The sequence below is a fragment of the Campylobacter concisus genome (assembly GCF_050447485.1).
Taxonomy (GTDB): Bacteria; Campylobacterota; Campylobacteria; order Campylobacterales; family Campylobacteraceae; genus Campylobacter_A; species Campylobacter_A concisus_BQ.
In genome coordinates, this window is record NZ_JALMFY010000001.1 from 1,321,139 (window position 1) to 1,436,481 (window position 115,343).

At 39.1% G+C, this 115,343-nt stretch carries 116 protein-coding genes, 7 tRNA genes, 1 other RNA gene and 1 pseudogene (2 of these 125 running past the window's edge); 64 read left to right on the plus strand and 61 right to left on the minus strand.

Annotated elements, in window-relative coordinates:
- A protein-coding gene (locus MTT29_RS06665; protein ID WP_429800125.1) for a methyl-accepting chemotaxis protein crosses the window boundary here: on the minus strand, positions 1–24 show its beginning. 1,689 nt of this gene lie to the left of the window's left edge; 24 of the gene's 1,713 nt are visible here — the first part of the coding sequence; its start codon is at positions 22–24; the stop codon falls past the left edge of the window.
- A gap of 185 nt (positions 25–209) precedes the next feature.
- Positions 210–818, minus strand: a complete 609-nt coding sequence (pyrE, locus tag MTT29_RS06670; RefSeq protein WP_429800126.1) for an orotate phosphoribosyltransferase — start codon at positions 816–818, stop codon at positions 210–212.
- Positions 819–937: 119 nt separating this feature from the next.
- Here pyrE and MTT29_RS06675 point away from each other — a divergent pair, with 119 nt between their 5' ends.
- The 5 genes from MTT29_RS06675 to thyX all read left to right on the plus strand — a co-directional run bounded on the left by MTT29_RS06675 (position 938) and on the right by thyX (position 6,135).
- The gene (locus MTT29_RS06675; protein ID WP_429800127.1) at positions 938–2,305 is read left to right on the plus strand and encodes a Na+/H+ antiporter NhaC family protein; all 1,368 of its coding nucleotides are present in this window, start codon (positions 938–940) and stop codon (positions 2,303–2,305) included.
- Between the two features lie 31 nt (positions 2,306–2,336).
- Positions 2,337–2,588 (plus strand): hypothetical protein, encoded by a 252-nt coding sequence (locus MTT29_RS06680; protein WP_429800128.1) that lies wholly within the window; start codon positions 2,337–2,339, stop codon positions 2,586–2,588.
- A gap of 1 nt (position 2,589) precedes the next feature.
- Positions 2,590–2,886: a type II toxin-antitoxin system RelE/ParE family toxin gene (locus tag MTT29_RS06685; protein WP_429800129.1), complete on the plus strand. Its 297-nt coding sequence runs from the start codon at positions 2,590–2,592 to the stop codon at positions 2,884–2,886.
- An 82-nt stretch (positions 2,887–2,968) separates the two neighbouring features.
- Complete coding sequence (gene flgE, locus MTT29_RS06690; protein ID WP_429800130.1) at positions 2,969–5,413, plus strand: flagellar hook protein FlgE; 2,445 nt, start codon at positions 2,969–2,971, stop codon at positions 5,411–5,413.
- Between the two features lie 92 nt (positions 5,414–5,505).
- Positions 5,506–6,135, plus strand: coding sequence for an FAD-dependent thymidylate synthase (gene thyX / locus MTT29_RS06695; RefSeq protein WP_429800131.1), 630 nt, complete (start codon positions 5,506–5,508; stop codon positions 6,133–6,135).
- A gap of 45 nt (positions 6,136–6,180) precedes the next feature.
- Here the strand turns inward: thyX and MTT29_RS06700 are convergent, their stop codons facing one another.
- The 5 genes from MTT29_RS06700 to ruvC form a co-directional block, all read right to left on the minus strand.
- Positions 6,181–7,287, minus strand: a complete 1,107-nt coding sequence (locus MTT29_RS06700) for a DNA adenine methylase (protein WP_429800132.1) — start codon at positions 7,285–7,287, stop codon at positions 6,181–6,183.
- 1 nt (position 7,288) lies between these two features.
- On the minus strand, positions 7,289–7,804 hold the full coding sequence (gene luxS, locus MTT29_RS06705) for an S-ribosylhomocysteine lyase (protein WP_103557839.1): 516 nt from the start codon (positions 7,802–7,804) through the stop codon (positions 7,289–7,291).
- Positions 7,805–7,909: 105 nt separating this feature from the next.
- Positions 7,910–9,874 (minus strand): methyl-accepting chemotaxis protein, encoded by a 1,965-nt coding sequence (locus MTT29_RS06710; protein WP_429800133.1) that lies wholly within the window; start codon positions 9,872–9,874, stop codon positions 7,910–7,912.
- Between the two features lie 66 nt (positions 9,875–9,940).
- Entirely contained in the window at positions 9,941–10,630 is a 690-nt protein-coding gene (locus MTT29_RS06715) for an MOSC domain-containing protein (protein WP_429800134.1), read from the minus strand.
- A 16-nt stretch (positions 10,631–10,646) separates the two neighbouring features.
- Complete coding sequence (gene ruvC / locus MTT29_RS06720; protein WP_103616689.1) at positions 10,647–11,126, minus strand: crossover junction endodeoxyribonuclease RuvC; 480 nt, start codon at positions 11,124–11,126, stop codon at positions 10,647–10,649.
- Positions 11,127–11,248: 122 nt separating this feature from the next.
- Here ruvC and dnaA point away from each other — a divergent pair, with 122 nt between their 5' ends.
- From dnaA to MTT29_RS06745, 5 genes are all read left to right on the plus strand, one after another.
- Positions 11,249–12,559, plus strand: a complete 1,311-nt coding sequence (dnaA, locus tag MTT29_RS06725) for a chromosomal replication initiator protein DnaA (RefSeq protein ID WP_103567040.1) — start codon at positions 11,249–11,251, stop codon at positions 12,557–12,559.
- A 153-nt stretch (positions 12,560–12,712) separates the two neighbouring features.
- A complete protein-coding gene (dnaN, locus tag MTT29_RS06730) occupies positions 12,713–13,780 on the plus strand; it encodes a DNA polymerase III subunit beta (RefSeq protein ID WP_021088742.1) in 1,068 nt (355 codons plus the stop codon).
- Between the two features lie 17 nt (positions 13,781–13,797).
- Positions 13,798–16,107: a DNA topoisomerase (ATP-hydrolyzing) subunit B gene (gene gyrB / locus MTT29_RS06735; protein WP_429800135.1), complete on the plus strand. Its 2,310-nt coding sequence runs from the start codon at positions 13,798–13,800 to the stop codon at positions 16,105–16,107.
- A gap of 17 nt (positions 16,108–16,124) precedes the next feature.
- Positions 16,125–16,742, plus strand: a complete 618-nt coding sequence (gene queF / locus MTT29_RS06740; protein ID WP_429800136.1) for a preQ(1) synthase — start codon at positions 16,125–16,127, stop codon at positions 16,740–16,742.
- Positions 16,742–17,977 (plus strand): HD domain-containing protein, encoded by a 1,236-nt coding sequence (locus tag MTT29_RS06745; protein ID WP_429800137.1) that lies wholly within the window; start codon positions 16,742–16,744, stop codon positions 17,975–17,977. The genes queF and MTT29_RS06745 overlap by 1 nt, the downstream gene beginning before the upstream one ends.
- Here MTT29_RS06745 and ffs read toward each other — a convergent pair.
- An RNA gene (ffs, locus tag MTT29_RS06750) (signal recognition particle sRNA small type) lies at positions 17,964–18,061 on the minus strand. The genes MTT29_RS06745 and ffs overlap by 14 nt on opposite strands.
- Positions 18,062–18,174: 113 nt before the next feature.
- On the opposite strand from ffs, the gene MTT29_RS06755 reads away from it, so the two are divergent.
- Both MTT29_RS06755 and MTT29_RS06760 read left to right on the plus strand, forming a co-directional pair.
- Entirely contained in the window at positions 18,175–18,609 is a 435-nt protein-coding gene (locus MTT29_RS06755; protein WP_103636045.1) for a hypothetical protein, read from the plus strand.
- 242 nt (positions 18,610–18,851) lie between these two features.
- Entirely contained in the window at positions 18,852–18,983 is a 132-nt protein-coding gene (locus MTT29_RS06760; protein WP_429800138.1) for a hypothetical protein, read from the plus strand.
- A 2-nt stretch (positions 18,984–18,985) separates the two neighbouring features.
- Here MTT29_RS06760 and MTT29_RS06765 read toward each other — a convergent pair whose 3' ends face one another.
- The 3 genes from MTT29_RS06765 to purM are packed head-to-tail and all read right to left on the minus strand — an operon-like array spanning position 18,986 to position 20,680.
- Positions 18,986–19,405: an RDD family protein gene (locus MTT29_RS06765; RefSeq protein ID WP_429800139.1), complete on the minus strand. Its 420-nt coding sequence runs from the start codon at positions 19,403–19,405 to the stop codon at positions 18,986–18,988.
- A gap of 1 nt (position 19,406) precedes the next feature.
- Positions 19,407–19,697 (minus strand): hypothetical protein, encoded by a 291-nt coding sequence (locus MTT29_RS06770; RefSeq protein WP_429800140.1) that lies wholly within the window; start codon positions 19,695–19,697, stop codon positions 19,407–19,409.
- On the minus strand, positions 19,697–20,680 hold the full coding sequence (purM, locus tag MTT29_RS06775; RefSeq protein WP_148784815.1) for a phosphoribosylformylglycinamidine cyclo-ligase: 984 nt from the start codon (positions 20,678–20,680) through the stop codon (positions 19,697–19,699). The genes MTT29_RS06770 and purM overlap by 1 nt, the downstream gene beginning before the upstream one ends.
- A 79-nt stretch (positions 20,681–20,759) precedes the next feature.
- Here purM and coaE point away from each other — a divergent pair, with 79 nt between their 5' ends.
- Positions 20,760–21,362 (plus strand): dephospho-CoA kinase, encoded by a 603-nt coding sequence (gene coaE / locus MTT29_RS06780; protein ID WP_103606062.1) that lies wholly within the window; start codon positions 20,760–20,762, stop codon positions 21,360–21,362.
- On the opposite strand, the gene MTT29_RS06785 is transcribed toward coaE, so the two are convergent.
- Positions 21,352–21,972: a DNA alkylation repair protein gene (locus MTT29_RS06785; RefSeq protein WP_103606061.1), complete on the minus strand. Its 621-nt coding sequence runs from the start codon at positions 21,970–21,972 to the stop codon at positions 21,352–21,354. The genes coaE and MTT29_RS06785 overlap by 11 nt on opposite strands.
- Before the next feature lie 75 nt (positions 21,973–22,047).
- On the opposite strand from MTT29_RS06785, the gene dapF reads away from it, so the two are divergent.
- Positions 22,048–22,791: a diaminopimelate epimerase gene (gene dapF / locus MTT29_RS06790; protein WP_103606060.1), complete on the plus strand. Its 744-nt coding sequence runs from the start codon at positions 22,048–22,050 to the stop codon at positions 22,789–22,791.
- A 127-nt stretch (positions 22,792–22,918) separates the two neighbouring features.
- Here dapF and rplT read toward each other — a convergent pair whose 3' ends face one another.
- Both rplT and rpmI read right to left on the minus strand, forming a co-directional pair.
- Positions 22,919–23,275 carry a 50S ribosomal protein L20 gene (gene rplT, locus MTT29_RS06795; RefSeq protein ID WP_004317321.1) on the minus strand — a complete coding sequence of 119 codons (357 nt, stop codon included), beginning with the start codon at positions 23,273–23,275 and terminating at the stop codon, positions 22,919–22,921.
- A gap of 100 nt (positions 23,276–23,375) precedes the next feature.
- On the minus strand, positions 23,376–23,567 hold the full coding sequence (gene rpmI, locus MTT29_RS06800) for a 50S ribosomal protein L35 (RefSeq protein ID WP_021090212.1): 192 nt from the start codon (positions 23,565–23,567) through the stop codon (positions 23,376–23,378).
- Between the two features lie 201 nt (positions 23,568–23,768).
- On the opposite strand from rpmI, the gene MTT29_RS06805 reads away from it, so the two are divergent.
- The 20 genes from MTT29_RS06805 (at position 23,769) to MTT29_RS06900 (ending at position 46,631) form a co-directional block, all read left to right on the plus strand.
- The gene (locus MTT29_RS06805; protein WP_103578705.1) at positions 23,769–25,265 is read left to right on the plus strand and encodes a C69 family dipeptidase; all 1,497 of its coding nucleotides are present in this window, start codon (positions 23,769–23,771) and stop codon (positions 25,263–25,265) included.
- A gap of 526 nt (positions 25,266–25,791) precedes the next feature.
- The gene (gene metE, locus MTT29_RS06810; RefSeq protein WP_429800141.1) at positions 25,792–28,065 is read left to right on the plus strand and encodes a 5-methyltetrahydropteroyltriglutamate--homocysteine S-methyltransferase; all 2,274 of its coding nucleotides are present in this window, start codon (positions 25,792–25,794) and stop codon (positions 28,063–28,065) included.
- 25 nt (positions 28,066–28,090) lie between these two features.
- Positions 28,091–28,549 carry a hypothetical protein gene (locus MTT29_RS06815; protein ID WP_148822924.1) on the plus strand — a complete coding sequence of 153 codons (459 nt, stop codon included), beginning with the start codon at positions 28,091–28,093 and terminating at the stop codon, positions 28,547–28,549.
- 4 nt (positions 28,550–28,553) lie between these two features.
- On the plus strand, positions 28,554–29,438 hold the full coding sequence (locus tag MTT29_RS06820) for a methylenetetrahydrofolate reductase (RefSeq protein ID WP_149706485.1): 885 nt from the start codon (positions 28,554–28,556) through the stop codon (positions 29,436–29,438).
- A gap of 135 nt (positions 29,439–29,573) precedes the next feature.
- On the plus strand, positions 29,574–30,944 hold the full coding sequence (locus MTT29_RS06825; protein WP_429800142.1) for a mannose-1-phosphate guanylyltransferase/mannose-6-phosphate isomerase: 1,371 nt from the start codon (positions 29,574–29,576) through the stop codon (positions 30,942–30,944).
- A gap of 3 nt (positions 30,945–30,947) precedes the next feature.
- Entirely contained in the window at positions 30,948–32,090 is a 1,143-nt protein-coding gene (gmd, locus tag MTT29_RS06830) for a GDP-mannose 4,6-dehydratase (RefSeq protein ID WP_429800143.1), read from the plus strand.
- Positions 32,091–32,093: 3 nt separating this feature from the next.
- Positions 32,094–33,155 carry a GDP-L-fucose synthase family protein gene (locus MTT29_RS06835; RefSeq protein ID WP_429800144.1) on the plus strand — a complete coding sequence of 354 codons (1,062 nt, stop codon included), beginning with the start codon at positions 32,094–32,096 and terminating at the stop codon, positions 33,153–33,155.
- Positions 33,155–33,898: a CBS domain-containing protein gene (locus tag MTT29_RS06840; RefSeq protein WP_429800145.1), complete on the plus strand. Its 744-nt coding sequence runs from the start codon at positions 33,155–33,157 to the stop codon at positions 33,896–33,898. The genes MTT29_RS06835 and MTT29_RS06840 overlap by 1 nt, the downstream gene beginning before the upstream one ends.
- A gap of 29 nt (positions 33,899–33,927) precedes the next feature.
- The gene (locus MTT29_RS06845; protein WP_429800146.1) at positions 33,928–34,809 is read left to right on the plus strand and encodes an N-acetylneuraminate synthase family protein; all 882 of its coding nucleotides are present in this window, start codon (positions 33,928–33,930) and stop codon (positions 34,807–34,809) included.
- Positions 34,810–34,811: 2 nt separating this feature from the next.
- Complete coding sequence (locus MTT29_RS06850; protein ID WP_429800147.1) at positions 34,812–35,975, plus strand: cytidylyltransferase domain-containing protein; 1,164 nt, start codon at positions 34,812–34,814, stop codon at positions 35,973–35,975.
- Positions 35,965–37,032 (plus strand): class I SAM-dependent methyltransferase, encoded by a 1,068-nt coding sequence (locus MTT29_RS06855; RefSeq protein WP_429800148.1) that lies wholly within the window; start codon positions 35,965–35,967, stop codon positions 37,030–37,032. The genes MTT29_RS06850 and MTT29_RS06855 overlap by 11 nt, the downstream gene beginning before the upstream one ends.
- A gap of 1 nt (position 37,033) precedes the next feature.
- Entirely contained in the window at positions 37,034–38,266 is a 1,233-nt protein-coding gene (locus tag MTT29_RS06860) for a lipopolysaccharide biosynthesis protein (protein ID WP_429800149.1), read from the plus strand.
- Between the two features lie 20 nt (positions 38,267–38,286).
- A complete protein-coding gene (locus MTT29_RS06865; RefSeq protein WP_429800150.1) occupies positions 38,287–39,153 on the plus strand; it encodes a hypothetical protein in 867 nt (288 codons plus the stop codon).
- 501 nt (positions 39,154–39,654) lie between these two features.
- The gene (locus MTT29_RS06870; RefSeq protein WP_429800151.1) at positions 39,655–40,461 is read left to right on the plus strand and encodes an FkbM family methyltransferase; all 807 of its coding nucleotides are present in this window, start codon (positions 39,655–39,657) and stop codon (positions 40,459–40,461) included.
- Positions 40,458–41,441, plus strand: coding sequence for a polysaccharide deacetylase family protein (locus tag MTT29_RS06875; RefSeq protein WP_429800152.1), 984 nt, complete (start codon positions 40,458–40,460; stop codon positions 41,439–41,441). Before MTT29_RS06870 ends, MTT29_RS06875 begins: the two co-directional genes overlap by 4 nt.
- Entirely contained in the window at positions 41,438–42,682 is a 1,245-nt protein-coding gene (locus MTT29_RS06880; RefSeq protein ID WP_429800153.1) for a glycosyltransferase family 4 protein, read from the plus strand. Before MTT29_RS06875 ends, MTT29_RS06880 begins: the two co-directional genes overlap by 4 nt.
- A 19-nt stretch (positions 42,683–42,701) precedes the next feature.
- Positions 42,702–43,460 carry a glycosyltransferase gene (locus MTT29_RS06885; RefSeq protein ID WP_149718941.1) on the plus strand — a complete coding sequence of 253 codons (759 nt, stop codon included), beginning with the start codon at positions 42,702–42,704 and terminating at the stop codon, positions 43,458–43,460.
- A gap of 4 nt (positions 43,461–43,464) precedes the next feature.
- Entirely contained in the window at positions 43,465–44,445 is a 981-nt protein-coding gene (locus tag MTT29_RS06890) for a glycosyltransferase family 2 protein (RefSeq protein ID WP_429800154.1), read from the plus strand.
- A 9-nt stretch (positions 44,446–44,454) separates the two neighbouring features.
- Positions 44,455–45,501, plus strand: coding sequence for an EpsG family protein (locus MTT29_RS06895; RefSeq protein WP_429800155.1), 1,047 nt, complete (start codon positions 44,455–44,457; stop codon positions 45,499–45,501).
- Positions 45,498–46,631 (plus strand): glycosyltransferase family 4 protein, encoded by a 1,134-nt coding sequence (locus MTT29_RS06900; protein ID WP_429800156.1) that lies wholly within the window; start codon positions 45,498–45,500, stop codon positions 46,629–46,631. The genes MTT29_RS06895 and MTT29_RS06900 overlap by 4 nt, the downstream gene beginning before the upstream one ends.
- 55 nt (positions 46,632–46,686) lie before the next feature.
- Here the strand turns inward: MTT29_RS06900 and MTT29_RS06905 are convergent, their stop codons facing one another.
- The 4 genes from MTT29_RS06905 to MTT29_RS06920 form a co-directional block, all read right to left on the minus strand.
- Positions 46,687–46,956: a winged helix-turn-helix domain-containing protein gene (locus tag MTT29_RS06905; protein ID WP_429800157.1), complete on the minus strand. Its 270-nt coding sequence runs from the start codon at positions 46,954–46,956 to the stop codon at positions 46,687–46,689.
- A gap of 64 nt (positions 46,957–47,020) precedes the next feature.
- Entirely contained in the window at positions 47,021–47,296 is a 276-nt protein-coding gene (locus MTT29_RS06910) for a hypothetical protein (protein WP_429800158.1), read from the minus strand.
- A gap of 11 nt (positions 47,297–47,307) precedes the next feature.
- Complete coding sequence (locus MTT29_RS06915) at positions 47,308–48,012, minus strand: cytochrome c3 family protein (RefSeq protein WP_429800466.1); 705 nt, start codon at positions 48,010–48,012, stop codon at positions 47,308–47,310.
- The gene (locus MTT29_RS06920; RefSeq protein ID WP_429800159.1) at positions 48,009–48,446 is read right to left on the minus strand and encodes a cytochrome c3 family protein; all 438 of its coding nucleotides are present in this window, start codon (positions 48,444–48,446) and stop codon (positions 48,009–48,011) included. Before MTT29_RS06920 ends, MTT29_RS06915 begins: the two co-directional genes overlap by 4 nt.
- A gap of 224 nt (positions 48,447–48,670) precedes the next feature.
- Here MTT29_RS06920 and MTT29_RS06925 point away from each other — a divergent pair.
- Together MTT29_RS06925 and MTT29_RS06930 are read left to right on the plus strand one after the other, a co-directional pair.
- A tRNA-Val gene (locus tag MTT29_RS06925) sits at positions 48,671–48,746 on the plus strand.
- Between the two features lie 250 nt (positions 48,747–48,996).
- Entirely contained in the window at positions 48,997–50,280 is a 1,284-nt protein-coding gene (locus MTT29_RS06930; protein ID WP_429800160.1) for an Ig-like domain-containing protein, read from the plus strand.
- A 45-nt stretch (positions 50,281–50,325) separates the two neighbouring features.
- Here MTT29_RS06930 and MTT29_RS06935 read toward each other — a convergent pair whose 3' ends face one another.
- The 4 genes from MTT29_RS06935 to MTT29_RS06950 all read right to left on the minus strand — a co-directional run bounded on the left by MTT29_RS06935 (position 50,326) and on the right by MTT29_RS06950 (position 54,106).
- Positions 50,326–51,744 (minus strand): alanine/glycine:cation symporter family protein, encoded by a 1,419-nt coding sequence (locus tag MTT29_RS06935; RefSeq protein WP_429800161.1) that lies wholly within the window; start codon positions 51,742–51,744, stop codon positions 50,326–50,328.
- Between the two features lie 88 nt (positions 51,745–51,832).
- Positions 51,833–52,348 (minus strand): hypothetical protein, encoded by a 516-nt coding sequence (locus tag MTT29_RS06940; protein ID WP_429800162.1) that lies wholly within the window; start codon positions 52,346–52,348, stop codon positions 51,833–51,835.
- Positions 52,349–52,388: 40 nt separating this feature from the next.
- Positions 52,389–53,555, minus strand: a complete 1,167-nt coding sequence (locus tag MTT29_RS06945) for a replication-associated recombination protein A (RefSeq protein WP_429800467.1) — start codon at positions 53,553–53,555, stop codon at positions 52,389–52,391.
- 20 nt (positions 53,556–53,575) lie between these two features.
- The gene (locus tag MTT29_RS06950; protein ID WP_429800163.1) at positions 53,576–54,106 is read right to left on the minus strand and encodes a pyridoxamine 5'-phosphate oxidase family protein; all 531 of its coding nucleotides are present in this window, start codon (positions 54,104–54,106) and stop codon (positions 53,576–53,578) included.
- A gap of 79 nt (positions 54,107–54,185) precedes the next feature.
- On the opposite strand from MTT29_RS06950, the gene MTT29_RS06955 reads away from it, so the two are divergent.
- Positions 54,186–54,479: a hypothetical protein gene (locus MTT29_RS06955; protein ID WP_429800164.1), complete on the plus strand. Its 294-nt coding sequence runs from the start codon at positions 54,186–54,188 to the stop codon at positions 54,477–54,479.
- Position 54,480: 1 nt separating this feature from the next.
- Here the strand turns inward: MTT29_RS06955 and ung are convergent, their stop codons facing one another.
- A complete protein-coding gene (ung, locus tag MTT29_RS06960; protein ID WP_429800165.1) occupies positions 54,481–55,173 on the minus strand; it encodes a uracil-DNA glycosylase in 693 nt (230 codons plus the stop codon).
- A 63-nt stretch (positions 55,174–55,236) separates the two neighbouring features.
- Here ung and MTT29_RS06965 point away from each other — a divergent pair, with 63 nt between their 5' ends.
- The 3 genes from MTT29_RS06965 to infC all read left to right on the plus strand — a co-directional run bounded on the left by MTT29_RS06965 (position 55,237) and on the right by infC (position 58,491).
- The gene (locus MTT29_RS06965; RefSeq protein ID WP_429800166.1) at positions 55,237–55,830 is read left to right on the plus strand and encodes a YbaK/EbsC family protein; all 594 of its coding nucleotides are present in this window, start codon (positions 55,237–55,239) and stop codon (positions 55,828–55,830) included.
- A 325-nt stretch (positions 55,831–56,155) separates the two neighbouring features.
- Positions 56,156–57,976: a threonine--tRNA ligase gene (gene thrS, locus MTT29_RS06970; protein ID WP_429800167.1), complete on the plus strand. Its 1,821-nt coding sequence runs from the start codon at positions 56,156–56,158 to the stop codon at positions 57,974–57,976.
- Complete coding sequence (gene infC / locus MTT29_RS06975) at positions 57,973–58,491, plus strand: translation initiation factor IF-3 (protein ID WP_009295104.1); 519 nt, start codon at positions 57,973–57,975, stop codon at positions 58,489–58,491. The genes thrS and infC overlap by 4 nt, the downstream gene beginning before the upstream one ends.
- Before the next feature lie 680 nt (positions 58,492–59,171).
- Here the strand turns inward: infC and MTT29_RS06980 are convergent.
- From MTT29_RS06980 to MTT29_RS06990, 3 genes are all read right to left on the minus strand, one after another.
- A complete protein-coding gene (locus MTT29_RS06980) occupies positions 59,172–59,381 on the minus strand; it encodes a hypothetical protein (protein ID WP_429800168.1) in 210 nt (69 codons plus the stop codon).
- Positions 59,382–59,469: 88 nt separating this feature from the next.
- Positions 59,470–60,828, minus strand: coding sequence for an NADP-specific glutamate dehydrogenase (gene gdhA / locus MTT29_RS06985; RefSeq protein WP_103644021.1), 1,359 nt, complete (start codon positions 60,826–60,828; stop codon positions 59,470–59,472).
- 195 nt (positions 60,829–61,023) lie between these two features.
- Complete coding sequence (locus MTT29_RS06990) at positions 61,024–61,596, minus strand: SMI1/KNR4 family protein (protein ID WP_429800169.1); 573 nt, start codon at positions 61,594–61,596, stop codon at positions 61,024–61,026.
- Positions 61,597–61,696: 100 nt separating this feature from the next.
- Here MTT29_RS06990 and MTT29_RS06995 point away from each other — a divergent pair, with 100 nt between their 5' ends.
- On the plus strand, positions 61,697–62,626 hold the full coding sequence (locus tag MTT29_RS06995; RefSeq protein ID WP_429800170.1) for a PQQ-binding-like beta-propeller repeat protein: 930 nt from the start codon (positions 61,697–61,699) through the stop codon (positions 62,624–62,626).
- A 39-nt stretch (positions 62,627–62,665) separates the two neighbouring features.
- Here the strand turns inward: MTT29_RS06995 and MTT29_RS07000 are convergent, their stop codons facing one another.
- The 6 genes from MTT29_RS07000 to glmM form a co-directional block, all read right to left on the minus strand.
- Entirely contained in the window at positions 62,666–64,105 is a 1,440-nt protein-coding gene (locus MTT29_RS07000) for an acetyl-CoA carboxylase subunit A (RefSeq protein ID WP_004317286.1), read from the minus strand.
- Positions 64,106–64,221: 116 nt separating this feature from the next.
- Positions 64,222–64,767 carry a hypothetical protein gene (locus tag MTT29_RS07005; RefSeq protein WP_429800171.1) on the minus strand — a complete coding sequence of 182 codons (546 nt, stop codon included), beginning with the start codon at positions 64,765–64,767 and terminating at the stop codon, positions 64,222–64,224.
- Between the two features lie 9 nt (positions 64,768–64,776).
- The gene (locus tag MTT29_RS07010; protein WP_004317437.1) at positions 64,777–65,211 is read right to left on the minus strand and encodes a CopD family protein; all 435 of its coding nucleotides are present in this window, start codon (positions 65,209–65,211) and stop codon (positions 64,777–64,779) included.
- Positions 65,212–65,220: 9 nt separating this feature from the next.
- On the minus strand, positions 65,221–65,583 hold the full coding sequence (locus tag MTT29_RS07015; protein ID WP_149704812.1) for an NINE protein: 363 nt from the start codon (positions 65,581–65,583) through the stop codon (positions 65,221–65,223).
- Positions 65,573–66,025, minus strand: coding sequence for a signal peptidase II (lspA, locus tag MTT29_RS07020; protein WP_149704811.1), 453 nt, complete (start codon positions 66,023–66,025; stop codon positions 65,573–65,575). Before lspA ends, MTT29_RS07015 begins: the two co-directional genes overlap by 11 nt.
- Entirely contained in the window at positions 66,018–67,358 is a 1,341-nt protein-coding gene (glmM, locus tag MTT29_RS07025; RefSeq protein WP_004317384.1) for a phosphoglucosamine mutase, read from the minus strand. The genes lspA and glmM overlap by 8 nt, the downstream gene beginning before the upstream one ends.
- Before the next feature lie 157 nt (positions 67,359–67,515).
- Between glmM and rpsT the strand changes: the two genes are divergently transcribed.
- From rpsT to MTT29_RS07045, 4 genes are all read left to right on the plus strand, one after another.
- On the plus strand, positions 67,516–67,785 hold the full coding sequence (rpsT, locus tag MTT29_RS07030; protein ID WP_004317319.1) for a 30S ribosomal protein S20: 270 nt from the start codon (positions 67,516–67,518) through the stop codon (positions 67,783–67,785).
- Between the two features lie 14 nt (positions 67,786–67,799).
- Positions 67,800–68,867 (plus strand): peptide chain release factor 1, encoded by a 1,068-nt coding sequence (prfA, locus tag MTT29_RS07035; protein ID WP_004317452.1) that lies wholly within the window; start codon positions 67,800–67,802, stop codon positions 68,865–68,867.
- Between the two features lie 297 nt (positions 68,868–69,164).
- On the plus strand, positions 69,165–69,584 hold the full coding sequence (locus MTT29_RS07040; protein WP_103635904.1) for a TOBE domain-containing protein: 420 nt from the start codon (positions 69,165–69,167) through the stop codon (positions 69,582–69,584).
- A gap of 354 nt (positions 69,585–69,938) precedes the next feature.
- Positions 69,939–71,504 (plus strand): flavocytochrome c, encoded by a 1,566-nt coding sequence (locus tag MTT29_RS07045; RefSeq protein WP_429800172.1) that lies wholly within the window; start codon positions 69,939–69,941, stop codon positions 71,502–71,504.
- A gap of 29 nt (positions 71,505–71,533) precedes the next feature.
- Here MTT29_RS07045 and MTT29_RS07050 read toward each other — a convergent pair whose 3' ends face one another.
- Complete coding sequence (locus MTT29_RS07050) at positions 71,534–71,767, minus strand: winged helix-turn-helix domain-containing protein (protein ID WP_103567888.1); 234 nt, start codon at positions 71,765–71,767, stop codon at positions 71,534–71,536.
- The gene (locus tag MTT29_RS07055) at positions 71,758–72,123 is read right to left on the minus strand and encodes a diacylglycerol kinase (RefSeq protein ID WP_107855978.1); all 366 of its coding nucleotides are present in this window, start codon (positions 72,121–72,123) and stop codon (positions 71,758–71,760) included. The genes MTT29_RS07050 and MTT29_RS07055 overlap by 10 nt, the downstream gene beginning before the upstream one ends.
- A 53-nt stretch (positions 72,124–72,176) precedes the next feature.
- Between MTT29_RS07055 and MTT29_RS07060 the strand changes: the two genes are divergently transcribed.
- Positions 72,177–72,935 carry an exodeoxyribonuclease III gene (locus MTT29_RS07060; RefSeq protein ID WP_429800173.1) on the plus strand — a complete coding sequence of 253 codons (759 nt, stop codon included), beginning with the start codon at positions 72,177–72,179 and terminating at the stop codon, positions 72,933–72,935.
- On the opposite strand, the gene MTT29_RS07065 is transcribed toward MTT29_RS07060, so the two are convergent.
- On the minus strand, positions 72,932–73,489 hold the full coding sequence (locus tag MTT29_RS07065; RefSeq protein ID WP_103594475.1) for a manganese efflux pump MntP family protein: 558 nt from the start codon (positions 73,487–73,489) through the stop codon (positions 72,932–72,934). The genes MTT29_RS07060 and MTT29_RS07065 overlap by 4 nt on opposite strands.
- Positions 73,490–73,597: 108 nt before the next feature.
- Between MTT29_RS07065 and MTT29_RS07070 the strand changes: the two genes are divergently transcribed.
- Together MTT29_RS07070 and MTT29_RS07075 are read left to right on the plus strand one after the other, a co-directional pair.
- Positions 73,598–74,347, plus strand: coding sequence for a DUF4197 domain-containing protein (locus MTT29_RS07070; protein WP_429800174.1), 750 nt, complete (start codon positions 73,598–73,600; stop codon positions 74,345–74,347).
- Positions 74,344–75,222 carry a DMT family transporter gene (locus MTT29_RS07075; protein ID WP_429800175.1) on the plus strand — a complete coding sequence of 293 codons (879 nt, stop codon included), beginning with the start codon at positions 74,344–74,346 and terminating at the stop codon, positions 75,220–75,222. The genes MTT29_RS07070 and MTT29_RS07075 overlap by 4 nt, the downstream gene beginning before the upstream one ends.
- Here MTT29_RS07075 and MTT29_RS07080 read toward each other — a convergent pair.
- Positions 75,219–75,944 carry a class I SAM-dependent methyltransferase gene (locus MTT29_RS07080; protein ID WP_429800176.1) on the minus strand — a complete coding sequence of 242 codons (726 nt, stop codon included), beginning with the start codon at positions 75,942–75,944 and terminating at the stop codon, positions 75,219–75,221. The genes MTT29_RS07075 and MTT29_RS07080 overlap by 4 nt on opposite strands.
- A gap of 45 nt (positions 75,945–75,989) precedes the next feature.
- Between MTT29_RS07080 and MTT29_RS07085 the strand changes: the two genes are divergently transcribed.
- Positions 75,990–76,382 carry an acyl-CoA thioesterase gene (locus MTT29_RS07085; protein WP_429800177.1) on the plus strand — a complete coding sequence of 131 codons (393 nt, stop codon included), beginning with the start codon at positions 75,990–75,992 and terminating at the stop codon, positions 76,380–76,382.
- Here MTT29_RS07085 and MTT29_RS07090 read toward each other — a convergent pair.
- Positions 76,373–76,732 (minus strand): Fur family transcriptional regulator, encoded by a 360-nt coding sequence (locus tag MTT29_RS07090; protein WP_087581934.1) that lies wholly within the window; start codon positions 76,730–76,732, stop codon positions 76,373–76,375. The genes MTT29_RS07085 and MTT29_RS07090 overlap by 10 nt on opposite strands.
- A 144-nt stretch (positions 76,733–76,876) precedes the next feature.
- Between MTT29_RS07090 and MTT29_RS07095 the strand changes: the two genes are divergently transcribed.
- From MTT29_RS07095 to MTT29_RS07110, 4 genes are read left to right on the plus strand one after another with little or no spacing between them, the layout of a single operon-like run.
- The gene (locus tag MTT29_RS07095; protein WP_103597842.1) at positions 76,877–77,785 is read left to right on the plus strand and encodes a metal ABC transporter solute-binding protein, Zn/Mn family; all 909 of its coding nucleotides are present in this window, start codon (positions 76,877–76,879) and stop codon (positions 77,783–77,785) included.
- A gap of 2 nt (positions 77,786–77,787) precedes the next feature.
- Positions 77,788–79,281 carry a nickel/cobalt transporter gene (locus MTT29_RS07100; RefSeq protein ID WP_429800178.1) on the plus strand — a complete coding sequence of 498 codons (1,494 nt, stop codon included), beginning with the start codon at positions 77,788–77,790 and terminating at the stop codon, positions 79,279–79,281.
- On the plus strand, positions 79,278–80,060 hold the full coding sequence (locus MTT29_RS07105) for a metal ABC transporter ATP-binding protein (RefSeq protein ID WP_429800179.1): 783 nt from the start codon (positions 79,278–79,280) through the stop codon (positions 80,058–80,060). Before MTT29_RS07100 ends, MTT29_RS07105 begins: the two co-directional genes overlap by 4 nt.
- 9 nt (positions 80,061–80,069) lie before the next feature.
- Entirely contained in the window at positions 80,070–80,876 is an 807-nt protein-coding gene (locus MTT29_RS07110) for a metal ABC transporter permease (RefSeq protein ID WP_429800180.1), read from the plus strand.
- Here MTT29_RS07110 and MTT29_RS07115 read toward each other — a convergent pair.
- The 10 genes from MTT29_RS07115 to tig are packed head-to-tail and all read right to left on the minus strand — an operon-like array spanning position 80,857 to position 90,274.
- Positions 80,857–82,188, minus strand: a complete 1,332-nt coding sequence (locus MTT29_RS07115) for an MATE family efflux transporter (protein ID WP_429800181.1) — start codon at positions 82,186–82,188, stop codon at positions 80,857–80,859. The genes MTT29_RS07110 and MTT29_RS07115 overlap by 20 nt on opposite strands.
- Before the next feature lie 12 nt (positions 82,189–82,200).
- Positions 82,201–82,581, minus strand: a complete 381-nt coding sequence (locus tag MTT29_RS07120; protein ID WP_429800182.1) for a VOC family protein — start codon at positions 82,579–82,581, stop codon at positions 82,201–82,203.
- A gap of 14 nt (positions 82,582–82,595) precedes the next feature.
- Positions 82,596–83,321: a TerC family protein gene (locus MTT29_RS07125; RefSeq protein ID WP_103558312.1), complete on the minus strand. Its 726-nt coding sequence runs from the start codon at positions 83,319–83,321 to the stop codon at positions 82,596–82,598.
- Entirely contained in the window at positions 83,314–83,901 is a 588-nt protein-coding gene (gene purN, locus MTT29_RS07130) for a phosphoribosylglycinamide formyltransferase (protein WP_429800183.1), read from the minus strand. The genes MTT29_RS07125 and purN overlap by 8 nt, the downstream gene beginning before the upstream one ends.
- Positions 83,883–85,286 (minus strand): NAD(P)H-hydrate dehydratase, encoded by a 1,404-nt coding sequence (locus MTT29_RS07135; RefSeq protein ID WP_429800184.1) that lies wholly within the window; start codon positions 85,284–85,286, stop codon positions 83,883–83,885. Before MTT29_RS07135 ends, purN begins: the two co-directional genes overlap by 19 nt.
- A gap of 1 nt (position 85,287) precedes the next feature.
- The gene (locus tag MTT29_RS07140; RefSeq protein ID WP_429800185.1) at positions 85,288–86,793 is read right to left on the minus strand and encodes a YifB family Mg chelatase-like AAA ATPase; all 1,506 of its coding nucleotides are present in this window, start codon (positions 86,791–86,793) and stop codon (positions 85,288–85,290) included.
- Complete coding sequence (gene def / locus MTT29_RS07145) at positions 86,790–87,308, minus strand: peptide deformylase (protein WP_107849437.1); 519 nt, start codon at positions 87,306–87,308, stop codon at positions 86,790–86,792. The genes MTT29_RS07140 and def overlap by 4 nt, the downstream gene beginning before the upstream one ends.
- 1 nt (position 87,309) lies before the next feature.
- Positions 87,310–88,344 carry a GGDEF domain-containing protein gene (locus MTT29_RS07150; protein ID WP_429800186.1) on the minus strand — a complete coding sequence of 345 codons (1,035 nt, stop codon included), beginning with the start codon at positions 88,342–88,344 and terminating at the stop codon, positions 87,310–87,312.
- An 8-nt stretch (positions 88,345–88,352) separates the two neighbouring features.
- Positions 88,353–88,943: an ATP-dependent Clp endopeptidase proteolytic subunit ClpP gene (clpP, locus tag MTT29_RS07155; RefSeq protein ID WP_429800187.1), complete on the minus strand. Its 591-nt coding sequence runs from the start codon at positions 88,941–88,943 to the stop codon at positions 88,353–88,355.
- Complete coding sequence (tig, locus tag MTT29_RS07160; RefSeq protein ID WP_429800188.1) at positions 88,943–90,274, minus strand: trigger factor; 1,332 nt, start codon at positions 90,272–90,274, stop codon at positions 88,943–88,945. Before tig ends, clpP begins: the two co-directional genes overlap by 1 nt.
- 137 nt (positions 90,275–90,411) lie before the next feature.
- Here tig and folE point away from each other — a divergent pair, with 137 nt between their 5' ends.
- Positions 90,412–90,984 carry a GTP cyclohydrolase I FolE gene (gene folE / locus MTT29_RS07165; protein ID WP_103558307.1) on the plus strand — a complete coding sequence of 191 codons (573 nt, stop codon included), beginning with the start codon at positions 90,412–90,414 and terminating at the stop codon, positions 90,982–90,984.
- Positions 90,981–92,288, plus strand: coding sequence for a flagellar protein export ATPase FliI (gene fliI, locus MTT29_RS07170; RefSeq protein WP_103567868.1), 1,308 nt, complete (start codon positions 90,981–90,983; stop codon positions 92,286–92,288). Before folE ends, fliI begins: the two co-directional genes overlap by 4 nt.
- Before the next feature lie 32 nt (positions 92,289–92,320).
- On the opposite strand, the gene MTT29_RS07175 is transcribed toward fliI, so the two are convergent.
- From MTT29_RS07175 to MTT29_RS07205, 7 genes are read right to left on the minus strand one after another with little or no spacing between them, the layout of a single operon-like run.
- Positions 92,321–92,995, minus strand: coding sequence for a DUF4276 family protein (locus MTT29_RS07175; protein WP_429800189.1), 675 nt, complete (start codon positions 92,993–92,995; stop codon positions 92,321–92,323).
- Entirely contained in the window at positions 92,992–94,059 is a 1,068-nt protein-coding gene (locus MTT29_RS07180; RefSeq protein ID WP_429800190.1) for an AAA family ATPase, read from the minus strand. The genes MTT29_RS07175 and MTT29_RS07180 overlap by 4 nt, the downstream gene beginning before the upstream one ends.
- A 12-nt stretch (positions 94,060–94,071) precedes the next feature.
- Entirely contained in the window at positions 94,072–95,817 is a 1,746-nt protein-coding gene (locus tag MTT29_RS07185; protein ID WP_429800191.1) for an AAA family ATPase, read from the minus strand.
- Positions 95,817–97,484, minus strand: a complete 1,668-nt coding sequence (locus tag MTT29_RS07190; RefSeq protein ID WP_429800192.1) for a fatty acid--CoA ligase — start codon at positions 97,482–97,484, stop codon at positions 95,817–95,819. Before MTT29_RS07190 ends, MTT29_RS07185 begins: the two co-directional genes overlap by 1 nt.
- 8 nt (positions 97,485–97,492) lie before the next feature.
- Positions 97,493–98,746 carry an OmpP1/FadL family transporter gene (locus MTT29_RS07195; protein WP_429800193.1) on the minus strand — a complete coding sequence of 418 codons (1,254 nt, stop codon included), beginning with the start codon at positions 98,744–98,746 and terminating at the stop codon, positions 97,493–97,495.
- The gene (nfo, locus tag MTT29_RS07200) at positions 98,743–99,594 is read right to left on the minus strand and encodes a deoxyribonuclease IV (protein WP_429800194.1); all 852 of its coding nucleotides are present in this window, start codon (positions 99,592–99,594) and stop codon (positions 98,743–98,745) included. Before nfo ends, MTT29_RS07195 begins: the two co-directional genes overlap by 4 nt.
- Complete coding sequence (locus tag MTT29_RS07205; RefSeq protein WP_021092666.1) at positions 99,591–100,061, minus strand: hypothetical protein; 471 nt, start codon at positions 100,059–100,061, stop codon at positions 99,591–99,593. The genes nfo and MTT29_RS07205 overlap by 4 nt, the downstream gene beginning before the upstream one ends.
- Before the next feature lie 65 nt (positions 100,062–100,126).
- Between MTT29_RS07205 and MTT29_RS07210 the strand changes: the two genes are divergently transcribed.
- Positions 100,127–100,201, plus strand: a tRNA-Glu gene (locus MTT29_RS07210).
- 210 nt (positions 100,202–100,411) lie between these two features.
- Here MTT29_RS07210 and MTT29_RS07215 read toward each other — a convergent pair.
- The gene (locus MTT29_RS07215) at positions 100,412–102,829 is read right to left on the minus strand and encodes an EAL domain-containing protein (RefSeq protein ID WP_429800195.1); all 2,418 of its coding nucleotides are present in this window, start codon (positions 102,827–102,829) and stop codon (positions 100,412–100,414) included.
- A complete protein-coding gene (locus MTT29_RS07220) occupies positions 102,822–103,685 on the minus strand; it encodes a cytochrome-c peroxidase (RefSeq protein ID WP_148802090.1) in 864 nt (287 codons plus the stop codon). Before MTT29_RS07220 ends, MTT29_RS07215 begins: the two co-directional genes overlap by 8 nt.
- 147 nt (positions 103,686–103,832) lie before the next feature.
- Here MTT29_RS07220 and MTT29_RS07225 point away from each other — a divergent pair, with 147 nt between their 5' ends.
- From MTT29_RS07225 to MTT29_RS07255, 7 genes are all read left to right on the plus strand, one after another.
- Positions 103,833–104,264: a type II secretion system protein gene (locus MTT29_RS07225; RefSeq protein WP_429800196.1), complete on the plus strand. Its 432-nt coding sequence runs from the start codon at positions 103,833–103,835 to the stop codon at positions 104,262–104,264.
- 112 nt (positions 104,265–104,376) lie between these two features.
- Positions 104,377–104,847, plus strand: a complete 471-nt coding sequence (locus tag MTT29_RS07230; protein WP_429800197.1) for a type II secretion system protein — start codon at positions 104,377–104,379, stop codon at positions 104,845–104,847.
- Positions 104,848–105,013: 166 nt separating this feature from the next.
- A tRNA-Pro gene (locus MTT29_RS07235) sits at positions 105,014–105,091 on the plus strand.
- Between the two features lie 9 nt (positions 105,092–105,100).
- Positions 105,101–105,177 (plus strand) — tRNA-His (locus MTT29_RS07240).
- A 6-nt stretch (positions 105,178–105,183) separates the two neighbouring features.
- A tRNA-Arg gene (locus MTT29_RS07245) sits at positions 105,184–105,260 on the plus strand.
- A gap of 15 nt (positions 105,261–105,275) precedes the next feature.
- Positions 105,276–105,352, plus strand: a tRNA-Arg gene (locus MTT29_RS07250).
- Positions 105,353–105,366: 14 nt separating this feature from the next.
- Positions 105,367–105,451, plus strand: a tRNA-Leu gene (locus MTT29_RS07255).
- A gap of 2,161 nt (positions 105,452–107,612) precedes the next feature.
- On the opposite strand, the gene MTT29_RS07260 is transcribed toward MTT29_RS07255, so the two are convergent.
- The 5 genes and pseudogenes from MTT29_RS07260 to MTT29_RS07280 form a co-directional block, all read right to left on the minus strand.
- Complete coding sequence (locus tag MTT29_RS07260; RefSeq protein ID WP_429800198.1) at positions 107,613–110,054, minus strand: molybdopterin-dependent oxidoreductase; 2,442 nt, start codon at positions 110,052–110,054, stop codon at positions 107,613–107,615.
- A 20-nt stretch (positions 110,055–110,074) separates the two neighbouring features.
- On the minus strand, positions 110,075–110,644 hold the full coding sequence (locus MTT29_RS07265) for a hypothetical protein (protein ID WP_103581629.1): 570 nt from the start codon (positions 110,642–110,644) through the stop codon (positions 110,075–110,077).
- A gap of 166 nt (positions 110,645–110,810) precedes the next feature.
- Positions 110,811–112,412, minus strand: coding sequence for a flagellar hook-basal body complex protein (locus MTT29_RS07270; protein ID WP_429800199.1), 1,602 nt, complete (start codon positions 112,410–112,412; stop codon positions 110,811–110,813).
- Positions 112,413–112,417: 5 nt separating this feature from the next.
- Complete coding sequence (locus MTT29_RS07275) at positions 112,418–113,125, minus strand: flagellar basal body rod modification protein (protein WP_004317379.1); 708 nt, start codon at positions 113,123–113,125, stop codon at positions 112,418–112,420.
- A gap of 8 nt (positions 113,126–113,133) precedes the next feature.
- Positions 113,134–113,445 (minus strand): annotated as a pseudogene (locus MTT29_RS07280) (flagellar hook-length control protein FliK); the annotation flags it as partial.
- 1,249 nt (positions 113,446–114,694) lie between these two features.
- Here MTT29_RS07280 and typA point away from each other — a divergent pair.
- Positions 114,695–115,343: the beginning of a translational GTPase TypA gene (typA, locus tag MTT29_RS07285; RefSeq protein WP_004317297.1), read on the plus strand. The gene runs 1,154 nt beyond the window's last position; 649 of the gene's 1,803 nt are visible here — the first part of the coding sequence; it begins with the start codon at positions 114,695–114,697; the stop codon falls past the right edge of the window.

The window sequence follows — 115,343 nt, forward strand, 5'->3', positions numbered from 1 at the left end:
TGTAGATATTTTCATAGCACACATCCTTGCATTTTGGGATCTCCTAAAAATTGCGTGCCATTTTATACATTCAAATCTTAATTATAAATTAACTTTTAAAATTTAAGGAAAAAAAGAAATTTTGATGAGAAAATTTACTCAAAGCCCAAAATAACGAATAAGTTACAAATATTATTATTTTAAGCTTTAAGAGATAAATTTTATAAAATTTAGTTGCCTCTGCTTCCAGGCTTAATAGCCTTGCTACCACTCTTACAAAGCGGACAGTGCTCTGGCTCGTAAATTTCAAATTCAAAATTCCCCAAAGCAAAAAATGGCTTATCACTTGGCAGTTTTGCATTTGCCTTAGCTTCATTGCCTAAATTTGCAACCTTACAAAAACCGCGGTTTGCAAGTGCCGCAAAACCAACCACCTCGCCACCAAGACTCTCTATGACACGAGCCGCCTCAAGCGCCGAGCCGCCAGTTGTGATAATATCTTCGCAAACTATAAATTTCTCGCCCTTTTTTACTTCAAAACCACGCCTTAAGCTCATCACCCTATCAACGCGCTCTGTAAATATAAAGCGTTTTTTCGCCGCACGAGCTAGCTCATATCCAGCTAAAATTCCACCAAGTGCTGGCGAGCAAACGCTATCAAATTTAATGCCAAATTTCTCTATCACAGCGGCAAGCTCATCTGCTAGTTTTGCCGCAAGTGCAGGGTCTTCAAGCACCTTTGCACTTTGCAGATAAAACTGCGAGTGGTTGCCACTACTTAGCAAAAAGTGCCCCTCTAAATACGCCCCAGCATCCTTATAAATTTTCTCTAAATCCATCGCTTTTTCCTTTTAAAATTTGCCAAAAATCTTAACACATACCCACTTAAGCCACTCTTTTTAAAATTTAATAAGCCCCGCCCTTGTATAATTCTTGCACTCATACAAAAAGGACACTCATGCTTCTCTTTAACCCTGTTGTTTTTAGCATTTTGGTGATGACGGTGCTATGTTTGCTGCGCTTTAACATCCTGCTTTCTATCCTTATCTCAGCACTTGTCGCTGGCGTCATGTATAAGCATGGTTTTAGTGGATTTGAAAGCGGTTTGGCAAGCGGTATCGAGAGCTTTTTTACGGCCTTAAAAGAGACCACGCAAAGCCTCATAAGTGGCATGCAAGGCAACCTTGAAACCTCACTTAGCTACATCTTGCTAGGTGCTCTTGCAGCTGCCATCGCAAATACAAATTTAACAGCCATTTTGATAAATGCAATGAGTAAATTTCTTAGCTCAAATAAGGTGATATTCACGCTAACTATCGCATTTATCGCTTGCTTGTCTCAAAACTTGATCCCAGTTCACATAGCCTTCATACCTATCTTGATCCCACCACTTCTTGCCCTTATGAATAAAATGGGCATAGATAGGCGTGCGGTGGCTTGCGCTCTTACATTTGGCCTGCAAGCGCCTTATGTGAGCCTTAGCGTTGGCTTTGGCCTTCTTTTTCACAATATCCTTAAAAAAGAGCTAGCAAATAACGGCATAAATACAACTATCTCAGACATCTCATCGGTTATGTGGATAGGCGGTGCGTCGATGTTGGTTGGCCTTATCATCGCTATTTTTGTCTACGGCAGAAAGAGAGTTTATAAAACATCTAAATTTGAAAAGGCCGAACTTGACGAGATCGAGCGTGCAAAAAGCCTTGAGATGACTAAAAAAGAGTGGGCGGTCTTAGCTGGTGCGGTTGTCGCCTTTGTCGTGCAAATTTACACTTCGCTCTTGCCACTTGGCGCGCTACTTGGACTTTTGGTTATGGTCGTTTTTGGAGGCATCGAATATAAAAAAGTAGATAAGATCATGGATAATGGCCTTGCTATGATGGGCTTTATCGCATTTATCATGCTTGTTGCTGCAGGATATGGCACCATTTTAAGAGAGAGTGGCGGTATAGACGAGCTTGTAAAATACGCCAGCTTGGTCTCTGGCGGCAAGATAGGTGGAGCATTTTTGATGCTACTTATCGGACTTCTTGTGACGATGGGCATAGGCACTAGCTTTGGCACTATCCCTATCTTAGCCTCTATCTACGTGCCACTTTGCCTTAGCCTTGGCTTTGGCGTGCCAGCTATCATCTTGCTAGTTGGTATAGCAGCGGCTCTAGGCGATGCTGGAAGCCCAGCAAGCGACAGCACACTTGGACCAACGAGCGGTCTAAATGCTGATGGTGAGCACAACCACATATATGATACTTGCGTGCCTACATTTGTATTTTTTAACATCCCACTAATCATCGGTGGCATCGTAGGCGCGTTGATACTTGGATAAATATGATAGATAAAATATGTAAGGAGCAAAAATGATAGGTATGCTAGTTGCCGAAGAGACACCACAGATAACTCAAATTTTACAAAAAGCGGTTCAAGAGATAAAACGAATAAACCCTCATGCAAGGGTTGAATTTGTAGATTATAGCGACTACTACGTAAATAAAGAAAATGAACAAAATTTAAAAGAGCTGATCACAAAGCATAGACGTGGCGAGCTTAAATATTACACACTTGATGATGTGATCGCTGAAACCGATGCCATAATAGAAGGCAAAATTTAAGATGAAAATTCTTTTTACAGATGATTTTAAAGAGAGTCTAAAAGAGATATTAAAATTTATAAAACAAGATAACAAGGATCGCGCATATAACTTTCGCGATAGTCTAAAAAATGAAATCATGAAAATCCCTGAAAGACCATACTCTTACAGAGAAAATCTAATCATAAAAGATACTCAAGTAAGAGACTTGGTCTTCAAGGGATATGTTGTTGTATTCGTCATAGATGAGGGCGAACAAACTATTACTATCATATCAATCTATAAATACAATCTACCAAATTTAAAATATCCTCAGTAACTATTTTTTGCCGATATAAATTTTGGAACATCTTTTGCTTTGAAAGATTATAAAAATTTAAAACGAGAAAAAGGATAAGCTCATGATGAGATCACTTTGGTCTGGTGTTTCAGGCCTACAAGCCCACCAGATAGCCATGGACGTAGAAGGCAACAATATCGCAAACGTCAATACCTATGGTTTTAAATACAACCGCGCAAATTTTGCTGATATACTAAGCCAAACTCCAAGAGTAGCTACCGCTCCACAAGGTCAGCTAGGCGGTCAAAACGCTATGCAAATAGGTCTAGGAACGACCATAAACTCAACTACAAGAATTTTCTCACAAGGCACACTAACAGACACTACTAAGCAAACCGACCTTGCTCTTCAGGGAAATGGCTTTTTTGTCGTCTCTCCAGATGGCGGAACGACAAGATATTATACAAGAAACGGCGACTTTGTTCGTGATAAGGCTGGTAACTTCGTAAACAACAGCGGATACATCGTTCAAGGCTGGACTAGAGATGATGAGACTGGCACTATCGACTCAACAGGCCCTATAAGCAACATCGTCATCAAAGAAGGTCTTACAACTCCAGCAAGAGCGACAACAGAAGTTAAAATAAAAGGCAACCTCGACTCAGGTAACAGCATCGGTCAAAGAAGCACGCCTATATACGCACTTGACTCAGTTGCAGGCGGACGCGACTACAATAACGATGGAATTTTAAATGCCAACGAAGTTCATAACGAAAACGATACAAACAACGACGAATTTTATACAAACTCAAGAAACGAGCAAATTTTAACAGAGCGTGGCGTCGATCTTGGTGTTACATTTGACGAGCTTGGAAACGGACTTGCACTAAGAGATGGACAAGGTATCTGGGTAAGCTACGCAAATGCTAAAACTGAGAAATTTAGTATAGGAAGTCCTGCAGCTCAAACAATCGGTCAAATAAATCCAGCAGAAACACTTGATATCACAATAAATGGTACAACTATCAAATCCCAAGCTGGTACGATGACAAGCATCAGTGATGTTGCAGCTGCTATCAACGCTCAGTACAATAAAACTGGCGTTAGAGCTGAAATTTCAGAAGGCAATAAACTAACACTTATAAACAGAAACAACTCAGGCACAACCGAAGAGACAAAAAATATTCACTTAGTGGTAAATGCTGGAAACACAGTTGGTGGTCTAGCTAGTAAAGATATCATCACAGCTTATCAATATGTCTATACAAGCTCACAAACAACAGCTGTTCACCCAAATAACGACAAAATCGCAAGACAAATAACAACAACTGAAGATCTTCGTGCAGCTATGCAAGAGGATGCTAGAAACCACGTTGATTATAACGGCGATGGCCTAATAAGAGCAAATTCAGATGTACTTGATGCTGCAAAAGAAGCAACAGCGGCTCACAAGATAGCTCCAGGCACAGGTGGCGCAGCTATAACAAATCCAGCTTACGCAACAATATACAATACAGCTTATGCAGGAGCAACTGGTACACCTGATCAAAAACACGCAGCAGCTGTCGCAGCGCTTCAGGCAATTGCTGGAGATGATACAAACGATGGCGTAAAGATCACTGTAAATAAACTAGGTCAATTTCAACTAGAAAACCCTACAAATGAAATAGCTGATCAAGCTCTTTATATGACTACAACTGGTCTTACAAAACCAGCTCAAGGTACAAATAACGCAGCAGTAAATGAAAACGTTCGCTTTACAAACATCATGAAAGCACTTGATGGCGCACTAAGCCCAGGTCAAGCTCTAAGAGCAAGTGGCAAGATGATGATGTCAAGCCACGGTTCAACAGCTGAAATTTTTGACTCACTTGGCTCAAAACACACAGTTAGTATCAGATGGGCAAAAACAGGTACTACAACAGATGGCGGAACTGAGTGGAATATGATCATCCAAGTGCCAGAGCCTGCTAAGATAAACTACACAGGTGAGGGTCCAGACAACGTCGTAACTGGTTCAGTTAGATTTAACTCAAATGGCTCACTTGCTAGCTTTCACCCAGCTACGATAACATTTTCAGCTAACAACGGCTCACAAAGTGGTCAAAATGTTAGTTTAAATTTTGGCTTGGGAACAGACTTTAACGGACTAACAAGCTTTGATAAAGACTCATCAACTGAGTCTATCTCACAAGATGGCTACACAGGTGGTACGCTAAATGGTTTGAAGGTAGATGAAACAGGAACTATCATAGGCTCATTTACAAACGGACAAAGCTTTGGTCTAGCTCAAGTTGCACTTGCTAGCTTTACAAACAACGAGGGTCTTCAAAGTGAGGGCGGAAACGTCTTTTCACAAACTGCTAACTCAGGCGAAGCAGTCATCGGCGCAGCAGGCACAGGTGATAAAGGTACGATCGCAGCTTCAAAACTAGAAGCTAGTAACGTCGATCTAAGCCGTGCGCTAACAGATCTTATCGTCATCCAAAGAGGCTTTCAAGCAAACTCAAAAACGATCACAACAAGTGATGAGATGCTAAACACACTTCTTCAACTAAAACAATAACAAGGGGGGGGGCGCTCGCTCCCTTTTAAATTTACAAATAAAATCAGCCTTCTTTTTGTAAAATGCTAAAAAATTTCACTAAAAGAGAAAATATGCAAGTAACACTTCTAAATCACACCCCACTAAATATCTGCTCTCACGCAATCCGCACATGCTGGCATAGCTTTGAAAAAGGCGATAATGGCGGCGAAAAAGATGTCGAGCTGATAGATAGGGTGGGTAATAAATTTAAACACGCTTCAACGCTGGAGCATCTTTACTACAACTTCTACATCCAAGGCATCTCGCGCGCACTACTTCAAGAGCTAGCCCGCCACCGATTAGCAAGCCTAAGCGTCAAATCAACCCGCTACACGCTAAAAGAGCTAAAAAAAGAGGAGAAATTTGAAGTAGGGCAGTTTGAGCGTGCAGCTAAATTTATAGTGCTAACAAATGACGAAATGGTCGATAACGCGAGCATAAAAGCGCTTGAAAATTTACGTGAAATTTTAGCTTCAACTACAAAAAGCCTTGATATAGTTAAATACTGCTTGCCAGAGTGCTATAAAACCGAGCTTACATGGAGCATAAACGCTAGAAGCTTGCAAAATTTCATCTCTCTAAGAAGCTCAAAATCAGCCCTTTGGGAGATAAGAAATTTAGCAAATGCTATCTACAACGCCTTGCCAAATGAGCATAAATTTATCTTTGAGAAGTGCTTGCCAGAGGATGAGCAAAACTAACAATTACGTTAGTGAAATTTAGAAGTGATAAAATGAGCGCTAAATTTACTTTTTCAAAACGTAAAGAAGTTCGTCTACATGGATGTTTCTAGCTTTTAAATTTCTGCTGCCGCGGTAGGCGTTATACTTTTGGCGAAGTAGATGAACTTTGCCCATTTTATTTAGGTTTTTATCAAATTCATCTTGGTTGATAAAGCCTTCTGAGTTAAACGAGATCAGCACAAATTTCGCCTTTAAATTTGCTATCAACTCGAAAAATGCCTCGCTTGCTGATGATTTTTTATTAAAAACTGATCTGTTCCAGTCCTTTGCGATACCTGAGACTTTTGAAATTTTACTTGGCTCCTCATAGCTTGCGATGAGATTTAGCATGAAGTAGTTTGAGCCGTATGGATGCTGGTTATAAGGCGGATCAAGATAGACTAGATCAAGCCCATCAAGCTCTTTTGCCAGTAAATTTGCGTCCTTTTGATAGACCTCAAATGGCACGCTAAAATTTGAAAAAATAGGCTTAATCAAATTTATATCAGAAGTGATCCTTGAAATGGCATTTTGCCCCCTGCCACCAAACTGACCGATGCCATCTTTATTTTTATGAAAACCTTTAAAAATTCCACTCGTATTTGCATGCACGCTTGCGTTATAAAGTAGTGGAGCTATGAAAAATTTTCTCATCTCAACTGGCAACATCTCATCTATGAGCCTTCTTGCAGTGTCGATGAATTTAGCATTTTTTTTCGTGTAAAAGACCCGCTCGCCAAAAGCGATATTTTCATCATCTTGCGGTGCATAAAGCCTTGTTATAAAGCCCTCGCAAAGGTTATTTTCTATCTCTTTTTCAAGCTTTTTTTGCCAGAAATTTATCTCATCTCTTAGCTCATTTGTGGCGTTTTGCAGATAGCATGAGTTTGTGATGAAGCTGTAAAGCTCCAAGTCGTTTGTGACTAAAAATTCGCTATTTTGCTTTAAAAACCTAGCCACCACGCCGCTTCCACTAAAGAGGTCGCAGCAGCTAAGCTTCTCTTTTTTAAGCTCGTCTTTTGCGTATTTTACGCCTCGCTCGATAAAGCCTAAAAGAGAGCGTTTGTTACCAAGATAGGTTAAAATTTGCTCTTTTAGATAGGCTTGATTTTCTTGTTTAGCTGGTTTCAAATCAGTGCTTTTTTAGTCCCATAGCATCAACGTCAAGCTTGATCTCATCGTTATTTATGATGACTAGGCCGTGATCTAGAATTTTCTTTGCTATGGCGTGAGCTTCATCAAGTGAGTGCATCTTGTAAGTGCCGCATTGAAATTTATTTAGCTCTGGAATTTGATCTTGAGTTTTGACCTCTAAGATATCTTTCATCGAAGCTAGCCATGCCTTTTTTACAGCTTCTTCGCTAGGTGTGCCGATCACGCTCATATAAAAGCCCGTCCTACAGCCCATCGGCGAGATGTCTATGATCTCCACGCCGTTGCCATTTAAATGGTTTCTCATAAAACCAGCAAATAGGTGCTCTAAAGTGTGAGTGCCCTTTTCTGGCAAAATTTCCTCATTTGGCTTGCAAAATCTCAAGTCAAAAACGCTGATATCATCGCCCTTTGGGGTCTTCATACTCTTTGCTAGTCTAACTCCTGGGGCTTTCATCTTCACATGATCTACGCAAAAACTATCAAGTAGTGGCATATATTCTCCTTTAAATTTTTGGTAATTTTAGCGTAAAAAAGATTTAAAATTTAAAGGCCCACGTAAATTTACATGAGCCCGGTAATATTTGAGAGATTTTGGGTATTAAAATTTATTTTTTCTAACGTCTGTTAGTATGACCTTCGCCATGCCGTCTATCTCGCTAGTTACGTCGTTTGTAGTATTAACAACTGAAATATTTTCTTTTGTAACATTATCTATTTGAGATACACTTTGATTTATCATATCAACAGCTGTTGTTTGCTCTTTGATTGATTCACTCATCTCGTTAATTGATTGAGCAAGGACATTTGTATTTGCCTCGATCTCGCCAAGTGATTTTTGTGTTCTTTCAGCTAGCTTTCTAACCTCATCAGCCACAACTGCAAAGCCACGTCCATGCTCACCTGCACGAGCAGCTTCTATGGCAGCATTTAGAGCGAGTAAATTTGTCTGATCAGCAATATCACGGATAATAATGATGATATTTTTGATCTCATCACTTTGTCTTATAACATCCGCTGTCTTTTGAGATATTGCATTCATTGAGCTTGACATCTCTTCGATAGCTGCTGCACTTTCTTGAATAGACTCTGCTTGCTTATTTGCTCCTGAAGTTAAATTCTTCATAGATTCAGATAAAATTTGTGCTTTTTCTTCCAAAATTTGTGCCTGGCTTAGATTATCATTTAGCATATTGCAAATAGCAACACCAGAGCTATTTATACCAAGCATCATAGCTTTTAGATCAGCTTCAATGTTTTCATCTATTTCAATCTTTGCAGTATAGTCATTTTTAGAGTAAGCGTTTAATATATTTATTACATTACCCAAATTTTTACTAATAGAACTAAAGAAAGTGTTTAGTAAATCTTTTAGTTTGATAAGAGATGGGTTATTTGGGTTCTCACTTAGTTTGACGCCTAAATTTCCTCTTATCATATTATTTGCAGCTATATTTAGCTCTTCAAGCATGGTATTATCTTTTTTGATGCCAGCTATGACTTTGTCGATATTTTTATTTATCTCTTCGCTCATCACGCCAAATTCATCAGTAGTGTGGATATCTAGCTTACTTGGGGCAGTGCTGCTCTCATAAGTGATAAATTTAAATGTATCAGAAAGCTTCTCTTGGATAACTCCGATAGGTTTAAGTGAGCGTTTTAGTAGCACGAAAACAATAGCTGAGAGTATGACTATAAAGAGCACCGCAAGTATTAGTTGAGCTTTTAAGATAGGCATAGTGTGGTTTGAAAAGGTATCCGCACCTATTGCAACAGCAGCAAGCCAGCCATCATCGTTGATAGGTAAAATTTTAGCTGTTACATCTTGGTTTTTAGAGTTTTTATATGAGATCAGACCATTTTCGTCAAATTCTTTATTGTTATACTTTTCTGAGACGACCTTTGTAGCAGGTAAGATGGTACCAACTTCTGAAGCTATATCAGAAATAAGCATAGTTCCATCTTTTTTCATAATATAAGCATATCCACCTTCTTTAGTTTTACCAATATCAAGGATCTTGTCACTTAACTTTTTAATGTCTATATCAATACCAAAAACACCTTGAAATTTACCATTTTTAGTAACAGGAGCAGTAAAAGTGATAACTAGATCATTTGTAGAAGTAACTCTTGGCTCGGTATAAATTTCTTTATTTTTCTCTTTTGTACTCTTATACCAACCTCTAGTTCTTGGATCATATTTATCAGCTACGGTTGTTCTTTTACCATCTGATTGAAAGAAGTGTCCATCCTCATCGCCGTAATAAACATAGCTCACCGCAGAGTTCGCGACCTTTTTTTCTAATAAGACAAAGTTCATTATCTCATCACCACTTTGAGCGCCTTCAACGACTGATGAAATTTTCTTGATATACTCTAAATTTTCATCAAAAAAAGTGTTTGTAACACTCTTTATATCTTTAAGGACTTGATCCTCTTTGCCACTGACAAGCTCAACGATCTTGCCTTTTGAAGTAAAATAACTAACCGCCGAGATAGCGCAAAACGAAATGATGAGTAAGATCATCAAGGCTAGTGCTATCTTATTTGTGATAGAACGAAACACCTCTGCTCCTTTAATTTTTGTTTGAAATTTATTTGTAAAACAAAATCGGAGCAAAAGTATAAATGTTTATAGTGTTCTCATAAATTCGGTGCTATAAATTCCCTCGATACGTCTTTTCATATCATCGTGCCAGCCATTTGTAAGAGTGGTGAGGGCGTTAAATTTCTCTAGTAAATTTAAATTTTCACTTGGCGCGTAAAAGAGCCTATTTATCTCTAAAATGCTCATATGAACTGGGTCATTTTCTATAATCTCTATCACGTCGCCTGCCTTGCACGAGCCTGGCGTAAGAACGCGGTAGTACCAGCCAGTAAGGCCTGTTTCAAAGATATGAGTGGCTAAATTTTCCTTGCCCCATCTTTTTGAGAGCTTAAAGCATGGCTTTCTAGGCTGCGAGACTTGAAGCACAAGCGAGCCTACCTTATGGATATCGCCCACATAAACGCAGCTCTCATCAAGCCCATCAACGCATAAATTCTCCCCCATCGCCCCATAAGCCATATTTTTTAATCCTAAAAATTTCTCCCACTCGGCGTAGTTTGCAAATGAATTTGCAAAGACTGCCTTTTCAGGGCCGCCGTGATGCTTCGTATCAGCGACACTATCGCCCTCGAAGCCAAGCTCATTTGCGAAAATTTCGCCATTTTGAGCTACTTTAAAAATAGCCGAGCTCCAAGGTAAATTTAGCTTATCAGTTGCGTTTTGCGAGCCGTAGTTTTTCACATCTCCTATTAGTAAAGCTTTTAGTGTTGCCATATTTTTCCTATCAAATTTAGTTTATTCTTAAATTATTCGCGTGAGTTAGCGCGATCGCGATAGCATCAGTGATATCAAGCGGTTTTATCTCTTTATTTATGCCTAAAATTTTCTTCACCATAAATGCCACTTGCTCTTTGTCAGCCTTTGCCTTGCCAGTGACCGTTTTTTTTACTTGAAGTGGCGTGTATTCGGCAAAGTCGCCATGAAGCTGCAAAATTTTAAGACTAAGTGCCCCACGAAACTGAGCGAGCTTTAAGACTGTTTTTGGGTTGTAGGCAAAGAAGATGTCTTCTATCGCAACCTCGTCAAATTTATGGTTTTTGAAGATGAGATCAAGCCCCTCACAAAGCTCTGTTATTTGGTATTGAAGCGTGTTTGGCTTTATCTTTATAAGCCCAGCTTCAAGAAGCATAGTTTTAAATTTGCTCTTTTCAAGTATCGCGTAACCGCAATTTTTCGTGCCTGGATCGATTCCTAAAATTTTCATCACAATCTTTTCAATACTTTTTCACGACTTTTTCACGCCGTGAAAAAGTTTGTCGGAGTTTAACAAAGGTTTTATTAAATTTAAGATAAAATCGCTAATAAAATTCATTAAATAAAAAGGGTTAAAATTTGCTAGCAGACGAGATTTTAGAGCTTTTACAGACAAAAATATCAGCTAATGAATTTGACTGCTACATCAAACAATTAAAATTTAATGAAAAGGCTTCAAACGAAGATTTTATAGTTTTTAACGCCACGAGTGAATTGATGGCTAAATTTATAAAAACTAGATATGCAGAAAAGATAGCCTACCTTTACGAAGTAAAAACCGGCAAAAAGCCAGAGGTCGAGATAACTAGCCAAACCAAGCTAAAAAATATAAAACAAAGCCAAGTAAATGTAAAGCAGATCAAGGCGCAAAGCAGCATTTTAAACCCTGGATATACATTTGAAAATTTTGTCTGCGGCGACTCAAATCAATTTGCTTTTTTAAACGCAAAAGCAGTTGCGGACAAGCCTGGCGTGCTTTACAACCCACTTTTTATATATGGCACAACTGGCCTTGGCAAGACGCACCTGCTTCAGTCAGTTGGCAACTACTGCCTAGATCAAGGTAAGGTCGTTATCTGCGTGACGAGCGATCAGTTTATGATTGATTTTACCACGCATCTAAATAGCCACTCGATGACTAAATTTCGTGAGAAATACCGAAACTGCGATGTTTTACTAATAGACGACGTGCAGTTTTTAGGCAAAACAGATAAAATTCAAGAGGAGTTTTTCAACACATTTAACGAGCTTATAGCCAAAAAAGGTCAGATCGTAATGACCTCAGACCGCCCAGCAAAGATATTAAAGGGCTTTGATGAGAGGCTAAAGTCAAGGTTTGAACAAAGCATAATGGCTGATATCACGCCGCCTGAGCTTGATACAAAGATAGCTATCATCATCAAAAAATGCGAATTTGACAAAATTTATCTAAATAAAGAGGTCATCGACTACATCGCTACAAACATGGGCGATAATATCCGTGAGATCGAGGGCGCTATCATAAATTTAAACGCCTATGCAAGCTTGATGAGAGTTGAGATAACGCTTGAATTTGCTAAAAATACACTAAAAGATCTCATCAAAGAGAAGCATGAAAATATAAATCTTGAAACCATTATAGAGATCGTTAGCAAAGAGCTAAACATCAAGCCAAGTGACATAAAAAGCAAGTCAAGAGTGCAAAACATCGTAGAGGCTAGACGCATCATCATCTACCTTGCGAAGATGCTCACGACAAATTCGATGCCTCAAATCGCAAACTATTTTGGCATGAAAGACCATAGCGCCGTTAGTCACAACATAAAAAAGATAAACGAGCTCATGGAGAGTAACGAAATTTTCAATCTCAGAGTGACTGAGATAAAGAACAAAATTTTAACAAAAGGATAAAAACAGAATGAAATTCGTGAATAAATGTGAAGAAATGAAAAATTCTTTTCACATTTTAAATAACGATGCTGGCGTGAGAAAAGATGGTTTTCACACTTTCACGCTACCAACTAATACAACAAAAAGAAAATTAAAAATAAGAGGGAGTATTTAATGAAGGTTTTAATAAACAAAAACATGCTTGAGAGCATAGTAACAAACACTAATCCATATCTCGAAAAAAGAGATCTTAGTGCTATAACTTCTCACATCTATATCTCTGCAAAAGATGGAGTTTTAAACATAAAAGCAACTGATCACGAGATAGGACTAGCATATAAACTAAGCAACGCAAAGATCGTTGATGAGGGCTATGCAACTGCAAATGGTAAAAAGTTACTTGACATCATAAAAAGCCTAAAAGATGAAGAGGTAACGCTTGAAACTGTTAATAACTATCTTTACATCAAGCAAAAAAACTCAAAATACAAACTTCCAATGTATAAATTTGAAGACTTCCCAGAGTTTCCAACGATAGAAGGCAAGGCCAAATTTGACATAGACGCCATAATGCTAGGCAGAAGCTTAAAGAAAATTTTGCCATGCATCGATAGCAACAACCCTAAATTTGAGCTAAACGGCGCTTTACTAGATATAAAACAAAACTATATAAATATAGTAGGCACCGATACAAAAAGGCTAGCTGTATTTAAATTTGCAAATGAAGCGAGCAATGAGTTTTCACTGATCATCCCTAAAAAAGCGATAAACGAAATTCAAAAGCTATTTTTCGACAAGATAGAAATTTACTATGATGAAAACGTCCTCATCGCTCAAAGCCAAAATTTTGAGTTTTTCACAAAGCTGATAAATGGCAAATTCCCTGACTATGAGCGCGTTATACCAAAAGATATCGCTATAAGATTTGAGCTAAGCAGAGATAAAATGGTTGAAGGCATTAAGACTATCTCGATGCTAAGCGATCAGATGAAGATAACTTTTTCAAAAGAGAGCATCACGTTTGAGAGCATCATAGAGGATAACTCTGAAGCCAAAACGATGATAGAGTTTCAAACTGGACTTGAAGAAGATATCAGCATAAATGTAAAAAATAGAAATTTAATAGACTTCCTACAAAGCATAGAAGATGAGAAATTTGAGTTTGGATTTAAAGATAAAAATTTACCTTTCGTTGTTAGCTCAAAAGAGCTTTTAACAGTTATAAGTCCATTAAATATATAAGTTAAAAAAGGTTTATGATGGAAAATAATTACGGCGCAGAAAATATTAAAGTACTAAAAGGGCTTGAGGCGGTCAGGAAGCGCCCAGGCATGTATATAGGCGATACTAACATAAGCGGTCTTCATCACATGATCTACGAAGTCGTTGATAACTCTATCGACGAAGCGATGGCAGGATACTGCGATACGATAGATGTTGAACTTACACGTGAGGGCTCAGCGATCATTAGCGATAATGGCCGTGGTATCCCAGTAGATATGCACCCGACTGAGAAAATTTCAGCTGCGACTGTTGTCCTAACTGTGCTTCACGCTGGTGGTAAATTTGACAAGGACACTTATAAAGTCTCTGGTGGTCTTCACGGCGTTGGTGTATCTGTCGTAAATGCCCTTTCTAAAAAGCTAATCGTAAATATCAAACGTGATGGCAAGCTTCATAGACAAGAATTTTCAAAAGGTATCCCTCAAAGCGACCTTGAAGTGATAAAAACTACAAATCGCACAGGCACACAAGTCGAGTTTTGGCCAGATGATAGCATATTTGAAGTGACTGAATTTGATGATGAAATTTTAACAAAAAGATTTCGCGAGCTAGCCTATCTAAATCCAAAGATAACTATAAATTTCAAAGATCAAAGAAATGGCAGAAGCGAGAGCTTTCATTTTGAGGGCGGTTTAGAGAGCTTTGTAACTGATATGAACAAGGCAAACGCTGTCAGCAAAGCGGTCTCATTTAGCGGCGGTGAAGATGATGTTATGGTTGATTTTGCGCTGCTTTATAATGACACTTATAGTGAAAATTTACTAAGCTTTGTAAATAACATCAAAACTCCAGATGGCGGTACGCACGAAGCTGGCTTTAGAGCGGGCCTTACAAGAGTTATCACAAACTACGTTCAAGCAAACGCTGCTGCTCGTGAAAAAGATACAAAGATAACTGGCGAAGATATCCGCGAGGGACTTATAGCAGTTGTTAGTGTGAAAGTGCCAGAGCCGCAGTTTGAGGGACAAACAAAGGGCAAACTAGGCTCAAGCTACGTAAAGCCTATCGTTCAAAAGATGGTTTTTGACGTGCTTACAAAGTATTTTGAAGAAAATCCTATCGAAGCAAGAGCGATAATGGATAAAGCTCTAATGGCAGCTCGTGGTAGAGAAGCTGCTAAAAAAGCTAGGGATCTAACTCGCAAAAAAGAGAGCATGAGTGTAGGCACGCTCCCTGGCAAACTAGCTGACTGCCAGAGCAAAGACCCAGTAATTAGCGAACTATACCTAGTGGAGGGCGACTCTGCGGGCGGTTCTGCAAAGCAGGGACGTGATAGAGTTTTCCAAGCGATATTGCCGCTTAAGGGTAAAATTCTAAACGTTGAAAAGGCAAGACTGGATAAAATTTTAAAGTCTGATGAGATAAAAAATATGATAACAGCGCTAGGTTGTGGTATCGGAGATGAATTTGACGCTGAAAAGCTTAGATATCATAAAATCATCATCATGACCGACGCCGACGTCGATGGTAGCCACATCCAGACGCTACTTTTGACCTTCTTCTTTAGATTTTTAAATAAAGTTGTAGAAAATGGCCACATCTACCTAGCTCAACCGCCACTTTACCGCTACAAAAAAGGTAAGAAAGAAATTTATCTAAAAGATGAAAAAGCGCTAAATGAATTTCTTATCGAAACTGGTATCGAAGGCGTTGATATAGAGGGCATTGGTAGTGCTGATTTGATTGATTTTTTAAAGATCGTTGCAGCTTATAGAAGCGTCTTAAAAGAGCTTGAAAAACGCTTTAACGTCCTTTCGGCGATCCGCTATATGATAGAAAATCCAGACATCGTCTCAAAAAGCTACAATGAAATTTTTGAAATTTTAAGAGACTTCTTAAAAGCTGAGGGTCACAACATCCTAAACCACTACGTTAGCGATGATGAGGTTAGAATTTATGTCCAAACTGAAAGCGGTCTAGAAGAGCTTGTGGTAAATGAAAATTTATTTACAAATCCACTCTATGAAGAGGCACTTTACATCAGCCAAAAGATAAAAGAGCGCGGCCTAGACTTGCATAGTGACGTTATAGACGTGCTTGATGAAGTAGAGAAAAATGCGAAAAAAGGTGCATATATCCAGCGCTACAAAGGTCTTGGTGAGATGAATCCTGAGCAGCTTTGGGAGACTACGATGAACCCTGAGAACAGAAGACTTTTAAAGATCGATATAAACGATGCCATAAGCGCTTCTGATACGTTTAATCTCTTTATGGGCGATGAGGTCGAGCCAAGAAGAAACTACATCCAAGACCACGCAAAAGACGTTAAACACTTGGATATTTAAAAGAAAAAGGATAAAGAATGAGCGAAGAGATGAAGTATGGCGAGAAAATTTTAAAAGAATTTGACGTAGAGAGTGACCTTGAGGTCTGGGAAAATAAGCAAACAAGGGACTATGTCATAAAGATCACTCTGCCTGAGTTTTGCTGCCTTTGCCCTCGCTCTGGTTATCCTGACTTTGCAACCATATACCTTGAGTACATCCCAAATAAACTAGTTGTCGAGCTAAAAGCGATAAAGCTTTATATAAATAGCTTTATGAACCGCAACATCAGCCACGAAGATAGTATAAATGAAATTTACTCTGTTTTAGAGAAAAAACTTGAGCCTAAATTTATGAAGATAGTTGGTGACTTTAACCCACGTGGAAATGTCCATACGGTTATCGAGATCAGCTCTGATCTAGTGGTAAAAAAGCCAGCTGAAGAGAAAGAATACGCTCCAAGAAGTAGGGAGAGAAGCTTTAACGACAAGCCGCGCGAGAGACGTAGCACAAGTGATCGTGCTAGTAGCAGAGGTAGCAGAGATGATAAATTTAAAAAAGATGACAAGCCAAGAAGAAGCTCAAACAAAGAGGGCTTTAGAAAGATAAGCTACGCCGATGATAAGAAGCCAAAAGTAGTCAAAAAGGATAAATAATGATAAGTGCTAAGCTTATAGAACATATCTTTAAAGCAGCATCTATATCACGTTGGAACGACTATCCAAAGATGACAAATTTAGTCGAGCTTGACAAACAGGCTCATAAATTTATCATCGCTTATTTTATAGCAAAACAAGAGCAAAATGCCGATATGAACTACATCATCGAGGCTGGAATTTTTGAGTTTTTAAGCAGGGTCGTAGTCACAGACATACGCCCTGACGTCTTTCACCACATCCAAAAGACAAAAAAAGAGCAGATAAATAGCTGGGTTTTAAGTAACCTTGAGACACTCATCTCAGATATCGAGGGCGGCGAGTTTTTGGAGAGATTTAAAAACCACTATAAAAACGACAAAACTCACGAAAAAGAGCGCCTCATCTTAAAAGCAGCCAGCTATCTTGCCACGAGGTGGGAATTTTCTATCGTCTATCAAACGAGCCAGTTTTTAAGTGATATCGACGAGCTTAAGGCGAAGGTTGAGGAGGAGATGGAAGATTATTACGAGTTAATTGGCGTTAGAAAGATCGCTATGAACCAAAAATTAGCCCGTCTTGTTGATCTAAGTGGCAGGCTAAGGTTTCAAAAGCGCTGGGCACAAACGCCTCGCATCCCTGAAACTGCGGTCTTAGGACATATGCTAGTTGTTGCGATACTTAGCTATTTTTACTCACTAAAAGCAAAAGCTTGCAAAAAGCGCTTGGAAAATAACTTCTTTTGTGCACTATTTCACGACCTACCAGAGAGCCTTACAAGAGATATCATAAGCCCTGTAAAATACGGTGTAAAGGGGCTAAATGAGATCATCAGCGAGTATGAGATGAGGCTTATTGATGAGAGGATTTTGCCATTTGTGCCTGAAAAGATCAAAGATGAGTTTAGCTACATCCTTGGTATCAGAAAAGATGGCGAGAAATTTATCAAAGATGAGTTTGAAAATAGGACATTCGAGCGCAAGATCATCTGCCACGAAGGGACTATGGAGAACGTAAATAAGGATAAATTTAACCCAATAGACGGCAAAGCACTAAAATACTGCGACAAGCTCTCAGCCTACATCGAAGCTGGAATTTCCATAAGCTACGGTGTCAAGTCTAAAGAGCTAACTGACGGCTTTAATAATATGTATAAATTTTTTAGCGAAAAACCTAAGATCGACGGAGTGGATTTTTTAGAAATTTGCGATGATTTTAATGAGCATTTTGGTTTAGAAAGACCCCCTCTCAGATGACTGCGGCACACACTTAATACAAGTGCTCTGCTGTGTTCCCACCCTGAAGCGGTGCTCATAAAAAGCATTGCACAGGTCTAAGAAGGAGCTTCGCAATCATACAAAAACTATACTTAAATTTAGTTTTATAGTTACATTTTTAAAAATTTAGCTTTAAGAGTATATAATCTCACATAAATTTCACCAAAAGTAGGGCAATGCCAGGAAAGATCAAGCTTCGTTTTTTATCGGCTTTTAGGGATTTTTTCATCTATCACCACAAGTCTTTAGAGTTTCGTGCCAAAATTTTTGCTGCGATTATCTCGGCTAAATTTGATCCAGATGAGGATGATTTTTCCATTTTAAATGACATCGTAAATGAAATTTATGAAAACGATCAAACTAGAAAAGACTTCTTAATCCAAACCGTTAGAGAGTACGTGGCAAGGGTCAAAAGAAGCGACAGGATCACGCTTGACACGCTTCTTTTAAGCATAGATAAAGATATGAAAGATCACAAAAGATATGCTAAAAAGATAGACTTTTCGCACCTTCGCCGCTTAATGAGTGGCTGCGAGGAGGAAATTTTAGTGCAACAAAGGGTCTATGAGTTTTTGATAAACGAAGTCAAACTATACTCGCAAAGCGCTTAAATTTCACTCTAAATTTAATCAAAATTTTTCGTGGCTTGTAGTTAAATTTATTCATTTTTGACCTTGATTTTTCTCTATTTGTCTCGTTAGTTTAAGCGATTTATGACCAAAAATTTGAAAAAAACACTTCATAAGCTAAATTTACATTGATAAATGTTAATTATTTTGTGATAAAGCTGTTGCCAAGATAAAAAATTAAGAGCATAGATTAGCCCGTTTTGTAGCTTCTTAGTGATGCTTGCTTGCTACCCTACAAAGGGCAAGAGCCTAAAGTAAGCATAGGGCTTTTTAAAGAATATATCTGCTCCATTATAAAAGAGAGTATCGACACAAAGCTAGGCAAAAACCGCCTACTTTGGCACGGAGTGAAGTAAATTTAAGCTGCTTTTTGTACGGCGGCTGAGTGAGTGATGATGTCGTGTAAATTTAGCTTGTCTTTTCTAAAAAAGCAAAGGCAAAGTCCAAGTATGCTAAAGCCGGCAAATGCAAAGCAAATTTGGCGCAAGATCGCGTGAAAAAGGCTTAGTTTTTTGCCAGTTTGTAAATTTATGAGATAAATTTCTTGCGCTTTGTAGCCTGGAGTTTGCGCCTTTATGCTAAAAAATAGGCACATTATAAATGATATGATGCTATTTACCACAAAGATGGCAAGCTGGTTGTTTAAAAATTCCTCTTTACCGCCAAGAACGAGATATGTGCTGATGTAAAATACTGGCATACCGATGATGAAAAGATCGATGATAAAGGCCTTTACTCTAGCCCAGATAGGTGCGATTTTCGCCTTTTGTTTTGCCAAGTTATTTTCCTGTATTTATGTAGATACGGCTAAATTTCTCCCAATCATATAGGTAGATAAGGCAGTCGATCACCTCGCAGCACTCATCGTAAAGATCGCCGTCCTCGCCGTTGTCTTGCATGATAGGTAGCATGCCTGATCCTCGCCAGACCTCGCACCAATACTCATAAAAATAAAGCTTTTTGATATCGCTCTCTAGCACGCCAAACATGCCTAAAAACTGATAGACACTAAGGTCAAAAAAACTCTTATTTTCAGTTTTTTGCAGGCGTTTTACACTATTTGTGTGCATCAAACTAGCTCAACGCCTTTTCCGCTTACCACTTCGCCGATCACGTAGCCATCGCTATTTGCTAGCACAGCATCAACGTTTTCTTTAGGCACGACAAGGATCATACCAACGCCCATGTTAAATGTCCTCATCATCTCGCTATCTTCTACTTTTTGAGCTAGGATTTTAAAAATTTCAGGCGTTTTTATAGCGCTTTTTTGCACCTTCGCGCCAAGTCTGGCAGGGAAGACGCGAGGTAAGTTTTCAACTATGCCACCACCCGTTATATGCGCCATCGCTGTGATCTTATCTTTTAGGTTTAAAAAGTCGCTCACGTAAATTCTAGTTGGTTCAAGAAGCACGTCGATTAGCTTGCGTTCACCCACTTTTTCATCAAATTTTAGCCCGAGTTCGCTTACCACTTTTCTTGCAAGCGAAAAGCCATTTGAGTGCAGACCGCTACTTGGAAGTGCGACTAAAACGTCGCCAGATTTTACAAATTTACTCCTATCTATCTCGTCAGCCTCAGCGATACCCACGGCAAATCCAGCAAGGTCAAAGTCACCCTTTTCATACATCGACGGCATCTCGGCTGTCTCACCGCCGATCAGCGCGCACTGCGCCTTTTTGCAGCCATTTGCGATGCTTTTTACCACCTCTTTGGCGCTTTCTATCTCAAGCTTTGCAGTCGCGTAGTAGTCGAGGAAAAAGAGTGGTGTGGCGAAGTTGCAGATGAGGTCATTTACGCACATTGCGACTAGATCCTCGCCAACGCCCTCAAATTTCTTAGCGTCGATAGCTAGGCGAAGCTTCGTGCCAACGCCGTCGGTCGCGCCTAAAATGGCTGGATTTTTATATCCGCTTGGCAGTCTGACCGCACCTGAAAATGATCCGATGCCGCCTATGACGTTTGGTGTTTGCGTAGATTTTACAAAAGGCTTGATCGCCTCAACAAAGCTATTTCCAGCATCTATATCGACTCCGGCATCTTTATAACTTATCATTTTCACCCTTTTGGTTATTTTTTAAAACTTTAGCCAAAAGTTGCTAAAATTGTTATCAATTTTCAAAAATGGAGCGAGTTTGCAGAAATTTCCAAACGCCTACGTCATCACAGGCTCGATCGCTAGCGGCAAAAGCACGGTTGTAAATTTACTAAAAGAGCGAGGTTTTAGCGTGATAGATGCGGACCTCATCGCGCACGAACAGCTTGAAATTTGCAAGCAAGAGATAATAGAAGCTTTTGGCGAGCAAATTTTAGATGAGACTGGCAAGATAGATCGCAAAAAACTGGGCGCCATCGTCTTTAACGAGCCAAAAAAGCTTAAAAATTTAGAGCAAATTTTACATCCAAAGATAAAAGCTGAAATTTTTTTCAAAGCCTCGCAGCTTGAGCGCTTGAGGGAGATTTATTTTGTCGATATCCCTTTGTTTTTTGAAAAAAAGGAGCGTTACGCTGAGTTTAAAAATGTAGCCGTGATCTACGCTCCAAAAGAGCTTTTGCTAAGCCGTCTAATGAGCCGAAATGGACTAAGCTTAAATGAGGCAAAAGCTAGAGTAGAGCTTCAGATGGATATCGAGCAAAAGAGAGAAATGGCAAAATTTGTTATCGATAATAGCAGCGACATGGAGCATTTAAAGCTTGAGCTAGAGAAATTTCTAAAGCAAATTTGCGCTATTTCTTGATAAATTTACTAGCAAATTTATATGTTTGCAAGCTCTCTTTACTACCCAAATCCCAGCTATAAAGTTCGGCTTTTACTAAATTTGGAAATTTCTTACTTATATCCTTTATTGCATTGCCAACTGACTTTCTAAGATACTCGCTCTCGTCTTCTTTTAGGCTAGAAAGCCGTCTAATCGCCTCATCTGGGTTATCTTTAAAATAGGGCCTGTTTGTCCATATCCTAAGCCCCTCTGTTACGGCTCTTTTTGCATTTGCGTTGCCATTTTTTAGCCACTCATCGATCGTTAAAAGTGCCTGTTCGTAGCCAATTTTCTTGCAAAACTCGTCAAACGCCTTTGCCAGCACCTCTTGAACCCTCCAGTTTTCATCTTTTGAGACTTCATCTCTCATAAACGCCAAAATTTCTTCACTATCTGATAGGTGTCCAAAGAGAAAAACCGCATACATCCGCACTTGATAGACATTCGAGCCGTATGCTAGGTATGCAAGCTCTTTGCAGCGCTCTGCTCCCTTTGCTTTATAGTCAGCCAAAGCCCTTCTTTCTTGCTCTTTAAAGCCATTTTCTATCAAAGAAAACTCTTTTTCTAAATTTAAGATGTAGCTCTTCAAGGTGGCTCCTTTAAATTTATTAAAAACTCTTACCTAAATTTTAGTAAAATCAAGCAAAAAATAAAAGGATGGCTCATGCAAGTCTCAAAATACAACGCTAGCGGCAACGATTTTGTCATATTTCACACATTTTTGAGCAAAGATAGAAGCGAGCTTGCAAGGCAAATTTGCAGCCGAACAAACGGCGTGGGAGCTGACGGGCTCATCGTGCTTTTGCCTTACGAAAAGGGCGTGAAATGGGAGTTTTACAACAGCGACGGAAGCTACGCTGCGATGTGTGGCAACGGCTCTCGCGCGGCTGCTAGATATGCCTATCTAAACGGCCTTGTTAGTTCAAGCGAATTTGCTCTGCTAACTGGCAGCGGCGAGGTGATGGCAAGCGTGAAAGATGAGTGCGTCGAGGTCGTGCTAACAAGTCCAAAGATTTTAAGCGAGTCACTAAATGAAAACGGCAAAACTTGGTATTTTTACGATACTGGCGTGCCTCATCTTGTAAATTTCACACAAAATTTAGATGAATTTGACGTCAAAGAGTGCAGGGCGCTTCGCCAAAAATACAATGCAAATGTAAATTTAGCCAAATTTGATGGCGGCGTTTTAAAGGTGAGAACCTACGAAAGGGGCGTGGAGGACGAGACGCTAGCTTGTGGCACTGGCATGGCGGCTTGCTTTTATGGTGCTACTTTAAATTTAAACGCAGCGCAATGTCTAAAAGTCTATCCAAAAAGCGGCGAAGAGCTTGGCCTTAGGCTTGAAAACGGCAAAATTTTATTTAGTGGAGCGGTGAAACACTGCTTTGATACGAGTATCGAAATTTAGCTATTTTGGCTGCTAGTAGTTTGTAAGAGTCACGGGTAGTAAATTAAAACAAAGAGTTTTATAGAGTTTTTGTTATTAAAATTTAAAGTGTATAAAAAAAGATCTCCGCCGAAGCGGAGAAAAGGTGTTATTTCAAAGCATCTTTTGCTTGTTTTGCAAGTGCCGCAAATGCCTTCGCGTCATTCATAGCTAGATCAGCTAAAATTTTTCTATCAAGTTCGATCTTAGCTTTATTTAAGCCGTTGATAAATCTTGAATAGCTAATGTCGTTTAGTCTGCAAGCTGCGTTGATACGAACGATCCATAAACGTCTGAAATCACGTTTTTTCTGGCGTCTGTCGCGATATGCATAAACTAAACTTCTCTCTAGTTGCTCTTTAGCTTTTCTAAAGTGTTTATGTCTAGCACTGAAAAAGCCACGTGCTAGCTTTAAAACTTTCTTATGGCGTCTTCTTCTAACTACGCCTGTTTTTACTCTTGCCATATTTATCCTTTTACAAATTGGCGCTCACGAAGTGAGTCTTGCCCCTAAATTTGGGGGAGTTTGAATGACTTTTTTGTCAAAAACTTAAATCTACGCTGCTTTATACGCCGAGCATTTTGCGAACGGCTGAGACGTTTGTGCTATCCACGTAGTGTGGGCCACGAAGGTCTCTCATACGCTTAGTAGGTTTTTTTGTTAAGATGTGGCTTCTAAAAGCAGAGCCTCTTTTTATCTTATTTTTACCTACTTTAAAGCGCTTAGCAGCACCGCGAACGGTTTTCATCTTTGGCATGCTAATCCTTTTTGAAATTTTATACGCAAGTGCGTAAGATTTGGATTATAGCGAAAAATCCTTTAGAAAATTTAAATTTCACTTAGACAAAATTTGCAATAAATTTACATTAAACTTAAAAAAATTTTAAAATTTATAATTAAATTATTAAATTTGACATATAATCACATATAAGAAATTTATTTTACTAAAGGAGTAAAAATGAAAGGGAAAATTCTTGCATCAATCGTCGCTATGAGTGCGATTTTAGGCACAAGTAGCTTGGCATGCACTACCATTTTAGTAGGAGATAAAGCTTCAAACGACGGCTCTATGCTAGTGGCTAGAAGCGCTGATAGCAAGGCTATAAAGGCTCAAGTCTTTTTGATACATCCAGCTACGAAAAATCAAACTGGCATGCACAGCTCAAAGGCACATGACGGCGCAAATGACTTTACATATCCACTCCCAAAAGATGGCATGAGATACACAACTATCGCAAACTCACACACAAAACTTCACGGAGCAGTCGGCTACAACGAGGCTGGCGTTGGACTAAGCGGCACTGAGACCATCTACGCAAAAGATGAGCTTTTAAAAGTTGATCCATACAACGAAGAGACTGGCATCACAGAAGATGACATCCCAGACGTGCTTTTGCCACGCATTAAAAGCGCAAAAGAGGGCGTTAAACTTCTTGGCGAGATAGTGGAGACAAAAGGCGCTGGCGAGGGCTTTGGCGTGGTATTTGTCGATGCAAACGAGCTTTGGTACTTTGAGACAGGTACAGGCCATAAATGGATCGCTTCAAAGATCCCACAAGATGAGTATTTCGTCACTGCAAACCAAGGCAGACTTCACGCTTATAAAGAGAACGATCCAAATTTCATGGGAGCAAAAGATGTCATAAAATTTGCGATCGATAACAAGACTTATGACCCTGCAAAAGACGGAGAATTTAACTTTACAAAGGCCTATACAAGGGATGATGAGAGAGATGTGACTTACAACTACCCACGTGTTTGCTGGGTTCAAAGCATGTTTAACCCAAGCTTAAAACAAGACTTTGCTGACGGTCAAAAATTCCCAGTATTTTTAAAACCAGAGAAAAAACTAAGTGTTGAAGATCTAAAAGCTGCGATGAGAGCCCACTACAACGGCACACCATTTGATAACTACGCTAGTAAAGATGAAGATAAGAAAAACATCTACCGCGCTATAAGCGTCTTTAGAACATACGAGTCTCACGTCATGCAGGTGCGCCCATGGCTACCAAAAGAGATCGGCCGTGTGACCTACGTCGCTCTTGGCATGGCTGATCTTAGCGTTTATTTGCCGTATTACGAGGGGCTTGATGGCTTTATAAAAGGCTACTCTGATGGCTCATACGACGCTGATGATACTTCGATTTACTGGGTTTATAGAAAGCTTCAAACCCTTGTGATGACTGACTATGAGAAGTATTCGCCAGTGGTAAAAGAGGCCTATGCTAAATTTGAAAAAGAGTTGGCGGTAAAACAGGCTAAATTTGAAGATGAGTACGTAAAGCTTTATAAAAAAGATAAGAAAAAAGCGGACAAACTCTTAAATGAATTTAGCCAAAAGACTATGCAAGAGGCTAAAGATCTAACGCAGGAGCTTACAAACAAAGTCTTTACTATGCTTACAGCTGATATGGATGCTAAGCTAAAATCTCTAAATAAAGGCAAAAAAGACTAAAAGTTTTGGGCGTGAAATTTAGTAGCGCCCAAATTTAAACAAAAATTTGGCAAAGAGCGTTTATAATGCGGCAAAAATTCACTACAAAGGAAAAACGCTGATGCCTTGTCCCATGCGTAAAGCTCATTAATCTCGGCAAAAAACATATCAGCGATTTTCAAAAAACACGCAAATTTTTAAATGATTTTACTTTTTTTCACATTGAGATAAATCCATTTTTGCTAGCAGGTCCGCTGCATTGTAACTGCATTTTTAATAGCAAAGCTAAGCAATGCCTGAAATTTGGCAAGGATCTTTTTAGTAGGGTTTTTTATAAATTTTACTTTAGTTTAAGAAAAAGCGGGTGTCATCCACCGGTGGTGTGACCCAGACTTGTGTGCAGCACAACAACATTGAACGTGCTGGGGGTTTGGGTCGCAGGGATATACCTGCATAAAAATATTCAAGGTTGCTGTGCATGGCACAGTTTTATAGTAGTCCGCAGAGCGAATTTTCGTCTGCAAATTTAAATTTAAAAAGGATAAAAATGATAAAAAGTTATGTTTTAGGTTTTCCAAGAATCGGAGAGAAAAGAGAGTTAAAGCGCGCATTAGAGGGCTTTTGGGCTGGTAAAGAGGGCTTTAGCGAAGAAAATTTGCAAAAGACTGCAAAGACGCTTCGCCAAAGACACTGGAAATACCAACAAGACGCTGGCATTTCAGCTATTAGCGTTAATGATTTTTCATTTTACGACCTAATGCTTGATAACATCATCGCTTTTGGCGCTACACCTCCAAGATTTGCAAATTTAAGCGGCTTGGAGCAATATTTTGCTTGCTCAAGAGGCAACAAAAATGGCGTTGCGATGGAGATGACAAAGTGGTTTAACACAAACTACCACTACATAGTGCCAGAGCTTAGCAGTGAGAGTAAATTTAGCCTAAAAGCGGACAAAATTTTAAATGAATACAAAGAGGCGAAGGCTAACGGCGTAAAAGGCAAGGTAAATTTGATCGGCCCTATCACGTTCTTGGCTCTTTCAAAGACGACTGACGGCAGCTGCCCATTTAAGCACCTTGACGCACTTGTAGGCGAGTACAAAAAACTACTTGAGCAAATTTCTAAGCTTGATGATGAAATTTTAGTGCAGTTTGACGAGCCGATCTTTGTAACAGACAAAAACGAAAGCGACCTTTTGCCACTTATCACAAAGGTTTATAACGAGCTAACAGGCGTTGCAAATAACATCAAGATCGTATTTGCGACATATTTTGAGCATGCTATCAAGGCAGTTAGCGAAGTGGCTAAAACTAAAATTTATGGCATCGCACTTGACTTCATCCACGGCAAGAGAAATTTCGAAGCACTTGAGACTATCAAAAACAGCCATTTAACGCTATTTGCTGGCGTGATCGACGGCAGAAATATCTGGAAAAGCAACATCGATGATAAGGTAAAACTTGTTCGTGAAATTTCAGAGAAAATAGGCGGCAAAGACTTTTACATCGGCACTTCATGCTCACTTCTTCACGTGCCATACACCCTAAAATATGAAGAGAATTTAAACCCTGAGATCAAAAGCTGGTTAAGCTTTGCGGTTGAGAAGCTTGATGAGATCAAGATCATCACAAAACTAGCAAATGGCGAGAAGCTAAATGAGAGCGAAACAAAAATTTACGAAGAGAACAAAAATGCAGTTAAAACTCGCGCTACTTCAAAGCTCATCCACTCTGAAAGCGTCCAAAACCGCGTTAAAAATTTAAGCAAATTTGAGCGTGATGAGAAATTTGAAGACCGCATCAAAATCCAACGCGAAACGCTAAAATACGGCATATTGCCTACAACAACGATAGGCAGCTTCCCTCAAACGGTTGATCTTCGCGTACTTCGCCAAAATTTCAAAAAAGGCGAGATCGACGCGGCCGCTTATGAAGCAGGCATCAAAAAATATATCGATCACTGCGTGAAATTTCAAGAAGATATCGGCCTAGACGTGCTAGTACACGGCGAGCCAGAGAGAAACGACATGGTTGAATACTTTGGCGAGCAGATCAGCGGATACGCATTTAGCCAAAATGGCTGGGTACAAAGCTACGGCAGCCGCTGCGTTAAGCCACCACTTCTCTTTGGTGACGTAAGCCGCCCAGAGCCGATGACTGTTAAGTGGATGAAATATGCTCAAAGTATCACAAAACACGTAATGAAGGGCATGCTAACAGGTCCTGTGACTATGCTAAACTGGAGCTTTGTGCGTGACGATCTGCCAAGAAGCGAGGTAGCAAAACAGCTCGCACTTTGTATCTATGACGAGATCGCAGACCTTCAAAATGCGGGCATCAGAGTGATCCAAGTCGATGAGGCAGCGTTTAAAGAGGGCTATCCGCTAAGAGCTGAAAATATCCCAGCTTATGAGAAATTTGCGGTTGATTGTTTCAAGCTTTCAGTAAGCTCAGCAGAGGAAAAAACTCAGATACACACGCATATGTGCTACTCTGAATTTAATGACATCATCAAGACTATCGAGGCAATGGACGCTGATGTTATCAGTATCGAGACTGCAAGAAGTGGCAACGAGCTACTTAAAATTTTCAAAGCCGTTGGCTACAAACAAGAGGTCGGACCTGGCGTTTACGACATCCACAGCCCACGCGTGCCAAGTGTCGAGGAGATCGTCGCTCAGATCAAAGCTCTGCTTGAGGTTTTACCAAAAGAGCAACTCTGGATCAACCCAGACTGTGGCCTAAAAACTAGAAAATGGGAAGAGGTCGAGCCAAGCCTTAAAAACATGGTAGAAGCCGTCAAGATCGTAAGAGGTCTATAAAATTTAATTAAAAAGGATTTGAAAAATGAAAAGGATTTTTCTATTTGTAATATTAGTTATATTTGCGTCCGGATGTAGTTCTGGACGCCACTCTATACCACTCAACAAAGGTGCGTACAAACAAACAAATATCTATAGTATCAGCGAGGCTTTAAATTTAGAAGCTGCCAAAAAAGAGCTAGAAGGCTTTGAAAATGTGAGGCTTGAGTTTGGCTCAAACGACCAAAATAAAAGCGTAATAAAGGCAAATGTAAAGGTTCAAAGATTTATCACTGATAGCGGAGATATAAAGGGCTATTGCCAAGAGGCTTTTGTCGCCGTCATGAAAAGATATATGATAGCTGCTAAAAAGCAAAATGCCGACGTGGCAAATATCGTAAGTTTTTGGCGAGCCGACGCGAAATATCTAAAAGACGAGTTTGTCTGCATGTCGTCAAGAAATTCTGTTGGTGTGGTGATGAGGGCTGATCTAGTTCAAAAGTGAGAAAATGCTAAAAGAGAAAATTTTAAATAAAGAAAAAGGGCTCGTGCTATATGGCCTCACGCCGCCAAAGGCTGAATTTGAAGAGTCAAAGCTACGTGAGATCTCAGAGCGCTGGAGCGGGCGGATAAATGATATCAAGGCCGATGGGCTTGTGCTTTACGAGGTGCAAGACGAGAGTGAGCGAAATGATAGCGAGAGGACATTTGAGTTTAGCGGGACGTTAAGCCCAGAAATTTACTACAAAAGGTACCTAAACGTCGCAACACCTAGCATATTTTACCGCGTGGCTAGCGGATACGGTGAGGATGAATTTCGCGCAGCACTTAAAGCTCAAAGCTCAAATTTAAACGTTCTAGTGGGGGCAACTTCAAGCACGCAAAAAGTAAGGCTAAATTTAGCTCGCGCCTATGAGATCGCTAGCGAATTTAAAGAGTTAGCAGTAGGCGGCGTCTGTATCGCAGAGCGTCACGGCAAAAAGGGCAATGAGCCACAAAGGATGCGTGAAAAGATCGCAGCTGGGGCTAAATTTTTCATATCGCAAGCGATATTTGACGCACAGCTAGCGCGTAAATTTTTAGAGGATTGCGCGACTGCAAAGATAAGCGAGCCGATATTTCTTACATTTAGCACAGCGGGCAATGCAAAAACGCTTGAATTTATCAAATGGCTCGGAGTGAGCGTACCAAGCTCGGTTGAGGAGAGGCTAAATTTAAGCTCTGACTACCTAGCTAGTAGCTGCGAGATCATCAAAGAAATTTGGTGCGAGCTAAAGAAATTTGGCGATGAAAATGGGCTAAATTTAAGCATAAATATAGAAAGCGTCATGGCAAAACGCGCCGAGATCGAAGCGAGCCTGGAGCTAACAAAAAGCATAAGAGAGTTGGTGTAACGCCAGCTCTTGCTATAAAAATTTTTAAACTTCTAGCTATATAATCCATATTTAAAGCATTTTTATTAGATTCTTAGTCTATTTTTGCTTTAATTAAAAAGAATTTTTAAAACTAATTTAAAGTAGAAATAATTTATGACTAATATATTATTATGTGGTGGTTCTGGTACGAGACTATGGCCTATTAGCAGGACTTTGATGCCAAAACAATTTATTAAATTATTTGATGATAGGTCTCTTTTTCAGCTAACAGCACTGCGAAACAGTGAAATTTGCGATAGGACATTTGTTGTAACAAATATTGATCATTACTACTTAGCAATGGATCAGATAGAAAATTTAAATATCACAAATTTTAAATATCTGCTCGAGCCAGTTGGTAGAAATACTGCTCCAGCGATCACTCTAGCTTGCCTCGCAATTGATCCAAATGAAGTGGTTTTAGTAACGCCATCTGATCATTTGATAAAAGATGTTAAAGAGTATCAAGAGAGTGTAAAAGTAGCAAAAGAGCTGGCAGAGCAAAATTTCTTGGTTACTTTTGGCATAAAACCAAGTTCGCCTGAGACTGGATTTGGCTATATTGAGAGTTTTAGCGGTGATGTAAAGGCTTTTTATGAAAAGCCAGACTATGAAAGGGCAGTGAAATTTCTAAAAGATCAGAATTTCTATTGGAATTCAGGTATGTTTGTCTTTAAGGCAGGTATTTTCTTGGATCAGATGAAAATTTTTGCCCCTGAGATACTTGAAGCATGTAAGTTAGCTTTCAATAACGCAAAAAAAGATGAATTTGATATTAAAATAGACGCTACCGATATGCAAAATATCCCACAAAACAGCATAGATTATGCTGTGATGGAAAAATCAGATATCGTAAAAATGGTAACTTTAGATACGCCTTGGAGCGATCTTGGAAGTTTTGATAGTTTGGATGAGCAGCTACCAAAAGATGCCAATGGTAATACAATAAATAGCGACCTGATGCAGATAAATTCTCACAATAACCTAGTCCTATCTAGCGGTAAAAAAATAGCCTTGATAGATGTTGATGATCTAACTATAGTTGATACAAAAGATGCTCTTTTAATATCTAAAAAGTCATCTAGTCAAAAAGTAAAAAATATTGTAGAAATTTTAAAAGAGGAGACCTCTGAGCTTTGCAATGCTCATATTACTACAAATAGGCCTTGGGGGAACTACACTGTTCTTGAAAATCAAGATGGCTATAAGATAAAAATAATAGAGGTAAAGCCCGGTAAAAGGCTATCTTTGCAAAAGCATTTTCATAGAAATGAGCACTGGATAGTACTATCTGGTAGTGCCACTGTGACGATAGGTGAGATAACTAGACTCGTTTGTCCTAACGAGTCGATCTATATAAAAATGGGTGAAATTCATAGGCTATCTAATGAGGGTAAGATCCCCGTGGTTTTAATAGAAGCTCAAGTCGGCGAATATACAGGTGAAGATGATATAATCCGCCTAGATGATGATTTTAAAAGGTGATTTATGGATAAAAAGGTAGCGTTAATAACTGGTATAACGGGTCAAGATGGATCGTATCTGGCAGAATTTTTACTAAAAAAAGGTTATATAGTCCATGGTATAAAAAGGCGAACAAGTCTTTTTAATACAGACAGGATAGATCATCTTTATCAGGATCCACACGTTGATAATAGAAACTTTTTCTTGCACTATGGCGATATGACGGACTCTATGAATTTAACAAGGATCATCCAAGAGGTACAGCCAGATGAAATTTATAACCTAGCTGCCATGAGCCACGTGCATGTAAGCTTTGAGACTCCAGAGTATGTCGCAAATGCTGATGGCACAGGCACTCTTAGGCTTCTTGAAGCTATAAGGATACTAGGGCTTGAGAAAAAGACAAAAATTTATCAGGCATCTACCTCTGAGCTTTACGGAAAAGTGCAAGAGACACCGCAGAGCGAGACTACGCCATTTTATCCAAGAAGCCCTTATGCTGTCGCAAAGATGTATGCGTACTGGATAACGGTTAATTATAGAGAGGCTTATGGCATTTTTGCTTGTAATGGTATATTGTTTAATCATGAATCGCCAGTTAGAGGTGAGACATTTGTCACTAGAAAGATCACAAGAGCAGCTAGTAAGATAGCGCTTGGGCTTCAAGACAAGCTCTATCTTGGAAATTTAGATGCCAAAAGAGACTGGGGTCATGCAAAAGACTATGTGAAGATGATGTGGATGATACTTCAAGCCCCACAGCCAGAAGACTGGGTGATAGCAACTGGGCAAACGACAGCGGTTAGAGACTTTGTAAAATTTGCATTTGCTTATGCTGGTATAAATTTGAGATTTGAAGGAGCTGGCGTAGATGAGGTAGGAGTCGTGGACTCACTAAATTTTGAAAAGGCAAATGAGTTAAATTTAAATTTGTCTCATTTAAGCGTTGGTCAAACTGTGGTTTGCGTGGATCCAAGATATTTTAGGCCAACAGAGGTTGACTTGCTGCTTGGAGATCCGAGCAAGGCAGAGAAACAACTAGGCTGGAAGAGAGAATTTAACCTTCAAGACCTAGTAAATGATATGATGAAATCAGACTTAAAGCTTATGACAAAAGACGTCTATCTAAAAGATGGTGGATATGAGATAATGAGCTATTTCGAGTAAAAAATGGATAAAAATAGCAAAATTTATGTAGCAGGACATAGGGGACTGGTAGGCTCTGCTATAGTGAGAAATTTAAAATCAAAAGGCTATGAAAACATAATCACAAGAACTCATAAAGAGCTTAATCTAATGGATCAAAAAGCGGTTTGTGAGTTTTTTGAAAAAGAAAAACCTGAGTATGTAGTGCTAGCCGCTGCAAAGGTCGGTGGAATAGTGGCTAATAGTACGTATAGGGCTGATTTTATATATGAAAATTTACAAATTCAAAATAATGTTATCCATCAAAGCTATCTGCATAAGGTAAAAAAACTATTATTTCTGGGAAGTACTTGCATATATCCTAAAGATGCTCCACAGCCAATGAGCGAGGGGGTGCTTTTGACATCTCCACTTGAATACACAAATGAGCCATACGCGATAGCCAAAATAGCTGGCATGAAGATGTGTGAGAGCTATAATTTACAATACGGCACAAATTTCATATCTGTAATGCCTACAAATTTGTATGGCCCAAATGATAACTTTGATCTAGAAACTTCGCATGTATTGCCAGCACTTATAAGAAAGATACACCTAGCAAAGCTTTTAAGCGAAGAAAAATTTGGCGAAGTGGTAAAAGATCTAAAAGTAAGAGATATAAATGAAGCTATGGTTTATCTTGATAAATTTGGTATTTCAAAAGATAGAGTAGAAATCTGGGGCACAGGTAAGCCTAGACGAGAATTTCTATACTCAGAAGATATGGCCGATGCCTGCGTGTTTTTACTGGAAAATAGAGACTTTAAAGATACTTATGATAAAAATAGCAAAGAGATAAGAAATACACATATAAATATAGGTACAGGTAAAGATATCTCGATAAATGAGCTAGCAAATTTGGTTAAAAATATAATTGGCTTTAAAGGCGAGCTATACTTAAATGATAACAAGCCTGATGGAACGATGCTAAAGCTAACGGACCCATCTAAGCTCCACTCTCTTGGCTGGAAACATAAAGTAGAGCTTGAAGATGGGATAAAGACACTTTATGAGTGGTATTTAGAAAATATGGGGATAAATTTTTAATGAATAATTTGGTGATATATTGTAATGAAAACATTAAATTCGCACTTTTGAAACTTCAAAAAAATAAAAAAAGATTTTTAATTTGTCTTAATAATAATAATTCTGTTATAGGAGTCCTAACTGACGGTGATATAAGAAAGGGTTTCTTAAATGAACTTACTATATATGATACAGTTAATATGGTTATAAATGTTGATTTTGAATATTTGTCTTTAGAATCGACTTTTAATGATGTATGTGAGAAATTTAAATCCGATAAGATAGATTTTTTGCCGATAGTGGATGAAAATATGAAACTTCTTAATGTTATTACAAAAAAACAATTTCACATTATGCTTTTAGAAAACATAAGCTTTGATTTAAAGTATGATTTTTCATCATTTGACAACTATGTTTTGGAACATGAAATCTACAATCGCCCTTGGGGGTTTTATAAGAGCGTAATTTTAACGTCAAATGCGCAAGCCAAGATAATTACAGTATTTCCTGGAGAGGAGTTAAGCCTCCAAGAGCATAAAAAAAGAGAAGAACACTGGATTATAATAAAAGGTAGAGGTAAGTTAGTATTAGATGAATCTTTATCTGACATTTTTCCTGGAAAATATATTTATATACCAAGAGGATGCAAGCATCAGATTATTAATGATAGTGATGAAAATATTGTTCTATCTGAAATTCAGCTAGGGGAATATTTTGGTGAGGATGATATTATTAGATATGCTGATAAATATGGTAGAAAATAAAAAATAATATAAATAGGAGAAAGATATAAATGGCATTTAAATTTGACTACATAGAACCAAAAGTGGTTGCAGAAATTGGTTGTAATCATATGGGACAACTTAACATAGCGAAGGAGCTTATATCTTTAGCAAAGCAAGCGGGAGCTCATTATGTAAAATTTCAAAAAAGAAATAATAAAGAGTTGCTTACAGAAGAACAATACAATGCTCCACATCCTGTTCCAGAGAATTCGTATGGTGCTACTTATGGCGAACATAGAGAGTATTTAGAATTTAATTTAGAGCAGCATAAAATTTTAAAAGAATATTGTGATGATATCGGAATAGTTTATTCTACTTCAGTTTGGGATACAACTAGTGCAAGAGAGATGATATCTCTTAATCCACAATTCTTAAAAGTTCCGTCAGCTTGTAATAACAACTTTGAAATGTTAAAAATTCTTCGAGATGAGTTTAATGGGCAAGTCCAGCTTTCTATTGGTATGACTTCAAAAAATGAAATTGAACAAATAGTGAATTTTTTTGAAGAAACAAATCAAGCAAAATCGAGATTGCTCATTTATTCTTGTACTTCAGGCTATCCTGTACCGGCAAAAGATGTTTCTTTACTTGAGATTAATTGGCTTTATGAAAATTATGAACATAGAATAAATGAAATAGGATTTTCTGGACATCATTTGGGTATTGCGCTTGATGTAGCAGCTTATACTTTAGGTGCTAGATGGATAGAAAGGCATTTTACAAAGGATAGGACTTGGAAAGGAACTGATCATGCGGCTTCGCTTGAGCCAGATGGTCTAAGAAAACTTATAAGAGATCTTAACGCTACATATGAAGCACTACACTATAAAAAAGAAGAAATTTTATTTATAGAACAAATTCAAAGAGAAAAATTAAAAAATAGGAAATAAGAATGAATATAGCGTTTATTCCAGTAAGAGGTGGGAGTAAATCCATACCACTTAAAAATATTAAAGCATTCTGCGGCAAACCACTTGTTTACTGGACTATTTTATCGCTTCAAAATTCAATTAATATCGATAGAATATTTGTGGCTACTGATTGTAATAAAATAAAAGAAATCGTAAATAATTTTAATTTCACGAAAGTCGAAGTATATGATAGAGATCCTAAAAATGCCGAAGATACATCTAGTACAGAATCTGTAATGCTAGAATTTATTTATAAAAATAATTTTAGAGAGGATGACTTATTTTTCTTGGTGCAAGCAACTTCTCCTCTTACGCAGACAGAGGATTTTGATGAAGCATTAAAGTTGTTTAAAAAAAATAAAGCCGATTCATTGCTTACTTGTGTTAGAACAAAGAGATTTTTTTGGGATAGTGATGCTAGTCCCATAAATTATGATTTTAAAAATCGTCCACGTAGGCAAGATTTTTATGGTCTCTTTATGGAGAATGGATCATTTTATATAAATAGTATAGGCAATATAAAGAGGTATAAAAATCGTTTAAGCGGCAAGGTATCTATTTATGAGATGAAAGAATTTACAGCTATTGAAATAGACGAGGAAGATGATTGGGTAATAGCCGAGAAAATGATGTATAAATATATTTTGTCAAAAAGAACAAAACCAATTATAAAGCTTTTCTTATCTGATGTCGATGGAACTTTAACAGATGCTGGAATGTATTATGGTGAAAATGGTAATGAGCTGAAGAAATTTAATACTCGTGACGGAAAAGGGTTCGAGCTATTGCACCGTGCCGGTATAAAAACAGGAATAATTACAAGCGAAAATACGAAAATTGTAGAGAATCGTGCTAAAAAGTTAAAAGTAGATTTTTTACGTCAAGGAATAGAGCATAATGGTAAGTTAGAAGTAGTTAAAAAAATATGTCAAAATGAAAATATTTTACTTAGTGAAGTAGCATATATAGGAGACGATATAAACTGTAAAGAACTATTACAAAGCGTAGGATTAGCTGCTTGTCCTTTAGATGCTACACAAGAGATTAAAGACATCTTAAATATTATCGTACTTTCAAAAAAAGGTGGAGACGGTGCTGTTAGAGAATTCGCTGAGTATGTCTTAGGAAATTACCATGATAAATAATCTTATACAATTCCCAATTTGGAGAAATGATGATAAATCAATTGTATCCTTGAATAAGTTACAAAAAGATACCATACTAAAATTTAAAACTAAGATCAAAAATGGCGAATATAAATTAGTGCCTAATCCATGTCTATGTGGCAACACTAATGAATTTATAGATATTGTTGTCGCAGAAAAAGATAGATATGGGATACCGTGCTGTAATGTACTTTGTAAGAAATGCGGGATCATTAGACTAAAAGAACGCCTCGACGACTACTCAACTTCAGAATTTTATAGAAATGAGTATAGGGATATATATGTTGGTATGGAATTAGCTAGCGACGAGTTTTTCAACTCACAAGTTCAAAGAGGTCAAATTTTTTATAATCTTATACGAGAGAATATTGAAATTTGCAATATTAATACTGTTTTTGAAATAGGATGTGGTGCTGGTGGAATCCTATACCCTTTTTATCAGAATGGTAAAAGAGTATCTGGCTGTGATTTTGGAGAAAAGTATTTAAGATTCGGACAAAATAAAGGATTAAATTTATATCAAGGCGAGTTTGATATTGATAAAACTCCAAAGAAATCTCAAGACTTAGTAATTTTATCTCATGTTATGGAGCATTTTAATGAACCAATAAGCACAATGAATAAAATTATAGAGTTGATTTCTGATGAAGGATACTTATTGGTAGAAGTACCAGGTATATTTGATATTCAAAAGACATATTTTAATCCGATCTTGTATTTTCAAAACGCACATGTGCATAACTACTACTACTACTACTTAAAGGTTTTTTTCGAATCATTAGGCTTGAGGGTCATATATGGTAATGAAAGATGCACTTTCGTACTTCAAAAGCCTATTGATTGGAGTATGAGAGATAATATTGTAATTTATGATAATGAGATGACGAAATGGGCAATTAAGGTCGAAAATCAATTAAAAAGAGATTATATTTTACATGTTTTAAAGTTGAACCCTTATTATATTAGGGAGGCAATTATAAAGCTATTAGATAAGCTAGGCATGAAAGAATTTGTAAAAAGAATATTGGGCAGATAAGTTGCAAAAAGTTATTTTACAGAATTTACTAATAGCTATATGTTCAAAAGGATTGTCTTTTTTATCATTTATATATATAGCCAAGAGTCTTTCAGAAAGAGACTATGGCACTTTTGTTTATATAACGATGGTATTGTCTTTATTGCCGTTATTACAATTGGGCTCTATGCATGGTACGGTCATTTTATTACCAAAATATATAGTAGATAAAAAAAATGAGAATGAATTATTTTTATATAGTAACATTATTTCTCATATTATTCAGTTTATAGGTGCAAGTATACTTTTGCTATTAAATATTAAGCTTAGTTCATCAGTAATTCTTGTAATAGCTACAAATTTCTTTTTTTCACATTATACAGAAAATGTTAAGATTTTTTTAAATTCTAAACATGAATTTGAAAAAGTTAATTTTTTAAAAAGTTTAGATGAAATACTTAGACCATTTGTAACAATATTAATGTTTTATTACTTTCGAAATATTGAGTCTATATTTATTGCTCAGTTTATAGTAACATCCATAACTTTTTTAGTGTCTTTTTGCTTAGTCCCATTAGTATTTAATAATATTAAATTTTATAGTTTTAAAAAGAAGGTTTTTGAGATCTATAAGATAGGTTTTTTTGTCTATTTAATTTGGGCGATAGACATACTTTTTAGAACTGAAGATAGATGGTTTATATCTACTTTTTACTCTTCTGAAGAACTTGCTACATATGGCTTTACATCTTCGTTAGCTATGAATATATGGCTATTATCGATGAGTTTTTTTGGACCATATTCTCAACTATTATATACATATGTAGCACAAAAAGATTTTATTTCTGTAAAAAATATTGTAGAGGCTACCAATAAAAAAGTATACTGTTTTTTGGTAGTAGCCTCTGTAATTGCGGTGGCAACATATCCATTATTCTTAAAATTCATTGTTAAAAGATATCTTGGTACAGAATTTCTATTTTTTGTTCTAATTTTATCTGCAATATTTTTGTCGATTAATAATATGTATATTTATTATATGATTAGTGATAATCATCATTTTGTATTATTAAAATATCAATTTATAATTTTAGCCTTAAATTTAATTTTAAATAGTATTTTTGTTTTTTATCATATTGATATTTTATATTATAGTTATTCAACAATTTTTTCTTTAGGTATTTATTTTATTTTAGTAAAAAGATATTTTTATGCTGATATACTTAAAAAAATATATTTGCAGTGTGGTAGTTGAGCTTGGATTGGAGTGTAGTAATGAAACGTTTAGCAAAAAAAATAATGCCACCAATACTATTAAATGGATTAAGATATGCAAGAAGCTATATTCATTTTTTAAAATATAAAGAAGTGATATTAAAGAATATTAACTTAAAAGACAAGCATAAAGGCAAAAGATGCTTCATTCTTGGTAGTGGTCCGTCAATAAAAAGTGAAGATCTAAAACCATTAAAAAATGAAATCGTATTTGCACTTAATAACTTTTATGTACATAACGATTTTGATGAGATTGTAAGCGGAGATATACAAAAATATTATTTAGTCGCTCCTATTCATCCACCACAAACGGAAGATGAATGGAAGCGATGGTTTAAAGATATGGAAAAGCATGTACCTGTAAATGTTAATATGATTTTTGGACTTGACATGTATGATTATAATATAAGATATATCCTTGAAAAATACGTAATATTTAAAAAACATAATATTAATTGGTATTTCGCTGGAATCAATGTAGACAAAGAATATAAGTTTAAAGAGAAAGATATAAGTATTGAAAATCAAATTTGGGCTGCAAATACTGCTAGTACATATGCTTTAATAGTTGCTATTTATATGGGATTTAAAGAAATATATTTACTTGGAGTTGATCATAACTACATCTGCTTAAAAAATGAAGAGAGCTTTAGATTTTATAAGACTTCTATTCATCAGCATAATGAACAAAGAAGAATGTGCATCAAGAAGTCAGATGAATTTTTTTCTACTGGCAAGGTATTTTTGGAAAAAGAGTTAATTGCTGAAAATTTTAAAAATGGTAAAATATTTAATTGTTCGGTTGATAGTTTGTTAAATATGTTTGAGTACAAAAGATTAAATAGTCTAATGATTAACAAAATATAAAATCTATAAGGATTAATAATGCTTTTAAAAAAATATTTGATGTGCTTGATGTATTTATGTAAAAATTTAAGTTGGTATTATCTATGTAGTCTGAAGACCGTATCAAGAGTCTTTAGTCTATATAGTCGAGTGCTTATTGATATGTTTTGCATCGAATGTTTTTTGTATCAAAATAGAAGTTTTATAAAAGACACTGTATGTGAAATATCCAAAAATGGTTACTCAAAAAAATTTAGTTCAAATGTAACAAAATTTGAAATATTTCATTATTCAAATAATAATGCAACTGTTATTGAAGATTCGCAAATTTTATCTACAAAAAGAGCTTTTAAAGATGTTATTGTGAGAGAAATGCCGAGGTTGAAATATGTATAAATATATTGTTGTCAACAGTTTTTGCAAAGTACTTCAGCTTAGGAGCTAACAAGAGATGAATTATTTTAGATTATTTTGTATAGACAGAGATTATCAAGTAACTCTAGTTGTAAAGGTATTTAAAAGATGAAATATTTATTAAAAAATATGATTAGGCCACTTTATCATTATATTAAAAGCAAAAACGAGAGAGAGTTTTATCGACTTTATGATAAATGGGGGAAACATAAACGATATGAGAGAGTTAACAATGTTAAATTTCATAAATATAGTTTTGATGTTCCAGACTTGCCAAGTTTTGTTTGGCAGTTTAAGGAGATATTTGTTGACGAAATATATAAATTTCAAACTGATTCGATAACGCCAGTTATATTTGATTGTGGATCGAATATTGGAATGAGCTGTCTCTATTTTAAGCAACTTTTTAAAAATGCTAAAATAAAAGCCTTTGAGGCTGATCCAGAGATAGCAAAAGTATTAAAAGCTAACATTACAAACAATAACATTAATGATGTTGAGATTATTGATAAAGCTGTTTGGATAAATAATGAAGGAATTGAATTTGGCAGTGATGGAGCCGATGGTGGATCTGTTAATGCAGGTAATAATAAAGTTAAAATTAAAAGTATAAGATTAAGAGAATTTTTAGAAAAAGAAGCATTTATTGATTTGTTAAAAATTGATATTGAGGGCGCAGAGTATAATGTTTTAAAAGACTGTAATGATAGTCTAAAAAATGTCCAAAACATTTTTATAGAATACCACTCTTGGAATAGCGAAAGTCAGAAGTTGGGTGAGATATTAGAGATATTGGAAAATAATAGATTTAGATATTATACTGAAGGCATTACAAAAAGAAGGCATCCATTTGTAAATCATGGCAAAGATGTAAATATGGACTTACAACTTAACGTTTTTGGATATAAATATTGAGAAGATTTATAATAAATTTATTATCAGATATGCCATTGATTCAAAATTATTTTTCTGGTATGGCAACTATTTTTATGCTACATAGAGTGAGTCATTTTGATTCAATTAAATTATGGCCAAATGAAAACATGAAAATTTCACCAGAATTCTTAGAAAAATTTATTTTTAATCTAAAATCACAAGGCTATAAATTTATATCTTTGGATGATATATATAATATGCTAAAGGAAGGTAATAAGACAAAAAAACAAATTGCTTTTACTATGGATGATGGCTATAGGGATAATTACGAAATAGCTTACCCAATCTTTAAAAAATACGATATACCTTTTGCCGTATATGTTACTACCTCTTTTCCTCAAAACAAGGCTATTTTATGGTGGTATGCGTTAGAAGATTTAATCTTAAAAAACAAGACTTTAAAATTAGGTAATGGAAAGATTTATAACTGTAAAACGAAGGAGCAAAAAGAAGATACTTTCTTGCGGTTACGTGAAATAATTATATCTTTTGATAGAAAAGATTTTTTAAATTCTTTAAACAATCTTTTTTGTGATTATGAGGTCGACTGGTTTGCCAAGAATGATGAGCTTTGTATGGATTGGAAACAAATTATTGAATTATCAAAAGATGATATGTGTACGATTGCGGGACATACCAAAAATCATTATGCCTTAAATAAATTAACAATTGAAGAAGTAAAAACTGAGATAATGGAGGCTAATAACCTTTTAGAAGAAAAAATAAGTAAAAAAATAGAGCATTTTGCTTATCCTTTCGGAAGTAGATTTGAAATAGGCCAAAGAGAATTTGATATTGTAAAAAGTATGGGATTTAAAACAGCGGTAACTACAAGAGCTGGAACGATATATAGAGATCACATAGATCATTTGGAGTCTCTCCCTAGGATCATGCTAACTGAAAATTTTGATATAAAAAGTATTGGCAGAATCAGACGAAGTAAAGTAGTTACTATATGAAAATTTTAATAATAAATGCTAATGAAAATAATGGAGGAGCAGCAAAGGCTGCAAATCGTCTTTATTGTGGTTTGCTGCATGAAGGCATAGATGCTTATTATTTAGTTGACAATAAAATAAGTGATGACTTTAGAATTTTGTCTTCAGAAAGAAAGATAGATAAACTAAAAAAAATATTTAGGCAACAATATGAACATCTTAGAGTGAGACTTTACAAGTATCGGACTCGCACGATATTTTCTCTAAATAATACTTTTTTTAACTCAGGTCTGATTAAACAAATAAATATGATAAATCCAGACATAGTTCACTTTCACTGGGTTAATGGAGGGATGATAAATATAAAAGATTTATTAAAAATTAAAAAACCTATAGTATGGACTATGCATGATAGTTGGCTTTTTACTGGAGGATGTCATTTGCCATATGAATGTAAAAAATTTGAAAGTGAATGCAAAAAGTGTCCTGTTTTGGGGTCTGATAAAAATAATGATTTATCAAATAAAGTATTCAATATAAAAAAGAAGATATTTTCAAAGTTGAAATTGAATATAGTGACTCCAAGCAACTGGCTTGCTAATAATTGTAAGAAAAGTATGTTGTTGCATAACAAGAATATTAATATTATTCCAAACCCAATTGACACTATTATGTATAAGCCTATTCCAAAAAACGTAGCCAGAGAAATATTAAATTTACCTAATAATAAAAAAATAATTCTATTCTCAGCAAGTTCTGCCACTAGCGATCCAAATAAAGGCTTTAGAGAACTAAATATTGCAATTAATAGTTTAAAATTGGATGATGTTTTCTTGCTTGTAATGGGTGGATGTATGCCAAAAGAAAATAATATTTTTAAATACCCTATAAAATATTTGGGCCAGTTAAATGATGATATAAGTATTAAACTTGTTTATAACTCTGCAAACGTATCAGTTGTCCCATCTTTATCAGAAAATTTATCTAATACGATAATGGAAAGTTTATCCTGCGCAACACCAGTCGTAGCATTTGATATAGGTGGAAATAGTGATATGTGCGTGCATAAGGTTAATGGTTATTTGGCAAAACCTTTTGATTGTAAAGACTTTGCAGATGGAATAGAATGGGTTTTAAACACTTCAAAGTATAATGAATTGTGTTTAAATTCTAGAAAGAAGATTCTAAATGAATTTGATAGTAAGATCGTAACTAAAAGGTACATTAAATTGTATAAAAAAATACTCAATCAAAAGCAATAATGTTAAAAAGTATTATATAATGAGTAAAAAGATCTATTATAAAAACTACAATGAAAAACCAACTAAACTTAGCGTAATTACCGCAACCTACAATGCAGAAAAATTCCTACCTAGAGTAATAAAAAGCCTGCAAGAGCAAGTCGATAAAGATTTTGAGTGGGTTGTTTCTGATGGAGCATCTAGTGATAGTACTTTAGAAATTTTAAAAAGCACCGATGGGATAAATATAAAAATTATATCTGAAGAGGACTTCGGAATTTATGACGCTTTAAATAGGGGTATAAAGGCTTGTAACGGAGAATTCTACCTTGTTATTGGCGCCGATGATGAACTTTATCCAAATGCTATTCAAAATTATAAGGAAGCTATAGAAGATGGTGTAGACATAATAACAGCTTATATCGATACTAATAATGGCAAAATCGAGCCAAATAGTGGTCCAAAATGGCTTAAAGGACAATTTCACTATATTTCAGGGCATGCTGTTGGCTCAATATATCGTACAAGTCTCCATCAAAAGTTTGGATACTATTCTAGAAAATTTCCAATAGCGGCAGATCAGCTATTTGTATTGACTGTTGCAAATTGTGGAGCTCAGATAAAAATACTAAAAAGTGTGGTCGGTAAATTTTCAAATGATGGAGTCAGTAGTGTTGATATATTAGGAACTCTTTGTGAATTTTATAGAGTTCAAGTGGTGATGGGTGAAAACAAATTTTTACAAACTGTCCTATTTGTTTTAAGACTTATTAAAAATTTTGGAAAAATGCAGAGATAAGCAAATGAAAGACCACGATGTATCCATAATAGTACCCATTTATAATGTGGAAAAATATATAGAAAAGTGCGCAGTTACGCTTTTAGAGCAAGATTATGACAATATAGAGTATGTTTTTGTAAATGATTGCACGCCAGATAAATCTATGAAAATTTTGGAGAATATGATAGAAAAATATCCAAATAGAAAAGATGACATAAAAATTATCAATAATATAAAAAATAGTGGGTCAAGCCTTACTAGAAAGTATGGATTGGATGCTTCGATTGGCAAATATGTCTTATTTATAGATAGTGATGACTGGGTCGATAGAGATATGGTAAGCTCTTTGATATATGAAGCTAGAAAAAGCGATGCAGATATCGTTTGTTTTGACTACATTAAAGAATTTAGTAAAAAAAGTGTTATAAAAAGTTTTTTTTATACAAAGAATCATCCAAAGATAAATTTGGAATTTGTAAAAGCTATTTTATCTCATGAGATTTCTGTTTCTATGTGCGATAAATTAGTTAAAAGAGAGCTTTATAAAAATATTGATTTTCCACATTTTTCGCATTGTGAGGATAGTTTTGTAAGTTTACAGCTTTTTTATGAAGCAAAAAAAATTACTCACATTTCAAGGCCATTTTATCATTACAGAACGAATCCCAACTCACTTTCTAATAGTTTTTCAAATAATAAAAAAGCTCTTGATGACTTTGCTGAGTTTAGCAAAGCCGTAAGGAATTTCCTGTTGCAGAGAGGTCTTTTTGATGAATATTTTAAATATCATATCCCTGCAATTTTAAAGTTTATTTTGGATTATTCGGACAGCAACTTTAAAAAGCATATAAATGCTATATGTCCAGAGGCAAATCATATAAAATATGTTTTTAAAATAAATAGAAATTTCGTTTACAAAATTTTATACAGTTCTGTATTTTTGGGGTGTCCTCAAATTTTTGTTTTTGCAAAAAGGATTTTTCTTTCTTTGAAAAATAATTAGGAAAATTTATTGCTTTATTTTGTAATATTTGCTTACATATCAACATTTTTAGTGTTAGATCTGACTAAATTTTTACGCTTTAACAAAATAGCATTAGTTGTGCTCTATCTATTCTTAATATTGTTTATTGGTGCAAGATACGAGATTGGTGGCGACTGGAATTATTATTTATATGAAATGTTTTATAAAGATGCAAGAGCTGATCTCGGATATGAAATTTTAAGCCTCATTGGGAAAAATATTTCTGCGCAATATGGGATCATTTTTGTAAATTTATGCTGCGCTTTTTTATTTTTAAGCTGTTTCTTCTTTATTGTAACTAGGTTTAGATATCCTTTTGCTGGATTGCTTGTCGCATTTCCTTATAGTATTACGATAGTAGCCATGGGATATACTAGACAAAGTGTTGCGATAGGATTTGGCCTTGTAGCGATGTACTTTATGGCAAGAAATCATAACTTTAAATCCATGATTTTTATTTTGATTGGTGGTTTATTCCATAAGTCGATTGCTATATTACTGATATTTTTACCATTGCTATATTTAAGACAAGTTGATATAAAAAAAGTTTATATGGGCATAGTATTTTTTATCGTTCTTGTATTGATATGTTTTAAATTTGATATTTTTGCTGGATATATTAGCAAGATAAAATTTTTATATTTATCTGATATACACTATTCCAAAGGTGGATTTATTAGGATTGCTATTCATATTATTCCACTTATTTTATACATATTTATGAGAAAAGATATAAAAAATAGAAATAATATAAATTATATATTATTCGATGAGCTATCTATTTTAATAGTTGTGGCTATGTTTTTGTCTATATTTTTATCTACTTTAGTAGATAGACTCGGTTTATATTTTATTTTTTTTGATATCGTAATTTTTAGTATTTTCCTAGAAAGACTAGAGATAAAATTAAAATTTACCTTAGTATTTTTAATCATAATAGAAAATTTTTTAATATTTTATGTTTGGTATAACTACTCCTTCTATGCCATACATTATTGGCAACCTTATAAAAACTTTTTTTTGGAGGTGCTATGAAAATTTTTATTATTGGCAATCTCGCCTCTACGATGATAAATTTTAGAAAAGAGTTTATCAAAATGCTTGTATCAAGTGGGCATGAAGTTTATTGTTTAGTTAGTGACTACGATGAAAAAAGTAGAGAAAAAATAAGCTCGCTTGGTGCAATACCGCTTGACTATACTTTAAATGCAAAAGGTTTAAATCCATTTAAGGATCTCATTGCTACATATGATTTGATTAGGCTATTTAGAAAGCATAGACCAGAAGTAGTTTTTTCTTTTTTTGTTAAGCCGGTCATTTTTGCAACCTTAGCTGCAAAAATAGCAAGAGTGCCACGAATAGTTGGTATGATAGAAGGACTTGGCGGGGCTTTTACTACTCATAAAAATGGGCAAACAAAAAAGGCAAAAATTATCAAGACTATACAGATTTTTCTATATAAAATTTCTTTGCCACTTCTTAATGAACTTATATTCTTGAATAACGATGATAAAAAAGAGTTAGTAGATACTTGTAGTATGAATGTAAAAAGCGTCAATATACTGGGTGGCATAGGTGTTGATTTGGATAAATTTTCATACTCTAAAGCAACAAGCGATCCTATTAATTTTATATTCATAGGTAGATTGCTTGCAGAAAAGGGCATTTTTGAATATTTGGAAGCCGCAAAAATAGTTAAAGATAAATATAAGGATATAAATTTTTATATATTAGGTGGCTTTGAAGAAAATAATCCATTTGGATTAAAGAAAGAAGAGCTAAGACCTTATCTTAATGACGAAATTGTCATTTTCCCAGGATACGTAAATAATATAAAAGAATGGATCGCAAATAGTTCGGTATTTGTCTTACCGTCATATAGAGAGGGTGTGCCAAGAAGCACACAAGAGGCGATGGCAATAGGAAGGGCTGTTATAACAACAGATACTATTGGTTGTAGAGAAACGGTTAAGGATAGTTTAAATGGCTTTTTAGTGCCGCCATACAATAGTGATGTGTTAGCACAAAAAATGATTTATTTTGTAGAAAATCCAGAAATGATAATTCAAATGGGCATTGAAAGTAGAAAAATTGCAGAAGAAAAATTTGATATAAATAAACAGAACAAAAAGCTTATAAGTATAGTTATTGGAGATAAAAACTAGAGATTTTTAAATTTCCTGATGCAAAATCCACTCACTCCACCTTATATCCAGTGCCTCACACGGTTTTTAGGCAAATAGTTGGTATCTTAGCTCTGATCTCTCGCACGAGCGATCTTATGCGGTCTTGAGATAATGTCTCGTTTTTGTATAGGTGATGATCTATCTCGTCGTAGGTGATGACGTGGGGCGAGTTTTTGCATAAAATTTCAAGTAGCTGGCTCTCTTTTTTGCCAAGGTAGATGACATCGTCCTCTTTTCTTATGCAAAGGGAGTCTTTGTCAAAGACTAGGCCATTTTTTAGCTCAAATTTAGAGCCTAAAAGCACCTTGCAAAGCTAAAGGCGTGAAATAAAAACTCTTCAGGACAAAATGGCTTGATGATAAAGTCACTCACATAGCGTAGTAAATCCTCTTAAAAACGCTAGGGACACTAACATCTAGCAAAAGCATAATGGGAGTGATGTTTTGGCTATCTCTTATAAATTTAACCAGATCAAGGTTTAAATTTCTAGCCTTTACGTCAAAAACATAAAGATCGTATCTGTTGCCACACTCAAAGTCTTTGATGACTTCGTTGACACTTTTGAGCTGGATCATCCTAAACCCAAAGCGGTAAAGCGATGCATTTAGGATGATATTTTGCCAAAAGTCGATTAAGAGCAACAAGATATTCTTTATCAGCCAGCCATGCCACCGCCAGCTGGTTTTTTAGCGTCTTTTTCAGCCTTTTGTTTTATAAATTCCTCTTCTTCTTTTGTAGGTTTGTACTCATCTTTGAAGAATTTTTGCTTAGTTTCGATCCTCTTTTCGATCATTTTTTTATCATAAATTTTATATGTTGGCTTCCAGTACTCAAGATAGTTTCTAAAGCCAGCGCCGTGACCTGCGTCGTAGTGGCAGCTTACACATTTTAGCTCTTTAGGAGTGCCAAGAAGCTTTTTGTAGTGAGCATGCATCTTTTGAGCTTGCGCTGAAGTGCTGTTGCTGTCTATCACGTTTGTGTGGCAGCTTGTGCAGCCGTTGTCAAAGACAAAATGCTCGCGATTTTTGAGGTTTTTGTGCCAGTCGATTGCATTAGGATCGCCAAAGAAATGCACCCAGCCCTCTAAAATGCCATTTTTCGCCTTTGTTAGGGCGTATTTTGCGATGTTGTCATGTGGTATGTGACAATCCACGCATTTTGCTTTGATGCCAGTTTTGCCCTTGCCGCTGTGGATGTCGTCGTTATAGGCGATGACCATAGGGTCCATCTCGTGGCAAACTACGCAGAATTTATCCCCACTTGTCTCATCAAGTGCGTAATGAACTGGCAGAACGACTAAAAATCCAACAATTCCGCTTATGAAGATTATAAGCGCTAGTAATTTTTTTGAAATTTTCATGGTGTTACTCCATTCATCCATTGTGGCACCTCGTGTTCATGACACTCAGAGCACATGTTTGTAGACGGTTTGTGCTCGTTGTGGCACTCGTCGCAGTACAAAGTCGGACCATCGTGAACAGAGTTGTGAGGATTTGCCTTTAGAGTATCCATAAATTTTAGCCTTTGAGCTAAGAGCTTTTTACTCTTATGACAGGATAGGCAGCCAGCGTCGCCGATCGCTTTAAATTTGCTAGGATCATCGCCTTGGTTTTGGTGACAATCAATGCAGTCAAAGCTTAGATGTTCGTGATGAGGTTTGATCTTATACTTGGCTCTTAGCTCATCAGAGACTGCTACTTTTGTGACGTTTAGATCGCCCTTTGGCATATCGGCACCAAAGAGATGAAGCGAAAATAAACAGGCAAAAATAGCGATGAATTTAAGCTTATTCATACCCTTTTCCTTTCTATTAAGATTTTATAAACATCAAATTTCAATGAAAAACTAATATTTTTGCTTAAACTTATTTTTATGAAATTATAGTCCTTGCTTGATTAAATCTGCATTAATAATATTTTAGAGTATTAAAATATAGACTAGTTTTATGAAGTTGAATTTTAAAGAAAATGGCAATTAAGCTAAATAAAATGGAAAATAAAATATAATCCCAAATCTTTGGTCCCGTAGCTCAGTTGGTAGAGCACTACCTTGACATGGTAGTGGTCGATGGTTCGAGTCCATTCGGGGCCACCATTCTTATATCAAATTCTCCAAAACACAAAAATCCAAAAAATAAAATTTAAAAATATTTTTTTGTAACTCTACCATTTTTAAATTTTAAACTAAATCCCTAAAATACTGTAAATTTTTACTAAATTTAACTCAAAAATTTACAACTTCACATTTCTAAAATGTCACAACTGTACCAAAGTACAATAGCAAAGAACTAAAATATTTACTTATAATTGCAGCATAAAAACTAAAAACATAAAAAGGAAATGTTATGAGTAAAGTTAAAGGACTAATAAAATCAATAATCGGCACGGATGCCATTGTCGCTATAGACGCTAATGGAAATGAAAGAACTCTAAAAGCAGGCGACGTGATCTATGACAATGAGGTCATAAAAGAGCAAGATGGCGTAAAAGTTGAGGTGCAGGCTGCGCAAACTCAAAATGAAAATGCTAGCGATGAGACTGGCAAAGAGATAGCATCGCTACAAGAGCAATTATTAAATGGTAAAAATATCTCTGATCTTGAAGAGACTGCAGCTGGCGGCACTCAATCAGCAGGTGGAGTAAGCTCGAATGGCGTGAGCCTTGGCGCTGCTGGCTTTGCAAATGGCGGTCACTACTCAAACGTAAATGCAAATTTTGGCGATCTAAGCTCTCAAGCAAATGCTAGCGCAGAGGCTTTTACAAATGTAAGCGGTAGCGCAAGCGAGGAGGGCTTTAGTCTTGATACACTTGCAGCTGCGATAGATAATGCATATAACAATATATTGCCACAGACGCTAGAGGTATCTGTCACAGCAGTTGATGATAACGTAGTGACTGGTAATACAGATCAGGCAGTAGGCAGCAACCTTGACATCGAGGGCAATATCTTAGAGCATGAAAATTCACAAAGAACAGGTCTGCATATCACAAATGATAACACTCCAACTTTAGTTGGTAAGGCTACTTCAAACGCTACTATAAGCATATTTGATGGTGAAGGTGAAAATGCACCGCTACTTGGCACGACAACTACCGATGCAGACGGAAACTGGTCATACACACAAACTTCGCCTTTAGCTGATGGAGATCATAAATTTACTATCGAAGCTAGCAAAGTAGCTGCAAACGGCGAAGAGCTAAAAGCTACAAGCACACAAGAGATAACTGTTGATACAGACAATAGCACCTTGTCTATCACAAAAATATCTACTGATGATTTTGCCGACTTAACACAAGGTAGCCAAACGATGTATGATATTAATAAACAATACGACTTCTCACCAACTATCGAAGGTAAGGCTGAGCCATTCGCTGATATAAATTTGGTTATTAGGATAGCGGATAATAACACTTCAGAAGGTCATATAGTTGAAGAATTAAAGACCAAAGCTAAAGCTGATGGCAGCTGGGAAGTTGAAAGTCAAATGTTGGATAGTGAAAATTCTATTAAATACACAGTTCAAGCCTCATCAGTAGATGAAGCTGGTAATAAATACGCAGAACCTCAAGCATCAACGTTTTATTTACCGACAGAGCCTATATACCTAGCTCCAACTGACCACCTATAAAACATAAAATTAATGTGGAGAGGCTCTCTCCACACGCTTTTAAATTTACTTCAAATACTCTTTTACGTCGTACTCTTTGCCAGCATCGTGATCTTTTAAAAGTTTGGCTACAACTGGGCTTAGAAGGATAATGGCGATCAAATTTGGCACAACCATAAGGCCGTTAAACATATCAGCTAAACTCCAGACAAAATCGACCTTTTGCAAGCTGCCTAAAAAGACAAAAACAACAACTAAAATTTTAAAAATTTTAACCGCCTTTGCGCCAAAAAGGTAGCGCACGTTGATCTCAGCAAAGTAGTACCAGCCAAGTATGGTCGTAAATGCAAAGAAAAATAGGCAGATCGCCACGAAGCTATAACCGCCAGTTTTGCCAAAGATGTGCGATGAAAACGCCTCTTGCACCAAGGTGATGCCTGTAAAGACCGCCTTGCCGTTTTCAAAGCTGATGACATTTGCAGTAAGCACCACAAAAACGGTTATATTTAGGATGACAAAGGTGTCTATAAAGACGCTCATTATGCCAAGAACAGCTTGATCGACTGGGTGTTTGACGTTTGCGGCAGCGTGTGCGTGTGGAGTTGAGCCCATGCCAGCTTCGTTGCTAAAAAGTCCCCTTGCGATGCCGTATCTCATAGCAGCTGCGATGCTAGCGCCAGTTGCACCGCCCCAAGCAGCCGAAGGGTTAAATGCAGCTCTAAAGATTAGTGAGATCGCCTCTGGGATTTGGTGAAAATTTAAAGCGATGATAACCACGCCAACGATGATGTAAAGTAGCGCCATTAGCGGCACGATCTTTTCAGCGACCCTTGCGATCGCCTTTACGCCACCTATGAAAATTAGCGCGCAAATGAGAGCTAAAAACGCCCCTGTTATCCACTGCGGTATGCCAAAAGCGCCGCTAAAGCCGTCTGATATGGAGTTTGCTTGAACCATGTTGCCGATAAAACCAAGTGCGATGATGATAGCGATAGCGAAAAATCCAGCTAGAAATTTAGCCCATTTGCCCTTTAATCCGCGGCTTATGTAAAACGCTGGACCGCCTATTGTGTGGCCGCTGTCATCTTTGGTGCGGTAAATTTGAGCTAGACAAATTTCAGCGAAATTTGTAGCCATGCCTAAAAATGCTGCGCACCACATCCAAAATATGGCTCCAGGACCGCCCATGATAAGAGCTGTCGTCGCGCCTACTAGGTTGCCAGTGCCAACTTGCGCCGCGATCGCCGTTGCGACTGCTTGAAACGAGCTCATACCAGCCTTGCCAGCAGCCTCGCCGTGAAGTGAGAAATTTCCAAAAAGCTTGCCTAAACCCATTTTAAATTTAAAAATTTGAACAAAGCCAAGTCTAATGGTGAAAAATAGTCCAGTGCCGCAAAGTAGGGCGATAAGGAAGTATGGACCCCAAAGAAATGAATTTATACTTTCAACGCAGTTATTTAAAATTTCAGCAAAATTTGTAGACATTTTTTAACTTTCGTGATTGATTTGGATTTGAGAAGTATATTTGAAAAAATATAAAATTTAAATTAACTACTAAAAAATCATGGCCGAGCTAAATTTTTACAAAAGCACCCTGCAAAACCATGCTTGAGTAGTAGTAAAAGCTGTAAAATAGCCTATCGTCATAGCTTAGCTCGTCTTGCTCGATGATCTTAAGATACTTTGGCTCTAGCATTTGCTCCATCTTTGCAAGTGGCTTTGCATGCTCCATCTGCTCTACTTTTTCGCAAATTTCAAGCATAAGCTTAAAAAACACTTCAAGCTTACGTGAGATAAATTTAGCTGCCTCGCCTTGTTCGCTTAGTGCACTTTTATAAATTCGCACTAGAAAAACGAGCGCAAAGGGCGTTGCGTGCCAAAAAGTCTCTTGATACTCGCACTGAGCCACTATCTCATCAAGCAGATCATTAAGCTCTTTTTCATCAAATTTAGACTTTTTCACAGACTTTATAAGTGTGTTTAAAATTTGTGCAAAAAGCTCCGCCGTGCCGTAACTGCAGCTTAGTCTCTCCCACGGCACATCTTTTATCTTTAAATTTGCGATATATTCTAAATTTTGCTCGACCATGCGCGTACCTTTTTAAATTTCAAAAGAGTAAAGTCTAAATTTAGCCCTTTGACCTTATCTTTTCTAGCCACTCATTTAGCGTTTTTTCAAAGCCTATGCCCTTGCTTTTGTAAAAAACGAGCGGTTTTTCTAGGTATTTTTGCTCGACCCAGCCGCCAAAATCATGCGGATAAAGGTAGTCTTTGCTCTCTTTTGTGTGATTTTTTAGATATGGCGGGATTTTTAAAATTTCTTCGCTTTGCACGTATCTTAGGGCGGCATTTATCGCGTTGTAGCTAGAGTTTGACTTTGGCGAGCTAGCTAGATAGACGGCGCACTGAGCCAGTATGATCCTAGCCTCTGGGAAGCCTATCTCTTTTACGATGCTAAGCGTGCTTGCGGCTAAATTTAGCGCATTTGGGTTTGCGTTGCCGATGTCTTCGCTGGCAAATATCGCCATCCTTCTAGCGATGAAGTCCGCGCTCTCACCAGAGTCTATGAGCCTTGCGAGATAGTAGATGACGGCGTTTTCGTCGCTTCCACGTAGGCTTTTTATAAAAGCGCTTGCTAGCTCGTAGTGCGTGTCGTCCTCTTTTGCCCCCTCTTTTAGGGTGTTTTGGCGAAGTGTTTTTAAATTTTCTATGCTCACATTTTCATCAAGCGTGACGGCAAATTCTAATAAATTTAGCATAGCTCTTGCGTCGCCGCCGCTACTTTTAAAAAGATACTCTTTTGCTTCTTCGTCAATGCTAAATGAAATTTGCTCTCTTATCTTGCCAAGAAGCTCCTCAAAATCGCCACTGCTAAGCGGCCTAAACTCAAAGAGCATCGAGCGGCTTCTTATGCCTGAGCTTAGGGTGAAAAAGGGATTTTCCGTGCTAGCGCCGATGACTAGGGCTTTGTAGTTTTCCATGGGGATGAGCAGCGCTTCTTGCTGGGTTTTGCTTAGGCGGTGGATCTCGTCTATGAAAAAGAGTGGCTTATTTAGGGCGTTTTCGTAGTTTTTTAAAATTTTGCGAAAGTCATCTATCTTTAAATTTCCGCCGTCAAACTCGTAAAAGTCATAGTTTGCCCCATTTGCCACGGCTCTTGCAAAGCTCGTCTTGCCACAGCCTGCTGGACCATAAAATATGGAGTGCGGTATCTTGCTTGTGGCTATAAATTTTAAAAAGGCCGCTTTAACCGCCTTTTGTCCGCAAATTTCATCCAAGTTTTTTGGTCTAAACATCAGTGCAAGTGAGCTCAAATTTACTCCTTTACCGCTTTTGGCAAAATTTTGGCCTTTGCGCTAAGACTCTCTATCTTTAGCTCGTAAATTTTCATGTTTTTTAGCCCATACTCGGCCGCCACGTCAAAGGTGCTCATCGCGTAGGCGGTGTATTTTTGGCTGAGGATTTTTAAAATTTCATATCTTTTGGCATCATCTGTCACTTCGTAGGCTCTCGTTTTTGCGATGGCGCTTTTGTACTCAGTCGTAAAGACCTTGCCGCCAAGCGCCTTGCCATCGTCTTTTATCATTTCTAGCTCGCTATCATTTAGATGCGGGACCTTGTTGAAGCTCACGCAGACAAACTCCACTTTTCGCCCATTTTGAAGCAGCTTTGCCTTGCTACCAGCGCTCGCTCCATGCACAAAAATGCTCTCACCAACTCTAACTGGCGAGATAGGCACGCTAAAAATTTCTCCCTCATCATCCACGCATGAGATCACGCTGTATTCGCAGTTATCGATGATCTCAAGCGCCTCGTCAGGACTTAGTTCTCTATCTTTTCGTCTCATTTTTCATCCTTTTTTTGCAAAATATTTTAAAATTTAAGTGCTTAAAGGCTAGTATAACGCAAAAATTTCAAGGAAAAATATGAAAAAATCTCTAATTTTTGCCCTTTTGCTGGGCGTAAATTTATTTGGTGCAAGCGAGGTTTGCAAGGAGTATGTCAAGCAAAGTAGGCTCTATCTTGACGAGCTTTACGCCAAAGAGAGCAAGAAGCTTGCGGGTGATGAGAAGGCGCTAAGGCTTTTTGAGCTTAAATTTGATGAGTTTAAGCAAAGGCAAAGCGGCCAAGAGGCGATGATAATGCAAAATAACGATGAGAAATTTTGCAAAAGCGAGCTTGAAAAGGTAAATAAGCTTCTTGTTGAGCTTAAAAAATAGCTCAAATTTGAGCGTTTAAGTCCCACTCGATGGGCGTTTTGCCGTGGTTTGCTAGGTAGATATTTGCCTTTGAAAAGTGCCTGCAGCCAAAAAACGCCCCGCGAGCTAGCGGACTTGGATGGGCTGCTTCCAAGATGAGGTGCTTGCTGGCGTCTATTAGCGGCGCTTTTGCCTTGGCTGGGTTGCCCCAGAGCATAAAAACTACGTTTTGTAAATTTTGGCTAATCTTTCTTATGACGGCGTCTGTAAAGCCCTGCCAGCCAAAGCTAGCGTGAGAATTTGCCGCTCCAGCACTTACGCTTAAAGTTGAATTTAATAAAAGCACGCCTTGCTTTGCCCACTTTGTAAGATCGCCACTATTTGGCTCTTTTATGCCAAGATCGGCGTAAATTTCTTTATAAATATTCACAAGGCTTGGCGGCACTCTCACGCCACTTGGCACTGAAAAGCTTAGTCCCATGGCTTGATTTGCACCGTGATATGGGTCTTGGCCTAGGATGACGACTTTTACGGCGTGAAATGGAGTTAGATTAAATGCGTTAAATATAAGCCCGCTTGGTGGATAGACGACGCCAGCGCTCTTTGCTTTTAAGAAATTCTCTTTGATGCGTGCAAAATTTTCACTCAAAAACTCATCTTTTAGCACCTCTTTCCAGCTTGGCTCGATCTTTACGTCGTCTAAATTTATCTGCATTTTCCTGCCCTTTTTTGGTTTTAGCGGTATAATTTTAACTAAATTTATCCAAAGGAAAGAGCTGTGTCAGAGCAAATTTTTAATAAAATCCACGACCTTCTTAGCAAAAATGGAGCTAAATTTAGAGTGATAGAGCATGAGAGCGCGAGAACTTCAGAGGAGGTTGCGAATATAAGGGGCACGAAGATGAGCCAGGGCGCAAAGGCGCTGGTATGCTCTATAAAGGGCGTAGATGAAGCGAAATTTAGAGAAATTTTTAAAGATGAAAATGTGCTTGAAGGCTACTTGCTAGATGACGAAAGGCCAGTGATGAAGGCTGGTAAAATTTACTTGCTAGCGGTCTTACCAGCGGACGAGCAGGCTGATCTTGACGCGCTTGCACAAAAATTTGATGGTAAAAAAGCAAGCCTTGCTAGCCCAGAGGAGGTTACGGCCTTGGCTGATTGCGTATTTGGCTCGGTTCCGCCATTTAGTTTTCATAAAAATTTACACCTTGTTGTGGATGAGAGTTTGCTAGAGCGAAACGAGGAGATCGCCTTTAATGCGGGGCTTCTTGATAGATCGCTCATCTTAAACGCAAAAGACTACGCCAGGATAGTAAAGCCGATGCTTGTTAAATTTGCAAAAGAAAAAAGTGCTAGGCTAACCACTTCCTAGCACTAAATTAGTCGGGAGAAAAATGAATTTAAGTAATGCAAAGACGAGAAATTGCTAAATTCATTTCAGGAGCAAATATTATCAGTGGTAATCTTAAAATATAATAAAGTATATAGATAAAATACGCATATTTTAGGGATATTTATCTTTATATATAAAAAAATATATTTTAAAATCCAAAAATTTTGACTCAAATTTTACTAAATTTAAAAAGAATTTATAAAAATTTGCTTAGCAAATATTAAGTTTAGCTTAAAGCCCATTTTGATAAAATCCTTAATCGTTCTTTTATCGTAAAAAAGACAATTTGATATAAGGAAAAACAATGAGCGATATCATCGCATACAAACTAAATGGCGAAATAGTCGATACTCAAAGTATCGCAGGGCGTGAGAGTAGTGCTGAGCCTGTCTATTTCGACAACTCAAAAGAGGCACTACACGTTATCAGACACTCCTGTGCGCACCTAATGGCACAAGCTATCAAATCACTCTATCCAAAGGCGAAATTCTTTGTCGGACCAAATGTAGAAGATGGATTTTATTATGATTTTAGAGTTGATGATGAGGGCACGAAGCTAGGCGAGAGCGATCTAGCAGCGATCGAAGATAAGATGAAAGAGCTTGCTGAGAAGAAATTTGACATAGTTAAAACTTGCTCAACCAAAGCTAATATGAGTGAGAAATTTAAAAACGACGATCTAAAACAAGAGGTCTTAAAAAGAATTCCAGATGGCGAAGTGAGTAGCTACGCACAAGGCGATTTTGAGGACCTTTGCCGCGGACCACACCTACCAAATACTAAATTTTTAAGATTTTTCAAGCTTACACGCGTGGCTGGGGCGTATCTTGGCGGTGATGAGAGCCGTGAGATGCTAACTAGAATTTACGGCACAGCTTACGCAGACAAAGAGAGCCTAAAAGAGCACATCCGCATCATCGAAGAGGCTAAAAAGCGCGATCACAGAAAGCTTGGCGTCGAGATGAAGCTATTTACATTTGATGAAGAAGTGGGTGGTGGTTTGCCTATCTGGCTACCAAATGGCGGACGCTTAAGATCAAAACTAGAGCAACTTCTATACAAAGCTCACCGCGACCGCGGCTACGAGCCAGTGCGTGGTCCTGAGCTTTTAAAGGCTGATGTGTGGAGAAGAAGCGGCCACTACGCAAACTACAAAGAAAATATGTACTTTACAACGATCGATGAGACAGAGTATGGCATCAAGCCGATGAACTGCGTTGGTCACATCAAAGTTTATCAAAGTGACATCCGCTCTTACCGCGATCTCCCGCTTAAATTTTTTGAATACGGCGTCGTTCACCGCCATGAGAAAAGCGGCGTGCTTCACGGACTTTTCAGAGTTCGCGAATTTGCACAAGATGACTCACATATCTTTTGTATGCCAAGCCAGATCAAAGAAAATATCTTAGAAATTTTAAAATTTGCTGGCACGATAATGGAAAATTTTGGTTTCCACTATGAGATGGAGATATCAACCAAGCCAGCCAAAGCGATCGGTGGCGATGAAATTTGGGAAACTGCTACAAAAGCACTAAAAGAAGCTCTTGATGAAAATGGCTTTAAATACGGCATCGACGAGGGCGGCGGCGCATTTTATGGACCAAAGATCGACATTAAGATAACTGACGCGCTTAAGAGAAAGTGGCAGTGCGGCACGATACAAGTCGATTTTAACTTGCCAGAGCGCTTTGATCTAGGCTACATCGATGCAAATAACGAAAGACAGCGCCCTGTAATGCTTCACAGAGCCTTGCTTGGCAGTTTTGAGAGATTTATAGGAATTTTACTTGAGCACACTGCTGGTGAGTTGCCATTTTTCATAGCGCCAACGCAAGTCGTCATCGTGCCTATTAGCGACGCGCATTTAGACTACGCAAAAGAAATTTCACGCGAGCTAAGAAAGATCAACGTCGATAGCGAGATCGCAAGTAAAAATGAGAGTTTAAATAAAAGAATAAGAACGGCAGAAAAACAAAGGGTGCCTATGATAGTCGTGCTAGGAGACAACGAAGTAGCGAACAAAAGCGTTGCATTGCGCGACAGACAGGCTAGGACGCAGAGCGATATGAGCTTGGCGGAATTTATAAATTTAACGAAGGAGAAACTTAGTGAGGTACATTTTTGAGTAAGGAAAATGAAGTATTGCTCAACGAAGATATAAGGGCGAGAGAGGTAAGATGTGTAGGGGATGATGGCACGGCGTACGGTGTCATCTCAAGAGATGAGGCTTTAGAGATCTCAAACAAGCTTGGGCTTGATCTAGTGCTTATAGCGCCAGACGCGAAGCCGCCAGTTTGCAAGATAATGGACTATGGTAAATTCCGCTATCAGCAAGAGAAAAAGCAAAAAGAGGCTAAGAAAAAGCAAAAAACCATCGAGATAAAAGAGATAAAACTCTCTGTCAAGATCGCCCAAAACGATATAAACTATAAGGTTAAACACGCAAGCGAGTTTTTGCAAGATGGCAAACACGTTAAATTTCGTGTATTTTTAAAGGGTCGCGAGATGAGCACCCCAGAGGCTGGCGTAGCCATGCTTGAGAAGGTCTGGGAGATGATCAAAGATGAGGCTGACCGCGACAAAGAGCCTATAATAGAAGGTCGTTATGTAAATATGCTTGTAACTCCAAAAAAGGGTTAAAATCTCACAAAGAGCAGGCTAGGGCTTGCTCTTTTTCATTAAATTTTTAATACAAAAACTCACAAATAACTATTTTCAAAAATTCTATCATTTTTATATTTTCTAAATTTTCGCTGGGGGCGTTTGATGGGCTGATGTGGCTTGCGGTTAAATTTTGTAGGATGAATTTAGACGTGGCTTAAATTTAGTAAATTTTGATTTTTACTTGCTGGGATTTATTCGCTTTGCTATCACTCGCAAAAGTGCTGTGCCTAAAAACTTCTTGTGAGTTTTAAATTTCGTTTTTTATATGCTTGTATGAGTGTTTTAGTCCAAATTTGCTTAATAGCTGGCTAAATTTAATAAGTTAAATTTGGTTTTTCTTATAAAAATGCGAGCAGTTTTTATCGTTTTAAAATGCTTTTTGCAAAGGTTTTTGACTGCTTTTGTTTTTAAAATTTGATAAGAGAAATTTAGATGTGGCTTAAATTTATAAAATTTAACTATCTCTTGCCAAAAATGAAACTCTTTGTCGTCTGCTTGGACAAAATTTAGGATTTGCTCGGTTGGTAGTAGGACTTTATTATTTAGCCTTACTACGTCGAAGTTGCAAGTGCCATGAAATTTTTCGCTCGCAACGCATTTGCTGCAAATTTCTTCATCGCCAAGTAGTCATGCATAGACCGCACCACCATTTGCCACTATATTAGCTCTTTTGACAAAATTTCTATAAAAAGCTCTAAAAATAGCGATCTGCTAGCCACCCTACTGAAATTTAGCCAAGCTTCAAATTCACATCTATCATACCAGTGCAAATTTATTAAAAAAAACGCTCTATATACACGGCATAAATGCTTCAAACTAGCGTAAATTTGATAGCTTGCTAGTAAAATTTGCCATATAAAAGGCAAATTCTATTTTGGCTAAAAACCATAGCCTACCTCGTATCGATTTACGCCCAAATTTAACTTGGACGTAAATTTACGGAGCGAAATTGGCCTACACATATCCTTGATCTATCATCGCGTCAGCCACTTTTCTAAAGCCAGCGATATTTGAGCCAAGCACTAGGTTGCCCTCATCGCCAAACTCTTTACTTGTTTCGTAGCTTAGTTCAAAGATGTGATTCATGATGCCATGAAGTCTGCGATCGACCTCCTCGAAGCTCCACGAAGTCATGCCAGCATTTTGCATCATCTCAAGGCCACTTGTGCCCACGCCGCCAGCGTTTGCTGCTTTTGCTGGAGCAAAGTGAAAGTCTTTTTGTGCAAGCATGAAATTTATCGCATCAAGTGTGCTTGGCATGTTTGCGCCCTCAGCCACGAAGCGGCAGCCATTTGCGTAAAGCACTTTTATATCAGCTAGGTGAAGCTCGTTTTGTGTCGCACATGGGAAGGCTCCGTCGCATGGCACGTCCCAGACGCCGTTTCTACCCTCTTTGTATTCGCTCACGCTTACATATTTTGCATTTGGTCTAAATTTGGTGTATTCGCTAAGGCGAGCGCGTCTCACTTCTTTTAGCTCTTTAAGCACCGCTAGATCGATGCCCTCAGCGTCATAGACATATCCGTTTGAGTCAGAGACGGTGATAGGTAGTGCGCCTGCTTGATAGAGCTTTTCGACTGTGTAGATGGCGACATTTCCGCTACCACTGACGCTGCATTTTTTGCCCTCTAGATCAAGTCCAGCTTTTTTTAGCATGTTTTGAGTGAAATATACTAGTCCGTATCCAGTAGCCTCTGTGCGCGCTAGGCTGCCGCCCCAGTTTAGCCCTTTGCCAGTTAGGATGCCATCAAACCTGCCAGTTAGCTTTTTATACTGGCCAAACATATAGCCGATCTCTCTAGCGCCCACGCCGATATCGCCTGCTGGCACATCCACGGTGTTGCCGATGTGGCGATATAGCTCGCTCATAAATGCCTGGCAAAATCGCATTATCTCACCCTCGCTCTTGCCCTTTGGATCAAAGGTGCTGCCACCTTTTGCGCCGCCGATATTTACGCCAGTGAGCGAGTTTTTGAAAATTTGCTCAAATCCAAGAAATTTTAGCACGCCAAGATCGACGCTTGGGTGGAGCCTTAGACCGCCCTTGTATGGGCCAACAGCTGAGTTAAACTGCACGCGGTAGCCGTTATTTACCTTTGGTCTGCCATCATCGCCTGTGTATGTGACGCGAAAGATCACCGTGCGCTCAGGGATGACGATGCGCTCTAGGATCGCGTGTTTTTGGTACTTGCTCTCTCTTTTGATAAGCGGCTCTAGGCTGTTTAAAACCTCAGTCGCAGCTTGGACAAAGACGCCTTGACCTGGGTTGGTCTTCTTTATCCACTCCATCGTTTGTTCGATGTACTCGCTCATTTTTGCTCCTTTTTCCTTTTTTTGTAGTTAAATATTAACTCGGCTAGAAAAAATTTTTATTTAAAGATATTTTAATATTTTTATTTTGGGCAATTAGTGTTACATATCGAAACTAAATTTATAAAAAGTGGTTTTTGCATCATTTGTTGGGATAAATTTATAAAAGAGGATTTGGCTAGAGTGAGCCTAAATTTACTAAATTTGCGCCATCTCTTGCCAAAAATCAAGTGCCGCGTCGTCTGCTTGGACAAAATTTAGGATTTGCTCGGATGATGGCATGGTTTCGCCATTTAGTCTTGTTATATAGATACTAGCAAGCGCTATGAAAAATTTTTCAAAGTCACTCGCAACGTGCCTGCTGCAAAGCTCCTCATCTCCAAGCAGCCACGCATAGACCGCACCACTCGTACAATCAAGCAAAAATATCCAAGGATCTCCCACGGCAAAAACTATCAAATTTGCTGGCCTCTCCTTGCCCTGCCACCATTTGCCACCAAACTCATCTACGCTGTTTAGGCGCACTAGCTCGCTTGCGTAGTCACCTCTAGAGCCAAAGCTGACATTGCAAATTTCAAACCCTCCAAGATCAAATTTACTTAAAAGCTCTGTAAATTTAGCTGGAAAATTTACGCCAAGGCTCTTTTGCGCTTGCATAAACGCCGAAGCGTCCTTTTGCGGCAAAAGTCTCATACCAGTCATACCCTCTTGCTCTAGCGGCAAGAAAATTTGATCTAGTTTTTTGGCGATCTCATCTAGTTTTAAAAACATATCGGTCCTTAAATTTGCTAAATTTTGGCAAATTTTATCAAATTTAACCCAGTGTGCTTTGAAATTTGGGTTATAATCGCCATAAATTTAAGGAGCTAGCGTGGTTAGATCATATCCTCTTGATATGCCTGGCGTGGAGTTTCGTGGGCACGGTGTAACTGGCATTTACGAGATGGGTGAGCGCATTGCATTTGTGCATTTTGCTTTTGGGGTGCCTAGCGAGCTAGAGATAGCTCAAAAGCTAACGCCAAACTACGTGCTACTAGATACATTTTCACGCGACTTTAGCGAGCATAAAAGATCAACGCTTGCCTACAAACAAAGCGAAATTTTCATAGCCAGCGACGCACTTTGCTACCCAGAAAATGGCTACTTCGTGCTAAATACTAGATACTACAAGGGCTACATAAACTCCCCAGCAAAGCTTATAAAGATAAGTGACGGGCTGATGAGCGAGCTTGGCGTTGCTAATGAGCCCGTAAAAGAGATATATAACGACGCTAAAACGTATGAATTTGATGGTTTTTGCGTGCGAATGAGTTCGCCATTTATGATGGAGTGCAAAGAAATTTTGGACAGCGCAGAGTTCAAAAGCGAAGCAAAAGATGAAAATTTAAACGCAAGTGTGCCGCCCAAAGAGCAGGGCGCAATGATAGGCAAAACCATCTGGCGGCTAAAGCTTGGCGCATATCTCTATACGCCAGTTTGCCTGCGTGAGGGAGTGCTTTACTTTGGCACCGCTGGCAAGGGCGGAGATCTATACGGCGTGGATGCAAAAAGTGGCGAAGTGGTGTTTAAGTTTAAAACCAGCGGCACGGAGCATTTTGTTTGGATCAAAGGTCAAATTTTGCTCGCGAACCGTAAAAATAAGCCAGTTTTGATAAGCGCCAAAGATGGCTTGCTATTAGAAGAGATAGAGTTTGAGAAATTTAGCCTTAGTGCAGATCAGATCATGCTAGTAAGCGGTGGCAGGCTCTATGCTGTGGCAAATGACGGAGCTAAAATTTACGCAGTTTGCGCGGAAATTTAGCCTTGGCGAATTGATCGCCAAAGCCGCAATTAGATAAATTTATCTCTTCTTTTTATATCTTTTTATCGCCTCTACAATTACCTCTTCTAGGTCGTCGTTTGGCTCTTTGTTCATATCATCATAGGTGTTTTCAAGGATAGTTTTTAAGTTTTTCTCAACGTAGCTAGTATCGAAAAATCCCCTTCTAAATTCCTTACTCTTGCTGATCGTTAGCAAAAATGGGATGATCGTTCGCACGCCCTCGATGGTAAATTCTTCAAGTGCTCTTTCAAGCTTATTTACCGCAAGATCGTAGTCGGTCGCTTTTACGATCAGCTTTGCTATCAAAGAGTCGTAAAATGGCGGTATGGTGTAGTCCTTATAGACGTGGCTATCGACGCGCACAGATGGGCCAAGAGCTGGGTAGTAGCCCTCGATCGTGCCTGGTGCTGGGATGAAATTCTCCCAGACATTCTCAGCCGTGATCCTTGCTTCTATCGCGTAGCCGCGCGGCTTGATGTCGCTTTGCTCGATCTCTAAAATTTCACCAGCTGCGATCCTTATCTGCCTAACGACAAGATCATGTCCTGTGATCTCTTCAGTGATGCCGTGCTCCACTTGGATACGAGTATTCATCTCCATGAAGTAAAAGTTATTGTAGTCATCTAGCAAAAACTCGATCGTTCCTACGTTTGAGTAGCCCACAGCCTTTGCAGCAGCCACTGCGGTCACACCCATGATCTTTCTTAAATTTTCACTGATCGATGGGCAAGGTGCGATCTCGATGATCTTTTGGTGGCGCCTTTGGATAGAGCAGTCACGCTCGCAAAGGTGGATGATGTTGCCGTAGTTGTCGCCTAAAATTTGAAACTCGATGTGGCGAGGATTGACGACAAGCTTCTCCATAAAAACTTCGTCGTTGTTAAAGTATGCTTTTGCCTCTCTGGTGCACGACTCAAAGGCATCTTGCATATCTTCTTCTTGCCAGACCTCCCTGATGCCGCGGCCACCACCACCACCGCTTGCTTTTAAGATGACTGGATAGCCGATGCGCCTAGCGTGCTCTTTTATGGCATCCATGCTCTCATCATTTAGCTTTTCAGTACCTGGCACTATCGGTATGCCGTTTTTCTTCATCAGATATCTAGCGATGTTTTTATCGCCCATTTTCTTGATGACTTCAGCCTTTGGACCGATGAAAATGAGCCCAGCATCCTCAACTGCCTTTGCAAATTCGTAGTTTTCGCTTAAAAAGCCGTATCCTGGGTGTATCGCATCAGCCCCACACTCCTTAGCGAGCTTTACGATCGCTTTGGCGTCAAGATAGCCTTTGATCGGATCTTCACCCACTTGATAGGCCTCATCAGCTATCCTTACATGCAAGCACTCGCTGTCTGGCGCTGTGTAAATTCCTACGCTTTGGATGTGTAAATCCCTACAAGCTCTGACTATCCTAACTGCGATCTCACCACGATTTGCGATAAGAATTTTATGTATCATAGGCTATCCTTTTTGAGTTTTTCTTATCATATAACTATTCGTTTTATTTTTAGATAAATTTGTTAAGTCTGGTTTTAAAATTTGAGTGCAAAGGCTAAATTTACACTCAAATTTCTTTATTTGCTAACGATCTGTGGGAAAGGTGTGGCTAGGGCTTTTTTGCTAAAATCTTGCGACTCGATCGTGAAATTTGTAGCAAATCTTTGAATGCCCTCTTTTTTATAAGCACGCCTTTGAATGGTAAAAAGGACTAAATTTCCGCCTTGTTTGGTGTAGCGATATATCGAGTGCTCGGCCGTTGGAGTGCCATTTAAATTTGAAAATATCGTGATATCAAGATAAATTTCATTTGCTAGCGAGCCCTTTTTATAAGCTACTTTTAGCCCTTTTGCCTTTAGCTCTTTTAGATCATTTATCTTTTGCTCGACTGCTTGCTCTGGCGTAGCGTCAAATTTAAGGGTATTTAGCGAGAGCATATAGCTAAAACTATCTAGTTTCTCACCAGGGAGCAAGTACTCCTGCGTGAATAAATTTGGCACAGGCTTGGCTGAGCTTACTAGCGAGTAGAGTCTGTTGTCAAATTTTATCTGCATTGGCTCAAAATACTGAGTAGCCGCGAGCAAGAGCGCTGGCAAAGCGATAAATGCTAAAAATTTCTTCATCAAATTCCTTTAAAATGGATTTACTATCATGACCCAGATGATGATGAGCATCGCGATAGTTGGCACTTCGTTGTAAGCTCTAAAGAAGATGCCACTTTTGTTACAGCGTTTCTCTTTGAGCTGCTTCATGTAGCGTCCAAGGTCTAGGTGATAGATAGCCATTAAGATGACAACTAAAATTTTGACATGGATGTGACCAGTTTTTATAAGATCAGGCATCGCGATAAGTATCAAAATGCCAGTGACAAATGAACCAATGAGTGCTACCCAGCCGATGTAGTGATACATCTTGTACTCCATCACCTCAACCACTTTTACAAAGTCTGGCTTGTCCATATTTTCTACGTGATAAACGTAGAGCCTTGGCTGATAAAACAGCACTGCCATCCACGAGATGAAAAACAAATAGTGGAGGTATTTTAAGTAAAGATAATATTCTGCCATAACGTCTCCTTATCTAAAAAGTATCTCTTTTCTAGCTTCAAATTCAGCCTTGCTGATCGCACCACTCTCAAAAAGCTCGTAAAGCCTTTTTAAGTCATCTTCTTTATCTTTTAGTTTTACTCTCTCTTTTAGCTCGGCCTTTTGTAAATTTTTCTCGACATAAGCGCCAACCAAAAATGCATCGATTATCCACCAAATGCCCCAAATAGCCAAAAATAAGTAGCCAATTAGAATTACAGCTAACGATGAGCCAACGAAAAATAACCCCATCATCAAAAAACCAGTGATAAATTTACCAAGGTAAATTCTATGCGCTCCAAGCCAGCCAGTAAGTAGCCAAAGCGCGTATGCGACGTAGATATTATTTCCCACTCTCTCTCCTTTTTCTAAAACTTTGCCAAAGTATCATCACGACGCAAAGATCGATCATCACATCAGCGAAGTTAAAGACTGCAAAGTTAAACCACTTATGCCAAAAGACATAATCCACGACGCCGCCATGGATAAATCTATCTGTGATATTTGAGCTACCAGCTCCTAACAAAGCTCCAAGCCAAATGGCATGCGAGCAAAGCAGTTTTTTTTCAACGACTAGATAGACAAAAACGCCTAAAATGAGGGCGATCTGGATAAATTTAAGCCACTCATTTAAAAAGGCAAACATCGAAAATGCAACGCCCTTATTATATGTAAGAACTAGCGAGAAAAACTCGCCCTCCCACGAAAAACCATCTATAAATATCATCTTTATCGCTTGATCAACGATAAAAATGAGAAAAAACGCGATGAAAAATTTAACTAAGCTTTTACGCATTTAGGGCTTTTACGAAAAATTTCTCAACTTCATCCATGCGTTTTTCAACTAAAGTTTGATTTTTACCTTCAAGCAAAAGTCTGATCAAATTTTCAGTGCCAGAGTATCTAAAGAGCGATCTTATGCCCTCTTTTGCAAGGCTAGCCTCAAGCTCTTTTAGCCCCTCTATCTTATCAAGCGGCTTTTTCTCTGTGATCTTTAAATTTAGTAAAATTTGCGGATACGGCTTTAACTCACCAAAAATTTCACTAGCTTTTTTGCCTTTTTTAAGCATCATTGCTACAACTTGCATCGAAGTAACAAGGCCGTCGCCAGTCTTGGCGTAGTCGTTAAATATGACGTGACCGCTTTGCTCGCCACCAAAATTTATGCCATTTTCTTTCATCATCTCAAGCACGTATTTATCGCCTACGTTTGAGCGAAGTAGCTTGATCTTGTGAGCTTTTAGATAGTCATCAAGCGCGGCGTTACTCATTACTGTAGCCACGATGGCTCCACCTTTTAGCGCCTTTTGCTCGTGCAAAAATGCTGCTAGTGAGCCAAGTATCGCGTCGCCATGCACAACTTCGCCATTTTCATCGACAACGACAAGTCTATCAGCATCGCCGTCAAATGCAAAGCCGATGTCAGCACGAAGCCTTTTTACCTCGCTTGCTAGATCTTCTGGGTGAAGTGCGCCGCAGTTTTGGTTGATGTTGCTACCATTTGGCTCATTGTTTATGACGATGACATCAGCTCCAAGCTCGCTAAATACAGTTGGTGCGACCTTATAAGCAGCTCCGTTTGCCACATCTAAAACTACTCGTAAATTCTTTAAATTTAGCTCTTTTGGGAATGAATTTTTGATCTGGACGATATATCTGCCGATAACATCGTCGATCCTCTTGTTTGCGCCGATCTCTGTCATCGTCTTTTGGGCATTTGCGATGAGCTCGTCGTCGTAGAAGATTTTTTCTATCTCGGCCTCTATCGTCTCATCAAGCTTGTTGCCAAAGCTGTCAAAAAATTTGATGCCGTTATCGTAGTATGGGTTGTGTGAGGCGCTTATCATTATGCCAGCGTCACAGCGCATATTTTCTGTTAAAAATGCGATCGCAGGCGTTGGCATAGGGCCTATTTGAAGGACGTTGTAGCCAACTGCAGTTAGTCCTGCAACGATGGCGGTTTCGATCATATAGCCACTTTTTCTAGTATCTTTTCCAACCAAAATCACATTTGTCGCTGAGGTCTTTCTAAAGTAAATTCCAGCAGCCATTGCAAGGCGCATAGATGTTTGAGCTGAAAGCTTTTCGCCAGCCTTACCACGAACTCCGTCTGTTCCAAAAAGTTTCATCAATTTATCCTTTTTATTATAAAATGGTGCTATTTTATCAGAAATTATCAAATTTAAAATCTAAAATTTTATTTGTTTTAAAGCAGACTTAAATTCAGTTACAATTAAATATATTTTTCATATAATCACGGACTAAAATTATCAAAAAAGGTATATTATGGCAAACCATAAATCTGCTGAAAAAAGAGCTAGACAAACTATAAAAAGAACAGAGAGAAACAGATTTTACCGCACTAGACTTAAAAATATCACAAAAGCAGTGCGTGTAGCTGTAGAAGCTAAAGATCTAAATGCTGCAAATGAAGCTTTAAAAGTTGCTAACAAAAGCATCCACAGCTTCGTAAGTAGAGGCTTTTTGAAGAAACAAACTGCTGCTCGTCGCGTTAGTCGCCTTGCTCAATTAGTAAATACTCTAAAAGCTGCTTAATCTATTAAATTTTAATGTTTGCTGATAAACTTCATCCATTTTTGGATCGCTATGATGAAATTTCTACGCTTCTAAGCGATCCAAATATAGCAAACGATATCGAAAAGATGACAAAGCTCTCAAAAGAGCAATCATCTATCGAACCAGTCGCAACTGCTGCAAAAAAATATCTACAAATTCTAAACGACATCGAAGAGAATAAAGCCTTACTTGAGGATTCTGAGCTTGGCGAGCTTGCAAAAGATGAGCTTAAAAATTTAGAAATTTCAAGAGAGAAGCTTGAAGAAGAGATTAAAATTTTACTTCTCCCAAAAGATCCAAACGATGATAAAAATATATTTTTAGAAATTCGCGCAGGTACTGGTGGTGACGAGGCTGCACTATTTGTTGGAGATCTTTTTAACGCTTACATCAGATATGCAGAGCTTCGTGGATATAAATTTGAGATCGTTAGCCAAAGCGAGGGCAACACTGGCGGCTTTAAAGAGATCATCGTGCTCATAAAGGGCAAAGGCGCTTACTCTAGGCTAAAATTTGAAGGTGGCACACATAGGGTTCAGCGTGTGCCAGAGACTGAGAGTCAGGGCAGGGTGCACACCTCGGCTGTGACTGTGGCTATCATGCCAGAGGTCGAAGATAGCGAGATCGAGATCAATCCAAATGATATAAGAGTTGATGTTATGAGAAGCTCAGGCCACGGCGGCCAGTCGGTCAATACAACCGATAGTGCCGTTAGGATCACGCACATACCAACAGGACTTGTTGTGACAAACCAAGATGGCAAGAGCCAGCACAAGAATAAAGAAGCTGCGATGAAGGTGCTAAAAGCTAGACTTTACGAGATGCAAGAGCAAGAGAGGCTTGCAAAAGAGACTAGTGAGCGAAAGAGCCAAGTAGGCACTGGAGACCGCTCAGGCAGGATAAGAACTTATAACTACCCACAAAACCGCATAAGTGATCACCGCATCAATTTAACTCTTTACCGCCTTGATGCTATCATGGCAGCGGGGCTATTTGACGAGATCATAGAGCCGCTCATCACTCACTATCAAGCTGAAGCTATGCTTGAAGCTGGCATTTAAACACCCTAACTTCTATTATTTCTAAACTCAAATTTATAAATTTCTCTTGTTTAAATTTAAAATTTAGAGTCAAATTTTATAAAAATAAGGTAAAGGTAATATTTTAGTAATATTTATTTGAAAAAATTATTTAAATTATTTTTGTAAATTTGACCTTATAAATAGCGTTATTTTAGCGTTTGAGAAGTTTTAAATTTTAATTTTTGATATTATAAAATTTCATATAACAATTTTAAGTTTGCATTAAAAGTATTACTTTACAATGTCAAAACAATTTAAATCATAAAAAGGAAAAATATGTCACTAAGTGCAAGAAATCAACTAAGCGTTGAGATATCAGAAGTAAGAACAGGCGCGGTAAATTCGCTAATAGCTGGTAAAATCGCAGGTGGTGAGGTGCTAAAAGCAACTATTACGGTTGATAGTGAGAAAGCTCTTGATCTTAAAGTTGGCAAAAAAGCTATATTTTTATTCAAGGCTTCAAGCGTTATCGTTTCAAAAGATGACAGCATAAAACTTAGCGCAACAAACCAAATCAAAGGCGTTGTTAGCGAGATAAAAGACGGCGCTGTAAATGCTGAGGTTATCATCGACGCAAATGGCAGCAAAATTTCAGCTATCATCACAAGAGAGTCAGTTCAAAATTTAGCTTTAAAAGTAGGCGACAAAGTAACTGCTATCATTAAAGCAACTCAAATAATAGTTGGTGTTAAATAATTTTCGGAGCAAATTTGCTCCGATTTTCCTTTAAACTAATATTTTTTATTAAGCTATAAAAGAAAATCCTCCCAAAAATCTAAAAAAATTGATCTATAAAAAATTTAATTCATATTCATTTCTGGCAAATTTTAAAATTTAAATTTCTAAACTTTATGCTAAATTTACTTTAAATGCCTATTTTACGTCAATCCAAAGTCAAATTTGGATAAAAATAGTGTCAATAAATATTACCAAACTACGCTCTATTCGCACTTAGCTTTAATAAAATTTAATTTAAAAAATTAATTAGGCTATTTTAATAAAAAAATCGTATAATCTAGTTAGTGAATATCTTACTTCAAAGGAGAGAGCATGAAAAATTCAGGTTTATCTAGAAGAGATTTTGTCAAATTTAGCGCTATCGGTGCTACGGCACTAGGCATGGGCGCAACAAATTTAATGGCCACACCAATGAACGAAAAAGATGTCAAATGGGACGAGGAGTATGACGTAGTCATCATCGGCTCAGGCTTTGCGGCTCTTGCAGCTGGCGTGACATCAGCCAAAAAAGGCAACAAAGTCGTTCTGATCGAAAAAATGGGCCGCACAGGTGGCAACTCTGTCATCAATGGCGGAATTTTTGCCGTTCCAAATAGCGACATGCAAAAGAAAGCTGGCATCAAAGATAGCACCGAGCTGTTTATCAAAGACTGTTTGAAAGCAGGTCGCGGCATCAACCACGTTGATCTTTTGGCAAAGATCGGCGAGAGAGCGCAAGATGCATACAAACTCACACTTGATTGTGGTGCAAAATATATCGACCAGATCACTCACGCAGGCGGTCACTCAGTGCCAAGAAGTCTTCAAACAGAGGTCGGCAGCGGCGCTGGCATCGTGCTCCCTATGACTGCGACATTTGAAAAGTTAGAGGGCGCATCGATCAAAAAAAGGACAAAATTTGATGATTTCGTCTTTGACGACAAGGGCGCAGTTGTGGGTGTCATCGTCAGAGAAAACTACAAATTTGATGGCAATTTGATGAGTGACGATGTCGAAAACAAAGGTGGCGATACAAAATATATAAAAGCCAAAAAAGGCGTCGTACTAGCAGCTGGTGGCTTTTGTAGGGATAAAATTTTTAGACGCCTTCAAGATCCAAGGATCACACCTGAGACAGACTCAACAAACCAACCAGGCTCAACAGCAGGCGCGCTTTTAGCGGCATTTAGAGCTGGTGCTTATCCAGTTCAGCCAAGCTGGATCCAATACGGCCCTTGGGGATGTGCTGACGAGACAGGCTTTGGCGTTGGATCTATGTTTAACGTAAATGGCTCTTTTCCGTTTGGAATTTCAGTCAATCCAAGAACTGGCAAACGCTATATGAACGAGCTTGCAGACCGCAGGACAAGAACTGAAGCGATGTTTAAAGTCATCCACGAAAAGGGCGAAGACGATAAAAACTTCCCTATCAACTTCTGCGACTCAAGAGCCCTTCCTCACATGCTTCCAGCTCACTATGAAAAGGCTATCGCAGCTGGAATTTGCAAGAAATTTGACACACTCGATGCTTTGGCAGCTGAGTATAAGATCCCAGTTGATGAGCTCAAAAAAACAGTCGCAAGATACAACGAATTTGTCAAAAAAGGCGTTGATGAGGACTTTGGCAAACCAGTTGCTGCGACTACGACAAAGGGCATTGATATCTCAGTCCCGCCGTTTTACGCAGAGCGTGGCACGCCAAAAGTTCACCACACAATGGGTGGCCTAAATATCAACACAAAAGCCCAAGTCATGAACTCTCAAACAGCTATGCCTATACCAAATTTATATGCAGCTGGCGAGATCACAGGTGGCGTTCACGGAGCCAGCCGTCTAGGATCAGTTGCGATAACTGATTGCTTGACATTTGGTATGATCGCTGCTGAAACTATAGGCTAAAACAAGTAGTGGCAGGCATTTGCTTGCCACTATAAATTTTTAAATCTATAAACCCCGTTTTTTACCCGCTCAAAAATTTTCTTCTCTTCAAGCAGCTTAAACGTGCTTATCACGGTTGGTTTGCTCACATTTAGCTTCTCGCAAATTTCTGAAATTTTAAGCACGATAAAGCCATTTTCATCGCTTAGCTCGCAAAGTAAATTTATGATCTCTACCTTTTTCTCGCCAAGAAGCGCTTTGTAAATTTCTTTTTCTAGCCCCAAATTTTATATCCTATCGCCACGCACCAAAGCGCGCCACATAAGAAATTTGCGATCATCACGGCCGCACTTCCAGCGTCCTTTGCCGCTTTTGCTAGGGCATGATAGTCTGGGCTCGCAAGATCAGTCACTCGCTCTAGGCTTGAGTTTAGGCACTCGCAAACTAGCACAAATGCCATGCTAAAGATCAAAAATAGGTTAAAAATAAGGTCAAATTTCCAAAAAAATAGTGAGATCGTAGCTACCAAAAATATACAAATTTCTATGCGAAAGCTCTTCTCGTTTTTAAAAATTTCAGCCAAACCCTCTCTTGCGTAGCCAAAATTTTTAAAAAATTTATACGTTGGCTGGTTTCTCATAACTTTCCTTTTTGTGATTTTTGGCATAATTATAATTAAAAAAAGGATGAAATTTGAAACTTATTAGCTGGAACGTAAATGGGCTGCGTGCAGTCGTGGCAAAAGAGGGCTTTGCTTGGCTTGATGAGGTTAGGCCTGATTTTTTGGGACTGCAAGAGATCAAAGTCAAAGAGGACGACGTGCCAAAAGAAATTTACAATCTTGGCTTTAAAGATATCAGTGTAAATTCAGGCGCAAGGGCTGGCTATTCTGGCGTGATGAGCCTGGCTAAATTTGACGTGCAAACGCAAAAAGCGGCCTTTTTTGACGATACGGAGGGGCGAGTTTTGGAGCATAGATTTGGCGATATCGTGCTTTTTAACATCTACTTTCCAAACGGCCAAAAGGACGACGAGAGGCTAGCTTACAAGATGGACTTTTACGAGAAATTTCTAGCTTACTGCAAAGAGCTAGTAAAAAGCGGCAAAGAGGTGATATTTTGCGGCGACGTAAATACCGCTCACCGCGAGATCGACCTGAAAAATCCAAAGGCAAATGCCAAGACTTCGGGCTTTTTGCCTATCGAGCGCGCGTGGATAGATGAGGTGCTAAAAAGCGGCTTTATAGATACATTTAGAGCCGTAAATGGCGACGTTGCGGACGCTTACTCATGGTGGAGCTACCGCTTTAATGCAAGGGCGAAAAACGTCGGCTGGAGGATTGATTATTTCTTTATCTCGCAGGGGCTAAAAGATAGGCTAAAAGACGCCTTCATCTTGCCAGAGATCACTGGCAGCGACCACTGCCCAGTTGGCATAGAGATAGAAATTTAGAGCACTCCCTCTTCTAACAGGTGGGTGATGAGGATTTTAAAGCCTAGAAATATAAGTATCGCTCCGCCCAAAAATAGCGCCTTTTTCTCTAAAATTTCACCCATAAATTTACCGATGTAAAAGGCGGCTAGGCTTAGCACAAAGCAGACTACGCCGATGATGAGCGCACTCTCAAATACATTAACCGCTTCAAAGCTAAGCGTGACGCCAACGGCAAATGCGTCGATGCTCGTGGCAAATGCGCCTATAAAAATGGTCTTAATATCCATGCCCAAAGAGTCGCCAGCCTCGCTACTACAGGCCTCTTTTAGCATTTTAAAACCAAGAAAACATAGTATAAAAAATGCGATGAAGTGATCGATAGAGCTTATAAATTTAGCAAAGCTAATGCCTAGAAAATAGCCAAGAAGCGGCATGAGAAACTGAAAAAAGCCAAGCATGAAGGCTATAAATAAAATTTTGCCAAGGGCAAGACTTTTATACCTTGCGCCGTTTGCCATATTTAGCGCTGCGCTATCCATGCTAAGAGCGAAGCTAAGAAGTAAAAGCTGCATAAATTCCCCTCAAAAAAGGGTGAATTTTAGTGCAAAAATATTAAATTTATTTTAAGCGTTTAGATATTTTTTGTATGATTTTGCTTTAAATTTAAAAAAGGAGAGAAGATGAAAAGATCACTTGTTATTCTTTGTGGCGCGCTTGTTTTAAATTTACAAGCCGCAAGCATGGACGATATGATAAATAAAGGTGTCAAAATCGCCACTCATGCATCAAGCGGCGACTACAAAAGTCTAGTTAGTGAGGCGCTAAATGCTGCTGTTAGCGAGCTTTCAAAAGAGGGCTTTATGAACAACGCCACAGCTAAAATCCCGCTTCCAAAAAGCCTTGAGATGGCGTCAAATTTAGCCAAAAAAGTGGGCGGCGAAAAGTGGGCGCAAGACCTTAGCAAGTCGATAAACAACGCTGCGACCACGGCCGTGCCAAAGGCTGCTGAAATTTTTAGCGAGAGCATAAAAAATATGAGCGAGGCAGACGTCAAAAAGCTCTTTAACGGCGGTAGCGACAGCGTTACAAAGTATCTGCAGGAAAGCTCTAGCAAAAAGCTAAAGGCGGTATTTACGCCGATAATTGAGAAAATGATGAGTGATAATAGCTTTGCGACTGCCTATAATGGGTTAAATTCTTTCATCGGCAACTCAGCAAAAAACAACGAAACGATAAAATCAGTAAAGAGCCTAGCTAAAAATTTAGGTGCTGGCGAATATGTGCCAGATGATGGCGAGGATCTAAACGCCTACATCACGAGAAAGACGCTAGATGGGCTATTTAACGTGATGAGCGAGAAGGAAAAGGGGCTAAGAGGCGGCTTTAGCCTAGATAGCGGCAAAAAGGTGCTAGACTCTATATTTAAATGAGAAATTTAAGCGCTCAAAACAGAGCTGACATCGCTCTTATCGTAGTTTCCATCGTTTGGGGCGCTACGTTTTTACCCATGGCAAACGCACTAAAGACAAATGGCGTCTTTGTCATGCTTTTTTGCCGGTTTTTTCTCTCGGCTATCTTTATGGGCTTTGTTGCGCTTAAATTTACTAAGAAATTTGACAAAAAAAGCGTCATCTACGGGCTTATCCTTGGTGCGGTGCTCTTTTTGTCATTTGCAACGCAAACTTACGCCCTAAAGCTCACATTTAGCTCGAGCGTCGCCTTTATCACGGGGCTTGAGTGTGTGATAGTCCCTTTTATGGCGGCGGTGTTTTTTAAAAATAATATAAGTATTTTTGCAATTTTAGGCGCACTCGTCGCTATTTTTGGGCTTTGGCTCTTAAGTGGCGCCACGCTCGCACTTGGGGCTGGAGAGGCTTTGGCTTTGATCTGCGCCATATTTTACGCACTTTACACGACACTAAATGGCCACTTTGTAAGAAAGAGCGAGCTTTATCTGCTAGTCTTTGTGGTCTTTCTCACAAATGCCCTGCTCTCGTTTGTTTTTGCGCTTTTTCAGGGCAGTATCGTGCCAAATTTTGATAGGGAATTTTTCATAGCGATATTTATCACGACGGTGATTGGCACCATATTTTGCTACTTTGTGCAAACTATCGCTCAAAGATATACGACCGCTAGCAAGGCGGCCTTGTTTTTCTGCCTAGAGCCAGTCTCTGCAGGGCTCATTGGCTACTTTTTTGCAGGCGAGATACTTATCATCTGGCAAATTTTTGGAGCCATGCTCATCATCTTTGGTGTCATTTTTAGCGAATTTGGTAAGCAAATTTGCTCTAAATTTAAGCTCTAAAAGACAAAAAGCTTCATTTGAGAGTCTATCTTTTCATCTATAAACTCGCCGTCAAATCTCTCTTTTAACATCGCTAAAACCGCCTTTTCATCGTAGTTTTTAGCCCCATTTATCTCAAGGTGCCAGCAGATATTTTCAGCTGCTTCTTGCACGCTTCGTCTAGCGATCCTAGTTTCGTTTAAAATTTGACTCTTATAAGCGATGCCTTGCTCATTTAGCCACGCTTCAAGCCTATCTACGACGTTTTTTTGAGAGAGCACGCGGCCAAATTTTTCAAAAAATGGCTCAAGTAGATCTGAGCTTCTAGGCTTGTCCCAGCCAAGATAGAGCTTTTGCTTGGCGCAGTTTTGAAATTTAGCAAAATCTTCATCGCTCGCAATGGCCGGGCTCATCGTGCAAATGGCGATATCAAAGTGCCTTGCTGGCTTAAATTCTCTCCACGAGCAAACCTCGCTGGTTAAATTTGTCACGCCAAATCTCTTTGCGTCCTCGTTTAAAATTTCTATCATCTTTTCTGAGCTATCGATGCCAGTTATATGCTTAGCCGTTTTTGATAAAAATATAGTCCAAACACCTGTGCCACAGCCTATATCTAAAATTTCTTTGCCGTTAAAGTCTATCCCCCAAGCCAAGGCTTTGCCATAAATTTGCTGCTGGATAGCGCTGATCTTGCCGTCAAATCTTTGGTAGTTTGACGCCTTTTTATCCCATAAATTTTGCATTTTAGCTCCTCTTTTTGGTTATAATTTTAGCAAAAAAGGTCAAAAATGAGAGATTTTATATATCGCGTCATCATCCCGCCACAAGCCATCGACATGCACGGACATATGAATAATGTCTATTATTTCACGCTTATGCAAGAGGCCGCATTTGCCCACTCTGCCGCTGTTGGCGACACGGTCGAGGCGCAGTATAAAAGGGGAGAAATTTGGCTCATTAGAAAAAATGAAGCAAAATATATAAAAAGCGCAAAGCTGATGGACAAGATAGAAATTCACACCTACACGCAGGCCGATGGCAAGGCCACTTCGAGCAGATATTTTGAGTTTAAAAAAGATGGCGAGCTAATAGCAACTGGCAAGACGGAATTTGTCTATATCGATCTAAAGACAAACCGCCCAAAAGCTATCCCAGCACAGATCATCGCGCTTTACTCGTGACCGCACTCGTCGCAAATGCCCTTTATCACGGCGCTTTTTATATTTTTAGCGACGCTTAGGTGTGGCATGTCGATGTTTGTCACCTTGTGGCAGACGTCGCAGATGAAGTAGGCTTTGGCTTCATTTGCTAGCTCGTAGTAGCTCTTGTGGTTGTTTTCAGTTTTTATCACGAGATTTTCTTTTTCGAAAATTTCCATACTTCTATAAAAGGTCGTCTTGTTTGCGTCAAGGCTCTCTAAAATTTCATCGTAGCTTAGTGGCGCCTTGGCGTTTTGTAAAATTTCAACAAGCTTTATGCGAAGCGTCGTAGCCTTGATATTGTGCTCTTCTAAGAAATTTCTCGCGTTCATCTTTGCCCTTTTCATTTTTTGTATATTAACGCTAAAAGATTTAAACTATATTTAAAAGAAAAGGCTAAATTTAGGCTTTCGCTTTTTAAGTTGCAACCAAGTTGCATTTTGCTAAACTTCGCAATTATTTTTAAAGGAGAGATAATGAGAAAAATTATCGTTTTTTTAGCTGTTTGTGCTTTGTCTCTTTTTGCAAAGCCGGTTGTAACTACTAGCATACTGCCAACGAAATTTTTCGTCGAGCAGATCGCTGGAGATACGCTTAGCGTAAATGCGATGGTTGGCAAAGGCGCTGATCCGCACACCTATGAGCCAAAGCCAAAGCAGATGAAGGAGCTTGAAAAGAGCGAGCTTTACTTTGCTATCGGCATCGAGTTTGAAGACGCGTGGCTTGATCGCTTCTCAAAGACGTTTAAAAATTTACGCATCGTAAAGACGCAGGAAGGCATCGAAAAGATCGCTATGAGCGAGGAGCATGAACATGAAGAGCACCACGAGCATAAGCACGAGGGTGAGCATAAGCATGAGCATCATGACCACGAGGGCGAGCACCATCATCACCACCACGACGGCCTTGATCCGCACATCTGGCTTGACCCTATCTTGGTAAAAACACAAGCTGATAACATCGCAAAGGCGCTAATAGAGAAATTCCCGCAAAATGCAAAGCTTTATGAGGAGAATTTGGCTAAATTTAAAGCTAGTCTTGACGAGCTTGATAGCTTTATCAAAAACGAGCTAAAAGATGTCAAAACTCGCGAATTTATCGTATATCACCCATCTTGGGGCTACTTTGCAAAGCGCTATAACTTAGAGCAAATCGCCATCGAGATAGAGGGCAAAGAGCCAAAGCCAGCTGAGCTAAAAGAGCTTATAGAAGAAGCCAAAGAGCACGGTGTAAAGGTCATTTTCGTGGCTCCACAATTTCCAACAAAGGCTGCAAATTTGATCGCAAAAGAGACTGGCTCAAAGGTCGTCATGATAGACCAACTGCCTGAAAACTGGCTAGCCGAGATGAAAAAAACGGCTGAAATTTTCGCAAAAAGTCTATAAAAATGTTAGCACGCCTGATCGTCATTTGCCTACTAGCGATAAATGCTTTCGGGTGTGCTCTATGCTCGCTTTATAGCCCAACAGCTCACGTTAGTGCGAAATTTGTCGCACACGAAAATAACATCACGCAGATAGCCTTTACTTGGACCTTTTCGCAAAATTTCTCAGATCTTATGAAGCAAAATTTTGACCTCAATCAAGATGAAAAGATAGATGAAAAAGAGCTTAGAAAGATCCGCTTAAATTTACTAGACTACCTCGTGCCAAGGCACTATTTGACGGACATTGAGTACTATTACAAGGATGAAAACGCCACTAAAATAGAGCCAAATTTAAACGAATACAAGCTCTATTTTGACGAGGGCAGGCTTAAATTTGACGTGAGTTTTAAGACAAATTTAGTGATCGCTGAGGGACTTGTCGTGTCGGTTGATATGGAGGACAAGGAGGGCTATTTTAACTTCAAATTTACGCAAAATAACGCATTTTTGGTGGGTAAAAGCTTCTGGGCGATACCAAATTCAAACTCAAATTTGATATTTTTTACATTTTCAAGCAAAGAAGCAGCCAAAGCTCACAACGAGAAGCCAGCGCTTAAAGAGCTGCTAAAAGAGCCAGTAGTAGGCGCGAGCGATGAGAATTTAAGCCAGATAGATAAGATCGATGAGGCGAAATTTGACATCGTCTCAAAAACTAGCCTAAGCTTGCTTGATAGGCTAAAGCAAATTTTAAGAAGCGTGGATTACAAAAGTCCGCTTGCGCTGCTATTTTTGGCACTTATCTCATTTGGCTATGGCTTCTTGCACGCTGCTGGAGCAGGCCATGGCAAGGTGCTAACAAGCTCATATTTTGCCGCAACTGGTGGCAGCTACAAAAGGGCGTTTTTATTTGCGCTAAAGATCGGCTTTTTGCACGTTGTGGGCGCATTTGTCTTTGTCTTTGCTAGCTTTTTGCTGCTTCGTGAAGTAAGCAGCGACCTCACAAAGGACACTGCTAGCATAACGACTGCGTTTTCTGGAGTTGTGATCTTTTTTGTGGCGATTTTTATGCTCGTTAAAAAGATCAAATTTTACCTTTCAAACAAAAATGAGACTAAATTTTATATTTTTAGATCAAATTTAAGCCAAAATTTGAGTAAAAATACAAAATTTAAAAGCGAGTGCGGCTGTCAAATTTGCTCAGCTAAAAAGCCAAAGAGCAAAGAGGAGTGGCTAGTAGCGGCCGCTGCAGCTCTTGTGCCCTGTCCAGGCACGATACTAGTCTTTGTGCTGGCAAATGAGATAGGTAGCTACTTTGCAGGCGTGATAAGCGGCGTATTTATGGCGCTTGGCATGAGTGTGGTGATATTTGTAGCGGCAGTTTTTGGCTCAAAGATCAGCACAAACATTAAGCTAAAAAAGTTTAAAATCTACGCAGAATTTGCAGCCCTTGGCATCATGCTTTGGCTTGGACTTTTCATTTTTGTCACGACATTTACGCAAAAGAGTCTGTTTTGAAAGATATTATAAAAATTAGAAATTTAAACTTTAGCTACGATAAGCAAGTCGTTTTAGAGGATATTAACTTAGAGTATAGTAGCGATGAGTTTTTAGCGATAATTGGCCCAAATGGCGGGGGCAAAAGCACGCTTTTAAAGCTCATTTTGGGTCTGCTTAAGCCTCAAAGTGGCGAGATAAAACTCTTTGGTAAAGAGCCAAGCGAGGTTAGTAAATTTATAGGCTACGTGCCGCAAAATTTCCTCTCAAATCAAAGCTTTCCGATGATGGTTCTAGAAGTTGTTTTGATGGGGCTAATCGATAAAAAAATCTTTGGCTTTTACTCAAAAGATGAAAAAGCCCTAGCACTAAGTGCCCTTGAGAAAGTTGGTATGAGGGAGTTTGCAAACGCAAGGATCGGCGAGCTAAGTGGCGGTCAAAGGCAGCGCGTCTATATCGCTAGAGCGCTTTGCGCAAACGCAAAAGTGCTCATCTTAGATGAGCCAACGGCAAGCATCGACACAAAAGGGCAGGCTGAAATTTATGAAATTTTAAAGGGCATAAACGCAAATGGCGTGGGCGTAGTTTTAGTCAGTCACGACCTAAATATCGTGCTAAATTATGCTACAAAGATCGCTTACGTGAGTAAAAATTTACACATTCACAAAACACATGAAAACCTTGCAAAGAGGGAATTTATCGAGCATCTAGCTAGAACGCACAGCCATTTTTGTGATGTCGAGATCGCACTTGGCGAGTGTGGCTGCGAAAAAACAAAGAGCAATATTTTTAAATTTTAAAGAGAGAAAATGAGTGAAATTTTAGAGTTAAATTTTATGCAAAATGCCTTTTGGGCGAGCATTTTAGTAAGCATAATATGCGGCATGATAGGCTCGCTTGTGGTGATAAACAAGATGACTTTCATCGCTGGAGGCATCGCACACGGCGCATATGGCGGCATAGGACTTGCGTTTTTCTTCTCACTCGAGCCACTTTTTGGAGCGAGCATATTTTCGCTGCTTCTAGCGCTCATCATCGCCACGATCACGCTAAAAGATAAGACAAACATCGACTCCGTAATAGGCGCTATTTGGGCGATTGGCATGGCGATTGGCATTATTTTCATCGATCTCACACCTGGCTATAACGCTGATCTTATGAGCTATCTTTTTGGCTCGATCCTTGCAGTTAGTGGCACAGATATTATCTTTATGAGCGTTTTAGACCTCTTGTTTTTGGCGCTCATCGCACTTTTTTACCGCCAGTTTGTGGCGATCAGCTTTGACGCGGAGTTTGCAAAACTTCGCGGGGTAAATACCACTTTTTTTCACTATCTGCTAGTTTGTATGATGGCGCTTTGCGTGGTGGCTACGATACGCGTGGTGGGGCTAATACTTGTCATTGCACTACTTACCATACCGCCTTATATTGCGCAAATTTTTGCCAAAAGGCTGGGGCTCATGATGCTTATCTCAACCATTTTTTCTATCATTTTTTGCTTTATCGGCCTTGTGATCAGCTTTTATTACAACCTCACAGGCGGAGCTAGTATCATCTTAGTCGCCTCGCTTTGCTTTTTTGCGTTTAGCTTTAAATTTAAAAGCTTGCGCTCGTAGCTCTTTTTAACCTAAAAAGCGTCCAAGCCAAAAAGCAAATCGCCGTAAAATAGACGCTAAAAAAGAGCGCTAGCCACATAAATTTGATCTCAAGTCCTAGCCAAAAGACCGCCGCGTAAAAGAGTGAGCATTGAAGCACGAGCTGTCTAAAGCCATTTAGCAAAAAGATCGCTACTGGGCGTTTTATCGCCTGCAAAGTGCTGCCTGAGATGTTTATCGTGCCGTAAGCCATGTAGGCAAGTGAGTTGATGCCAAGGTAGAGTTTGGCTACCTCAAGCACGGCTGGCGTGCTATCAAAGAGCCTGATCGCGCTCTCGCCAAAAAGCCTTATAAAGATGTAGGCAAAGACGCAGTAGATGAGCAAAAAAAGAAGCGATAGCTTGTAGCACTGCAATGCTCTTTGAAAGCTCTTAGCGCCGTAGTTTCTTGAGATGATGCTAAGCACTCCTGCTGCCATGCCGATGGTTGGAAGCACTAAAATTTGCTCGATCCTTAAAGCTATGCCATAACCTGCTACTGCATTTACGCCGTAAAAGCTCACAAATTTTAAAAGCACGAGCGAGCCAAGCGACATTGAGAGGTAGTTTAGACAAGCTGGCAAGGCTTGCTTTAGTATCTTTGCCCAGACGGCGAAATTTGGTACGAAGTAGCCTAAATTTCTAGGATCTATCATCTTGCTCTTTCTAACTTTAAAAAAGAGATAGAGCATGCCTAAAAACTGCACGCTAGCCGTAGCTAGAGCAAGGCCCTTTACACCAAGAGCAAAGCCAAAGGCAAAAAGATAGCAAAAAAATGCGTTGATAAAAAGGCCTAAAAATAGCCAGTTGCGGTAGCTTTTAGTATCGCCAAGCGCGACTAAAACGCCGTTAAGTGATTTTATAAGCAAGAAAAATGGAGCTGCAAGAAAGATGACACCAGCGTAGTCAAGTGCCTCTTTGATGTAGTGATGGTCAGCGCCTAAAATAACTAGTAAATTTGGTGCTAGCAAGTAGCCACATAGCCCCATAAAAAGGGCAAAAAGAAGCACGAAGATGATGCCATTTGAGGCGTAAAGTTTAGCCATTTTTGGTTTGTTTGCGCCTAGGCTGTTGCCTATTAGCGCGGTGAGTGCCGAGCCAAAGCCAAGCCCGATGCCAACGACGCTTAGATAGAGCAAAAAGCTCATCGCCATGCCAGCAACTGCTATGGTAGAAATTTTAGCGGCGAAAAATGTGCCAGTGACGTTGTAAAGGGTGTTAAACATCATGCCCACGCCAGCTGGCAGCGAGAGCGAGATGATTAGTTTATTTAGCGGGTCTTTTAGTAGGTCCAAGCTGCCTTCTTGTTAAATTTCATATGAGCTAAGTTCTATCAAATTTCCATCAAAATCGTAAATATATAAACTCTTCATTGCCCCAAGTGCTCCATTTCGCCTAACGATGTCAAGCTCGATCTCTACGCCTTTTGCAAGAAGCTCCGAGCGCACGTCTTCTATGTTGTCTTCAACTATTAAACATATATCAGCACTGCCCTTTGTTGGGTGCTTTGCCGCAGGTAAAAACTCGCCCTCAAACCTATGTAAATTTATCTTTTGTGAGCCAAAATTTAGGCTAATGTGACCGTCTTTCTGGGATAGTCGCATGCCTAAAATGTCGCAGTAAAATTTAAGCGCCTCTTCAACGTTGCTTACTACGAGCACGATGTGATCTAAATTTTTTATCTGCATTTTGGCTCACATCTTTATTTTTGATCTCTTAATGCCCTTTTTCTAGCGTAGATATTTAGGCATTCAACCGCTAGTGAGAAGCCCATAGCAAAGTAGATGTAGCCCTTTGGTACATGCACGCCAAAGCCATCAAGCACGAGCGCAAAGCCAACAAGCACCAAAAATGCTAGTGCGAGCATTTTTATCGTTGGGTTGTTATCGACAAATTCAGAGATCGCCTTTGAGGCAAACATCATCACGCCAACTGCGATGATGACGGCAAGTATCATGATGTCGATGTGCTGAGCCATACCAACTGCGGTGATAACGCTATCAAGCGAAAATACTATGTCTAAAATGCCTATTTCTAGGATAGTCGCAAAAAATCCTGGATGAGATTTGCTCTCGTGAGCCTCTTCATGCTTGCCAGTGGCGTTTGCGTGGATCTCCATTGATGATTTTACTATCAAAAATAGACCGCCTATTATGAGCACCAGATCGCGCCCAGTGATGCTAAGCTCGCCTATGCTAAAGAGCGGCTTTGTAAGCTTCATGATCCAAAATAGCGAAAGTAGCAGGATGATCCTAGTGATCATCGCAAAGCCAAGCCCTAAAATGCGGCCTTTGCCCCTTTGCTCTGGCGGCAGTTTGCCTACTAAAATAGCGATAAATATGATGTTATCTATGCCTAAAACTATCTCCAAGCCAGTTAGCGTAAGTAGCGATATCCACGCCTCTGGCGAACTTAACCATTCAAACATTTACTTCCTTTGTTAAAATTTTTATTATACTTTGGGGCAAAATTTCATGCTCTATGGCGTGAATTTTAGCCTCCCACTCATCTAAACTCATGCCATCCTCACGCTCAAACGCCCTTTGCGCGATCAGTTTGCCACCATCAAGCTCCTCGCTCACATAATGCACGCTCACACCGCCTATCATCATGTCGCTCTCAAAGCTCTCCTTTATCGCATGTGCGCCCTTAAAAAGCGGTAGGATAGATGGGTGAATGTTTATGGCTTTTATCTGCGCCGTGAAAACCGGCGTTAGTATCCGCATAAAGCCAGCAAGCACCGTTAGATCAGCCCCACTTTTTAAAATTTGCTCCACCAAAACAGCGTCAAATTCCTCACGATTTTTAAATTTAGCACTCTCTATTATAGTCGTTTCAAGCCCAAATTTCTTAGCACGCTCTATGCCAAATGCACCTGGCTTATTACAGATACAAAGGCAAACCTCGATCTTTACACCGTTAAAAATTTGATTATGAACTTTTTTAAGTATCGCTTCTAAATTTGAGCCACTGCCGCTAAAAAGCACGGCTATCTTTTTCGTAAGCATTTTACTCCTTTGATGATGTCTGTTGGCTCAAGCGCGTAGCTGTTTTTGCTAAAATTTTTAAGACTAAGCGCGTGAGCTAAAGTGGCTGAGATAGCAGCATTTAGTGGCTCATAGCCTTGAGCTAAAAGTGCTAGCACAAGACCGCTTAGCACGTCGCCGCTTCCGCCTTTTGCAAGTGCGTTTTTGCCATAAGGCATGACGTAAATTTGCCCCTCTTTAGCGATTATAGTATTTGCCCCTTTTAACACAAGAACAGCCTTAAATTTCTCGCTCCAAGCCCTCGCGTAAGCGTATCTGTTTTCTTGCAAAGTTTGCACATCTATATCGGCTATTTTGCAAATTTTTAAAAGCGAGCAAAACTCCTTTGGATGAGGTGTCAAGACGCAGTTCTCGCTTAGTAGATCAAGTACTTTTGAGCTGTAAAAGATATCAGCGTCAAGCACAAGCTTTTTGCCCTTTAAATTTTGCACTTCAAGCTCTTCTACGCCCTTTTTGCCAAGCCCCATGCCAAGGGCTCCAGCGTTCATTTTCTCACTTATCTTGCTAGCTTGCATGATATGCGTTGGTAAATTTAAACCCTGCTCGCCTATCACGCTAACTAGCCCAGCTCCAAAGGCAAATGCCGCCTTTGCGCAAAGCTTACTAGCTCCCACATGCTCGCCAGATATGATAAATGCGTGGCCAAAGTCGCCCTTATTTACGCACTGATTTTTTCTATTTGGAAGTATAAGATCACTTTTTTCAAGTAGGTGGTAGTCGCTCTCGCACTCGTAATTTTGCGTGCTTATGCCAAGTGTGGCGACCTTTATCTTGCCAACGTAGTCCTTTGCCGCGTCGCTATAAAGCCCAAGCTTTCTAGCTCCCATCATGATCGTAATATCTGCTTTTACGCAAGCACCAAGCACTTTGCCCTCGCTACTTAGCCCACTTGGCACATCACAAGCGATAGTGTAGGCAGAGCTTTTGTTTATCTTTGAGATAAGCTCTATGTGATTTTCGTCTAAATTTCTATTTAAGCCAGAGCCAAAAAGTCCGTCTATGACGCATTTTGCACTATTTAAGCCATTTTCTACATCTTCACTCTCGCGCACACCAGCAGACTTAGCTCGCTCAAGCTGCTCAATGGCTAGTGGCTTTAAATTCTGACTAGCTAATATAAATTCACATTCGAACTCACCCTCGATCATTCTTAACGCACAAAGCACGTCAGAACTGTTATTGCCACTTCCACAAACACCTAGTACTCTCTCGCCTTTTTTAAATTTCTTACGGATAAAATTTGCTATGGCTGCGGCTGCATTTTCCATTAAAAGCTCTTCGCTAAGGTCAAATTTCTCGCTTGCTCGCTCGTCCAAAACTCTCGTGTCTAAATATAAATTCTTCATTTTATGCCCTAAAACTAAGCGCCTCTAGGATGTGGGGCTTTAAAATTTGCTCGCTCTCATCAAGATCGGCGATGCTTCTAGCCACTCTAAGCGTCCTTTTTATGCCCCTTTGAGAGAGGTTGTACTTCGTGGCGGCCTTTTGTAAAATTTCACTTGCCTCGGCGTTTAACGTGCAAAATTTAGCCACCTGCGCGTCATTTAGCTTGCCATTTAGCTCATCTTGACCCCGCCTTTTTTGAAAGATAAAGGCTTTTAAAACCATCTCGCTCATCTGCTGCGAGCTCAAACTCGCCTTATCATCTGGTGAGCTCTCATCCATCGCGACTTTTAAGTCTATGCGGTCAAGCACTGGGGCTGAAATTCTGGCTTTGTAGTTTTTTATCTCATTTTCGCTGCATTTGCAGTTTAGGTTGCGGGAGAATAAATTTCCACAAGGGCAGGGATTTTGAGCGGCTACGAAGATAAATTTAGTCTCATAAGTCACTTTTGAATTTACCCTTGCGATGTGGATTTGATTGTCCTCAAGTGGCTCTCTTAGGCTTTCGATCACCTGTTTAGCAAAGTGTGGGAACTCATCAAAAAATAGCACTCCGCCATTTGCAAGTGCTATCTCGCCAATCTTTGCGACGTTTGAGCCACCGCCAAATATCGAGCTTTTAGTCGAGGTGTGATGAGGCGAGCGAAAGGCTCTAGTGCTTGTAAATTCGCTATCTTGCAGGTTTAGCGAGCGGTAGGCGGCGGACTTTAACACCTCTTCTAGGCTTTGTGGTGCCATGATATAGACGAGGCGTTTTGCGCACATGCTCTTGCCGCTGCCTGGGCTGCCTTCAAATAAGATATTGTGCATGCCAACGGCTGCGACGACGCAGGCTCTTTTAGCTCTTTCTTGACCCAAAACGTCCTTAAAATCAAGCTCGAAGCTTAAATTTGGAACATATCTTTTGCCGCCAACTTCTATCACATTTGAAAATAGCTCGTGCGTGGCGCTAAAATGCGTGCTTTTAGCAAATTCTGCGTCGCTAAAAAACTTTATCGCCTCTTCTAGTGTGCTAACGCCATAAACCTCTAAATTTGGGATCATCGAGGCTTTAGCAGCCATCTCTTTTGGCACTAAAATTTTAGCCTTTTGCACCTGCGTGCTTAAAAAAAGTAGGATTGAAAACAAATTTGCCGTGCTTTTTACGCTCCCGTCTAATCCAAGCTCGCCAAAGACAAAAATTTTCTCCAAGCTTTTTGCCTTTTGAAGAGCGATGAGAAGGGCGATGCTGAGGTCAAAGTGTGAGCCACTTTTTGGCAGGTCTGAGGGGGATAAATTTATGGTTATTTTCTGAGCAGGAAAGGCAAAGTCAAGCGCTAAAAGTGCCGCCTTTACACGCTCCGTGCTCTCTTTGATACTGGTGCTTGCAAGACCCACGATACTAAAGCCAGGAAGCCCACGAGAAAAGATCGACTCAACATCAATGATCTTTAGTCCGTCGCCGTAAGTAGCACATTTTAGGGACTTCATGATGTCTTTTCTTTTTTTTGCTTTTTGTATTCCTTGTCGAATTTTTTGCGTTTGTTAAAGCCTATTTTTTCTATAAAAAGATGTCCGTCTAGGTGGTCATTTTCATGCTGGATAGCGATCGCTAGTAGCCCATCAGTCTTTAAGGTCTGCTCTTTGCCAAAGCGGTCTTGAAATTTGATGCTAACGACCTCACTTCGCTTAACGTCCTCGTAGTAGCCAGGCACGCTAAGGCAGCCCTCTTGATAGACGCACTCGCCCTCACGTAGCTCAAATTTTGGGTTTATGATCTCGATTAAATTTTCTTTATCTTGCACGCCCTCTTCGTTGGCTAAATTTATGATGAAAATTCTCTTTGCAACGCCTATTTGTATGGCCGCAAGGCCGATGCCTTCTTTTGCGATCATCGTCTCATACATATCATCAAGAAGTTTGTGAAGCTTCTCATCGAAGACTTCAACCACTTTTGAAATTTCATAAAGTTTTTTATTTGGATAGGATAAAACTTCTAGGATCAAACTAATTCTCTGCTTTCTCGTCTAAAAATAGTGGCTCATTTAGGTCTTGGTTGTTCTCTAGCTTGTCAAGTGCGTGAGAGAGCAACTCTTCGGTGCTTTTCGTCTTTGAGATCATGCTTGAGACGATCTGCACTTCGAGCTTGCACTCTTCGTTGTCGATCTTCCAAGGCATAGATGAGAGCATGTTTAAAATTCTAGCGCACGCTTGCTTTGTGCCGTTTTCGTCGGTGTATTTCATCACCATAGCAAAACAGCCATCGCCGTAGTGTGCGACTATATCACTTCTACGTGAAGTCCTTAAAAGAAGCTGCGACATGCTTTTAAACATATTGTTTCGCTCTTTTAAATTTTTAACGCGATTTGCAAATTTGTCTTTTATCTTGACTAACAAAAATGAGGCATTATAGCCGTAGCGCCTAACAGACTCGATCTCGCTGCTTATGGTCGCTACTAGAAATTTCTTGTTATAGACCTCATAAGTCGTATCGTAGATCGACTGCTCTTCGATCGCCTTAAACATCTTGCCGACCTCTTCATAGCTCATCTTGATGACGTCAAGGTGCTTATCCATGAGGTCGTTTAGCTTGATGAGGTCTTGGTTAAAGGCGCTTAAAACATTTTGAAGCGCAAGGACATTTGTGTTGTTTTTAAGCCCATCCATACGCTTTTGCACTAGGCCTCTCATAACGCCTAAATTTTTGTAGATGAGCACGACTGCTTGAAGCATGCTCTTTATCTGGATAAAGCCTTGTTTTACCTCTTTTTCGATAGAGATGTTGCCATTTGTCGGCACTGAACTTTCAGAATTTGCCACTATGATATCGCCGATCTCTTTTCTAAACTCATCTGACTGCCCATCAAGCATCTTTTCAAAGTAGATAGAGTAGTTTGTCGGTGTAGATGGGACGTTGTCATCACTTAGTTCGTGCAAAACGTCCTCTGAAAATTTATAGATATTTACCTTTTCTTTTTTGACAGCTGGTTTTGCTTCAGCTGCTTTTTTCTTTGGATCTGGTGCGTTATCTATCTTTATCACTTTGGGCCTTATTTAAAACTTTTCTCCAAAATTTTATCGACAAGTCCGTACTCTTTAGCTTCAGCTGAGCTCATAAAGAAGTCGCGCTCAGTATCTTTTACGATCTTGCTTAGCTTTTGGCCTGTATTTTTTGCCAAAATTCCATTTAAAATTTCTTTCAAACGTAAAATTTCACGAGCTTGTATCTCGATATCAGTCGCTTGTCCTCTAGCACCGCCAAGTGGTTGGTGTATCATGATACGAGAATTTGGCAGCGCATATCTCTTTCCAGGTGCGCCACAGCTTAGTAAAAATGCACCCATACTTGCAGCCTGACCGACGCAGATCGTGCAAACATCTGGCTTTATGTAGTTCATCGTGTCATAGATGCTAAAGCCACTTGTTATCACGCCACCTGGTGAGTTTATATAAAGGTAGATATCTTTATCTGGATCTTCAGCCTCTAAAAATAGCAGCTGAGCGACGATAGAAGCAGCCATGCCGTCCTCTATCTCGCCACTTAGCATAACGATCCTGTCTTTTAAAAGACGGGAGTATATATCATAGCTTCGCTCACCTCTACTAGTTCTTTCAACTACGACAGGAACGTAATAGCTCATTACTCAGCCTTCTCTTTTTTGCTTGCTTTTTTCTCGTCTTTTTCTTTGTTGAAAAGCTCGCTAAATAGCTTCTCTTCGATCATCGACATCTTTATAGCTGGGAGCATGCCTTGGTTGCGGTACATCTCAAGGTGTGCTTTTGGATCTTGACCGCTTCTATACGCCTCAAAATAGATCGCTTGAACAACCTCTTGATCGCTCACTTTCACGCCTCTTACGCGAGCTAGCTCATCGATGATGAAAGTTAGGCGAACGCTATTTTCAGCGTCTTTTCTATACTCGTCACGTTTTTTGGCTAGAGCATCTTTGTCCTCTCTAAATTTCTTCATATCGTCTGGAGTAAATGAGCTCCATGCGTTTCTAAACTGCATATCGATCTCTTGCTCGACAATATTTTTTGGGACGTCAAATTTAAATTTCTCAACCACGGCTTCAGCAAATTTTGGTTTTAGCTCTTCGTTTATAAGTTTATAAATTTTCTCTTGGCGAATTTGCTCTTTTATGCGCTCTTCAAGTAGCTCTTCAGTTGGTTTTTCTTCATTTGGAAGGATAGTTTTTAGCATCTCTTCGTCTAGCTTCTCAGGGATCTTTCTCTCTTGAATTTCATGAAGTTTGACTTTAAAAACAGCGTCTTTGCCAGCTAAATGTGCAGCGCCGTAGTTTTCTGGGAATTTAACCTCGATATCTTTTTCGCCGCCAGCTTTTATGCCTACCATGCCGTCTTCAAAGCCTGGGATGAATTGATTTGATCCGATCTCAAGCACGTAGTTTTCAGCCTTGCCACCTTCAAATGCAACGCCATCAACAAAGCCCTCAAAGTCAAATTTAGCAAAATCGCCCACTTTTAGGCCTCTTTTGCTATCTACTTTTTCAAGCGGAGCTATCATTTTTAAAAGCTCAGTTTTCTTCTCATCGATATCTTTTTTCAAAACGCGTGGGTTTGAAAACTCAGGTATCAAGCTCTCATAGCCGCTCACATCGACGCTTGGCTTAAATGAAACTGTTAGCTCAACGTCGATCTTGCCATCTTTTTTGTCAAATTTTGAAACGATAGGTTCGCCGATAAGTTCGTCATTTTTCTTGCCTGCTTGTTTGATAGCCTCTTCGACCACATCTCTTAAGACATCTTGCTCAGCGTCGTTTGTTAGCTCTTTCTCGTAGCGTTTTAGCACGACAGCGACTGGTACATGACCTTGTCTAAAGCCATCTACTTTCATAGTTTTTGCCGCTTTTCTTGCTAGTTTTTCTACGCTAGACTTTATAGCATCTGCACTTACAGTCGTGCTTGCTAGGGTATTTACGCTATCTAGAGCTTTGATTTTGATTTCCATCGAATTCCTTTATGAATACAAATTTTTAGCCCAAAATATAGCAGAATTTTCCTTATTTCATTGTAAATTTGTAAATTTTTATAGATATAAAAGGCGTTTTAACGTAGAATTTGGCGATAAAATTATGGAGAAAATTTATGCAAGAGAGTTTTGAAAATTCAGTTAAAAATATGCTAACTATCATCGGCGAAGATCCAAACAGAGAGGGGCTTGTTAAAACCCCAGAACGCGTTTATAAAGCTTTTAAATTTCTAACTAGCGGATACGAGCAGGACCCAAAAGAAGTCCTTGGTGACGCGCTATTTACTAGCTCAAATAACGAAATGGTTTTAATGCGAAACATCGAGTTTTACAGCCTTTGCGAGCACCATTTGTTGCCAATAATTGGCCGTGTGCATGTGGCATACATCCCAAATGGCAAGGTTGTTGGCCTTAGTAAAATTCCACGCATGGTAAATATCTATGCCAGACGCTTACAAATTCAAGAGCAGATGACCGAGCAGATCGCAAAGGCGCTTGAGGACGTGATCGCTCCAAAAGGCGTTGGCGTCGTCGTCGAGGCAAGGCATATGTGCGTTGAGATGAGGGGTGTGGAGAAGATAAACTCGACTACCACGACCTCTGCGCTTAGGGGCTGCTTTATCAAAAACGCCGACACAAGACGGGAGTTTTTCTCGCTTATAAATTCGCCTAGGGAAACGCATTTTTGAGTTTAGAGCGCATAAATTCAAGGCTTAAAGAGGGCGTGAAGCTCTCAAATACCTTTGGCGTCATCACAAAGATCACAGCCACTACGATAGAGATCACCGGACTTCGCCCAAGTATCGGCGACATCGTGCGAATAGTGGCAAAAGACAAGAGCAAAAACGGCCTTGGCATGGTCACGCAGATAAAGACAGATGGCGCTTATATCAGCCCATTTGGCTTTGTCGAGGGCTTTAGGATAGGCGACTTTGTCTACGAGAGCGATCAAGGCATGAGCATACCGGTGGGGCCAAATTTGCTTGGCCGAGTGGTCGATCCATTTATGAAGCCCATTGACGGCAAAGGGGCGATTGATACAACTGAATATATGCCGATCATGAGAGCGCCGATAGATGCGATGAAAAGAGGGCTTATAAACGAGCCTTTTAGTGTTGGCATAAAGACGATAGATGGACTACTTACTTGCGGCAAGGGGCAAAAGCTGGGGATTTTTGCAGGTTCAGGCGTAGGCAAATCAACCCTTATGGGCATGATCGTAAAAAACACTCTTGCGCCCATAAAAGTGGTCGCATTAATAGGCGAGCGTGGCCGTGAGGTACCTGAATTTATAGAAAAAAATCTAGGTGGCGACCTGGAGGGCACGGTCATCATCGTAGCGACCAGTGATGATAGCTCGCTCATGCGAAAGTACGGCGCATTTTGTGCGATGAGCGTGGCTGAGTACTTCAAACAGCAGGGCAACGACGTGCTTTTCATCATGGATAGCGTGACGCGTTTTGCGATGGCGCAGCGTGAGATCGGTCTTGCGCTTGGCGAGCCACCGACCTCAAAGGGCTATCCGCCAAGCTCGCTCACACTCTTGCCACAGCTAATGGAGCGCGCCGGCAAAGAGGAGGGCAAGGGCAGTATCACAGCGTTTTTCACCGTGCTAGTCGAGGGCGATGATATGAGCGACCCGATAGCTGACCAAAGCCGCTCTATCCTAGACGGCCACATCGTGCTAAGCCGCGAGCTAACGGACTTTGGCATCTACCCACCTATCAATATCCAAAACTCGGCCTCGCGTGTCATGGGCGACGTCATCGGCAAAGAACACAAGTTAAATGCGATGAAATTTAAGCGCCTCTACTCGCTTTTAAAAGAAAATGAGGTCTTGCTTCGCATCGGCGCATATCAAAAGGGCAGCGACAAGGAGCTTGACCTTGCGATCTCAAAAAAAGAATTTATGGAGAATTTCTTAAAACAAAGCTCGGAAGAGGCCTTTGCACTTGAAGAGGTCGAAGAGCTACTTGATAAGATCAATCAGTAAATTATTTTTAAAGCATTGGACGTAGTGCAAAACTATGGAAATAAATTTTTATTATTGCACCATTCATCAAAATGTTTACACTTTTGCCTAATATTATCTATACCGATATTTTTAGCTATGGCGGTCCCATGCAACACTTTTCTGTATTTTGGTAAATTTAGAATTTCGACCAATCTAACCAATCTATGAGATGGGCTGGTGCTAGGAGAATTGTTAATTTCTTCTGGGTTTGGATAGTCATTAACTATTTTTGATAAAGAGCTTATTAAAGCCGCTTTTTTATTCCAGCCGGGATCTGCTTTTACTATTTCATTTATATCGCTAAAAAGTAAGCTTTCAAATTCATGCGGTTGTATATACGGAAAAAATCTATTATTAGAAAAAATTGAATTTATATCGTCTCTAAATTTTTCCTCCAAATGTTTAACTTTTTTATATATATCCGGGATTGCGTTTAGTTGATTGTGGCCAGGGAAATTTGTATCAAGAGCATAGTAGTCAAACATAGTGGTTATGTATGCAGTCGTATCCCTTTTGATGAAATTTAATATAAAGTCCTTAACTCTATCGTATGATAATGCTCCACCTCTTTGATTTACAAGCAATGGTGTAATGGCAATCTCCTGTTGATTAAAGTAAGGTGCAAAAACATCTTTAATAAATTTTTCTTCAGTTTCCCCCTCACACACAACAAATACCCTTTTCATGGTCTGCCACCTATTAGATTACTCTTCCAAATTTCACCCATAGTGTAGTCTTCTAACCAATCATTTAACTCTTCCTCCTTTAGTCGCCTAAAGACTGTTTCCTTATTTTCTCTATCAACCACTATAATATCCTCTGGAGTAAAATAGTTTATAAGTTCTACCGACTGAGATGAGATAATTATTTGTTTTTTTTCAGCAGCTCTTTTAATGAGTGCACTTAGAATATTTATCGCAAACGGATGAAGCCCTAGTTCAGGTTCATCTATAATAATAGTATCAGGCATTAGCTCAAAAGGCTGTAATAAAAGAGTGGCTAAGCATATAAAGCGCAATGTCCCGTCTGAAAGCATATGAGCTTTAAATGGAGTATCAGGATCTGATTTATCGTACCATTCAAGTTGAATATAATCAGAATCCCTAAGAATGAATCCACCAAAGAAAGGCGCTACATCTTGTATAGTCGAAACTATTTTTTCATAGTAATCTAAATAGTCATCCTTTAATCTTTTTAAATATGCGGAAATGTTTTGGGCATTTGCTTTAAATATTATATTGTCGTTAGCTTGGCATACGCCCTTTATGGGTGATGTTTCTCCCGTATCGTGAAAATGATAGAGTTTCCATTTTTGAATACCATCCAAAGAGTATTTGCCTACACTTCTTGATCGTGCATAGGCTTCTGCTTGAGATAGATTGCTTTCAAAAATATTTTCTCCTATTGTATAGCTGTATTCGAGAAATCTAACATGCTCTCGTTGTATTAGTAGCTGGTTATTCTGTGTTGGGACTAATGCAACGTCATAACCGTTTGATCCGAATTCAAATTTTAGTGATATTTGATTTGTAATTTTTCTTCCGAAGTATAAAAAACTATCAGGACCTTTATCTAAGGTATGCTCTTGAAGCTGTTTATATAACATGTAGTTAACCATTTTAAAAACGGATATAAAATTACTTTTACCGACTCCATTTGCACCTATTAATATATTGATATTCTTTAACTCAAAATCCTTTAATGATTTTATGGATTTATAGCCTTCTATAGTAATTTTTTCAATTTTCATAATTTAACCAACCTAGCAATTATCATAACTTCCAAATCCCATCTTTTTATCCTCGCCAAAGCTTGAGTTTAGCTCGCGCTCTATCGTAGTTTTGAAGTCCTCAAAGGTAAAAATCCCATCATCTTTTATCGCAACTTTTAAGGCGGTATTTTTTAGCGCAAGGACGATCTGGGCGCCACTTAGGTTAAACTCAGCCAGCCTTTCTACGCTAAAGCCATCTTCAAAGCTCGCATTTTCAGGCAAAATTTTACGCCAAATGGCGAGCCTGCCGTTATAATCAGGCTTTTTAAACTCGATTTTGTAGTCAAACCTTCTAGAAAACGCCACGTCAAGGCTTTGCAAGAAATTTGTCGTAGCGATCAGCACACCCTCAAAGCGCTCGATCTGCTCTAAGAAGATATTTTGCATTTGGTTATGCATCTTCTCAGCGCCGCTCGAGCTCTCCACCCTCGTGCTTAAAAACTGATCGGCCTCGTTTAGCAAGAGCACCGGCTCGCTGCCACTTTTTTTGCAAATTTCTTTGTAAGTATCAAAAATTTTCCTTACATTTTGCTCGCTCTCGCCAACATATTTGCTTAAAATTTTTGAGCAGTCAAAGCTTAGAATTTGCTTCTTTAGGCTCTTTGCAAGCCCAACGGCACTCATCGTCTTACCAGTGCCAGGCTCGCCATAAAAGATGATCTTGGCGTCTATATTTTTCCTAGTTTTTATGCCCCAGCTGCTAAGTCTAGCTAGCACTTTTTTATCGACTTGCTTTAGTATCGTGCTTAAAAGCTGCTTTGTCTTCTCATTTAGCACGACGTCTTCTAGGCTCGTTACTGGCTCTATTAGCTCAAAAATTTCTTGCTCTTTTACCAGGTTTTCGATCTTGATTTTCTTGCTGTTTTTGTCATTTTTTGGGTGCATTATGCTTTGCAAAATTTCTTCGTTTATAAAAAAACTTTTGCTTACGTTGCCATAAGCGTTTAAAACCTCGTCGTAGTCGATTAGTGCGCCCTCGATGAGCCTTGAGCCATCCTCTAAAAGAGTGCGATTTTTGATGCGCTCAAGCTCGTCTTTGCTTATTAGCCCAACTAGCGTGTTTAGGTCGCGACCATTTTCAAAATCACCCGCATACTCCTCTTTTAAAAGGGCTAAAAATATGATCTGTTCTTTTTCATCAAGCGAGTTTTCTTTAAAAATTTGCTCTATCTTTAGGCTGATCTTGCTTAGTTTTACGCGCTCATTTATCCGCTTTGTAAGCTCAGAAATTTGCTCATTTATGCGCTTTTTAGCGTCATTTGAGCCACCTTCAAATATCGCAGCCTTTGAGTAAAGCTCTATCTTTAAAAACTGATCTTTTAAATACTCCAAATGATCTTCATAAGGCGCAAGCTCTGGTAAATTTATATCAGCGTTGCCATCTTCTAAAATTTTTAAAAATGTGCTTGAGAGTGAAATTTCAGAGTGAAGTAGCGAAAGTAGCCCTTGGTTTGAGCTTTTTTGTGAGTTCTCTGGCATTTTAAAGAGGCTGTAGTTTTGCACTATCCAGCCGCTATCTAGCAAATTTTTTATAAATTTAAGGTACAAAAGCTGCTTGTCATTTTGCGTGCCAAAAACAGCCCCAAGCAGCTCATAAACGCTCATGCTAGCCGTTCCTTGCACGTAGGCTTTGCTTAGGTATTTTAAAATTTCTCCCTCTTCATCTCCGCACTTTATAAGCTCGTAAATTTTACTTTTTTTGAGGTCTTGGTTTAGAAAATCAAGCAAATACTTCACTAAATTTTATCCTTTATCTGCTCTTTTAGCACGCGTTTTAGCACCTTGCCAGTCGCGTTTCTAGGCAGCTCCTCGGCAAAATAAATGCTTTTTGGAATTTTGAAATTTGCTAAATTTTTCTTTAGATGCTCTCTAACCGTCTTTTCATCAAGATCCATGCCATCTTTTACCTGTATAAAAGCTACGACCTCTTCGTCTGCATGCACATCTTTTACGCCTATTACTGCTGCAGCCTCGACGGCTTCAAGCTTATAGATGACCTCTTCGATCTCGCGCGGATAGATGTTTATGCCCTTTGATATGATGAGGTCTTTTTTGCGATCAACGATGTAGATAAAGCCCTCTTCATCGATCTTACCAAGGTCTCCAGTCTTTAGCCAGCCATTTATGATGGTCTCATCAGTCACGCCTGGCATGCTGTAGTAGCCTTGCATGACGCAGTCACCTTTTACGATGATCTCGCCGATCTGCCCGACTGGTAGCTCCATCATCTCATCATCTACGATCTTGACCTCATAGCCATTTAACGCGGGGCCCACGCTTAGAAGTTTTTGCTTGTCAAATAAATTTGCCGCTACGACTGGCGAGCATTCGCTAAGGCCGTATCCTTCAACTAGCGTTGCACGCGGGAATTTCACTCTAAAATCATCAATCGTTTGCTTAGCAAGTGGAGCAGCGCCACTTACAAATAGCCTTATGCGGTTAAACCATCTAAAATACCAAGGAATTTTTGCCTTGCCGATGGCTGTATAGATGGCTGGGATACCCAAAAATACAGTGACTCTTTTAAGTAGCGTCTGTTTTAGCACATTTGAAAATGGAAAGACCGATCTTACAAGCACCATCGAAGCGCCTGCATATATCGGTAAAAGCACCATAGCTGTGAGCGTGAAGCTATGAAACATCGGCAAAAATACGATAAATCTATCGCTTTTTTTAACCTTAAAACGCTCATGAGCGCCGATGACATTTGAGAAGATATTTTTATAGCTTATCATAGCACCCTTTGGCTTGCCTGTGGTGCCTGAGGTGTAGATGATGTGCATGAGATCGTCTATTTTAGGGTATTTTGTGATGCTTAGAGTGTATTTGTGATTTAGTGCTTCGCTGAAATTTACATTTTTTACAACGCCGCTATTTTCATAGCCCTTGCTCATATCCTCTTTTGAAATTTGTGGCGTAGAAGAGAGATAAGCACTCTCGCCATACTCCTCATCAACGCTTACATAGTCGTCTTTTGAGGCGCTTTGAAGCTTTTTAGGCGTTTGACCGATCCAGATGATCTTTCTTAAAATTTCAAGCTCGCTAAGTGCGATTAGCTCTTTTGCAAGTGAGCTGGAGGCGAAAAGCACCCTTGCGCCACAGTCATTTAAGATATACTCAAACTCATTTGTTTTTAAAAAGGTATTCATCGGCACCGCAACCGCACCGATAGCCGTGATAGCAAGGTATGAGATGATAAATTCTTTCGAATTTGCCACCGCCATAGCCACTTTGTCGCCAAAATTTACTCCGCAAAGCTGCAAGTAAGCCGCCACTTTATCGACGTTTTGCTTTATTTCGTGGTATTTTAGCTTCTCTTTTTCGTCAAAGATCGCTATCTGGTTTGGACTCTGCTTTGCTACTTTGGTCAAAATTTCATAAAAATTATTATAAGAGTATTGCATTTTTAGCCCTAGAAAGAGTATTTAAATGTCATTGCAGCTATCTGAACGCTACTTGCGTCAAATTCGCCAGACATCGAGCCAGTGCCGTTGCCAGTACCATTTTTTATACCTGTCGCACGCTTTTTGTCTCGGTGCTGATAGAGATAGCCTAGCCCTAGCTCTAAATTCGGCGTAAATTTATAGTTTGCTCCAAACGAATATGCCTGAGAGGTGGTGTTTGGAAGCTCTAAGCCAGTATGCTCGCTGCTAGTGATATCCTCATCGTATGAAAAGCCAGCCATTAGCCTAAGTTTTTCATTTACGTCGTAAGCAAGGCCTATCCTATATGTGTTTGTATCTTTTGCATTTTTAACGACTGGATCGTCCATAAATGCCTTAAAGGATCTACCTAGAATAGGGTGTGAATGAGCTGCCGTCTTATCATCATATTCAAAGTCATAATCTTTAAATTTAGACCAGTATGTCCTCTCGAAAGCTAGCAAAAGGGTAAAGTCGCTAAATTTATATCCAGTAGCAAGCACTAGCTGTGCAGGTAGAGGGATTTCAACTTTTGTCTTACCATGATAGCTTATAGGCGCTAGCTGCCCGTTAAAATCAGCATCAGCACTACCTTTAAGCTCTAAATTTACCTTCGAGCGGTAAGTCACTGCAAAGCTTAGATCCTCGATAGGTCTATATGTAAGAGCGACGTTGTAGCCGTAGTTTATGCCATCACCTTGTATCTCTCTGTAGCCAAAACGTCCAAAATCACTTGCTATCTTGCCCTTGCTATAAACGCCTCTAGCGCCCAGAGCAATAGCAAGTTTGTCATTTATGCGGTAAGCCACGGTTGGATTTAGCTCGACAACTTGTAGTTTGAACCTCTTGCCAGTAAAAGCAGTCTCTGGATCCTCCCACGAGATGCCAACAGCAGCGGGCACAGCAAGAGCTAGTCCAAATCTCCAGTTTTCATAAATTTCTGGCGTTACAAAGCTAAATGTGCCAGCTAGTGAGTCAAATTTCTCTGAGCTGTAGCTCTTGCCACCATCGCTTTTAAAGTCGATGGAATTTATATGAAACCAACCAAGCGTGCTTTCAAAATGGTGAAGCCCGTCTAAAAACATCATATTTGCAGGGTTGAAATAAGCCGCATCAGCCCCAAAACTAAAGGCTACGTTGCTAGCAGCAAGCCCTAAAGAGTCAGCACTTTGCTCAGGGACCTTATAACCCCCAGCATTTAATAATGAACAAGTCGCAATAATGCTTAAAAGCACTCTTTTCATAGCTTTTCCTTTTCTAGGTTTCTTAAAATTTTGATCTCATCTTCCCAAATACTCTCGTCAATCGTCTCTAAAATCAAGGGAATTTCGCCTATTTTATCATCATTTATTATATTTTCAAAAGCGCCAAGCCCAAGCTCACCCTTGTCAAGGCTCTCATGCCTATCTTTTTTTGAGCCAAGCCCAAATTTAGCGTCATTTAGGTGCATGCCAGATAGAAATTTATAGCCGATGATCGCGTCAAATTCGCTCATCGTCTTAGCGTAAGCCTCTTTGCTTCGCAGGTCATAGCCAGCGGCAAATGCGTGGCAAGTGTCGATGCAAACGCCAACTCTGCTCTCATCATCCACACGCTCGATCAGATACGCCAGCTGCGCAAAATCAAAGCCTAAATTTGAGCCTTGTGCGGCCGTGTTTTCGATGATTAGTTTTACGCCGCTTGTTCGTTTTAGCGCTTCGTTTATGCATCTTGCGATGTTATCTAGGCACTCATTTTGACTTATTTGCTTTAGGTGTGAGCCAGGGTGGAAATTTAAAAGCTTTAGTCCAAGCTGGCTAGCTCGCTCTATCTCATCGATAAAGGCTTCAAGGGACTTAGCTCTTGCCTCTTTTTCTGGATGGCCTAAATTTATGAGGTAGCTTGCATGCGGCAAGACGTGATCGGCGCTTATGCCAGAGGCTTTTAAATTTGCTTTAAACTGCTCTATCTCGCCCTCGCTCAGCTCCTTTGCACTCCACTGGCGCTGATTTTTTGTAAAAAGTGCAAAGGCATTTGCTCCTATTTTTGCAGCATTTATCGGTGCATTAAAGACGCCTCCAGCCGCGCTTACGTGAGCCCCAATGTATCTCATTTTAACTCTTTTATTATTACTTTTATTTTATTTTTGCTATCGATAAATTTGACGTAGTTATCGCAAACTTCGTATTTTATAAAATAAGAACTTAGATCTTGTCTAAAGCCGCACTCTGTGGTGCTTAGATCTTTGCCGTCATAAATTTTTTGTCTTTGCAAAATCTCTTCAAAAAGGCTCTCATAATGCGGCGCTAGAAAAAATTTCTCGTTAAATTCAGTCTTTTTAAAACAAGCGCTATTTACGCAAATTTTGTCCTTTATATTGATATTTGCGGTATTTACGCCAGAGCTATAAATTTGCAAATTTAGATCATTTTTGTATGTGTGAAAAAATCCAACATCATTTATCTTTATCATCGGAGAAAATAAAGTGACCTGAAAAGCTTGCGAACTTTGCGGTGTTTTAGTCGCAACACAGCCTGAAAAAATGAGAGCAAATAATAAAACAAGTGAAAATTTCTTCAACGATTTGTCCTTTTATGTAAATTTAAGTTAAAAAGTAATATAATCCCAACTTCATAACCGACCGTGGCCCATTCGTCTAGCGGTTAGGACATCGCCCTTTCACGGCGGTAACACGAGTTCGAGTCTCGTATGGGTCACCACTTCTAAAAGACAAAATCTTATCCACATAAGCTTTAAAATCTAGTTAATCCAAATTCCCAGCTTTCTAAAAACAAATTTTTTAATTCAATTGTTGTAAAAGAGATCAAATTTCACGTCTAGCAAAATTTAAAAAAGAGGTTTTGCGCGAGTATAAAAGTAAAAAGCAGTTAAATTTAGCCTTTTAATAGGCTTTAAAGTAGCTGCAAAATTTACATCTGATGTGGCTTGCCTAGCAAAAATCCCTGCGCATACGAAATTCCAAATTTCTTTATATACTCTAAAATTTCTTCGTTGCTCACAAACTCAGCCACTATCTTATAGCCTTGTCTTCTAGCAAAGCTCACGATAGTCTCAACCAAAACCCTTGCGTTTTCATCAGTTGGTAGCTTTTTGATGATCGAGCCATCTATCTTGATATTATCTATATCAAGCTCTAAAATTCGGTAGTAGTTAGAGTAGCCAGAGCCAAAGTCGTCGATTGAGATTTTACATCCATATTTTTTAGCTCTTTTTATAAATTCATTTGCCATGGCGTAGTCGCTAAGCTCTTCGCTCTCTAGCATCTCAAAGCAAACTCTACTTGGATCTGGGCAGCTCTCTAGCTTTTCATCTAAAATTTCTCTAACACCTGGATCTGTTAGATCCGAGCTTGAAAGGTTGATAGAAAATGTATAGTCTGGATATTTTTTCACTAGATCAAAGGCTAGAGCGATCACCTTTTTTGTTATCTGAAGATAGAGTTGCGTTTTCATCGCGATCTCTAAGAACTCGCCTGGGTAGCGGATCTTACCGTTTTGATCGACTATACGCACCAAAACCTCGTAGTATTTTGCCTCTGTCTCATTTTCTTGCACGTTAAAAATTCCCTGACACTCAACTATCACCTTGTCGTTTTCTAGGGCGTACTCGATGAGTTCGGTTATGAGTTGGTTTTTATAGTATCTCATCTCGATCGCGTCGTTTTCGAGATAGTAGTAGATCTCGTTGCCGCTATCACTTGCTTGTTGATTAGCTAGGATTGACTGCATTAGACGGTTTGTTTGCGGTGTGTCATTTGATAAAGATACGCCAAGAGTTATCTTGATACCAGGTAGGTTTTCAAATTTACCATCTATCTCGATGTTCATCCTGCTAAAGTTAAAATACTCTTTTATAAAGCCGATATCTCTAACGATATCATCGCCTTGATACCAGATGTAAAACGCATCATCTTGAAATCTAAATAGTTCAGCATTTATAGAGTAGGTATCAACACAGAGTTTTAGTGTATTTGCCACCGCTTTTAACATAGCGTCAATAACCTTTGTCTGGTAGAAAAATCTTAGCATCTTGTAGTTTTTGATGCTTATGCTGATCACAATTCCATCTTTTTTCGCCTCTATCATCTCAGTCAGAGCAAAATAGTTTCCAAAGCCAGTTAGCTTGTCGATTGAGGATTGAATTTTTATCTGCTCATTTTTTTGAGTTAGCTCTTTAAGCATGCTAAGCTCTTTTGTCCTATCAAGCTTTATAGCCATGTAGCCCTCTAGCTTGCCCTCAAAGAAAAATGGCGCAAAACGCACCTTTTCATAGAGCAGTTTGCCACTTTTTGTTCTGCTTATCAGCTCGTCGCTTTCCCAAGAAGTATGCTTATTTATGGCATTTCTTATCTCAGCATAAAAGCTCTCTGGGTGCATATTTGATTTTAAAATTTTAGGGCTTTTTCCGATAACGTCTTTTAGTTTATAACCAGTTTTTGCCTCAAAGGTTTTATTTGCATATAAAATTTTATTGTTATTGTCACAAAAGACTATCGAGCTGTGTCCAGCATCCACTGTCGTTTTTAGAAGTTTTATCTGTTTTAACTGCTTAGCTAGTACCCTTGCTTGATAAAAAGTTAAAGCGCAAAATAACACAAAACTGATAAAACAAAGCACTTGCATTATCACTATATTCCGTATCATTATTTTGTAAGAGGCTAGGGTGTCATCTCTAAATTTTCTTAGTGTTTCTCCAAGTTTTAGATCAACAGAGTCTTGAGCTACGGCACTTAGGTTTTTTGCAAATTCAAGTGCGTAAGTTGCCTTGTTTAGCACCAAGATCGCTTTTGTGTCATTTTTGTAGGTATCTTTATACTTTTCTATCTGCTCTTTTGTTTGATTTAGCGTTTCGGGGCTGATTAGGGCTGAGCTTTTTATCGCATGAAATATCACATTAAGCGCATCTAGCTTCTTTTCTGATGCTATTTCAAACTCACCTGATAAGATATAAGCAGCCATTGACGAGCTAGCGTAGTTTGACCTATCTACAAGCCTTTGTTTTTTTAAAAAGTCGTCGTTTATGACCTTTAAAGTTTTGGCATTTTTCTCTTGGTAAAAGACCTGTATGATCGCGTTTAGCTCATCAAGCTTGGTTAAATTTTGATCAAAACTTCTTAAATTTTTATTTACATCGTCGTAGTTTAAGCGAAGTACGTTGTTCTCTAGGGTGAAGCTTAGCTCATTATCTAGTAAGATAAGACTTAAGATCGTATCGTTAAATTTACTAACAGCAGTAACTGCTTTATTTGCCATGTAGATGTAGGTTGAGCTAAAGCAAAAGATGATTGCTAGGACGATTAAGATGATATTTGCTTGTCTTTTATTCATTTAGTATCCTAGGTCTGCGTCCATTTAGTGTTAGCAAAAATTTATAAATTTGCCCTATCTCTTCGCTATTTAGTGTATGGATCAGCTGGTGATAGCTCACAAAGCCTATGACTTCTTTTAGATCGCTCATTTCGCCACTACTTAGATATGGAGCTGTTCTTGCTACATTTCTAAGCGAAGGCACACGCATAAGGCGCCTGCTCTCACTAGCATCCTTTAAGCCCACGTTTTGCATCAAATTTCCACCTAAATTTCTACCATTGTGGCAAGCCACACAGCCTACTTTATTAAAGAGCTCAAAGCCTTTTTTTGCCTCAGCGTTTATGGAGTCGTCATTGCCAGCTAGATACTCATCAAATGGCGAATCTATGCTTAAAATAGCCTTTTCAAATTCTGCCAAAGCACCTACTATATTTTCATAGTTTATGCCATCACTATATGCATCATTAAATAAAATCCCATACTCGCCTATGCTTTTTACCTTTTTTACTATCTCATCTTTGTTTGAATTTAGCTCATTTCTAGAATTTATCGACTCTTTTACCTGATCTTTTAAGCTTCTTACCCTGCCATCAGTAAAAAATAGAAAATTTAAAGCCGAATTTAGCACGCTAGGTGGGTTTATAACGCCTTTTTGGCTGGTGTAAGATGAGTTTGTACCACTTAAATTCCAGTATAAGTTGTGGCAAGTTTCGCATGAGTAGTTTTCAGTGGTGCTTAGCCTTTTGTCAAAAAAGAGCTTCTTACCGATGTAGGCTTGTTTTTCGTTATATTTTGATGAAAGCACTGGCTCAAATGATGAATTTGCGCTCAAAATGCAAAAAGATACTACCATCCAAAATAAAACTTTTTTCATAAAATCTCCATATTCTTGAGCGTCATTATAGCGGAATTATTTTTCATAACTACCAAATCGGCTAAATTGTAAAAAATTTAGTTTTTATTTGCATTTTGAAAAAAATGTTGTATAATCCGCCAAATTTTTAATTTCAAGGAGGAAACCATGAAAAAAGGTTTTACAATGATCGAGTTGATCTTCGTGATCGTGATTTTAGGCATATTAGCCGCAGTCGCTATACCAAGACTAGCTGCAACAAGGGATGATGCAGAGATAGCTAAAACTGCTACAAATATACAAACGCTTGTCTCTGATTTAGGCTCGTATTACACTTCTCAAGGTAAATTTTCTACAAATATAGCTGATATGACAAACGTATCTAACCCAGTTAATGCAAAAAGCGTAGCTTGTCTTACAATAGGTGCTCCTGATAATGACAAAGGAGAGATAGTGGCAACTGTAAATAATGCAACTGGACTATGTACGGATGTTTGGAAGTTGCCAGGCTTAACAAATGTTGCAAAAATGATAACTTCAACTAATAATAAAACTGGAAATACGCTTAAATTCGGTGGCATGGGCATAAATTACAAATAAATAAAACCTTATGTCTTTTTGGCAAGGAAACTATCCTTGCCATTTCTTTTAAATCTTAATAAAATTACCTGACTATATAATCTCATTAACTTCAAATTTCAAGGATGAAGTGGTGAAAAAAGCTTTTACAGTGCTCGAGCCAATTTTTGTAATAGTCATTATGGGAATACTGGCCGCAGTTATCATCTCTAAGATAAATGCCACAAGAGAAGACGCCAAGCTTACAAAAGCTATGTCGGAGATAGTGGTCGCCATTCAAGACATAAATGCCTACTATATATCAGAAGGTAAGCTAGCTATTGATACAAAAAATAACAGAGTTGATTTTAGAGCGATGACAAATGCTGGGATTGTGGATAGCTCTGGCGATCTTGGCTTTTTTGCCAAAAACGAAAGATGCATTTCATTAAAATTCTTTGCTGCAGACCAAAGCTGCTTAGGAGTAGATATCAGCGAACAAGGCCTATGCAAAAAGCTTTGGGAAGCTCCAGAATTTAAGCGCTTTAGCCAGACCATGATAAAGCCAGCACAAGGAGCATTGCCAGCTCATATCAGCTTTAGTGCTGTTCGCATCGTTTTTTAACTAGATATTTTTATCAAAAGTTTTAAAGTCTGAAATTTACACTTAATTCTTGAAAATTTATAAAAATAAAGTCCAAAACTAATTTTTTCTTGACAACAATAACATTTTTAGATACAATGCGACTTTTTAATGAGGTAGTGGCATAAACTTACAAACACGACTCAGGCGGGGTGTAGCGCAGTCTGGTTAGCGCATCTGGTTTGGGACCAGAGGGCCGAAGGTTCGAATCCTTTCACCCCGACCATGTTAAATGGTGAGTGTAGCTCAGTCGGTTAGAGCATCAGATTGTGGTCCTGAGGGTCGTGGGTTCGATTCCCATCACTCACCCCATTTTGGGCGCTCGTAGCTCAATTGGATAGAGCGACAGACTTCGGATCTGTAGGTTATGGGTTCGACTCCTATCGGGCGCGCCACTTGAAAGACTTTATGCGCTCATAGCTCAGCTGGATAGAGCAACGGCCTTCTAAGCCGTAGGCCTCAGGTTCGAATCCTGATGGGCGTACCACTTATTATTGTTGTGCGGATGTGGTGAAATTGGCAGACACGCCAGACTTAGGATCTGGTGCCCCACGGCGTGGAGGTTCAAGTCCTCTCATCCGCACCATCTTTTTTTAAACTCCATTTTAAAACTTTCAGAAACTAGATTTTCATTTGAATTTATCAAATTTGCTTATTCAAAATTTAGTAGAAATTTTCACTTATCAAATGATCCGCATTAAATTTATAAAATTTATATATCAAATTCTTACGCCATTAGAAACAAAGAGACAATAAAAACCTAGAGCAAGTGCAGTAGTGTCGAGGTTGCCGCTTTTAGCAATGCTTAAAGACGCGCGTTGATTTGGTTTGATGAGCATTTTGAGCCATTTTTGACGAGTTTGATAACGCACTTTTGGGTTAAACAAGATCGATCAGTGCGGGATAGAAAGATCTGTTGATATAAATGTGATGGTTGGCTTGTAAAATGGTGACTGGATAGATGGTTTGTTTTTTTGGTAGCAGCGCTATTTGTGTTTTTTGTGGGATAAATCAAAGCAAATATCTTGTTTTAAATGGCTTTTTAGCGCCTGTAATGGTGCTATTTGCGAGTTTAGTGATGCTAGTAAAGCAAATATGTCATCTTAAAGAGCCATTTTGTCCTGCGCCGTAAAATGTGAAAATGGCTATGAAAGCGGTAAATTTATTTATTAATCCAGTGTCTTTGATATTTAAAACAAAATTTATATGGCAGTATGATTGATATGAGCCATTAAGTAGGCATTATCTATCGTAAGAGTGTAGCACGACAATGGGCACGAGATGACTTATATAGGGCACAAATGCAAATCTTGATAAGAAAAATTTATGGCTAAATTTGGCAATTTTTATCTTTTCTAGTAATTTCATATCAAAGTTAAATTTACTACTAGGCGAGAAAGTTGTCATTGGACTGTAAGACCCGCATGAACGTTGTGTGAATATATGCGAAAATGTTGTGGCAACTGCAGTAATGCCTTTGGGTGGGATAGCTTATGTTGGGAGGCGCAACTATAAATCCCAATAAGATAAAATAACCTCTAAATTTAGCCATTTTTGGTTTAAGCCTTTAATATTTAAGGCGTAAAAATGCCAAATTTAAAATCAAATTTGAACTATTGGCAAGCATAATCTAGTGCGGTGTAATAACAACCGCGATAGTTTGGTTGCAGCCGAGGCTCTACTGCTAAATTTGAGCGCAAATTTTAAAATTCTAGGGGCTAAATTTAGTTATTTTGGGTTTAAATTTAAAAATTTAGATGTTGTGATTTCAAATAATTGTAGTGCCTGTAGTAAATTTATTGAGTAAAGGCGGCTTTTGTAGGTCGTATAATAGTAGAAGCCTATCGATTTAATAGTAAAGTTGGTTATATTTGATATGCCTCAATTTAACTGCAAACCCAAATAAGATAGAAATTTATGGCTAAATTTGTTTGCTATGGCTTAAATTTTTGAAGCTACGATACTTAAAAAAGAGACCAAATTTGCAACGAAAGCGCTAAATTTGAGCTACCAGAAAAGATGCTTTTTTATAGTTTATGTTCTAGCGATGTTCTAATGGCTCGTGATAATTGGGGATAGCTGCGGTTGATAAGCGCTTACTAAATTTGACCATAAATAGAAATTTGCGCCTAAATTTAAACATTTTTGGAGTCAAATTCTACTAGTAAATTTGTATCTTGAGCTAAATTTAAAGATTAAAAACAGAGTTAATTATAAATTTGGGCTGTTAGAAAAATGGTTGCCTTTAGCTGGTGGCAGTGTTTTAAGGGCTAGCGATAATGGAGTTGGTTGATTGCTCTGCTCTAATTAAATTTAACGAAAAAACTTAGCAGCATGAAAATTTACGATGAAATTTAGTCGTATCGGACTTAAATCTAAAATTTTACTAGCAAATTTTTAGCCAAATTTACACTTGCTTCGAAATTTACTCAGCAATCAGCTTGATCTAAAAGCGCCTTTAGATAGTAGTTTGCCTTTTTAAAGATATAGAAATTTGTTTGCTTTGTATCTTTTAACTAGGCGATAAAGCGTGCCTAAATTTACGAAAATGTAAATTTAGTAGCGATCGTTTTGGTTTCATAGATAAATTCTAGCGCCAGTTGTTATTTCTGATAAGTGATATTTAGCGCCTTAGGGCAGGTTGATTAGACTAACTATGGATCAAATTTAAGCCACAAGATGATTTTGATTAAAAACAGCAAATGATCAAATTTAGCCCCCAAACGAGGGCTAAATTTATATAAATTCTACAAAGATTGCAAAATTTTTGGTTTAGAAAATGCAGTGATCGGCTTGATCTCGCCTTTATATTTTTCCAAATTTGCAAGGATCGTGTGTCCGCAGTTGCTTTGAGCGATGCTAGATGTGCCTTTGTCGCGAGTTAGGACATTGACGCAGCCATGCTTGCAAAGGCTCTTCTCGCCTAGCACTTCAGGGTCGTACCACGCACCCTCGCAGATAGCTATAACATGCTCTGGGATGATGTCGGTGACTAGTGCGCCAACCAAAATTTCGCCCCTGTCGTTAAATACTCTCACCACGTCGCCAGTTGCTATGCCTTTTGCTTTTGCGTCATTTACGTTTATTAGCATTGGCTCGCGCGCGCATACTTCAGCGTAGTTTCTGATCACGGAGTTATTTAGCTGTGAGTGGAGGCGGTATCTTGAGTGTGGGGTTGTGACGCTAAATGGATACTTTTTGGCTTTTTCGCTGCCAAGCCACTCAAACGGCTCGATCCAAGCAGCGTACGGCGCAAAGTCTTTGTAGCCAAATTTAGCGATAGTTGGAGAGTAGAGCTCTATCTTGCCAGATGGCGTGCCTAGGCGGTTTTTGTGAGGATTTTCTCTAAAAGCACTAAGTCTTGTGTAGTATCTGCTCGCTTCGTCATCTTGCTCAAATCTAACATATCCCTCTTTCCAAAACTCGTCAAAGCTTGGCATCTTGACATTTATGCCCTTAGCTTGCTCAGCTGCGTCTGCGTAAAATTCTTTCGCCCAGCCAAGCTCATCTTTGCCCTCTGTAAAGACCTCTTCTCTGCCCCAGCGTTTGCAGATTTGTGAGCAGATCCAGTAATCGCTCCTGCTCTCGCCCATAGGCTCTACGACAGGCTTGTAAGCCACGATGTACTCGTTTGTAGGCACGCTTTGGTTGATGTCATTTCTCTCGACTTCAAGAGCTACTGGCAAGACGATGTCGCTTAGTTTTGCTGTGCTTGTCCAAAATGGCTCAGCTGTTATTACGGTGTCAAATTTACGCCACGCTTTTACGGCGTTATTTACGTCTTGATGTCTTGTAAACATCGATCCAGACGCCATGTAAGCCACTCTCATGTGTGGTAGCTTGATCTTTGAGCCGTCATAGTCTATCTCTTTGCCAGGGTTTTGCAAAGCCTCGATCGATCTTGAAGATGGGATGGTGACGTTTTTAAATTTCTTCCAAGGAGCGCCATCTACGTTGTCGTATTTCTCGCTTATGCTAGTGCTGATGCCTTTTAGTGACGGAGCTATCTTGTCTGTAGCGCCATTTGAGTAGTAGAGGTTAAACTCGAAGCCAAGACCCTCTTTGCCTATCTGACCTAGCATCGCACTAAGTGTTACGATGCCCCAAAAGCCCATCTCGCCGTGATCTTGTCTTTGAAGTGACCTGCCTGCGATGATGACGCTTGGCTCTTTTGCAAGTGCTGTTGCAAATTTAGCGATATCCTCAGCTTTTACGCCACAAATTTTACTAGCCCAGTTGATATCTTTTACCACCTTGTCGGTTGTGCCAAGTAGATAGTCTTTAAATTTATTAAAGCCAACTGTGTATTTTTTGATAAATTCTTCGTCATAAAGCTTGTTTTCATATAGATAGTGGCACATGCCAAGCATCATTGCTACGTCGGTATTTGGACGAACGACGATAGCTTCAGAGTCAAGGTATCTTGTGGTGTCGTTTTTAAAGACACAAACGCTATAAGTTTTTATGCCTGCCTCTTTTATCTTTTTGATGCCAAGATAGCCATCATGTGTTGGTGGTTGCCATGAAATTTGACCAGTTACAAGCGGGTCAGTACCCCAAAATACAACGTTTTTAGCATTTTTAGCGATGGCCTCCCACTTTGTCGGAGCGTCATAAACGGCGCTGTTGCCTAGGACGTGCGGCATGATGACAAGGCCAGCTCCAGTTGAGTAGTCGCCACTCTCTTCGACGTATCCGCCAAGCACTTTTAGCATCCTGTGACCAACGGTTCTGCCCCAGCTGATCTTACCGGTGCCGCCCCACCAGTAGCACTCGCCGTAGATGCTCTCAGGGCCATATTTGTCGAAATTTTCTTTTAAGGCTTTTGCTGCTAGATCAAGCGCTGTCTCCCAGCTAACACGCACAAATTCCTCTTTGCCACGAAGCTCGCTCTTTGCTGCACCCTTTGCCTTTAGGTAGCTCTTTCTTACGTATGGATAGAGCACGCGGCTTTCATTTTGGATGAGGTCTGGTAAGCTGTTGTTCATAGTATTTGGGAATTTATCGCCCTCAAATGGATCGACGGAGACGATTTGGTTTGAGTTGGTATTTGCCCAAAATAGACCAAATCTATTTGCGCCAAAGGTTTTGTTTTGGTCAAAAATGGTCTTTGTCACGCCCTCTATCTTGTTTGCCTGCGCTGCTGTGGCAGCAAGTGCAGAAAATTTTATAAAATCTCGTCTTTTCATATTTTCTCCCTTATGAAAATTTATTTTACTTTTTTGGCATTGTGTTGTAGGTATTTAAGCACTAAATTTAGGTCAGTTTCATCTAGTGCGACAAATTTCGCATCGACCATACCAGATAAATTTGCTGGCCACTGAGCGGCTGTAAAACTGTTTGGTTCGTGCAGTCTGTGACATGCTGAGCAGGTCTCTTCGTAAATTTTCTTTGCCTTTGCGTAAAGCTCTTTTTGGTTGCCACCAAGCGCGTCATTTGGCACTTCATAAATGCCATTAGCTTGATACCAAACCTCGCCGTAGTCATCTTCAAGATCTTTTACTTTTTTGAAATTTGCCTCGCTCTCGTTATCAAAAGCTACAAAGACTTCAGGATCTTCTACGCTTCTTTGAAGCTGGGCTAAGTAGTTTGCCGACACTACACCACTAACCTTGATCTTGCTTGTTTTATCGCCTTTTTCGACGACTTCAACTGGCGTTAAAACCTCGATCTTACCGATCATCTTGCCATCAAGTGTAATGTTTGCGTCTTTTGCGATCACATCAGCACCAAAGGCAAGACTACATGCTAGCACTGGGGCTAAAAATAGCATTTTCATTTGACAATCCTTAAAAAAAGAAATTAAATGAATTTTATAACCAGCACGCTTAAAATTATATTGCTATATTTTGAGAAAAGTGAGTATTTTAGGGGATTTGAAAGGGATAAAGTAAATTTAAAGTTATAAAAATAGGGCGATTGCTCGCCCAAATTTACTTTAAGGATTATTTCTTCATCTGGATAGCAGTTTGTATCATCTCATCACTTGTCGTGATGCTTTTTGCGCTCGCTTCGTAGGCCTTTTGCGTGACGATCACCTCGCTTAGTGCTTGACCAAGATCGACGTTACTCATCTCAAGTTTATTTGCCAAAATTTGCGCCCCATAAACGGTTTCGCCAGCCTTGTTTTTGTAAAAAAATGGCTCGCCAGAGTTGGCTGTTGCTTCATAGAGATTGTCACCAACCTTTGCCACGCCTTGGTCATTTATAAAGTGGTAAAGCGCCACTTTTGCCACGGGGAATGCTCGAGTGTTGTCGAAATTTGCCATGATGTTGCCACGGTCATCGACGCTATACTTTGATAAAAGCCCCTCAGCGTATCCATCTCTTTTTATGTTGAAGTCTTTTCTGGCGTTTGCTGAGCTTGTCATGCCGTTATAAACGTCCGCATCGCCGTCGCCTTCGAAGTTTAAATTTACGCCGCCAACGCTTGTTAGTGTATTTGCGATAAGCCTGCCGCTGCCATTAAATGTAAGCGAGCCCATTGCGGTATTTTGCACGGCTCCGCTAGCATCAGTTATCGTTGCCACCGCGTCCCAGATAGTCTGGTCGCCAGTTTGTGGGATCTGCTTGGTTAAATTTATAGTGACCAAACTTTTTGTGCCGTCTGCGTTGTAGATATCAGAGGTTAGTTTCTCTTTGTTTGGCACTTCAACGAGTGAGGTGACTTCAGCATTTACCTCTAAATTTGCAAAATCCATAAATTTAAGGCTCTTGTCGTTTATCTGCCAAGTACCATCACCCTCAAGCGTTGTTGAAAACTCGCTAAATTTACCATCACCATCTTTTACTTTTACGACCACGCTGTCGCCAGCTTTTGCGCCAAGTGATGTGGTGCTTAGCGGGATCTGTCCGTTTAGCGAGATCGTTTTGTTGGTATTATCAAGCGTGTAGGCGTATTGGCTAGCCTCAAGCGCTGTCGTTTTTTTATCTGTTATGCGGCTTGAGTTTAGGTTGCCTTTTAGGCTGATGTTTGTAGTAGCCTCAGCTGGCATAAATAAAAAATGAGGCAGTGTTATGCCCTTTTGCGAGCCAGGATCGCCCAGACTTAGCTCCTCTTGCGAGACCGTGTAAGCTTGTGGGGCGCTTGAGGTTTGACCATATTTTTTAAGGGCGCTCGCGCTTGGCGTGGTCGGAGTAAAATTTGCAAGCGTGCCAAGGAGTAAATTTCCCCTAGTATCTACTAAATTTCCAGCCGCGTCTATGTCAAAAGTACCTGTTCTTGTGTAGTAGTTTTTGCCTGTTTTATCGACAACGCCAAAGAAGCCATCTCCGCCTATGGCAAGGTCAAAGTTGTTATCAGTGCTTTGAAAGCTACCATTTGACATGTCAAGCGCAGTCGTTTGCTTAGTAGCTCCAAGTCCTACTTGATCGCTAGTTGGGCCACTGCCAGCTGAGACTAGGTTTTGGTTTATTAAATTTTTAAACTCAGGGATTGAAGCTTTGAAACCGACATTGTTTATGTTTGAGATGTTGTTTGACCAAACATCCATGCCAAAGCTTTGCGTCTTGATGCCGCTAACCCCGTTGTAAAAACCTCTCATCATGGCTTTTAGCCCTCGTAATATTCAGATACTTTATCCATTGAAACGTATTCGCCAGCTACCTTCATCATAGCCTTGCCATCTACAAATTTCACCGCCTCGACTGGGTAGTTGCCTACTTGTGTTTTATACTCTTTGCCATCTTTGCCAGTGTAAGTCGCTGAAATGGTATATGAGCCATTTGGCACTTGGTTGCCAGATGCGTCTTTGCCGTCCCAAGCTAGGTTATGAACGCCTGCATTTGTCTCATTTAGATCAGTTGTTCTTACGACTTGACCATTTGCGTTTTTGACCTCTATTTTGCCATTTGCAAGATCTGTCTTAAAGTAAAGCGCAAATTTTGCATCTTTTTTCTCATCTGTTAGTGTGACTGCATTTGAGCCAGTTGAGACCATTTTGCCAAGGGCTGAAATAGCGTAGGCATTTGCGTTTGACTTTAGCTGACTTACTAGCTCTTTCATCGCTTTGTTTGTGTTTTCTTGCATCTCGACTGACGCTAGTTGGCTAGTTTGAGTGAGCATCTTTTCAGTATCCATAGGGCTTGTTGGGTCTTGGTACTGAAGCTCTGTCAAAAGTAGCTTCATAAATGCATCTTTGTCAAGCTGTCCATTTGGATTAGTTCCTGTGCTAGCTGCAGCGTCTTGTCTTGCTTTTGCCTTTTTCTCGGCATTTTTTTGTTGCGTTGTTTGTGTAGTTATATCTGAAACTGAAGCCATAATCTCTCCTAAATATATCTTGGTATTACTAGCTCAAGCAAGCTTTGTTCCGCTTGAGCGTTTTCGCTCTCGTCGCTTTGATTTGAGCTATATTTGTTCTTTGTTTGTTCTCTTTTTTCTTGTCTTTGGTTTTGGTCTGAGAAATTCATCTCAAGCTCGGTAAATCCCATATTTACAAGGCTGTTTTTAAACTCAGCTTGGTTTTGTAAAAAGAGGTTCATCGTAGCTGTTGTCGAGCTAAAATTTACATGCAAATTATTGCCGCGATTTACCATCGTGATCTCGACCTCGCCTAAATTTAGCGGGTTAAGCGTGATGTTAAAGCGAGTGATCGGCGCTTTGTAGTTTTGCACCTGCTCTTTTAGCGTAGAAGAGAAGTTACTAAGCGTCTCTTTTATCTCCGCCTTTGTCTGAAGCTGGTGTTTAGCGCTATTTGCGATATCTTTTACCATTTGATTTAGCTCTGATTTATTATCACTGCTAAAGGTCTCCTCGCTTGGCTCAGTCTCGCTCATCTGCTCTCTTTCTGGAAAGAGTAGCGACTCAAGAGTTGGGACTTTTTGTGCCTTTTGCTCGTGTAAATTTACCTTTGCTTTTGGCTCTTTTGGCTGCTCCTCTGGCTCAACATCCACTAGCTCATCATCAAGCCTTACTTCACTATCATCTAGTTTTTTAGGCTCTTCTTTGACTAAATTTTTGACTTCATTTGTTGGATTTGCCACCACCTCTTTTAGCAAAGTATCAAGCTTTACGACCTCTTTTGGCTCGTTTTTGATGATAGTTTGCTCGACCTCGTTTTTTAGCTCTTTTAGGTAAAAAGGCTTGTCCTCAGTCTTTATCGGCGTGAAAAATTCCTGCTTGCCCAAATTTTTAAACATATCGTTTAGTTTTGGCACATCTTCATTTGAAATTTCTATATTTTCAAGGCCAAGGTCAAATTTCTTAGCAAGGTCGATAAGATCGCTAACGCTTTTAACGTTGCTAAGCTCTTCGACGTTTTGGGGCACACTTAAGAAATTTGCTATTTTGTCGCTGAAATTTGGAAATTTACTTACTTTTTCATTGCCATTTAGAATTTCTAAAACTTGCAAAAGCTGCATGAAATTTGCATTTTCATAGAGCTCATTTTTTGTATCTTCGTCCAAATTTTCTTCAAGTGCTGCTGAAATTTTTGCCACGCTTTCGTTTTGCGCCTTTTCTATCGTCTCTTTTTGGATATCAACAGTTTTTACTATCTCTTTGACATCCTTTTCGGTGATCTTTTGACCGCTATTTGCCTTGCTCGCAGCCGCATCCAAAACCATCGACAAAAACTCGCCGTTGTTTTGAGACTTCTTCGCAGCCGCAGGCTTTTTAGTAGCCGCAGGAGCTAGCAAATCTACGTTGTTTTTCGCTGTGTAAGCTTGCATTTAATCCCTTTAAATTTAAAAACTTAACGCTTACATGCAAAATCTATTCCAAAAATTAATTTCTTGATATCAGCTTAAAATTTATAAAAATTTGGATATAATCTGCCCCTATTTTAAAACTGATAAGCGAAAAATATCAAACTAATAAACGGAGAAAAATTTGGAAAAGATACGAAATATAGCCGTCATCGCGCACGTCGACCACGGTAAGACAACAATGGTTGATGAGCTTTTGAAGCAGTCAGGAACATTTAACGAGCATCAAAACCTTGGCGAGCGTGTAATGGATAGCAACGACATCGAAAGAGAGCGTGGCATCACGATCCTTTCTAAAAACACCGCCATTCGCTACAAAGATACAAAGATCAACATTATCGACACCCCAGGCCACGCCGACTTTGGTGGCGAGGTAGAGCGTGTTCTTAAGATGGTTGATGGCGTTTTACTACTTGTCGATGCGCAAGAAGGCGTTATGCCACAAACTAAATTTGTCGTCAAAAAGGCGCTCTCACTTGGACTTCGCCCAATCGTCGTCGTAAATAAGATAGACAAACCTGCAGGCGATCCAGACCGCGTTATAAATGAAATTTTTGACCTTTTTGTCGCGCTTGATGCAAACGACGAGCAGTTAGAATTTCCAGTAGTTTATGCAGCTGCAAAAAATGGCTACGCAAAGCTAAAACTAAGCGATGAAAACAAAGATATGCAGCCACTTTTCGAGACTATCCTAGCTCACGTACCAGCCCCAAGCGGCAGCGACGAGAACCCGCTTCAGCTTCAAGTTTTCACGCTTGATTATGACAACTATG

Excerpts from the sequence above, each read along its gene's own strand:
- MTT29_RS07275 (WP_004317379.1), bottom strand. The coding sequence starts at position 113,125 with ATGGCTTCAGTTTCAGATATAACTACACAAACAACGCAACAAAAAAAT.
- metE (WP_429800141.1), top strand. The coding sequence starts at position 25,792 with ATGATAAAAAGTTATGTTTTAGGTTTTCCAAGAATCGGAGAGAAAAGA.
- dapF (WP_103606060.1), top strand. The coding sequence starts at position 22,048 with ATGCAAGTCTCAAAATACAACGCTAGCGGCAACGATTTTGTCATATTT.
- MTT29_RS07220 (WP_148802090.1), bottom strand. The coding sequence starts at position 103,685 with ATGAAAAAAGTTTTATTTTGGATGGTAGTATCTTTTTGCATTTTGAGC.
- lspA (WP_149704811.1), bottom strand. The coding sequence starts at position 66,025 with ATGCGTAAAAGCTTAGTTAAATTTTTCATCGCGTTTTTTCTCATTTTT.
- MTT29_RS07190 (WP_429800192.1), bottom strand. The coding sequence starts at position 97,484 with ATGCAATACTCTTATAATAATTTTTATGAAATTTTGACCAAAGTAGCA.
- MTT29_RS06915 (WP_429800466.1), bottom strand. The coding sequence starts at position 48,012 with ATGAAAATTTCAAAAAAATTACTAGCGCTTATAATCTTCATAAGCGGA.
- MTT29_RS06715 (WP_429800134.1), bottom strand. The coding sequence starts at position 10,630 with ATGGCAACACTAAAAGCTTTACTAATAGGAGATGTGAAAAACTACGGC.
- prfA (WP_004317452.1), top strand. The coding sequence starts at position 67,800 with ATGTTTGCTGATAAACTTCATCCATTTTTGGATCGCTATGATGAAATT.
- MTT29_RS06745 (WP_429800137.1), top strand. The coding sequence starts at position 16,742 with ATGATAAGTGCTAAGCTTATAGAACATATCTTTAAAGCAGCATCTATA.
- MTT29_RS06845 (WP_429800146.1), top strand. The coding sequence starts at position 33,928 with ATGGCATTTAAATTTGACTACATAGAACCAAAAGTGGTTGCAGAAATT.
- MTT29_RS06805 (WP_103578705.1), top strand. The coding sequence starts at position 23,769 with ATGAAAGGGAAAATTCTTGCATCAATCGTCGCTATGAGTGCGATTTTA.
- MTT29_RS07005 (WP_429800171.1), bottom strand. The coding sequence starts at position 64,767 with ATGAAGAAATTTTTAGCATTTATCGCTTTGCCAGCGCTCTTGCTCGCG.
- MTT29_RS06855 (WP_429800148.1), top strand. The coding sequence starts at position 35,965 with ATGATAAATAATCTTATACAATTCCCAATTTGGAGAAATGATGATAAA.
- nfo (WP_429800194.1), bottom strand. The coding sequence starts at position 99,594 with ATGAGATACATTGGGGCTCACGTAAGCGCGGCTGGAGGCGTCTTTAAT.
- MTT29_RS07265 (WP_103581629.1), bottom strand. The coding sequence starts at position 110,644 with ATGAAAATGCTATTTTTAGCCCCAGTGCTAGCATGTAGTCTTGCCTTT.
- MTT29_RS07270 (WP_429800199.1), bottom strand. The coding sequence starts at position 112,412 with ATGATGAGAGGTTTTTACAACGGGGTTAGCGGCATCAAGACGCAAAGC.
- MTT29_RS07120 (WP_429800182.1), bottom strand. The coding sequence starts at position 82,581 with ATGCAGATAAAAAATTTAGATCACATCGTGCTCGTAGTAAGCAACGTT.
- MTT29_RS06770 (WP_429800140.1), bottom strand. The coding sequence starts at position 19,697 with ATGCACACAAATAGTGTAAAACGCCTGCAAAAAACTGAAAATAAGAGT.
- MTT29_RS06990 (WP_429800169.1), bottom strand. The coding sequence starts at position 61,596 with ATGTTTTTAAAACTAGATGAGATCGCCAAAAAACTAGATCAAATTTTC.
- gyrB (WP_429800135.1), top strand. The coding sequence starts at position 13,798 with ATGGAAAATAATTACGGCGCAGAAAATATTAAAGTACTAAAAGGGCTT.
- MTT29_RS07000 (WP_004317286.1), bottom strand. The coding sequence starts at position 64,105 with ATGATACATAAAATTCTTATCGCAAATCGTGGTGAGATCGCAGTTAGG.
- MTT29_RS07175 (WP_429800189.1), bottom strand. The coding sequence starts at position 92,995 with ATGAAAAGGGTATTTGTTGTGTGTGAGGGGGAAACTGAAGAAAAATTT.
- MTT29_RS06675 (WP_429800127.1), top strand. The coding sequence starts at position 938 with ATGCTTCTCTTTAACCCTGTTGTTTTTAGCATTTTGGTGATGACGGTG.
- pyrE (WP_429800126.1), bottom strand. The coding sequence starts at position 818 with ATGGATTTAGAGAAAATTTATAAGGATGCTGGGGCGTATTTAGAGGGG.
- MTT29_RS06900 (WP_429800156.1), top strand. The coding sequence starts at position 45,498 with ATGAAAATTTTTATTATTGGCAATCTCGCCTCTACGATGATAAATTTT.
- MTT29_RS07070 (WP_429800174.1), top strand. The coding sequence starts at position 73,598 with ATGAAAAGATCACTTGTTATTCTTTGTGGCGCGCTTGTTTTAAATTTA.
- purN (WP_429800183.1), bottom strand. The coding sequence starts at position 83,901 with ATGCTTACGAAAAAGATAGCCGTGCTTTTTAGCGGCAGTGGCTCAAAT.
- flgE (WP_429800130.1), top strand. The coding sequence starts at position 2,969 with ATGATGAGATCACTTTGGTCTGGTGTTTCAGGCCTACAAGCCCACCAG.
- MTT29_RS07085 (WP_429800177.1), top strand. The coding sequence starts at position 75,990 with ATGAGAGATTTTATATATCGCGTCATCATCCCGCCACAAGCCATCGAC.
- MTT29_RS06680 (WP_429800128.1), top strand. The coding sequence starts at position 2,337 with ATGATAGGTATGCTAGTTGCCGAAGAGACACCACAGATAACTCAAATT.
- MTT29_RS07110 (WP_429800180.1), top strand. The coding sequence starts at position 80,070 with ATGAGTGAAATTTTAGAGTTAAATTTTATGCAAAATGCCTTTTGGGCG.
- thrS (WP_429800167.1), top strand. The coding sequence starts at position 56,156 with ATGAGCGATATCATCGCATACAAACTAAATGGCGAAATAGTCGATACT.
- MTT29_RS06950 (WP_429800163.1), bottom strand. The coding sequence starts at position 54,106 with ATGAGACGAAAAGATAGAGAACTAAGTCCTGACGAGGCGCTTGAGATC.
- MTT29_RS07075 (WP_429800175.1), top strand. The coding sequence starts at position 74,344 with ATGAGAAATTTAAGCGCTCAAAACAGAGCTGACATCGCTCTTATCGTA.
- purM (WP_148784815.1), bottom strand. The coding sequence starts at position 20,680 with ATGATAAGTTATAAAGATGCCGGAGTCGATATAGATGCTGGAAATAGC.
- MTT29_RS06840 (WP_429800145.1), top strand. The coding sequence starts at position 33,155 with ATGAATAATTTGGTGATATATTGTAATGAAAACATTAAATTCGCACTT.
- MTT29_RS06880 (WP_429800153.1), top strand. The coding sequence starts at position 41,438 with ATGAAAATTTTAATAATAAATGCTAATGAAAATAATGGAGGAGCAGCA.
- MTT29_RS06850 (WP_429800147.1), top strand. The coding sequence starts at position 34,812 with ATGAATATAGCGTTTATTCCAGTAAGAGGTGGGAGTAAATCCATACCA.
- ung (WP_429800165.1), bottom strand. The coding sequence starts at position 55,173 with ATGCAGATAAATTTAGACGACGTAAAGATCGAGCCAAGCTGGAAAGAG.
- MTT29_RS07215 (WP_429800195.1), bottom strand. The coding sequence starts at position 102,829 with ATGAATAAAAGACAAGCAAATATCATCTTAATCGTCCTAGCAATCATC.
- MTT29_RS07225 (WP_429800196.1), top strand. The coding sequence starts at position 103,833 with ATGAAAAAAGGTTTTACAATGATCGAGTTGATCTTCGTGATCGTGATT.
- MTT29_RS06815 (WP_148822924.1), top strand. The coding sequence starts at position 28,091 with ATGAAAAGGATTTTTCTATTTGTAATATTAGTTATATTTGCGTCCGGA.
- rpsT (WP_004317319.1), top strand. The coding sequence starts at position 67,516 with ATGGCAAACCATAAATCTGCTGAAAAAAGAGCTAGACAAACTATAAAA.
- MTT29_RS07135 (WP_429800184.1), bottom strand. The coding sequence starts at position 85,286 with ATGAAGAATTTATATTTAGACACGAGAGTTTTGGACGAGCGAGCAAGC.
- MTT29_RS06835 (WP_429800144.1), top strand. The coding sequence starts at position 32,094 with ATGGATAAAAATAGCAAAATTTATGTAGCAGGACATAGGGGACTGGTA.
- MTT29_RS07180 (WP_429800190.1), bottom strand. The coding sequence starts at position 94,059 with ATGAAAATTGAAAAAATTACTATAGAAGGCTATAAATCCATAAAATCA.
- MTT29_RS07125 (WP_103558312.1), bottom strand. The coding sequence starts at position 83,321 with ATGTTTGAATGGTTAAGTTCGCCAGAGGCGTGGATATCGCTACTTACG.
- MTT29_RS07010 (WP_004317437.1), bottom strand. The coding sequence starts at position 65,211 with ATGGCAGAATATTATCTTTACTTAAAATACCTCCACTATTTGTTTTTC.
- MTT29_RS06945 (WP_429800467.1), bottom strand. The coding sequence starts at position 53,555 with ATGTTTAGACCAAAAAACTTGGATGAAATTTGCGGACAAAAGGCGGTT.
- MTT29_RS07080 (WP_429800176.1), bottom strand. The coding sequence starts at position 75,944 with ATGCAAAATTTATGGGATAAAAAGGCGTCAAACTACCAAAGATTTGAC.
- MTT29_RS07090 (WP_087581934.1), bottom strand. The coding sequence starts at position 76,732 with ATGAACGCGAGAAATTTCTTAGAAGAGCACAATATCAAGGCTACGACG.
- MTT29_RS06955 (WP_429800164.1), top strand. The coding sequence starts at position 54,186 with ATGAAAAAATCTCTAATTTTTGCCCTTTTGCTGGGCGTAAATTTATTT.
- MTT29_RS06935 (WP_429800161.1), bottom strand. The coding sequence starts at position 51,744 with ATGTCTACAAATTTTGCTGAAATTTTAAATAACTGCGTTGAAAGTATA.
- MTT29_RS06820 (WP_149706485.1), top strand. The coding sequence starts at position 28,554 with ATGCTAAAAGAGAAAATTTTAAATAAAGAAAAAGGGCTCGTGCTATAT.
- dnaN (WP_021088742.1), top strand. The coding sequence starts at position 12,713 with ATGAAGGTTTTAATAAACAAAAACATGCTTGAGAGCATAGTAACAAAC.
- MTT29_RS07140 (WP_429800185.1), bottom strand. The coding sequence starts at position 86,793 with ATGAAGTCCCTAAAATGTGCTACTTACGGCGACGGACTAAAGATCATT.
- folE (WP_103558307.1), top strand. The coding sequence starts at position 90,412 with ATGCAAGAGAGTTTTGAAAATTCAGTTAAAAATATGCTAACTATCATC.
- MTT29_RS06755 (WP_103636045.1), top strand. The coding sequence starts at position 18,175 with ATGCCAGGAAAGATCAAGCTTCGTTTTTTATCGGCTTTTAGGGATTTT.
- MTT29_RS07260 (WP_429800198.1), bottom strand. The coding sequence starts at position 110,054 with ATGAAAAGACGAGATTTTATAAAATTTTCTGCACTTGCTGCCACAGCA.
- MTT29_RS07055 (WP_107855978.1), bottom strand. The coding sequence starts at position 72,123 with ATGAGAAACCAGCCAACGTATAAATTTTTTAAAAATTTTGGCTACGCA.
- MTT29_RS07065 (WP_103594475.1), bottom strand. The coding sequence starts at position 73,489 with ATGCAGCTTTTACTTCTTAGCTTCGCTCTTAGCATGGATAGCGCAGCG.
- MTT29_RS07100 (WP_429800178.1), top strand. The coding sequence starts at position 77,788 with ATGTTAGCACGCCTGATCGTCATTTGCCTACTAGCGATAAATGCTTTC.
- tig (WP_429800188.1), bottom strand. The coding sequence starts at position 90,274 with ATGGAAATCAAAATCAAAGCTCTAGATAGCGTAAATACCCTAGCAAGC.
- MTT29_RS07040 (WP_103635904.1), top strand. The coding sequence starts at position 69,165 with ATGTCACTAAGTGCAAGAAATCAACTAAGCGTTGAGATATCAGAAGTA.
- MTT29_RS06825 (WP_429800142.1), top strand. The coding sequence starts at position 29,574 with ATGACTAATATATTATTATGTGGTGGTTCTGGTACGAGACTATGGCCT.
- clpP (WP_429800187.1), bottom strand. The coding sequence starts at position 88,943 with ATGAGCTATTACGTTCCTGTCGTAGTTGAAAGAACTAGTAGAGGTGAG.
- glmM (WP_004317384.1), bottom strand. The coding sequence starts at position 67,358 with ATGAAACTTTTTGGAACAGACGGAGTTCGTGGTAAGGCTGGCGAAAAG.
- MTT29_RS07195 (WP_429800193.1), bottom strand. The coding sequence starts at position 98,746 with ATGAAAAGAGTGCTTTTAAGCATTATTGCGACTTGTTCATTATTAAAT.
- MTT29_RS06940 (WP_429800162.1), bottom strand. The coding sequence starts at position 52,348 with ATGGTCGAGCAAAATTTAGAATATATCGCAAATTTAAAGATAAAAGAT.
- queF (WP_429800136.1), top strand. The coding sequence starts at position 16,125 with ATGAGCGAAGAGATGAAGTATGGCGAGAAAATTTTAAAAGAATTTGAC.
- MTT29_RS06920 (WP_429800159.1), bottom strand. The coding sequence starts at position 48,446 with ATGAATAAGCTTAAATTCATCGCTATTTTTGCCTGTTTATTTTCGCTT.
- MTT29_RS06930 (WP_429800160.1), top strand. The coding sequence starts at position 48,997 with ATGAGTAAAGTTAAAGGACTAATAAAATCAATAATCGGCACGGATGCC.
- MTT29_RS07045 (WP_429800172.1), top strand. The coding sequence starts at position 69,939 with ATGAAAAATTCAGGTTTATCTAGAAGAGATTTTGTCAAATTTAGCGCT.
- luxS (WP_103557839.1), bottom strand. The coding sequence starts at position 7,804 with ATGCCACTACTTGATAGTTTTTGCGTAGATCATGTGAAGATGAAAGCC.
- rplT (WP_004317321.1), bottom strand. The coding sequence starts at position 23,275 with ATGGCAAGAGTAAAAACAGGCGTAGTTAGAAGAAGACGCCATAAGAAA.
- MTT29_RS07095 (WP_103597842.1), top strand. The coding sequence starts at position 76,877 with ATGAGAAAAATTATCGTTTTTTTAGCTGTTTGTGCTTTGTCTCTTTTT.
- MTT29_RS06890 (WP_429800154.1), top strand. The coding sequence starts at position 43,465 with ATGAAAGACCACGATGTATCCATAATAGTACCCATTTATAATGTGGAA.
- MTT29_RS06885 (WP_149718941.1), top strand. The coding sequence starts at position 42,702 with ATGAGTAAAAAGATCTATTATAAAAACTACAATGAAAAACCAACTAAA.
- gdhA (WP_103644021.1), bottom strand. The coding sequence starts at position 60,828 with ATGAGCGAGTACATCGAACAAACGATGGAGTGGATAAAGAAGACCAAC.
- thyX (WP_429800131.1), top strand. The coding sequence starts at position 5,506 with ATGCAAGTAACACTTCTAAATCACACCCCACTAAATATCTGCTCTCAC.
- MTT29_RS06865 (WP_429800150.1), top strand. The coding sequence starts at position 38,287 with ATGAAACGTTTAGCAAAAAAAATAATGCCACCAATACTATTAAATGGA.
- MTT29_RS06685 (WP_429800129.1), top strand. The coding sequence starts at position 2,590 with ATGAAAATTCTTTTTACAGATGATTTTAAAGAGAGTCTAAAAGAGATA.
- rpmI (WP_021090212.1), bottom strand. The coding sequence starts at position 23,567 with ATGCCAAAGATGAAAACCGTTCGCGGTGCTGCTAAGCGCTTTAAAGTA.
- MTT29_RS06870 (WP_429800151.1), top strand. The coding sequence starts at position 39,655 with ATGAAATATTTATTAAAAAATATGATTAGGCCACTTTATCATTATATT.
- gmd (WP_429800143.1), top strand. The coding sequence starts at position 30,948 with ATGGATAAAAAGGTAGCGTTAATAACTGGTATAACGGGTCAAGATGGA.